The following is a 115343-nucleotide window of genomic DNA, read 5'->3' on the forward strand; positions in this document are numbered from 1 at the left end:
ACCTCACCGACTTCGGGTGTTACAAACTCTCGTGGTGTGACGGGCGGTGTGTACAAGGCCCGGGAACGTATTCACCGCGGCGTGCTGATCCGCGATTACTAGCGATTCCGGCTTCATGCAGGCGAGTTGCAGCCTGCAATCCGAACTGAGAGAAGCTTTAAGAGATTAGCTTAGCCTCGCGACTTCGCAACTCGTTGTACTTCCCATTGTAGCACGTGTGTAGCCCAGGTCATAAGGGGCATGATGATTTGACGTCATCCCCACCTTCCTCCGGTTTGTCACCGGCAGTCTTGCTAGAGTGCCCAACTGAATGATGGCAACTAACAATAAGGGTTGCGCTCGTTGCGGGACTTAACCCAACATCTCACGACACGAGCTGACGACAACCATGCACCACCTGTCACTTTGCCCCCGAAGGGGAAGCTCTATCTCTAGAGTGGTCAAAGGATGTCAAGACCTGGTAAGGTTCTTCGCGTTGCTTCGAATTAAACCACATGCTCCACCGCTTGTGCGGGCCCCCGTCAATTCCTTTGAGTTTCAACCTTGCGGTCGTACTCCCCAGGCGGAGTGCTTAATGCGTTAGCTGCAGCACTGAAGGGCGGAAACCCTCCAACACTTAGCACTCATCGTTTACGGCGTGGACTACCAGGGTATCTAATCCTGTTTGCTCCCCACGCTTTCGAGCCTCAGCGTCAGTTACAGACCAGAGAGCCGCCTTCGCCACTGGTGTTCCTCCATATATCTACGCATTTCACCGCTACACATGGAATTCCACTCTCCTCTTCTGCACTCAAGTCTCCCAGTTTCCAATGACCCTCCCCGGTTGAGCCGGGGGCTTTCACATCAGACTTAAGAAACCGCCTGCGCTCGCTTTACGCCCAATAAATCCGGACAACGCTTGCCACCTACGTATTACCGCGGCTGCTGGCACGTAGTTAGCCGTGGCTTTCTGGTTAGATACCGTCAAGGGATGAACAGTTACTCTCATCCTTGTTCTTCTCTAACAACAGAGTTTTACGATCCGAAAACCTTCTTCACTCACGCGGCGTTGCTCGGTCAGACTTTCGTCCATTGCCGAAGATTCCCTACTGCTGCCTCCCGTAGGAGTTTGGGCCGTGTCTCAGTCCCAATGTGGCCGATCACCCTCTCAGGTCGGCTATGCATCGTGGCCTTGGTGAGCCGTTACCTCACCAACTAGCTAATGCACCGCGGGTCCATCCATCAGCGACACCCGAAAGCGCCTTTCAAATCAAAACCATGCGGTTTCGATTGTTATACGGTATTAGCACCTGTTTCCAAGTGTTATCCCCTTCTGATGGGCAGGTTACCCACGTGTTACTCACCCGTTCGCCACTCTTCTTTTTCCGGTGGAGCAAGCTCCGGTGGAAAAAGAAGCGTACGACTTGCATGTATTAGGCACGCCGCCAGCGTTCGTCCTGAGCCAGGATCAAACTCTCATAAAAAGTTCGAACAATCTTGCGATTGTTAAGCTCAATTTGTTTGCTAGCATATTGCTTGCTTGTTAAAAATGTTTGTTGTCTTGAATTGAATCAAGACGCCCTACACATTTGGTTTGTCTTACTTTGTTCAGTTTTCAAAGGTCTACTTCATCGGAAGTGTTTTTCCGATTTGTTTTTGGCTGCCGTAGCAACTTTTATATCATATCAGAGTGACAAGTGATTGTCAACTCTTTTTTAAAAGTTTTTTTGATTTCGTTTTTCAAAATCTTTCAGCAACTCATTTATCGTAACTCATCGTTTGTTATTTGTCAAGAACTTTTTTGAAGTTTTTTTCGATAGAATAAAGCTTCGCAAGTTGTTCTTTTTTAACGACTCAGTTATCTTATCATGTCATTATCAACATGTCAATAACTATTTTTTAAGTTTTTTTCAGAAACGTGATATAACGTCCGCTTCCAGAATCAACGCTGTTAAATTTATCATGTATTTCTTCCTCGGTCAACTATAAATTAAGCATTACTTTGTGAAATGATTTTTCGATCAATTATTATTATTCGTTATACAAACGTTTTCTACATATTTTGAAAACAAAATGCACTAAAAAATTATCTATAGCAGAACATTTCAATGTCTTTTCTGGATTAAACAATAAAAAAAGAAGTTTGAAAAAAATTCAAACTTCTTTGTTCGCTTAATCTGTATTTTAGAAGAAAGGCACTCCCTCTACTTCGTAAGTTCCAAGAACAGAGCGCATTTGACCTGGTTCTTCCCAAATATATCCTTCGCCTAATTCTTCTCTTTGATTCTTTTGTTCAGTCTCAAAGACAAACAACGGAACATTTTCCTGATTAATATGTGTATTTGTCAATTCCATCAAACTAATCTTGCTAACATCGATATGAACTATTTCTTTTAAGAAATTAAGTATATTCGCTAAACCAGTCTTCCCTTCAGAAAGTTCCGCTAACGCAAATTCCAACTTGTCATCAATTGAATGGACCAAAAATTTTTTAGAACCATCCTCCAAATGCAACATAATTGTACCAGCAACTCTTTTGCTTGCCAAAATTTCCACCTCGATCACCTTGTTCTATGGCTTACATAAAAATTCTAGCACATTTTCAGAAAAAATACACACTTTTTATTTCTTATTTTCTTTCCGTTCTAATTCAGATAACGCTTCTTCTATCCAAATAGGTAACTGCTCCGCAATAGTAGCAAAACCGATTTTACGATTTTTATTCGTGAAATATCTTTTTCTATGATAAGGAACAGCTGGATTTGTTTTTTCTAATGTTCTTAAAGATAAACTGATTTTTTTGGAATATTCATCAATGTCGATGATCTGAACGGTTACTGGCTGCCCGACTTTTAACAATGAATGGATATTTTTCGTATAACCGGATTGTACTTCCGAAACATGAATAAGTCCTTGCGTCTCATTATCAAGAGAGACGAATGCCCCATAAGGCTGTATCCCTGTTACTTTTCCTTCAATTATTTGTCCAATTTTATAAGTCATCTACTTCCCTCTCTTCGCATTTATCATTATACTGTAAATAGCTCAAAAAAAGAAGCGACGAAAATGACTGGAGGTATTGAGATGATCGAATTTGATAAAAAGATTTCAAGAAAAGATACAGAAAGTGTAAAATGGGACGCGATTGCCGAGACATATCAAATGGATGATTTACTTCCTTTGTGGGTAGCAGATATGGATTTCTTATCTCCCGAGGGGGTAGCTAATGCGTTTAGTGAATACATCAAACACGGAATCTTTGGTTATGCCACTCTGTCTGATAAACTCTATCAGGCTATCATTCATTGGGAACGTCAACGCCATGCTGTTGAGTTGACGAAAGAAAATATTGTTTTTACAAGTGGTGTGTTAACTAGTTTAGCTGCAGCAGTACAAACTTTTACAAAACCAGGTGATTCTATTTTGATTCACGACCCAGTTTATCCTCCATTTTCTTCTATTATAGAAACAAATCAACGTCACATTGTTCGAAGCTCTTTGCTAGAAAAAAATAATCATTTTGTCATGGACTTTTCTGACATGGAGAAAAAAATAGAAGAAAACAATGTAAAAGCAATGATCTTGTGCAATCCTCACAATCCAGGAGGTCGCGTTTGGAACAAAGAAGAATTGAAACAGTTAAGCGAATTGTGTTTAAAACATCGAGTGTTTCTGTTTAGTGACGAAATCCATCAAGATTTGACTTTATTCGATCATACATTTACTTCCATGCTGACGATTAATCCCGATTTGGACGATTTGCTCATTGCCTTTACTTCTGCAACAAAGACTTTCAATTTAGCTGCAATCAAAAATTCAATGGTATTTATCAAAAATCCAGAGCTGAAAGATAAATTTGAAAAACATCTAGTGATGAATCAACAGCACGAAATCAACACTTTTGGTTTGATTGGGACTCAAGCGGCTTATGAGACCGGTGGAGAATGGTTAAGTCAACTGATTCCTTATCTAGAAAAAAATGTTCAAACAGTTAATCAGTTTTTTGAACAGCATCTTCCGAAAGTGAGAATAATGAACCCTGAAGGAACTTATTTAATGTGGTTGGATTTTACCGCTTATATTTCAGACGACCAGAAATTAGAGAACACTCTAGTGAGAAAAGGAAAAGTCGCATTAAATCCTGGTATCACATTTGGGCCTTCCGGTCATGGACATATGCGCTTGAATATTGCTTGTCCAGAAGAAACTTTACTAGAAGGACTCCATCGAATCAAGCACGCTTTAGAAACAATCGAATAAATCAGTTATCAAAGTAAAAGGACGAGACCTTACTAGGTTTCGTCCTTTTCTATAATTACTCCGTATCATACCAAACTATTCTGAAATTTCAATTGTTTCTATCACTACATCATGTACAGGGCGGTCTTGTGGACCACGTTGCACATTTGCAATTTCATCTACTGTATCCATTCCTTCCAGTACATGTCCAAAGACTGTATGTCGGAAATCTAACCAAGGGGTTCCGCCACCTTTATACGCTTCAATGATTTCTGATGGGAATCCAGCACCTTCTAATTGTCCAAGCATATTAGCTGGCACATTTGTGTTATTTACAATAAAGAATTGGCTTCCGTTTGTGTTTGGACCTGAATTTGCCATAGATAAAGCTCCGCGAAGGTTGAACAGTTCACGACTGAATTCATCTTCAAAACTTTCTCCATAAATACTTTCTCCACCCATTCCTGTTCCAGTTGGATCGCCGCCTTGAATCATGAAATCAGGAATAACACGGTGAAAAATCACGCCATCATAATAACCTTTTTTGGAAAGTTCAATGAAATTTTGAACCGTCTTCGGTGCTAGTTCAGGGAATAATTGAACAGTAATATCACCACGGTTTGTTTTGATAACAGCTTTTGGTCCTTTTTCACTTTTTAAATCTAGTTGTGGGAATCCCATATTGTTTCCTCCTATTATTTGCATACTTCATAAATAATAATAACATAATACCTAACCTTCCGTAAAAATACTAGATTTGTTTTTCTTTATTTTTTCATCACTGCCTGCATTCCATGAATAAATTCTATGACTGGCCATTTCAACTTCAAATGTTTTTGAGAAGCATTCTCAATTAAATTCTGCTATAGTGTGAAAAGGGAGGAATTTTTTATGGAAATCTATGACATTACAATTATCGGTGCAGGTCCTGTGGGGATGTTTGCCGCTTTTTATGCAGGAATGCGCCAAGCTAAAACAAAAATCATTGACAGTCTACCTCAACTTGGTGGTCAATTAGCAACATTATATCCTGAAAAATATATTTACGATATCCCAGGTTATCCAGCAATCAAAGCAAGTGAATTAATCGATCAATTAGAAAAACAGTTAACTACTTTTAACCATACATTTCATTTAAAAGAAGAAGTTCTCTCGCTTACTCGTGAAGACGAAGTTATCGAGATCACTACAAATAAAGGCATACATTATTCTAAAGCAGTCATTTTAGCTTTAGGAAATGGTTCATTCCAGCCAAGAAAATTGAATTTAGATAATGCTGAAACATTCGAAAACCACGGATTGGATTATTTCGTAAATGATTTGATGAAATATGCCGGAAAAAAAGTTGCTATTGCTGGAGGCGGTGATTCTGCTATCGATTGGGCATTGATGTTGGAGCCTATTGCAAGCGAAGTTTACCTGATCCATCGTCGTCCGGAATTCCGTGCGCATGAACATAGCGTATCACGTTTGAAGTCTTCATCTGTCAACTTGCTTACTCCATATCTAATCGATGGATTGTCTGGAAACGATGGAGAACTGTCAGATATCCGCTTAAAAAAAGTGAAGAGCGATGAAACAATTGATTTGATGATTGATGCTCTGATCGTCAATTATGGATTCACTTCTAATTTAGAACATCTCTCTTCTTGGGGACTTGATAGTACCAGAAATGCCATCACTGTAAAATCAGATATGTCTACTTCTATTCCAGGTGTTTATGCAGCTGGTGATATCTGTACCTATGAAGGAAAAGTGAAACTGATTGCTACTGGGCTCGGTGAAGCACCTACCGCAGTGAACAATGCATTACACTACATTAATCCAAAAGAACGGACTCAGCCTGGTCACAGCACAAGCTTATATGATAAAAATCTTCGTCCTAGTTGATTTTTTAGATTCCTCTGCATTTCAAGCGAGATCCGAAAGCAGTTTCTTGCATTTTTTTCATGTTCCGTTAACATGAAATAGAGAAAGAAAAATAAAGGGGGAGCAATAATATGGTCGTCAAAACTGAGACTTTAGAAGAAAAAGCAAGAGAACTATTGAAGGAACGTGGCGTAACTGTAGAAGATATCGCACAACTTGTCATGTTTTTACAAAAAGACTATATTTCTGATTTGACTTTGGCAGATTGTACTGAAAGTGTCAACAGCGTATTAACAAAACGTGAAGTACATAACGCCATTATCACCGGAATCCAATTAGATATATTAGCAGAAAAGAAAAGATTGATGGATCCGTTGCAACACATTATCGAAGATGACGAAGGTCTTTACGGTATCGATGAGATCTTAGCTTTATCAATCGTGAATGTTTACGGTACGATTGGCTTTACGAACTATGGCTATATCGATAAAGTGAAACCTGGTATTTTAAAAGAACTAAACAGCCACGATGGCGTTCATGTCCATACCTTCTTAGATGATATCGTCGGAGCAATCGCCGCTGCTGCTGCCAGTCGATTAGCACACAAAGAACCAGAAAAAAGAAGTCGACTTACTCAATAAATCAAAAAAAGAAAGAAAACGTCTATTTAGACGAGTTCTTTCTTTTTTGTTTGTTTCAAACTATTTTTCCCTAAGAAAAGAAAAATAGCAAAAAATACTTCTAATACTACAAAGAACAAGATAAAGCTATGCATGAAAAATTCTTCTGGAAGTACATTGATGATTGGATCAGTTACAGGATCGAATAACCAGTCATCGTTGTTGAAAAACGTTTCATGAAAAAGGATAAAAAAGCGATCAAATCCAATCATCATGAAAAAACCGAAAATAACTGGCAGCAACATGCCAATCTGAAACGGACGAATCAATCGCCAAAGACGATCATTCTTTTGCAAATATCTGATAAACAAAATACTTGGGATCAGAGTGATGAAAAATACAGCATAATCCACTAAAAACAAAATTTTCACTTCATAAAAATGATGAGCTCCGCTAGCAGAAACTGGAAAGTCCGGCAAACTGAGGACTGTTTGGAAGGGATTATTAAGATAATTCATCAGGTGATCAAAATTTTTCAGTAATGTCTCTTGGTCTAAAGAAGTATAATCCAAAATATGCAAATGTCCGATATCAAATACATACAGCGGTCGAAAATTGATCGTCACACCAACTGCCAAACTGATCAGCGTCAGAAACAGGCTGAATAATCCGGCATATTCCAACCACCGCCATCTCGAATTTTTCATATTAGAAGCTCCATTCATCCAATGATCGTTTCACATAGGTAGCTGGGATAGGCAGCCCAGGTACATCTTCTTCTTTTGTGAAACCTGATAAAACGAGCAAAGTATCGATATTATTACGTATCCCTGCTTGGATATCTGTTTCATAGTTATCTCCAACCATGATTACTTCTTCTTTTTGCAGACCTAATACTTCAACGGCTTTATCCATAATGATTGCTTCTGGTTTTCCGATATAAATTGGTGGAGTTTGGGTTGCTGTCTCGACGAAAGAGATGACTGACCCAGCTCCAGGAAGAAGACCTCGTTCGGTAGGTATATTCTTATCCGGATTCGTTCCAATGAAAGTAGCCCCTTTTTGAATAGCAAGAGTTGCTTTGACGACCTTTTCATAGGTCAAATAATTATCTAGCCCTACTACAACATAGTCAGGAACCTCTTCTTCCCATGTAAATCCGGCAGCTAAAATCAAGTCAATCAATCCGGCTTCTCCGATAACATACACTTTTTTTCCTTTTCCATCTGTTTTCATGAAATCAATTGTAGCCAAAGTAGCTGTATAAACTGTTTCTGGTGCTACATGAATGTCAAACTCATCTGCTAGACGATTAGCCACTGTTTCTGGCGACTTAGTCGTGTTATTCGTAACAAATAAGAAAGGCAATTTCCTTTTTTGTAATTCTTCCACAAACCGTTTTCCTGCCGGTATAGGTTCCGTCCCGCGATAAATCGTCCCGTCTAAATCAATTAAATATCCTTTATAATCCATTCATCCACTACTCTTCCTTTTTTCTTATCGTAAATGCTGTTTTTGTTTTTTCCACTTGTTTAGATTGTTCCTGTTTTTTTACTTTTTCAGAGGTTTTTGCTGACTCTGTTTTTCGGTTTTTAATAACCGGTTTTTTGCGATTCGATGTGACTGGTCCTTTTTTCTCATCGATATACGCACGATTATGGTTTTTTTTCTTTTTTCGGCGCTGAGTTGTCTTTTCTTTTTTACCGCCGATTCTTTCGATGACAAAATACGCACAACCAAAATTGCAATATTCGTAAAGATAGTCTTCCAATGAATCAATTCGCTGATCCGGATGCGCCCGTCGATTATCCGCTCGGAAGAATCCTTTTAAACGTAGTTGTTCATAACCCCAATCTCCTACGATATAATCATATCGGGCTAATACATCACTGTATCGTTCTCCCAGTTTTTCTGCATTAAATCCTTCACGATAATCGGACACAAGCCGATAATGTCTTTCGCCTACCAAAAAATTACTGTCATCTAACAGCGTCACTAATTCACCTTTGACTTTTTCTGCTTTCGGCTCCTCGACGATTTCTTCCAAAGCAGCTGTCAATTCTTCTGTGACTGTTTTTTCCTGTTCAGCTGATGATTTTTTCTTAGCAATTTCTGTTTTATGCTCAACGTTCTGCTGTTCATTTTGTTTTGCAGACATGCGTTCACCACCTATCTTTTTTATTATACCTTGTTTTTATTTGATTGGGTAGTGAGCTTTCAAGTAATCTCCTACCACGCTTCGGATAAATTCAGGAAACAAAAATTCATTTTTTCCAACAATTTCGATCGTTGGAAAAAATGGGACAAACATTAGATGATCGACGGTAGTAAAAGTATAATTTTTAGTCGGATCGACTGGCTTGTTCTTCCAAAAGACTTGGTGGTTAACAGAATCATACGTGATTCCATTATAGACCATCTGTCCAAAAATCTTGCCGCGAAATCCCATTCCCTTCATCGGATAGTTACGTAAAAAAAGACGATTTTTTTCTATTTCTAAAACTAAACGAATCAGATCATTTCCACCCAATGTGACATTCAGCAAGTGCATTGGATGCGGCAATGCCGTGTGAAGCTGATCTTGATTGACACGTCCTTTTGGAATTTCAGTTAAAAACAGACCACTGTTTAATATTGCGGCGTCCGTCTTTCCTCGTTCTTTCACCGCCTCAAGGGCTACTTGGATAAACGAATGCTCACTGAAGATATCTAGGCTTAAAGAAAACGGCAAATCCGCTACTTCTTTTTCTTTTAGCAGCTCATGCCCCTGTTCTAAGTAACCGTTTACCTCTTGTTCATCTTCTGTAAAAGCTGTCATTGTTTCTGTAGGGATGGCTTTGGCCGAATGCTTAAGGATTTTTTTTTCTTCATCGATGGTTAAATGGACTTCTCCCACATACTGACCGTATTTGCCAGCTGCTGCTATTTGGACATCGTTGACTACATGACCTTCTCTGAATAAATGATGGGTGTGCGAACCTAAAATAACATCAATTGCTGGTATTTCTTTTGCAATTTGTAAATCATCTTGAATCCCGAGATGACTCATCAAAACTAAAACATCCACTTGTGGACGTAAATCTTCGACTAATTCCGGCAAAATATCATATGGATTGCGTATGTCCCAGCCATTTGGATTATACGTAAGCGGGAACGGGGCAGTAAATGCAATCAAGCCAATTTTTGTCTGGTGTTTCGTTGTAATGATTTTATACGGTTTCGTCCATATCGGTGGCTGCAACGTATTTTTATCGAACAAGTTATCAAGGATGATATCAAACTCAGCATGATCATATAAATGATTTAGATCTTCTTTGGAATTTCCTACGCCTTCATTGTTTCCTATCGTCGCTGCATCATAACCAACTTCATTCATCAGCAAGATATTCGCCTGTCCATTCGTTGCCTCTGATAATGGATGCCAACGATCCACAAAATCACCTAGATCGACTGTAATCGTTGTTGTATTTTCTTTCTTTTCGTTTTCTCGTTTACGCTGATCTAAGAATCTTCTGATCCTTGGCCAATTTTCTAAATGTGAATGCAGATCATTCGTATGTAAAATCACTATTTTTTCCATGTGTCCTCTCGCCTCTCTTTATCTTCATCATACCACAGGCAGCTTTTTCTTCCATTGAAACAAGCTCCATTTCAGAGCTTTTCCTGCCTAAAAGCAAATTACATAAGTATAATATTCGATAAAATAGTCTGGCTAAAAGAACGAAAAACCATTCAGTTTTATAGCCTAATTATTTCTAGAAATAAAAAAAAAACAGACCCGAAAGTCTGTCGTCGTTTCATTATAATCAGACACATGGCGGAACCTGCTTAGTGCTGCTTCCTTCCAGACCTGACACGCTTCACAAGCCCACCATTGTCCTAGCCTTTCGGCAAAGAATAGTATACCTTATTTTTCATTCGTTGACTAGTCTTTTTTTAATTTCTTTTTTCGCTGACGTAGCTTTCGAAAAAAGTCAGTCAAAATCATCCCGCATTCGTCTTCTAAAATGCCACCTTCTACATACGCTTGATGGTTGAATCGTTCGTCTTCCAAAAGATTCATCAAAGTGCCGGCTGTTCCGCCTTTCGGGTCATATGCACCGAAATAAACTTCTGCTACACGAGACAAAATCATCGCGCCACTGCACATAGGACAAGGTTCCAAGGTAACAAAAAGAGACGCATTTTCTAAGCGCCAACTTCCAACTTTTTCACAGGCTTCCTTGATTGCAAGCATTTCTGCATGTGTAGTAGCATCTTGTGTCGTTTCTCTAAGGTTATATCCTTTTCCAATTACTTCTCCCTCTAATACAACCACTGCTCCAATCGGAACCTCATGGAGCACTTCTGCTTTTTTTGCTTCTGCCAATGCAAGGCGCATCCATTTTTCTTTATCTACTGCATCAAGATTTGTATTAACCAATTATCCTTCCCTGCCTTTGTTTTTTCTTGTTTTACTTTAGCATATGACAAAAAGGCTGTAACTAACTTTTTTTTCTATGGTAAAATAAATACAAGAGGTGAACAAGATGAAAATGAATAAATTACTTGCTCTTTACCCACAAGCACAGAAAAAAAGCTGTCCAGCGTCAGAAGCTGATATCCTTTCTTTTGCAGTTGATGATGCTTTTATTTGGATCAAAAGCGATTCACTATCCCAACAAGAAACTAGTCTTTTGAAAGCGTTATTCCCTATAGTCAGCGATCAAAAAAAACATCCATGGTATCACTATCTTTTTAAAGATGCTTCTTGCATCCAAGAAAAAAGCTTTCGCTTGATCCAGCTTCACGTCGAATCGAAAGGAGAATTCTTAAAAAAAGAATGGCAAGATACTATTTTGGAATTATTTCGCTATTCTGCTGATTTCTTCTTTTATACAGATACTGATGCTCTCTTGATCGAACAAAAAAATTGTGATTATCTTGATGCTGCTGAGATCAATGGTATTTTTCTATCTTTAGATGCTGATTTTGATACGACAACGTCTGTATTCGTTGGTTCTTTTCATTCACCAGGTAGCGACCTTGTCCCTTTGTTTGCTGAAGAAAGAAGAATTTTTTTAACAGAGCAAAACAATCTCTATACTCACAGCCGTACTTTTTCTATGCAAGATGTTGCTTTACATTACTATACAAAAGATGTCATGAAAGATAGTGCGTTGATCAAAAGTTACATAGAACTGATCAAACAAAATGAAATGGAAGAGATTATTCAAGAATTATGGAATGAATTAGGTAATGTCAGCTCTGCTGCAAAAACATTGTTTCTTCATCGGAATACGCTAAAATATCGAATCGAAAAATTTCAAGAACAATCAGGTTTCAAACTAAAAAAAGCCAATGATTTACTGTTTTGCTACCTTTTATTGATTCATGAACATGATTAAAGATAAGTTAAAGGGGTTATGACAAAAATTTTGTCACAACCCCTTATTTCGAATGAATAGTGTTCAAAAGCTAGTTTCTCTTACATCATTTTTTCAACAAAATGCATAAGGCGATCTTTTACGTCTTCGGTTGAGTCTTTGATGGAATCACCGTAAACAGAGATTTTCTTTTTTCCTGATTTTATTTTTGCTAACATCCCCATCAAAGAATCCAAGTCACTATCTGACAGATCATCTACGATTTCCATCAATTTTTCATTTCCATCGAATTTGTCATGGACGAATTTTTTTACTTTTGTCCGAGTAGTCATATGATGGATCTTTTCCATTACTTTTCCCGATACGACGACTGCTGTCGCTACACTGGCAGCGGCTGCTACGCTTAATCCAATTGTTACTTTTGTTGATGTTTTCATAAGTATCAGCTCCTTTTTATCTACTTCAATCATAGCATAGACAAAAAAATAAACGAACTAATCCACTCATCGAAATCAGCGAAATCTTAATCCTTTAGGAAAAAAGTTCTTTACTGTTCCTTTTACTTGTTTACCAAAACCGACAGGTATCTTATCCAATACTAATAAAACCCATCCTTGATCCCCATCACGTTGAAATGTTTCTCCTGCTGTGTAAGATTGCCATTCCTTTTGAGTGATCGACAAACAAGGGATGTTTTCTGTCTTTTTCATAGCAAGTGCTAAGGCATAGCTAGGTTCAAATCGATTCTTTTTGAAATCTCCTAAATGCAAACCTGTACGCATGACTTTCAAACCATCAAGAGAAGGGAGCAACTCAGGAACTTCCCAAAGATGATCGTTGAACACTAAAAGTCTCCCAGTGATTTCATAATGGAAATCCATTGAAAATTCCGTCCAAAGTTTTTCCTGTTCTTTTGTCAATTGTTCTTTCCGTTTCTTACGTACTTTCTTTTCTTTACACGTCGGGTTTTGTCCATGAAAAGTCAACTTTGCGACAAAATGCCCTTCTCCTTGATTTTCATGAGGCCATATACGTACTGTTTTGTCCAAACCATCTACGCTTCCCCATTCAGGACGTCCTGAACTAACGGTTTGAGACAAAGGGATTTCTTCAATTGTTACTGGATAATTTTCTACAAGCCAGCTAATAATCTCTTCATTTTCTTCTGGTGCAAACGTACAAGTAGAGTAGATCAGCTGCCCTTCATGTTTTAGCATCTTTATTGCTGAAGACAAAATCTCTTGCTGACGTTTTTGACAGTGTAGCGGAGATTCTTCTGTCCACTCTTTTACTGCATTCGGGTCTTTTCTGAACATCCCTTCCCCTGAACAAGGCGCATCAACCACGATCCGATCAAAAAAACCGGAAAAATGAGGAACAAGCTCTGCAGGTGCATGATTTGTCACTATTGCGTTCGAAACTCCCCATCGTTCTATATTTTCTGATAGGATTTTCGCGCGTTTCGGAAATATCTCATTTGACACTAATAACCCTTTGCCTCTCATTTGAGCAGCTAATTGGGTCGATTTACCGCCGGGAGCCGCACACAAATCCAATACTTTTTCTCCGGGTTTTGCTGCAGCAGCTGTTCCAACAATCATTGCACTTGGTTCTTGGCTATATTCGTACCCAGCTTGATGGAGGAAAGACTTTCCATTCACAGTGCCAAGAAATCCCTCATTGCTGTAGGGAGCGGGTTGCAATTCTTCGCTATGGTAAGTTTGAACCATAGCCAATCCTGCCGGTTTTAGTGGATTCCACCGAAATCCTTTTTTTGCGCTTCCTTGCTCAAGTGCGCAAAAAAATTCAGTTGATTCTTCGCCTAAAAGAAGACGGTATTTTTTGATAAATTGCTGTGGTAACGTTGTAGCTTCCTCCTTCATTCAAATGTTTCGTTAGACATTTTACAATCTTTTTTACGAAAAATAAAGGTGGCTGATCTACTTTTTCATGTTGCTTCCTAAGATAACTGGTCCTTTAAGATACTTTCCAAGTATTCATCCGTCACCTCGTTTTTATCCCAAACAGCGTTCATCGTTTCAAAAAAATCTTGAGAAAAATTATCTGAGCTTAAACTTCCCAATGCATTAAGCCAAAGCAATTCAAGCAACTTTTCTTCTTTGACTTTCGTGTGGCTTTTGATGTATGAGAAAAATGGCCGTTTAAATAGCGAATTCATGTCTAATTCAGATTTTGCAATGATTCCACGGATACTTTCATGGATAGAAAAAAAATCTTTCAGCAAGTAGACTGTGCTTAGAACATCATTGGAATTGCATTCAGCTAAGTATCGTTCAAAGCAAACAGTGATTTCTTCTAATATTTTCTCCTTTAACCCGCTGATCGATTTGAAATGTGTATAAATCGGATATGTAGAGCACCCGCAGAAATCCGCCAGATCTCTTGCAGTAATTGATTTCATTCCATATTCTTCCACATATACCATACTTTTGAACAGCAAGTATTCTTTACTATAATTCGTTACTCTCCCCATTATTCTTACCTCCTTCCCTCTTCAACTACCCTCTAATAAATAACATACAAAATTAAAAAAATAGCGAAATAATCACTGATAACCTTCATAATCACTTTAGATATATCCATTAAAAATCAAGTATATTTACTTCTTATACAAGAAAGCCTTGACAAAACATCCTATGAAATAAACAATAGAATAAACATGGTGATAACAAGATTTAAATAACAATATATACAAACAAAAGGCGGTACTCTGTGAGAATAACACACACTGAAATGACTTTCCACTCACAGTTTTTGTCTAACTATATACAAAAACAGAATAAAAGGAGGCTATTATGTTAATTGAAGCAAGAAAAAAAGAGTTGCTTGTTCTGCACAGGGTCATTCAAAAAAAATTGTTCTTTACAGGAATTAGCCAATGAATTGCATATTCCAAAACGAACAATCAAAGAGTTGATTCGGAAAGTAAATTTTTCGCTCAAGCAATTTTTATTGATGGAGGAATTTATTTATTCTAACCATAAAGGAGAGATCTACACCAAAGAAACCGATCAGCCTAAAAAGCTAGCTGTTTTTTATAAGTTAAGATTACGCTACCTACAAGAATCCAATCGTTTTAATTATTTAATGTTGCTGATCAATTATCCACAATCTGCTGTACCAAAAAAGTATTTACTTGAACAACTTTATATATCGCCCTCCTATCTCGAAAAGCTGACAAAACAGCTCAATCATTCATTAAATAAATTCCATTTAAGGATCGTATCTGTACAAAACTGCTGTGTTCTTGAAGGAAACGAATTATCTATCCGCCTTTATCTTTATTTTTTTCTTTCAGATACATTCGAAGGAGACGATTGGCCGTTTTCCTCTCTTGAATTAAATACACTAAAAAAGAAAAGTAAGGATGAGCACAGAGAAAAAAATCCAAAACAAGAAAAAAACATCTATTTATTACTTGCTTTATTCATATGTCGTAACAGACAACAGGCACGTTTTTCGAAAATTTCTCCTGAAATTACTGAATTAATGGATTTGTTGCAGCGTACACATGATTATTCAGAATGCTTTACTTCTTTTTCAGCGATTTATCCCTGTGAAGAGGTAGAAACGGAAAGAGCCTACTTCAATTATTTTTTCTATTGTTTTTTTCCAAATCAAATTTCATTCCAACAAAAACAGGTGATTGGTTTCTTATTTTCCACAAGCAAAAACCTTATTTGCCAACAAGTCGATCAATTGATGACTTACTTAACTCAACAGTTTCCTATCAATCATTTGGAAGACAAAAAACCGATCTATTTTTATTTTCTCGTACTAGCAGTTATTCTTTTGGAACTGTTAGGTGAATCTAGCAGTAGCTTTTCTACACTCTGCTTTCCAGAAACTACCTCCAATCAAACAGCTTCTTTTATACAGGAAAAAAAATTAAGAGAAAAAATCGACACAATTTTTTCAAACTCTAGAAAAAAAGTTCAATTAAGTCAATACCTTAGTCAATTGATCCAACACTTATTACAAACAGAAATGAAAGAACAGTTACTCATCCACTTGCAGATAACCAAACCATTCACAGGGAATTACCATCTGCAAAGTCATTTACAGAAACTATTTCGCAATGAAGCAATCAAGATTATCGAATGTCCTGAACATGCTGATTTGATTATTACAGATCAGCATGAGAAAATATCAGCTGAAACGGAAACTTTCTATCTAGATACAAACCACGATACAGTATTATTCGGTGAGTTGATAAAAGCGATTCAAGAACTGTATATGAAAAAAAGATATGAGAATAAAACAAAGAGCGTGGGACAAAAGTAAAGAACACTTTTGTCTCACGCTCTAAACACGTATAAACGGCGGAAGCAGAAGCAACTCCTTCGGAAATAAGCTGAAATTCACAAAAATTTGAAAAGCAATTTTCGTGAATTCCTTCTTATTTCTTGGAGTTAAACGCTTCTGTCCCAGCCTCTTTATGTTAATCTCTTCGGTTACCGCCAAACAATAAAATCAGACGCAGTAGTTGCAAGAATGTCGAAAGCGCCGCTGCAACGTAAGTTAATGCCGCTGCAAACAATACGTGTCTTGCCATCGGTACTTCTTCTTCCGTCAGCAGTCCGCCTTCACTCAAAATTTGGATTGCTCGACGAGATGCGTTGAATTCAACTGGTAATGTCACCAATTGGAAGAGTAACGCTAAAGAAAAAGCAAAAATCCCGATATTGATCAACGTAGAGTTCCAACTAAGCAATACACCTACCATAATCAATGGGAACGAAATCATCGAACCAAAGTTAGCTGCGGGAACAAGTGCCGCACGGATCTTCAATGGAACATACCCCGAAGCATCTTGCACCGCATGTCCGCATTCATGAGCTGCTACACCTATCGCAGCAACTGAAGTAGATTGCGCAGTCGCTTGAGACAGGCTCAGCATCTTATTACCTGAATTGTAGTTATCTGTGAGATCTCCGGCAATTTGTTGAACGCCAACATTATTTATTTGTTGGCTTTGCAATATATATTGTGCTGCTTGTGTACCAGTCACGTTGTTTTTGCTTCTCACTTGATCATATTTGCGGAAAGTACTATTGACATAAGCAGACGCAATTCCGGAAATGACTAATCCAAGAATGACCAAAAGAAATGTCGGATCTAAAAAACCATACATTCCATAACCATACATTGTCGTTTCACTCCTTTTTGTTTCCTTTATTTTATCATTAGTAGCAAGAAAAGAATGTGAAAAGACCTTGAATATTCTTTAATTCTTTTTCACAAATTCCGATTTCAGTTTCATCGGTCCAAATCCTTCTACTTTACAATCGATATTATGGTCGCCTTCTACTAAGCGGATGTTTTTGACTTTCGTTCCTTGTTTAATGGCACCTGATGCACCTTTTACTTTCAAATCTTTGATCACTGTCACGCTATCGCCTTCTGACAGACGGTTTCCATTTGCATCTAATACCACTAATCCGTCTTCTATGACAGTTTTTTGTTCTTCTTTGCTCCATTCGTTCCCGCATTCTGGGCAAATCAACAGACCTCGATCTTCATATGTGTACTCTGAGCCGCATTCTGGGCAATTTGGTAATGTCATCTTCTTTCTCCTTTAAAATCTTTAGTGAGCACTATTGTAACGGAAAAAGAAGATGTTGAAAAGATACATTTGTGATTTTTACCACAAAAGGAACGTTTTCGAATGAAGTTGTTACTTCGTTTCTCTACTCTTATACGATTGGCAAATGTCTTGAATCTCTTTATAGATTTCCTCTACTTCTGCTAAATCTTTTGCATTCGCACCACTTGCTAATGGGTGGCCTCCCCCATGATGGCGTTTCGCTAATTCATTGATGACTGGTCCCTTAGAACGTAAGCGTACGCGGTAATGTCCTGAAGGCTGCTGAACAAAAATACCCCAAGCTAGTACTTCGTCGATCACTCCAGGAAGAGAAACGATTGAAGCCGTCTCTGAATCATCGATTCCATATTTATCAAGAATTTCTTGCGGAAGGATTATTCTTCCTGCACCATTTTCATCCACCTGGATATTTTGATAAAGATAACCGGAAAGTTTAGCGACTTTCATCGGCATTTGCTCAATCTCTCTATTCAAAGCACTTGCATCAAATGGATAATTTCTCAATATCGATGCAATCTCTAATGTACGGGACGTCGTGGAGGGATACAAAAAGCGCCCTGTATCTCCGACGATTCCCGCATAAAGTAACCGTGCAGCTTCCACGTTCATCTTAAATAATTCAGGAAACATCAAAGCAAATTCTGCAATCATCTCACTACAACTGCTTGCTTTTGTATTTACCCACACAAGATCTCCATAAGGGTCATCATTGGGATGATGATCGATTTTGATCAGCTTTTCTGCTAACTGATATCTTTGATCACTGATTCTTGGTGAATTAGCTGTATCGGTCACGATGACTAGCGCTCCTTGATAGAAGGCATCTTCAACCTCTTGCATTTCTGCTAAAAAGCGAAGACCTTCAATCGTTTCACCTACTTGTCGTATTTCTTTTTCTGGGAAACTTTCCCGTAATAGTTCAGCTAATCCTACTTGTGATCCTAACGCATCAGGATCAGGGCGCAAATGCCTGTGGATAATGATTTTATCGTATTTTTTTATTGTATCTACTATTTCTTGCTGTACTGTCATTTCACTCCTGCTTTCTAAGAACGTTCCATTACTTGACAAACAACGATTGCTTTGGAAACGATGGTATTTTCAATAAATACTTCGATATCCAATTTAGCGGAACGTCTGCCGATTTCCAATACACGTGGACGAATGTCCAACTCGCTTTCCAATTGGATCAGCCGCAAATAATGTAGGTTCACTTGTTCAATCAAGATATTTCGTTTTTGGTTCATCACCATTGTTTTTTGTGCGACATCAGAAATGATTTCGCTAAGTACACCAAAAGAAATGGTTCCAACACCATTGACCATTTGTGGTGTCACTACAAATTTGAACTTAGGGTTTTCCAAACGGTTCCCTTCACGATCGGTATCAATCGTATGGATATTTCCAGATATCTGATCTGAAATCGTATCTGCAATCTGCGGTTGTCGCTGGACAAGCTGCATCGCTTTCATTACATCTTGCCGGGTAATCAAGCCTTCCAATGTCAAGTCATCGGAAACGACCGGCATGACTTCCAGCCCATCCCAGATCATTTGATGGCTAACAGAAGCAATACTCATTGTTTTCTTTACACTGATTGGTTCTTTCGTCATCACTCGATCAATGATCTGATTTGGTGATTTCCCTAAAACGTCTTTTGCCGTAACGATCCCCATCAAACGGTGATGGCGGTTAACGACTGGAAAACGTGAATGTTGCGTTTCTTCTGACAAACGTTGATAATCAGATATCGTATCCATCTGATGCAAATAATGTGTCTTTTCTGCCGGCATGTAGATATCGCTAACAAGCATAATATCTTTTTTGATCAATTGGTCACTTAATGCTCGGTTGATCATGGTAGCGACTGTAAATGTATCATAAGAAGTGCGCAAGATTGGCATTTCAAGTTCATCGGCTAGCTTTGCAATCTCAGCAGTCGTATTGAATCCGCCTGTGATCAATACTGCAGCGCCATCTTCCAATGCTAATTTTTGGACTTCCGCCCGATTGCCGACGATCATCAGTGAGCCTGGTGTAATATAGCGTTCCATGGCATGTTTAGTCATCGCACCAATGACGAATTTATTCAAGACCTTGTCTAATCCTGCCGAGCCACCTAAAACGTCCCCCTCAATGATCCTGACGACTTCGCCAAATGTCAAACGTTCAATATGTTTTTTTAATTTACGTTCGATACGAATCGTACCTACTCGTTGAATCGTTGAAACTAGTCCGACATTTTCCGCATCTTTGATTGCACGGTACGCTGTTCCTTCACTGACATTCAATTCTTTTGCGATGCTTCTTACAGAAATTCGATTGCCCACAGGTAAACTTTCAATATATTCTAAAATCAAATCATGTTTTGTCGCCATTTTCTGCCTACACTTCCAGCGTTTCCGAGACGCTCATTATTTTTCCTTCGCTATCTTCCAGTAATGCTACAAAAGATTCAGGATCTTGTTCAATAACAGGGAACGTATTGTAATGGATTGGAACGACTTTCTTGGCACGAATTGTTTGTGCAGCCCGAGCCGCATCCTCTGGTCCCATCGTATAGTTATCACCAATCGGCAAGAAAGCAACATCAATATCGAATTCCTCTGCAAGCAATCCTAAATCACTGAAATAAGCTGTATCTCCTGCATGATAAATCGTTTTGCCTTCTGCTTGGATAATGATTCCGCTAGGCTCACCCATATACTGAACGATACCATCTACTTCATAGCTTGAACTATGCTGTGCATGGACGAATTTTACTGTGCCGAATGGAAATGCATGTTTTCCGCCGATATTCATACCGAATGAATCTACTCCTCTGCTATTTGCATAATCAGCGATCTCAACAATACTGATAACCGTGGCTTGATTTTCTTTTGCAATAGGGATCATATCTCCTATATGGTCACTATGTCCATGAGTAATCAGCAACCAATCTGTCTTTACTTCTTCTGCAGTTAAATCTGACAATGGGTTTCCTGTAATAAACGGGTCAATCATCACACGTTGGCCATTTTCCATTTCAATCGTTAAACAAGAATGTCCATGATACGTAATTTTCATATTCTACACCTCACGTTTTCTCTGTATCTTTTTTATTAAAACCGATTTCATTACTTGCACATCAATGAAAAAATATAGTTACTAAATATATTTTCATTGGATTGATAGTACAGTATGCACAAAGTAATTGTAACAGATAATACAGGATGCACCAAGTACCAAGCAGATATAATCTCAAGTTTGAGCTCTCTGCTTGGCTCCTCTTCTCGTCACTTAACTAATTAAATCAGCGTAAATAGGATGGACGATTTTTTCTAAATCAGCTACTTTTATCTGGAGGCTTCTCCCGATTTCACCGCTCGACACAATCACTTCTTCTTTTTCTTTTAAAGAACTGTCTGCTAAAAAACAATAATCAGGATGTGCGAGTTTTATTCCAATAGGGGTATTCGCTCCGTGAGGATAGCCTGTATGTGCTAATACAAAATCCATTCCAGGAAAACCGACTTTACGATCTTTCGTCACTTGTCTCGTTTTTTTATAATCTAAATGATCATTCAAAGGAATCAATGCGATGATCACCCCGGTTTTGTTCCCTTTTACTACGAGAGTTTTACATATCAAAGCTGGATCAATCCCTCTTTTTTGTAGTTCTTCTGTGAAAGATCCTTCTACTATATGACTAAAATCAAGTGGTTGATAGCTGATTTTTTGTTCTTCTAAATAACGTTCGACTTTTGTTTGACTCATCATTGATCCACTCCCTTTATTCTATCGTTTATTATAGAACGAGGGATACTGTATTCAAAAATCATTTGTTTCCCTCAAAAAAAGAGCAAGACGAGCACTCTATAGAGAGCCATCTTACTCTTATTTATTTATTTCTTATTTCGACGTTGAGTAGCTTCCATAATGACTGGCAAGATCACAGGGCGTCGTTTTGTTTGTTCAAATAAGTAACGACCTAATTGATCACGAATGTCTTGCTTTAATTTGCTCCACTCAAAATCATTGCTTTCTAAATGTTTCTCAACGATCGTTTCGATCATGTTGCTACTTTCTTTCATCAGATCACGGCTAGCTTTTACGTAAACGAATCCTCGTGAAGTGATTTGAGGTTTTGAGATGATTTTCTTCTCTCTTCGGCTGATAGTGACAACCGCTACGAAAATCCCATCTTCTGATAAGATTTTCCGATCACGTAAAACAATGTTTCCGATATCGCCTATGCCTAAACCATCAATCATTACATTTTCTGCACTTGTAGTTCCTGCAGCACTCATACGTTTATTCTTATATTCCAGCACATCTCCGCGTCCAGTAATATAGATATTTTTGTAAGGCATCCCTACTGCATGAGCCAAATCTGCGTGAGCAGCTAATTCCCGATATTCCCCTTGAACTGGCACAAAATATGTCGGCTTCATCAAATTGATCATCAATTGCAAATCATTAGGATTGGCATGACCAGAAACACGCATATTCTCAGAAATCAATTTCACTGTTCCACCAGCTCGATAAATGATATCTTCCGTTTTCGCCACGATTGTTTCCATCGCGATGCTTGGCGTAGTAGTGATATAAACCAAATCGCCTTCTTCGATCTTGACATTACGGTGTGTGCCGTTTGCCATTTTTTGCAGAGACTTGATGGGTTCACCCATTCGGCCAGTTTCTAAAATGATCAGTTCTTCTGGATCATAGTTTTTCATGTCTTTCAATGTAACAAGTAAATCTTCACTTGGTAATTGAAGTTTTTCTAAACGCATCGCTGTTCGAATAATTCGTTCGAAATCTTGACCAGTCAAGACAACTTTTCGTTGTGCTTTTTCTGCTGCGTCCAATACTTGTTGCACTCGTTGCAAATTACTTGCTACACAGGCGACGATGATGCGTCCTTCCCAATATTTGATTGTATCAAATACTTCATCTGCTATCTGAGCTTCAGAAGCTACTGGTTGAGGATTCTCTGCATTTGCCGATTCACTCAGTAAAGCTAAGACTCCTTCTTTGCCGATTTCTGCCAATCGTGCATAATCTGTTTGATACATCGGGATAGCCGTTTGATCAAATTTAAAATCTCCCGTATAAACGATACTACCTTCTTTTGTTTTCAGATTGATCCCCACTGAATCTGGTATCGTGTGAGTGGTACGGAAAAAGCTCACTACTGTTTCACCAAAGTCGATTTCTGTATGCTCATCTACCACATGGAAATCCTTAAATCCTTTGGCTGCTTCGTTACGACTGACATTCAATTTTGCTAACTCGATCGTCAACTCCGTTCCAAATACTGGTACAGAAATTTTCGACAACAAGTAGGGAAGCGCCCCGATCGCATCTGCGTGCCCATGTGTTAAAAAGACACCAGCTACACGATCAATGTTTTCTTCTAAATACGTAAAATCTGGGATGACGACGTCGATCCCCAACAACTCATTTTCAGGATATTTTAGCCCACAATCTAATATGAAAATATCCTCGCCCACTTCTGCGACATACATGTTTTTTCCATTTTCGCGAACGCCGCCTAATGGGATAATTTTAATGGTACTCACAAATTTCACCTCTTCTTATGACATCCAAGTTTAAAGATGTCGATTTTCTTCTTTATCTAAATTTACGAGCCATTCCAATGAAGCACATGCAAAATCACTAGTTCTCAACTTATGGAGAATCAGCAGGAAAATTACCGGCACATCCGCGTTCTGACAGTTGGTTGGGCATTTTATTTTGGATATACTTCATTAACAAAATGGATCTTTTGCGAAACGCTATAGCCAGAATACTTATATGAGTATTCGGCTGTTCCCCATTATTATACAACAAATGAACTAAATCGCTAGTATCAGCAATTGTTAGAATCACTAAACAAATGAAAATTCCTCTGTAACATCTAGGATTTCTTTTGCTGTTTCTCTTTCATCTCTTCTTCGTCGGTTTGAAACATACTTTTTTCATTTTACCACATTTTTTGCAATAACTATAGTGACTTTTTATATATGCAGAACCTCGTGTTGATGATGTGCAAACAGCATAAGATTTAAGCTAGCTTTAAGATTGGTTGTCTATTATCAAATGCATCTACTAGGAGGGATGCAAGATATGAATTTTATGAAACGTGCATGGAAAAGTACAAAAGTAAAATGGGGACGTTCATTGTTTTTGTTTGCCGTGTTCACAGCCATTCTTATTTTTGTGCTAGCTGGCCTCACGATTCGAAGCGCTGCAGAAGAAGCAGCGAATCAAGCACAAAAAGAAGTTGGAGCAACAGTGACTTTAAGTGCCAATCGAGAAGCTTCATTTAAAAAACAGGAACAAACTTCTTCAAGCAATTCTACCGCTGAAGAACGTCCAGATCCGGGCAGTTTTTCTCTTACCCCAGTATCCTTAACGGACGCGGAAAAAATAGCTAAATTAGATAATGTAAAAAGCTATTCCTTTGAAAGTTCCGCCTCAGCTATGGCAAAAGAGGGAATAACTGCCATCACTAGTTCTGATTCAAGTGAAGACAGTTCAGAAACTACCGATGCAGGCGGTGGTCCTGCCGGAGGAATGGGCGGAAATCCGCAAATGACTCAAGCAGATTTCCAAATCAGCGGTGTGTCAGCAACTGCACAAAATAGTACTTTTTCTGATGGAACAGCAAAAATCACGGATGGTGAAGGAATAGATGACAGCGACAAAGGCACAAACAACGTAGTCATTGATTCTACGCTAGCAGAAGCAAATGACCTGACAGTCGGAGATACTTTCACAATCACGAGTACTGAAGATGAAGATACCACTTATGAAATGACGGTCAAAGGAATTTATGAATCTAGCGAAACAAGTAGCAGTATGGGTATGAAATTCAACTTCATGAATCCGTCGAATACACTTTACACCTCTTATACTTTTGCAAATGAATTAAATGGGACATCTGACGATAACACGATAGATTCTGCTATTTACACTCTATCTGATCCAGATGAAATGGATGAGTTTCTCGAAAAAGCAGAGAAGCTGATCGACACAGATACATTTAGCTTACAAACAAATGATTCCATGTATCAGTCAATGTTGGAACCTTTAAACAATGTGGCAAGTTTTTCTAAAAATGTTGTTTTACTAGTGGCTGTAGCCGGCATTATCATACTTACTCTTATTATTATGATTACCATCCGGGAGCGTCGGCATGAGTTAGGCGTCTTGTTATCTTTAGGAGAATCCAGAAGTAAAATCATTCTCCAATTGTTTACCGAAGTTGCTATTTGTATGATTCTTGCATTAGGAGTTGCTTCGATTAGCGGGAACGTCGTCGCGAATGCCGTGGGGCAGCAGCTACTTGACCAACAGACAGAAACCACGACACAAGACCAACAAGCTCCTGGCGGTGGACAAATGCCAGGTAACGAACAAGGCGGTCAGCGTGGTGGTCAGCAAGGAAACACGAATAATCCATTTGCTGTTTCTGATCAAGTCAGCGAATTGGAAATCAATGTCAAACCTACACAATTAGGACTACTAGCCGGAGTAGCATTTGGAATCAGCCTGCTTTCTGTCTTTTTAGCTTCTATAGGGATATTAAGGTTAAACCCAAGAAAAATCCTATTAAATTAAAGGAGGAATTTGATGTTACGGACAGAACAATTGGGATTTTGGTATCAAGATCCGCAAGATGCGCTTTATAAAGATGTAGAACTGAATTTCGAAGCTGGAAAAATGTACGCTATTTTAGGAGCAAGTGGTTCTGGAAAAACGACTTTTCTTTCGCTTATTTCCGAATTAGATACACCAAAAGAAGGAAAGGTATACTATCAGGATCGTTCACTGAACAAAATCGGGTTAAGAAGTTTTCGTCAAAATGATGTCTCGATTATTTTCCAAGCTTACAACTTGCTTCCTTATTTATCAGCTCTAGACAATGTCATAACAGCAATGGAGATTACTAAAACCAAACAAGAAAATTATCGTCAAGTTGCTTTAGATCGACTAGCTCGTGTAGGAATTGATGAAGTATTAGCAAAAAAACAGGTGACCAAACTTTCAGGAGGTCAGCAACAGCGAGTCGCTATCGTTCGTGCTATCTGTTGCGAACATCAACTGATTGTAGCTGATGAACCTACTGGGAATCTGGATGAGACCGCATCACAAGATATCGTTAAACTTTTCCAAGAAATCGCCCATGAACAAAATCGCTGTATTATCATCGTGACCCATGAGGTCGAAGTAGCAAAAAGCTGCGATGAAGTCTTTGAACTAAAAAATAAAGAATTTCAAAAAATAGAAGTTTAAAAAACAGGATAACGTTCAAACAAAAAATCCGAACCATATCTATATGAAGCAGATACGGTTCGGATTTCTATTTGCTTGATTCATTTAGTAATGAACGTTGTTTATTTGTTTTCATCTTTTCGAGAGAATTTGTCTTTGATTTCATCGCCCAAATCACGAGCTTTTTCTTTGATATCAGAACCTAGTGATTGTGCTTTTCCTTCTGTTTCTTTGCTCTTGTCGTCTGTTGCTTTGCCGTATGCTTCTTTTCCTTTACCGACTACTTTGTCTTTCATGTCTTTAGAACGTCCTTTTAAATCTGCCATTGTGTTTCCTCCTCTTAATTTGTTTATTGATCTACTTTCAGGGTAACATCAACAACAGATACAGACAAACAGAACGCTCGTTTTCTAAAAAAGGATGCGTCAGATAGTGAATCAAAAACTTTTTTCGAAAGTTCCCCATACTTTGACTTCTTTTTCTTGGATCATTATTTCTCCTTTAGCAATAACTGTATCGATATCAAGCGTTTCTTTGTCCAAGATACACAAGTCTGCATCTGCGCCAATTTCAATTTTTCCTTTTTTATCCAATTTCAATATACGTGCTGGGTTACTGGTTATAGCTCGCAAGGCGATTTCCAGAGGAATATTTTCCTTTTGCACAGCTTCTTTGATCCCTACTAGCAATGCCTTAGCACTTCCTACTCCTAGCCCTAGGAAATGATTGTTTTCATCAAAATAAGGCAAGCTTCCTTGTCCATCTGAGGTCATCGTGAAATTATCTAAAGAAACATCTTCCTCAATCAATCGTTTCAGTGCTTTACTGAAGCGCACTTCCCCATCTGTCTTCTCCCAAAAATCAGGATCTTCGCTAGCGGTGAAGTCAATCGTGCCGCCACGTTTAGCAAATGCCACGCAAGCTTCAAATAATTCTGGTGTACGATTCGCATGAGTAGGCAAAAACTGTGTGATCGGAATTTCTGTTTCTTCTACAATTCGTGTCAATAACTCTAGCTTTCTTTTTCCTCCGCCTAAGTGGACATTGATGATCCCAGCTTTTCCCGACAACATGCCTCCTACACGAGCGTCTGCTGCTGCACGGGCGAACTCTTCAAAACTTGGCTGAGAAGAACGGTGATCGGATACTGCGATTTCTCCGATTCCGATGATTTTATCGATTGTTAAAAAGTCTTTGATGATCGAATCTGTTACTGTTTTTACCGGCAATCGGTACGAACCCTCGTACACATAAGTAGAGATTCCTTCTGCTTCAAGTCCTTTCGCTTTGCTGATCAAAGCAGTCATATCACGACCTTCTCCGTCTGTTCCCAAGCAACCGACAACTGTCGTTACACCAGCTGTAGTCAATTGACTTAATGTAACTTCTGGTGTTCGGTTTTGATAACCGCCTTCTCCTCCTCCGCCTAAAATATGGAAATGACAGTCAATGAAACCTGGAGTCAGTACTTTCCCCTCACCTGAAAGTTCTTCTACTTCTACTCCTTCGTAGCCGCCTTCTAGCTGTTCTTCTACAGCCAAAATCTTCCCACCGGCAATCAATACGTCCATTTTTCCTAAGTAATCTGGTGCAAACACTTCAATTTGTCGGATGATCTTCATACATTTTTCCTCTTTCTTTAAGTATAGCTGATGATAGGATCTTAAAAAATAATCCAAACGATAGAATCTTTACTCCTTTGATTTTACCGTAAAATAACGGTTCTTGGAGTCATTTGTCTACTGTTTGGATTACTTTTTTATTTACTTATGTCTCCAGTACTACTGCAGACCGATCGCAATAGCAATCATGATGAAAATAGTTCCCAAAACAAACAGGAATCCTTGCATCTTGATTTGGAACCTTGCCCATTTTGCCCATTCGATTCGTGCAACACCTAACACACCAATCAAGCTAGCTGATACGGGCGTAAAAGCATCCATGAAACCAGAACCAAGCTGATAAGCAAGAACTGCTACTTGTCTAGATACACCGACTAAATCTGCCAATGGAGCCATAATCGGCATGGTCAAAGCTGCTTGTCCTGAATTTGATGTAACAACTAAGTTGAACAAACTTTGGAAGATGTACATCGCCCAAGCGCCAATGACAGCTGGCACACCGGTCAATGCCGTCCCGATTCCATGCAAAATCGTATTCAAAGCTGAAGGAACAGACGCATCGGATCCACCTAAGACGAGAAGGATTCCTTTGGCCATCCCTACTACGATTGCTGTACCAGCTAAATCAGCTGCACCAGATTGGAAAGAAGAAGCGATGTCATTGACTTTCATTCCATCTAGTTTGAAAAGAACAGCAATGATTCCGGCAACTAATCCCATCACAAAGAATTGAGAAGCGATTTCGGGGATGTAATAGCCTTTTTGAGTCACGCCCCAAACGATCCAAACAAGAACAGCTAACATCTCTACTAAAATCAGTTTATGGCCAAGCATGAATTTTTTATTTTCATCAGATGTCTTTTTGATATGAGAACGAAAATAATCATCTGATTTGTAAGTCAACGAACTTTCCGGTTTTTTACGGATTTTTTCTGCATATATCATCATATATCCAGCTGCTAAGGCAGTAACAACTACCCACATAATCAATCGGAATGTCGCACCAGACAACACTGGGATTCCAGCAATCCCTTGAGCCACAGCTACGCTAAACGGACTCATCCAAGAGGTCGCATTTCCGACTTGAGATGCGACATAAGTCACGGTTACTGCTACGATCGAGTCATATCCTAAGGCAATGACGAATGGAACCATCACCATTGAGAATGGAATTACCTCTTCTGCCATCCCAAATGTAGCGCCCCCGAATGAAAAAGCAAAGAATAATAGCGGTAAAGCTAAACGCTCCAGTCCCTTCGTTTTACTGATAAACGCATAGATTCCTGCATCAATCGCTCCGGTACGCATAATAATACCAAAAGCACCTCCGACAACAAGGATCAATGCAGCAATTCCTACAGCAGATCCATATTTATCTCCAGATACTAGACCTTCAAAAACAAAATTTAAGAAGCCAAAGCCACCAAAATCGTCTGTTCCCCATATTTTGGCTGTTTTATGCAATTTTTTAGAAGTATCATAGATATTTTCGCCATACTCATCATAAAGAACATCATCTGTTAAGGAAATTTCATCTAGTTTTTCTTGCGTAAGATTTTTTTCTCCGTCAGCAATGACTTTTTCCAATCCTTTTTCAGGAACATCCAATTTTTCACGTTCTGCTGGATGGTCTTGCAGTTCTTCTAATTGATCAAATACATACGATTTATCCAGCTCGTAAGCATAACGGAAGGAATCTTGGCGTAAAACAGTACGAGTACTTGTTTCGCCATTCGCATCTTTATATTCAATGTCTTGCGTGCTGAACTTTCCTGCTGGTACGACAAAAGTCAGTATCCATGCAAAGATGACTACACCAAAAATAATGACATACGTATGCGGTGTCGATAATTTAGTGAAGTCACGTTTCGGTTTTCCTGAAGAATTTGTTTTCTTCAAATTTATTTCTTCCTTTCTTTTCTCAGTAATTTTGATGAATAAAAAATGGATAATCAAATGAATTATACAGTAAAAATGTCAATTCCACATGAATAATTTATTAGAAAATCACTTTTTTCTATTTTGCTTTTTTTCTCATATGTATGACTATTTTTTTCTTTTTCCATTTATATTAAGTATTTTATTTCTCTGTTTTTCCTTAAAATTCTTTTTTTATTTTTAGATTAGCGGAAATCCCGTCCTGATTTTTTCATTTTATAATCGTGAATAAATTGTATTTCATTGCAAAAAAACAAAAAATAATAATAAATATCCATCTCATATCTTTCATTTTTTGTATATTTTCTTTCTATTAGAAAAAGGAATATTCTTCGACAATTTTGTTATATCAGGTAAACTTCATTGCAATAATGATAACAAATGTACTATAATTACGTTGTAAAGAGTTTTGGGGAAGACTCTTTCATCAACGTGTATTAAGAGACAAGAAAGAATCCATTCGGATTCTTTCTTGCCTCTTTTTCCGCTATTTTTTTATCTATCTAGTATTACATATTTTTGTAGCTCTTTTTTTCTCATTGTGAAACAACTTATAAAAATAACGCACTTTCGAAAAAAAAGGCTGACCTCTGGAGCTAAACAAACTTAAAATAACAAAAAAATAAAAAATGATCATTACTGCTCTTCTTTAAAAATCGTTTTCTTCGTTTCAAACACTCCATATTTACGTGGAACACCATTTTTTTAAAGAAAATTTGGTCATTATGTGGAAAACTATTTTCCTCTTGTTTCCTGAACTAGCTGTTTTGCTGTAAAATACAAAACTTGTTGAAGCAAAAAGATCGTTGCAAGAGAGGCTGTTCCACAGATTGCTGGATCTAAATTCGGCAAAGTCAAGACTGCATCATGCAGATTGGCATGGTTATCCAAAACTAAATCAGCAAATTCAAATAATCTCAAACCACTGCTATGCTGGGACTTGATGCTTCGTGACAAATCAAACCCAGTAACAATGATCAAAGGATGTCCATTTTCTTTGATCCATTGAGCCAACTCAATGATTGCTGGATTTCTTCCTTCATTCGAAAGAAGAAGAAAAATGTCTTCTGGTTTGACAGAAAGCTCATCAATAATCGCTTGTCCTGCCCCTTCTAGCGTTTCATAGACACCTCCGGCTGGGTTCTCAATCAATATACTTGGCACAAGGTCCGGTGTTTGATCCCAAAATTCAAATGCTACACCACTTAGTGTGCGGCTAGCATATATCTGCAATCTGCCGCCTTGATTGATTTGTTTCGCAATCCAAGTTCCTGCTTGAACCATCAACGGCTCTTCTATCCTTAATTTCTCTTCCAATTGGTAATAATAGTCAAAATAACATAAACTCATTTTTCTCTCCCGCCTAGCTATACTTGACATGAATAGAAACAGCTGCCTAATCTAAGGAACTACATAAAAAACAGAAGATAAACAGTAACACATGCGGTCTTTGCTGTTTCAAACGCAAAAAAGGTATTGAACGAATACGCCCAATACCTTGACATAGCAAATAAAACAACGTGCAGACCATAGAAAATCTCTACATAGGGGTAGAATTTTCCCCTTAGATTAGGTACAATAAATAAGGTCGATGCACTGCATTGACTATGGCAAAATGATCGGTCAGGGTGTATGAGTGTGACTGGTCATTCCCTGATTCTTAGCGCCAACTAAGGGTCAGGGAGCCTTTTTTTATTCAGCTGTTTCTATCTGAACTCATTGTAAGTAATCTCTTATTCAAGTGCAAGTACGAAAATACAAAAAAACATTGGTATGATTTTTTTACAAATAAATAACATAAAAAAAAGGAATGACTTGTCCCTATGTAGCAAGCATTCCTTTTTGAAAAGATTCTTTTAAATAAGTAAAAAAAGTTTTTTTTCACCAATTAAATAAATCTCTCAACTCAATAATTTATCCATTCTTTTATCTTTTTTTGCGTATACATACTAAATATTACCGTCTTCTTCTCGCTCTTCTGCTTTGTTCTGGAGAATCTGTACTAGAAAAAGTAGCGGCATGTCTACCTTTTTTTCCGATCCGAGACTTTCTTTTCCTATAAGGAATATAAATGATCAGATACAATACAGCAAAAAATAAGGCAAATATGCAAGCTTCCCAACTACCTAACGCCAATTCAATCATCAAGCTAGCAACTGCAACAGACGCTGCATACCAGATAAAAATCAGGAATCTTTCTTTTTTTCTGACCATTTTGAACATGATAAATAGACTAATGAGCAATAGCGGTAACACAAATACCCAGTTACTTCCTTCCATCAGCCACTTGAGTATATCAAGTAGCGACTGCGCAACAGCGACTAATTTTCCCATAGTGGACACACACCTTTTTTATAATTAAAAAAATTCGCCTTTTTATTCTACTATGAATCTTCTGGATTGGCTTTCATTTCTCTTATGTAATCATTTTCTTTTATGTAACTTAAAAAAAAATTAAACCATTAGCAGAAAATTTCCTAAATATATTCACGAAAGTCTTTTTTTATCTTTCATTTTTCCTCGTCTTCATTCACTTAACGTCAAAAAATAAAAACGACAGTTGCGCAAATGACGCACAAGCTGCCGCTTTAACACCCATTTGATTTTTATTCTCAGCAGGTCACTTATTTCCAGTTAATTTTCTGTTCTTAGCTCTTTGCCCAACTGGATAATATATGCGCTTAACGATGCACCGATTTCCGGATGATGAAGTCCATATTCAATATTTGTCTTCATATATCCTAGCTTATCGCCTACATCATATCTTTTTCCTTTAAATTCTCTCGCATAGACCGCTTCTGTTTGGTTAAGGGTCTGGAGCGCATCCGTTAGTTGTATCTCGTTCCCTGCTCCTGGTTCTTGAGTTGCTAATATCTCAAATATTTTGGGAGTCAGCAGATAACGTCCGATAATGGCTAAATTGCTTGGTGCTTTTCCAAGTTCAGGTTTTTCTACAAAACCATTTACTCTGCAACGTCCCTTTTCGTTATCCGTTTTAGGATTAATAATTCCATATTTAGAGGTTTCATTTTCTGGTACACGCATGACGGCAACAGCAGAAGATTGTGTTTCTTCATAATCCATCATCAATTGTTGAGTCAGTGGGATATCATCTTTCATCAAATCATCCCCGAGCATGACAACAAATGGTTCATTCCCTATGAATGCTTTTGCTTGAAGAACGGCATCCCCCAGTCCTCTTGGATGAGATTGACGGATGAAGTGAAGATTGACATGAGTCGTTTCTTCAACTAAAGCGAGTAGTTCTGTTTTTTCCTTTTCTCGCAAATTGTTTTCCAATTCGATATTTGCATCAAAATGATCTTCGATGGGTCTCTTTTCTTTTCCCGTTACGATCAAGATATCTTCAATTCCCGAATTCAATGCTTCCTCCACAATAAATTGGATCGTTGGCTTATCCACGATTGGAAGCATTTCTTTTGCCATGGCTTTTGTTGCCGGCAAAAAACGTGTTCCTAGCCCAGCGGCAGGAATAACTGCTTTTTTGACCTTCACTTGCTGTTCCTCCTAAACGACGATTACCTGTTAATCATCTATTTAACGAAGAGAAAATTCATTCTCCATTTTTCCGTCACGTAGCATGATTTCTTTTGCGGCTTTTTTAATATCTTCTCCATTATACAAAACATTATAGATGGTTTGAGTAATTGGCATCTCAACACCTAGCTGTTGTGCTAGCTCGACTGCTGCTTTTGTCGTTGCCACACCTTCAACGACCATTCCCATGTTTTCCAAAACTTCTTCCAGTTTATGCCCTTGTCCTAGTAAGTTACCGGCACGCCAATTACGGGAATGAACACTTGTACAAGTAACAATCAAATCCCCAACGCCGCTCAAACCGATAAACGTCAGCGGATTGGCACCCATTGCTACACCAAGACGACTAATTTCTGCTAATCCGCGAGTCATGATGGCCGCTTTTGCATCGTCTCCGAACCCTAGCCCATGGATAGCACCGGCACCAATAGCAATGATATTTTTTAATGCTGCGCCAGTTTCTACACCAATCACATCATTATTTGTATAAATCCTGAAATAATCATTCATGAATAATTCTTGTACATAAGCAGCTGCTTTTTGATCGATACTTGCAGCTGTAATCGTTGTAATATCATGAACTGCTACTTCTTCCGCATGACTAGGGCCAGATAATACGACGATTGCCTGTCGTTTTTCTTCTGGAATCTCTTCAGCCAAAACTTCTGAGATCCGTTTATGCGTATCTTGTTCTAGGCCTTTACTTGCATGGATAATGACGGGCTTAGTATTCATTTTACCAATAAGTTCCTGGGCGACTGAACGGATTGCTTTTGTCGGAACGACAAACAAAATAGCATCTGCGTCATCCACTGCTTCTGCCAATTCTTTATATCCGATAATCGATTCTGGGATCGTCAAATCGGGTAAAAAATGTTGATTTGTATGATACGTATTGATTTCGTCAATCTGTTCAGGTACATTTCCCCAAATCCGGACATCATGCCCGTTTTCTGCCAATGTCTGTGCTAAAGCAGTGCCCCATGATCCAGGACCAAGAACTGCGATTTTTTGTTTCATGGATATTCCTCCAAATAAATAATTGATAATTTCCATTATAGTATACATTTCTTAAAGTTTGGACTAATTTCCATTGTTTTTAAGTGTTTGTTTAATTCTTTTATCGACTTTCACTTGAAATAATCTATTAAATGTTGCAATAGCGTACATTTTAATTTTTTTCTTTTTACACTTGTTATACTTTATTTGTCACTAAGAGAAAGGAGGTTTGACTATGTTTCCATTACCATTACCATTGGGAGGCTGGGAAGTTTCTCCTAACAACCCTTAATTGAAGCTACATACAAGAAGAGGCTGGGACAGAAGCGTTTAACTCCAAGAAGTAAGAAGGAATTCACGAAAATTGCTTTTCAAATTTTTGTGAATTTCAGCTTATTTCCGAAGGAGTTGCTTCTGCTTCCGCCGGTTATACGTGTTTAGAGCGTGAGACAAAAGTGTTCTTTACTTTTGTCCCACGCTCTTTGCTTAAATCAATACATGGTAGAAATTTTGATAAAAGTCGTATCCTCCTTATTCCGAGTAAATGATGTGACACGCAGTTATACATCAGGCTTATTATCTCTTGATACACAGTGTTCAATCAGCTCACCCTCAATATTAGATTAAAAAACGGCAAAATATGAAAAACTATTTTGCCGTTTTGTTTCTGTAATACTTAGGTCAAAGTATTGATTTCACAACCGCTTGATAAACGGTGTTACAGAAGTAGCTTCTATCACGACCTCATCATCAACTTATTTTTTGCCATAAAGAGAAGGCCGTATCTGGTGCCCAATGTGCGGCTGCAATATGCGCTTGCAAGCAACGATATTGAATACCATTATATGTGACTATGTCTCCTGCTTGATAAAAAGTACCGACTGTCCAAGAATTTCCTTGGCCGTTCTCGTCTAGGGTTCTTGCTGTGACAGACTGGCTTAGTAAAGAAACACCTGTCCGATTGACTGCACGAACTTGATAGCGATACGCAGTAGAAGCTGTTCAATTTTGATCTTCAAATACAGCGGTTTGTGAGGTAGCGATCTTCTTGCCATCTCTGTATATTTCATAATAAAGTACTTCTTCCAATAAGCTATTTTCTTGCCATACCAAACGAACTGTTGATTGTGTCACATGGTTGATGCTCAACCCGTTTGGAATAGAAGGTGCTGGTAAAGCTGTTGCTTCTTGCGTACGGATATTCAATCTATCGGAACGTGCAGAAATATTTCCTGATGGATCGACCGCTTCAATCGTATAAGAATAAGTCGTTTCTGGTTGTAAACCTGTATGTATATAATTCGTAGTTTTGCTTGTTCCTACTAATCGATTGTTTTCATAAATATTATAATGTGACACACGAACGTTATCCGTTGACGCAGTCCAAGACAATGTGACTGTCGTACTTGTTGCTGTTCCTCGAAAATTGGTCGGTTTAGAAGGTTTCTCTGTATCTGGTTCTTGTTCCGTAAACAGATTTTGATAAGCTTTCGCAAATGATTCATTATAAGAAATGCCAGCTGAGTTTACCCCTTCGTCCCAGTTCACGCTCCAAGTCATCAAACCTTTTAAAGGTGTACGTTCTTTTTCCATTTGTTCGAATACTTGATAAACAACGGATGGATCTTGCACATAACCGTTGGCTGCCGCATCGTTATTTGCTGGAATCCCCAAAGCCAGACGATCTGCTGGTATCCGAATGTATCCACTCTCTCCGTTATGCAAGGCTTTTGACATACCATATAAGAAATCATATTTTCGACTGTCATTGTTCTGAGCAATCCATTCGTCTCCCACGCTTAATCCGTCGCCCGCCTGATTATATAGTTGTGGTGCAATAAAATCATACTCATTTTCTAATGCAGTGATATAAGGTACATAGCCTCCCGCTGTTCTCAAATAAGGGAATTCAGGTGCCATAGAAATAATAAAGTGTTTTCCTTGCTTTTTATAATGATCTCGTACGATTTTCAACGCTTCTGGGATCACTTGCTGGTTATCTCCTGCCGTAATGGCGCTTTGTTCTAAATCAATGTCTAAACCATCAAAACCATAAGTTTCTACCAACCGAATCACTTCATCTGCAAATGCTTGTTCTTGTCCTCTGTGCAATTCGATATGGGAATCAGCTCCGCCTAAAGAAATGATAACTGATCGTCCTTCTTCATTCAGGGCAGCCACTTTGCTTCTGAATTCTTCATCACTCATATTAAATGGCTTAAATGTAGGGATTCCTTCGCCTTTCATAAAAGATACTGCGATGACATTGTAAAACGGATTGATCTTTCCTAAGTCTGTCTCTGCTGGTTTCCCACCTCTATATCCCGCACCTTGCTCTGGTACCCAGTTATGATAATATCCAACAGCAATTTGCTTTTCTGAGATATCCGGCATCAATGCCGCGGAATCTTGTGCAGCATGTATAGTTTGTCCACCTCCAGCGAAACAGCCGATTGCTGCCAATGACAGCCAAAAAATTTTTTTCATTCATCATACCTCCTAGTATTTGGTAAATATATTTTATTTTAACAACATCTGTTTTTCATTTTTTGTATGTTATTACAACATAAATAAAAATTGCTTTTAAAGCATGAGCACTTTTTATCAAAAATAGTACATAATTGACATTTTCGTCCTTAGATAACAGCCTTGTGTTATCTTATATTCATAAAAAACGTATGGAGGTAACTTACATGATAAAACATGCTTCTTTAATTCGAAAACTAAGAAAAGAACGTGGACTGACACAAGCTCAATTAACAGAGGGGCTTTCTCAGCGAGGGACATTAGCTGCTTTTGAATCTAGAGGAACAAAAATCAGTTTTGAATTGTTAGTGGATTACCTTGAACGGATGAATGTTACACTTGAAGAATATCAATTTTTGCTGAACAACAATACTCTCACAAGTAAACAAAAACTTTCTAATTACCTGATCACAACAAAATATTTAACAAAAGAGCAAGAGAATGAACTGCTAAAAGAATATAAAAAAACTGGGAATATTTATTATCGCCTGCTATATACGCAACGTATACTAATTGATCAATATCTGGGAAACCGAAAGCTCACTCGTTCGGAAACTTTGACAGAAGTTTCTATTATCAAAAAGTACTTGGAAGGTATCGATACATGGGGACACTATGAACTTTCTATTTTTTCCAATTGTTTATTCATATTCGATGACGAGTATATTTATCATTCTTTTCAGCGTAGTGTCACAAAAATGAAAGCATATGTCGATACTGCTCATTATTCCGAATTATTATCAAATTTTCTTTTGAACGGGATACATCTATCTTTTCATCGTTCTTCTGTTTTTCTTAGAAAACTATTTTTAGGAGAATGGAAAAAAGTAAGTGACCGTTATAAACATACGTTAGACTTAGCCCGTTACAAAGCATTCACTGCTTTAGCTCTATTAGCAGATGGCAATGAACGAGCACTAGAAGAAATTGACGAAGCAATCCATTTCTTTGAATGGCTAGGACTAGAGGAAGTGAAAGAAGAGATCATTGAATTGAGAGATTCTCTTTTGAAAAAAACTATACATAAAAATGATAAGGCTATTTATCAATAGTCATTCTTCTAGTTTTTTATTTTTGTTGCAATACCATACAAAAAAATAATATTTAAATAATACATTTTATACTATCTTACGAAAAGGAAACCTTTTCTTAAAATATTTTATCTAACTGGAGGAATCATCAAATGAAAAAAAGTACTTTATTGGGATTAGGAATGTTACTTGCTACAACAGGAATCGCCGCTTTGTCTTCTGTAGATGTCTCGGCTCATGGCTATGTTTCACAACCTATCAGCCGTGGCTATCAAGGTGCTCTAGATAGTAGGAATAATTGGCAAAGTGCTTTTGAAAAGTATGGTCGTATCATCAACGAACCACAATCTTTAGAGGCACCAAAAGGATTCCCTTCGGCTGGACCTGCAAATGGTCGGATTGCTTCTGCTAATGGTGCAGTAGGTGACTTTGTTTTGGATAAACAAACAGCTACGTTATGGACAAAAAACAACTTAACTACTGGGGCAAACCGATTCACTTGGCATTTCACAGCTGACCACGCAACGACGAAATGGCACTATTACATGACTAAAAATGGTTGGAATCCAAATGCCCCATTGAATAGAAATGACCTGGAATTCATTGGTGAAGTAAATAATGGTGGTAATTCGTCTATTACTAATCCGACTCATACAATCAATATTCCTAGCAATCGTCTGGGGTATCATGTCATTTTAGCAGTTTGGGATGTAGCTGACACAGATAACGCATTTTATAATGTAATCGATGTCAATGTTCAAAATCGTAATGCATTAACTGACTTGGAAAACAACTAAAAAATAAAGGGAGCAGTTGTCGCTGCTCTCTTTATTTTTTATATTCTTTTCATCCAATCGATCCTAATAATCAAACTGACGATAGTAGCGGCGTATCTCTAATGGATGACAATTCAGCTGTTCGACATGTGCATCGATACGCTGTGTCACTGCATGCATCAATAAGAAAGACAACACACGTCCGCGATATTTTTCGCTGATACCTTCTACTGGATAGTCTTTTGTATCTATCAATGTATAATTACTACAAATTTTTGGCAAAAGTTTAGCTACACGTTCAGATAACGCTCTCTGTTCATCTTCGCCTAAAAATAAAGTGACTGGGGTCGTTTCTTCAACGATCTCTAACGTCCCGTGAAGAAACTCGGCAGCATGGATAGATTTCGATGGGAGCCAGCTTTGTTCTTCCCAATAACACATGGCATATGAATAAACAGCTCCCCATTGATTCCCTGCTCCGATAAAATAATGCATGCTATCACGTCGATGCTTTTCTGCAAATGATAAGCCAAATGTATCTGCTTTTTTCTCTGCTTCAACTAACCCTGTTGGCAAATAATGTTCGAGCTGTTCATAGTACTCTGAGTAATCTTCGAATTCCCCATGCAAATACATCAATCGATCTGCTACCATAAAAAATTTGATTTGTTCTGTTCCGGGAGCTGGATAAGTAACCACAAAATCGCATAGTTGAGACAACTTACTCTCCGCTTTATCGATAAATCCAATCAGTGTCGCTCCTACTTTCTTGATTTCTTCTACTGCTTTCACTACTTCTTGGGTTGTCCCAGTAACAGAGGACACGACGACAATAGAATCTTTTGTTAATCTTTTGTTCCCAGTAGTGTAATATTCTGCAGCATGCTGTACAAAGACAGGCAAGTTGCTTTTCCCATTCATATAAGTGACAGCTTGCATCGAAGAAGCATACGTTCCACCAATTCCTAAATAATAGACAGCATCGAATTTTTCCGTATAAAGTTTATCGATGATTTTTTCTACTTGCGGACGTAAAGCTAGTGCACCTTTTATTGCTTTGATTTGTTCTTCTTCATTGAACTTCAACATGATTTCCACCTCTTATAATTTACTTTTCAAGACTGTATCAAAGTCTTCAAAGATCTTTTTGTTCAAGTCGATTCCTTTAGCTGCTGCGATTTTATAAGCGAATAGTTGAAATGGAACGACAAGTGCTAATATAGACAGATATTCATCACATTCTATTGCTAATCCAAGTGTTTTCTCGTCTCTTGCTTTTTTTGTGGTAATTGTGAGAGCCTCTCCAACATACTGACTCATATATCTCCGCAACTTTTGTGAACGTTCCTTATTTTCATTGTCCCCTTCAATAAAGAACAGCAAATGGGAAGCATCAGCCTCTAGATATGGGCCATGCATGTAAGCTTCTAACTCAAATCCTTGTGACGGGACACGGATTGTTTCCGTCAATTTCGTTTCTGCTTCTTTCGCTGTCCCCCAGTTTGGACCATAGCCAATAGTGATGAAGCGTTGTGTTAAACGAAACAAACTTTGATACTCATCAAAAAATTCTTCCGTTTTTTGAATAATCACTGGTAAATGATCGATTATTTTTTGTAACTGTTGCATGTAGTTTTGTTCTATTTCTTTGCTGATATTATTTTTACTTATCCCAATTCCTAGCCCTAAGAGTAGTAACTGTAAGACAGTAGCAGAATAGCCTTTTGTAACGAAGCCAACTGTTTCTATCCCAGCACCTAAATCAATAATCTGTGTAGCTTCTAAAGCAAGTGGACTTTGTACGTCATTTGTGACAGCAATAATCGGTATTTCTTGTTTTTGGATCATTTTTACTGCTTCAACAGTAGAAGCACTTTTCCCACTTTGTGACACAGCAATCACAGTATCGATTGATGGAGAAAGTTTTCCATAATGAGCAAAATGAAAAGGTTCTTGAATATCGACAGTTAGCTCGCCATAAGATTCCAATGCCGGCTTCGCTGCTAAACAAGCGTTGTAAGAAGAACCCGTTGCTAGCATCAGCAGATTCGTTGTTTTTTTCATTTGTTTTCTTGTCGAAAAATCATTCTTTTTCAAGATCGTACTTAGTACTTCCTTTTCTTCATAAATATAATCTTGCATCGTAACCATTTTCTCTGCTCCTTTTCTAAAAAATCCCTATCCACGAACCAAAAATCCCAAAGAAAGCTAGTCCGATCAAAATCGTTAATGGTTTTACTTCTTTTTTCAATAGATAAAACACTACACCAAATGCACCCAGACATAAGATATTTGGGACAATATCATCAAAAATACTTTGAACAGTCACAGCATTTTCTCCTGAACCGATTTTTAAAGGAATATTGATGGTAATCATCGTGGCAGTCATTGCTCCGACGACCATCAACCCAATGATAGACGCGCCTAATGTCAAACTTTCCATCATCCCGTTTGCCTGAATCTTTTTCAAAAAACCCGTTCCTAAGCGATAACCCCAACCTGTTGCTAGATAGCGGAACAGAATGTGCGGAATATTGAAAATCAAAATGAACAAGATAGGTCCTAAAATATTTCCTTGCATGGCTAAAGAGGTGCCCACACCTGTGGCAATCAATCGCAAAGTTCCCCAAAAGAAAGAATCCCCTAACCCTGCAAGGGGTCCCATCAAAGATGTTTTGATACTGTCGATCGCGGTCACATCAAATTCAGGATCATCCTTATTTTCTTCCTCCATTGCAGCCGTGATCCCTAAAATCAATGTAACGATATGTGGGGTCGTGTTGAAAAACTCTAGATGCCGTTTCAAAGCTGCTGCCATTTCTTCTTTCGACTGATATAACTTTTTCAAAATCGGAATCATTGCGTAAACATAAGCCATATTCATCTGTCGTTCATAGTTCCAAGAAAACTCCATTTGAAAAGAACGCCAGAATACATGATTCAGTTCTTTTTTCGTTATTTTGCTATTTTTACTCTCAGAATTCTTCATCTTCTTCGACCTCCCCTACAGTGGTTTGAAGTGGCAGTTGACGGACATTCATGATATTGACTACCACAACGGCTAAAATTGCACCAAAAATAGCTACTCCGGTCACAGGAATCTTTAAGTAAGAAGCTATAGCGAAACCTAAGAAAAAGTATGGTGCAACTTGTTTGTTAATCAGCAAGCGAGCGAGCATCGCGAAACCAAGAGCTGGAATCAACCCTGTAGCTACTGACAAGCCATTCTGAACGAAGTCAGGAATCTTATTGAGTAGATTCCCGATCGTATTGCTTCCCACCATATACGAAACCATTACTACAACACCAAGCATCAAGGAAAGACCGAACCCGGCAAGCAAGTGCATATGCTCGACTCCTTTATAGTTTCCTTCTTCTGCATAACTGTCCGCTTTATGGTTCATAATTGGAATCAAAAGACCTAAGTAAATATTTTTCAATATCAATGTCAACGTAGCAATTGGTAAACCTAGTAAAAGTGCCGTTTCCGTACCAGCTCCAGCTGTGATAGCAAAAGCCGTGCCTAAAATTCCTCCGGTCACCACATCAGGGGGGATCGAAGCACCTACTGAGAATGATCCGATAAATGCTAACTCCAAAGTGGCGCCCATGATGATCCCAGTTTTTACATCACCCAACACGATTCCTGTAAACAGTCCCGTCACAATTGGACGAGAAAGCAGTGATGTCCCTAATGCATATTCTGATTGTGCGATAAATGCAACGATTCCTAATAAGACTGCTTGTACAATCATTGAGTTTCTTCCTTTCTTACAAAACTTCCCTTACGTCCACTTTTTTATCTGCCGGTACTTGACGGATCTCCACTTCTATTTGTTTGTCAATCAATCTTTTCAATCGTTCCTCCTCTTCTGGTAAAATATTCACCGCTTTTCCAATACTGCGAGTACCAGGTTTCGCCTTGATTCCTCCTAAGTTGATGGTTTTGATTTCTGGATACGCTTCTGCCAGCTTATATGCGTCCTCGATTGATTCCACTACGATGAATAGCTTATATTTATCTGTCACCCCGCTTTTCAATGCGGCAATCGAGTCATCAATGGATTTGATTACTAGTTTGACTCCTTGCGGCTTGGCTAATTTGATCGTTGTCTTTCGTATCTCATTAGTAGGCACATCATCATTCGCAATCAAAATACAATCTGCACCTATTGTTTGTGTCCAAGAAAAAGCTACTTGTCCGTGTAATAACCGATGGTCAACTCTTGTCAATACAATCATTCTTCTTCCTCCTAAAATTCATCTTCTTCTATTTCCTGATTGATCCGTTCGTTACAAAACTGGATCATTTTTTTTGAATCAGTTAGCACCTGCTGGATCAAAACAGTTGTCTGTACTTCAGCGTCCAACCGAGATACTAGCTCAATCAAGAGTGGCAAATTCAATCCGGCAACAAGATAGACATGATCCTGATTGATATATTGTAAGAATTCATTGTTGACACTTCCGCCAAAAAGATCCGTCAGAACAATGATTTCTTTATCTTTGTACCTCATAAACAGCTGACTTACTGATTCCGTTAAATCAAAATTCTCATCAGTATAGCAGTCCAATGCAGTAATAGAATGATTTTTCCCATAGATTAGCTCTAATGAATCTAGTATCCCTGAAGCAAATTTACCATGGGAAGCTAAGATAATTTCTCTGTCCACTTTTTCATCTCCTCTTTTTACTTACACATACTAAAAAAGCAAGTTGTGTGCCAAAGTTAGTGGCCACAACTTGCTTATGTTCAAAATTCTTCTTCTATCGAGAGTAACTCTGTACTTTCACTCAAAATATCACAGATATAGGCAATCTCAGAACGAGGGATCATGACACTATAATGCTCTTCAATGACACTAAATGCAGATTTAATGGCAAATATCTCTTCTTTTTGACACTGTTCCCATTTCTCTAATCCTTGATAGGTTTCAATTGGCATTTGTCGAATCAAACGTTCGATTAGACAACTCACATGGACATATAACGCTAGTTTTTTGGGATTACTGATTCTTCGATTCAACTGCACCTCTAATTCTCGCATAAAATGATCGATTTCCTCCATCACCTTTTCTGTATCTAGAATAGTCACAGAGTCCAGTACTTTCTCCAATGAAAAATTGCGAATGATGTTCTGGTTGAATGTTTCCTTATCTGAAACATTCATAGCAGAATCCAACCATTCTGCCAGTACAGACATCTTCTCTCCTGAGATGAGGTCTTCTAATGAAAGATAGTCGATATCGGTGATAGCAGGATCTGCGGTACCTATGATCCCTACGATTTCGTATATGGAAAACAGTGGGTCCCTGTTTTTCTTATCTTTTAATCGCTGATATTCATATGGGATGATTTTCAACTGACAAGTCGTAGGCAAGCTTTTCTCTAGCAGTGCACTTAGGTGAGCCGCCGTGCCGATTCCAGTGAAGCAGGTAGTAATGAGTGCTTTGGGTTTATTTTCTTGTGGATAGAGGAGCCGCCATTCTGGTTTGGTTTGACGAACAGCCTCTTCTGCTATTTCTTCTAATGCTGCATTTTTTTGCAAGCATTCCCCTACTGTGATGGCTAAAGGTGTCGTCACATTATTTAAAATCAAAAGTGGTACAGATAGTTGTTTTTTAAAAAACTGATGGATTTCTTTCAGAGATCCCATATCTACTAATATGATCAATCCATTTGAAACATCGCTGTTTTCGCAATAATCCACAATTTCTGAAGCAATCTGCTGTGGAGTGACATCTAGCGGCATATCAAATGATTCAAATAGATCTTCTTGTAATAAACGATTGACCACATTTGCCATACTGCTAGCAGTTGCATAACCGTGCGCAGCAATCATTGCTTTTGGCAGTCGTTTTTCTTTTGACCATTTTGCTTTTTTTAGATAGATCGTCAGTAAAATCCGATCCATACTAGTGACTTCAATATCTAATTTAATCTTACTCAGTTCCAAGATTCGCTGGACATAATGATAGCTAGATGGATAAGATTGAGAAACCTGTTTTTCTAATTCTTTGATTAGTTGGATAATCGCATGTTCTTCCGGTAACCATTTGACAGTGCTTCGCTGATAAAGATAGTAACTCAAGGCATAGACACTGTTTCCATCGAACTTGATTTGATAGGCAGACTCCATTTGTCGAAAGGTCTCACGGATAGATTGAGTCCAATAAACCAACAGCTCGTGTTTTTCTTGTCTACTGGTCTCAAACAGCAAAAAATCAAATAATTGGATCACTTCTTGTTTTAGTTTTCCTTCGCAAGAATATAGAAGACACTCATTTTTTTTGAAATCAAGCAGGATCTGCTCAAAACTTTTAACGATTCGTTGCTGTTCTGGTTGTTGCTTTTCCATCAATTGTTCTAAGGTCTGGTCTTGCGTGATATAGATTCCTTGCTGTGCTGTATTTTTGGTAATGGGCTCAGCGAGTAGTTCTTTTTGCAAATGATGGATGGTGACATGGATCTCCGACTGTTCACGTTGTTCAGCATACGCTTTTGCTGCTGAAACTTTGACAATATTTTTCAGCTCTCCTATGTTTCCAGATAATTTTTGACCTGCTAGAAGTGACAAAACTGGGCCACTGACTGACAAAGGGCTTCCCATTTTTCTTTGTTCCTCGATAAAAAAAGAGTAAACCAGTTCTAGCCGTTCATTTCGACTACGCTGATTGAGCGCAGGCAGTTCGATTCGGATAGGTATTCTTCGAATGAAAGTGGTTAAGAAATGACTAGTGGTCTCTTCTGTCGTGGCAAAAAAAAGACGTGTTTTGATCCGCCGTGACAAATTAGGTTCTCCCATACGATAAATCACACCTTGATCAAGATAGGTGAATAGTTTTTCCTGCCCTTCTGGTGTTAAGCGATGTACCTCGTCTAAAAACAAGATTCCACCATCTGCTGCTTCGAAAGCCCCTTTTTTATTTTCTTCTGCTCCAGTGTAAGCTCCTTTGACGTGACCAAACAAATTGCTAGTCAACAGTTCAGGATTATCTGCATATTGTGCACAATTGAAAGTGATGAATGGTGCAGAGTCCTCTAGTAAATCATGAAGCAGACAATACTGATAGACTAAATGGACTAAATAACTTTTACCTGTGCCGCTTTCACCTGTGATCAAAAGTGGCAGTCCGCCATCTGGATAGTAAAGAGCTGTTTTGATTTGTTCGATACTTTCTTTCAAACTGGCGTCGTGTCCGATCATAAAAGAGAATAAATCTTTTGGTTGTGCGAAAAAAGGCTGTTCTTCTTTAAGATCATTGATAGAAAAATAAAAATTCGTACGTAACTTAAAAAATTGTTTTTCAAAAGCTTCTTTGTGGAAATAAACCACTGGACGAGAATTGATTTTGACTAGTAGTTTCTCTTCATTCAACTGGTTCAAATAATGACTGACTGTGTTTCTTTTTACCCCAAAATGTTCAGCCAATCTTTTTGCTGTAAAGACCTCGTTCATATGGTTGAGATCGAAAAAGGCTGTCTGGTTCTCTAAGTAGCATAAAATTTCGTGTTTTAACAACTTATCCACCCCTACTCCATCATAGAAAACGGATTCATTTTGTCAATAAAATCTTTAATAAAGGGTTGAAAAATATGTCTTGTTATAGACAGCAGCTCACTTATCCCTTATAATTTTTATTCTAAAAAAGAACAGTTCCTTCCGGTTTTTATACTGGGATTTCCAAACAATAAAGAAAGAACAAGGAGGCTATGACTATTCAATGAAATCGGATAAATCTAAAAAGAGGAAGTATACTTCTTGGAAAACTTTTCGCGAAATCATCGGATCTTATCTCGCTGTGGTTGTGTTTTTACCTTTGCTTTATATGGCTATGACAGAACAAACCCGTTTTATTGATGTAGATACGCAATATATAGCCGAAAAAGGATTTTTATTTATCTTTATCTTGATTTTTGCGTTCTATAAATCCTTCCACACAAAATAGGAGGCACAGCTCTCAATTTTTCTGTCTGCTTTTTGTTATTACAAATCCTTATATCTGGTATAACAACAATTTATTGGCGTAACGAGGAAAAACGAGTTATGATGCTTTCAGAGAGTAAAGAGGTACTGTTGTCACCATCCTTTTTATTGATTACGTACACCACTCTTAGTTTTTTCCCATTGATTAAGAAAACAAGGTAGAAACATCACTGTTCCTGCCTTGTTTTCTTTTTCGTGTGCTGTTTTGATATCAAAATCGCAAACGACTTTCTACATAGCGATATTGATAATGAGAGGTTGTATTCGTTACACCAAACTTAATAGAAGCGTTTCTTCCTACTCCGATGTTCACCCCTGCATTCCAAGTTGTTGAACCATTATTGAAGAAGTCGCCATTTACAATGTAAAAAATACGGTTAGCATCTTCTAAATGAACATAAACAGTTCCACCAAATTGTTTCGACAAACCATTATATCCGCGGATCATTTCAACTCGTACGATTCTTTTGATAGCCCTAAAATTTCCACTTTCACTGGTCTCCCAATAAAAGCGCATCGTGGGTCTATAACTAGCATTGACTGTGAAAGATTGCGATAATGTTCTGTATGTTGCTCTTGCTGTACGTGCTTGTCTTGCACTTTCATCTGTGAATCCAAGCTCTTGTTGTGCTTGGATAATAGGGATGCCGTTTTCTTTTGCTACTTCTCGCACCATTTCATCAAAAGTGAGTACGGGACTTATGTTTATCTCTTTCTTTTCATTTGATATGTCGATCACTGATGCATCCACTTCTACAGCAAACACAGGCTGTCCGATATTACTTACCCCCCCTAAAGCTGCCACACATAATAAACCAATCAACGATTTTTTCATTCTCATATCCCTTCTTTCAACATTAATTAGCTTTCCCACAAACAATTTGTTACAATAACTTTACAGCATAAAAAGAAAACGATTTCAACAACTTTTAAAAAAGGAGAATAAACTATGAAAACAAAGCTGTTATTAGATTTAATAACATCGTTACTTTTAATTTTTTCGACAAAAATAACGATGGTTTTTATGGAAAATGAAGCTTCGCCCTCTCCATTTTATGAGATTTTATTCATTACTAAGATCATTTGCTTTATACTCGCTGTTTTTTACTTAAATCATGGAATCACTACTTTTTTATTTTCAAAAAATAAATAGCGCTCCATTGATGATTCTGTACCTGATCCACCTTTTGCACACGATTCATTTATAAAAAATCGGACAAAATAGACGTTTGGAGGAATGAAGAGACCGGGATGAATTTCCCGTTCTCTTTCTTTTTTTCTAAAAAATATTCTATTCAATCTCTAAAATCTCTTCATAATAAAACTTTCATTTATGAAAAGGCTTGTTCTCTTTTCATTCTAAATTTCCTAAGCTACAATGTGGTAGTACTTGTTTTTTCAACTGTAGACAAATAAATAATAGGAGGAATCATATGATTCAGTTATTACGTTATGCAAAAGATTATCGTAAGCAAATCATTTTGGGTCCGTTCTTCAAGTTTCTTGAGGCTGTCTTCGAACTTGTCCTACCTTTAATGATGGCTTCCTTGATCGATAATGGATTAAAAATGAATGACCGAGGAAAAATCATTGAAATGGGCTTATGGATGGTCGCTATGTCTGTGATTGGTCTGATTTGTGCTATCATTTGCCAATACTACGCTTCAATAGCTTCACAAGGATTTGGTACAGAGTTGCGAAATCAGCTGATCAAAAAAATCAATACTTTCTCTCACAACGAGTTGAATCATTTTGGAACAGATACCTTGATCACTCGAATGACAAACGACATCAATCAGCTTCAACTAGCTTTAGCAATGGTCATTCGTTTATTGATTAGAGCACCATTTTTAAGCATCGGTTCAGTAGTCATGGCTTTTGTGATCGACTGGGAAGTAGGTCTGTTTTTCTTAGCATTATTGCCTATTTTCTCCATCATCTTATTTTTTATCATCAGAAAAACTGTTCCTCTCTATCAAAAAGTGCAAGAAAAACTAGACCAGCTCAATGAACACGTCAGCCAGAATCTTAGCGGCGTTCGTGTCATACGTGCATTTGCACAGACAAAAAAAGAAACAGAAAAGTTTGATAAAAGCACAAATGATCTAGCGAACAATTATTTACGTGTTTCCAATATCTCTGCCCTTTTATCACCTGCTACGACCTTGATTATGAATGTCGGAATCATTTGTTTGCTAACAGTCGGCGGGATCAAAGTAAACATTGGGAGTTTGCAACAAGGACAAGTTCTTGCTTTGATCAATTATATGAATCAAATGCTTTTGGCACTGATCGTTGTTTCAAACCTCGTCGTGATCTTCACACGTGCCGAAGCTTCAGGTAATCGAGTAAAAGAGGTTCTAGACACAGAGAATTCGATTCTTGAAGCCGAAATCAGTACTACTCCCGATTTTTCTTCTGAATCGATTCTCGCTTTTGATCACGTTGACTTCCGTTATACTCCTGATTCTGGGCTTTCTCTTCAAGGGATTACATTTCAGCTGAAGCGAAATACGGTCCTTGGAATCATTGGTCCAACGGGAAGCGGGAAAACGACTTTGACTCAATTGATTCCGCGCTTCTATGATGTCAGTTCCGGTACAGTCATAATGGATGGAATGGACGTTCGTTCTTGGCAGCTGGATCATCTTCGTCAGCAAATCGCCCTTGTTCCCCAAACTTCCGTGTTATTTACTGGGACTATTCGTGAAAACCTTCAATGGGGTAAGCAAGATGCCACAGAAGATGAGTGTTGGGAAGCCCTGAAAATCGCTCAGGCAGAAGAATTTGTACGTCAGCTTCCAAATGGTTTAGATACAAAAGTCATGGAAAACGGAAAAAATTTCTCCGGCGGTCAAAAACAGCGACTAACGATTGCAAGAGCTTTGATTGCCAAGCCAGAATTACTGATTTTAGATGACTCTTTGAGTGCGTTGGATTATCAGACTGACTTGGATTTGCGTAAGGCGCTGCAGACTTATCTTGGCAGTACAGTGATCATTATCTCCCAACGTGTCCGCTCCATTCAAGAAGCCCACCATATCTTAGTGATGGATCAAGGAAAGATCGCTGCTCAAGGTACGCATGAAGAATTACTTGCTCAATCAGCGGAATATCAGGAAATCGTCGCATCACAGGAGGAAGAATAGTTATGAAAGTAAAAAAATTATCCTTGCAGACACTCCGTCGCTTCATCCCTTATCTTACTGCTTATGCGAAAGACATTTGGCTAGCTGTATTACTAGGGATCATCAACGGGATCGCAACAGTTGTGATGACGTTACAAATTGGCCAAAGTATCGATCAAATGATCGGAGAAGGACAAGTTCGCTTCAATCGACTATTCCATTTACTGATTCTGTTCGGTGGGATCGTTTTGATCAACGTAGTCAGTCAATGGCTCATCCAAGTATTAAGCAATCGGTTAGCTTACTTGTCCGTTGCAACATTAAGAAAAGATGCTTTTGCTCAACTGAATCGATTGCCACTTCGTTATTATGATCAAAATTCTCATGGAAATATCGTCAGTCGATTTACAAATGATATGGACAACATTTCTATTGCGATTTCTGCTGCCTTCAATCAATTGTTTTCCGGAGTTGCGATCATCCTTCTTTCGTTTATTTTTATGATGCGTCTAAGTCCACTTCTGACATTGGTCGTTCTTTGTTCCACACCGATTATTTTCCTTGTGAGTTGGATCGTTGCTCGTGCTTCGCAAACAAATTTCGATAGACAGCAAAGAATCATTGGGGAGATCTCGGGCTTTGTGACCGAACGAATCGGTAATCAGAAAATCGTGAAAGCTTTTCAGCAAGAAGAAGCTAGTCAACAGCAATTTGAACTGCTAAATGCTGATCTATATCAAAAAGGACAACGGGCACAATTTTCTTCTTCCTTGACAAACCCGTCTTCTCGTTTTGTAGATCACCTTGCTTATTTATCGATTGGTTTAGTTGGCGGCCTATTGGCATTGAAGAGTGGTTCGTCAATCACTGTTGGTGTGATTTCCAGTTTTACGATCTACTCAAGTCAGTTTTCTAAACCATTTATCGAACTTTCTGGAATCACGACACAACTGCAAACCGCTTTTTCTGGTCTAGAACGAGCATTTGATTTGATCGATCAACCAGAAGAAAAGCCTGATTTGCCAGATGCCTATGCCTTGGAACCCAAAAATATCAAAGGAAAAGTCTCTTTTGATCATGTTTCTTTTTCTTATGACCCCAAACAGCGTTTGATCGAAGATTTCAATTTTACTGCTTATCCAGGTCAAACCATTGCTATAGTAGGAAAAACAGGGGCCGGAAAATCCACACTTGTTAATTTGCTGATGCGTTTTTATGACACAACAAAAGGAACGATTACAATCGATGACCATGACATCCGCTCTATCCAACGTGATACATTACGTAAAAGTTTTGGAATGGTGTTACAAGATACTTGGCTATTTGACAGTACATTGCGAGAAAATCTTCGTTTTGGGAATCCGGAAGCAAGTGACGTAGAAATCAATGATGCCCTAAAAGCCTCTTATATGTATGAATTTGTTGAACGTTTGCCGGAAAAATTAGATACTAAGATTGGCGGTCAAGGGTTAAAGATATCAGATGGCCAACGCCAACTGTTGACGATTGCTCGAACGATGATCAGTAATCCGCCTATGTTGATCTTAGATGAAGCTACCAGCTCAGTCGATACATTGACAGAGAAAAAAATCCAACAAGCTTTCTTAGCAATGATGGAGGGAAAAACCAGTTTTGTTATTGCCCATCGCCTGTCCACAATCAAAAATGCGGACCAGATATTAGTGATGGATCAGGGAGCCATTGTCGAAATGGGCACCCATGATGAGTTGCTTCAAAAGGATGGTTATTACCGACGGCTCTATCAAGCACAATTCACAGCACAATAAAAACAAGCAGTCTTCTGGGATGGGAAGACTGCTTGTTTTTTATTTAGCGTGGATCGCTAAACTTCTTAAAATTTTTTTGTAAGGAACACTACGTCCTACGTAATAAATGGCAATTGATTGAATCGGTAACCATATCACTGTTTTTAACAGGCGGGGCGCCCAAACGACCCAGCTGAACAATGGCACATGGTACATCAACGCAAGCCATAATGGTGTCAAAAATAAGTTTATGATCAGCGTGACACTAAGCGTAGCCAAAATGGCATTTTTCCAAGTGATTTCTTTTCGATAGAAAAAGAATCCGTAGATTGCTCCTTCAATAAATGCATTCAATGTAAATCCAATAAAAAATGCAGATTTCGAGAAGAGAGCCATTCCTACTAAATCAGCTAAAACTGCACCTATCCCTGACCAAAAAGGACCAAAAAGAATGCCCATGATCACTTGTGGAATAAATGTGACACTGATTTTAATAAATGGGGTCTCGATTGCTACCAGACGGGACAACGTGACCATCAATGCAATCAGTAAGCCCATAATAGCAATCATACGTGCGTCTAACCGGTGTTTCTTCATTTTTAGCATCTCCTTTAAGAGCTGCTACATCGTATCATGCAGCGAATGCGAAAATAAAACCGCGAACATTACGTCCTTCGTCCAAGAGGCAACATCCCATCCTCTTAGCACTTAACGCTTTATTTTCTACTCTGTATTATTTTTGGGATCTTTTCCCACAGAAACTATAGCATATTTTCACATTTACTGCAAACACGAAAAACTAATATTATTGGTTATATTATACAATACGTTCGTATTATATCGCATATTCTCAGTTCGTTTAGCTTTTATAGCTACATATAGGCGAACATTAAACGTTATTTTTCTATACACTTATCCATCAAAATGAAAGTGGACGTTTGTCTATTTCATGGACGATTCTTCGAAAATCTAGGAAGCCGGCTTCCAGTCCTCTTAGCAGCACCTCAGCTGTTCCGATATTCGTAGCCAACGGAATCTCATAAACATCAGATAAACGGATAAGTGCTGTTACATCTGGTTCATGCGGCTGTGCAGCTAGGGGGTCTCGAAGAAAAATCACCAAATCTAACTGGTCCTCCGAGATCATTGCTCCAATTTGCTGATCTCCGCCTAACGGTCCGGATTTAAACCGATGAATGGGCAATCCGGTCGCTTCCGTGATCCGTTGTCCAGTCGTCCCGGTAGCAAAAAGTTCATGTTTTTCCAATATTGTTTTATACGCTGTTGCTAATTTCACCATCATAGGTTTTTTTCGGTCATGAGCGATCAAAGCGATTTTCATAAGAGACACTCCTTTTGATATGGTTAACATACTTATTTACTCCAGTGTATCAGTTTTTATTTCTTATGGATATTTATTGAAGCTTAAAACTAGCACATTGACAAAAAAAAGAAAAAATTCTTGTTCAACATGACATTGAACTTAGTTAACGCTTTCATTTATACTTTAATCAGTTAATAAAACTAAAAAAGAAAGTGTGGAACGTATTATGGTAGAAATGGCTCTGAAAAACGTATATAAAAAATATGATAATGCAGAAAATTATTCTGTGACTGATTTTAATCTATCAATCAAAGACCGTGAATTTATCGTTTTTGTTGGTCCTTCCGGTTGTGGAAAGTCAACTACTTTGCGAATGATTGCGGGACTGGAAGATATCTCTGAAGGAGAACTAAATATTGGCGGAAAAGTCATGAATGACGTGGCACCTAAAGACCGTGATATTGCCATGGTTTTCCAAAACTATGCATTGTATCCTCACATGACTGTTTATGATAATATGGCTTTTGGTTTGAAATTACGTAAATATGATAAAGCAGACATTAAAAAGCGTGTGGACAATGCAGCAGAGATCCTCGGACTGACAGAATACTTGAAACGAAAACCAGCTGCTTTATCTGGTGGACAAAGACAACGTGTAGCATTAGGACGTGCAATCGTTCGGGATGCCAAAGTCTTCTTGATGGATGAACCATTGTCAAACTTAGATGCTAAATTACGTGTAGCCATGCGTGCTGAGATTGCCAAACTTCACCAACGTCTTGAAACAACGACGATCTATGTTACTCATGATCAGACAGAAGCGATGACTATGGCTGACCGAATCGTTATCATGAAAGACGGATTTATCCAGCAAATCGGTACACCGAAAGAAGTTTATGATACACCAGTCAATATGTTCGTTGCCGGCTTTATTGGATCTCCTGCCATGAACTTCTTTAATGTGACATTGAAAAACGGTGTCATCACAGATGGACATGGGCTTAAGCTTCGTATTCCTGAAGGGAAAAACAAAGTATTAGTCGAAAAAGGTTATGAAGGAAAAGAAGTCATCTTCGGCATTCGTCCAGAAGACATCCACAGTGAACAAGTAGCCCTTGAAGCTTCACCTGAAGCCGTAGTGAAATCAGAAGTTGTCGTTTCCGAATTACTTGGTGCTGAAACGATGCTTTACACAAAAACTGGTTCTACTGAGTTCATCTCAAAAGTAGATGCAAGAGATTTCCATAAACCAGGTGAAATGGTTGACCTTGCCTTCAACATCAATAAAGGGCACTTCTTTGATAAAGAAACCGAACAAGTCATCAAACTTCCCTAATCTGCCCCCTTCAGAGCTACGCCAGAAAATAGTGGTGTAGCTCTTTTTAGGACAAAAAATTCTCATCTTAGCGGATTTATTATCCGTTAGCAGATGAGAGTTTTTCTTTGATAGATCATTAGTATGTCGTTTTCTTCGCGTACCCTTGAATCGATTCTTTCCGATTTCCTTTTTTTGCTGCCGTAAATACCGGGATATCAAAGTATTTGCTGAGTGTTCCTGCTATAAAATAAGCAATATTATAATCAACCAAACTGTGGATGAGTCCACCAATTCCCATCAAGATGAACACTGTATAAAAATATCCTTGAGAGTAATACGTGTCAGGCATATTACCGATGAAGTAAAAGATGCTGACTACTAGCATTTCTACTAAAGAATGAATCACACCTATCACAAAATTGAACCCTTGGAAACGCCAATTAGTAAAAGTAAACTGTCCATTCTTTAAAACGATACTCGGATGCTTTTGCAAGTACCATGCCCCGATCAATGCAAATACAAGATGTGACAATGCGCGCAATGCAATGATAACTGGTGTTGTCAAAAAGAAACCGAATGTCGTACCTAGTGCAACAGCCACTGCAACTCCTGGTGTAAAAAACATCGCAATAAATAATGGCACATGAGACGCTAATGTAAAAGAAGCAGGTGGGATCATGATTTTAGGCATAACCATTGGGATAATGACCCCCATCCCAATCAATAAAGCAGAAATCGTTAGTTTTCGAACTGAATTTTTTCTCATTTTTTCCCTCTCCTAATATGTCTTGACACATAAATGTCGACTTAGTATAACTCACTTATCAATAACTGTCAAGACACATATTCTTTTCTAAATCCATACAAAATGAGTGTGAGTATCCAGTATAAGAATTTTTTGATCAAGAGACAAAAATAGGAGATGTGACAAAATTTGTGTCACATCTCCTTGTTCATAATGGGAATCAAAAGCTTGCCTTTGCGGAAATAAGACCAACCAAATCAAAAATAGGAGAAGCAATTTTCGTAAATTTCTTCTTATTTCTTGAAGCTGATCACTTCTGTCACAACCTCTTTTCCTACGATTAGTCAAGTAAAAGGTGTAAGAAAAATAGCTCATAAACGAAAGCGACAAAATCAAGGCACACCAAATAAAGCCTCGTTCGTAAAAAATTTTCGATCTGGGCAAAGAAGTGGTATACTGTAAGTGGTTTAGTTAATGGTCCACTGAGACCGCGTACGCATAGTCGTACTCTGTATGTGCCCTGACCATAGCGTGCATACATTTCAGAAGCTTGTTCATACAAGCAACTGTGGCAACCTTATCTTTCTTAGGGATAGGTTGCTTTTTTAATTTGTAGTAATAATCGACAATATGATTAGGAGCTGCGCGTTGCTGGCGAATCATATTTCGAATGGTGAAGAAAATAATTTTCCGTGCTTTGGGATTACCACGCTTATTGATGCGGTCTTGGCCAGTATACTTACCTGATTGATACCGTCGGATGTCAATTCCGACAAAGGCATTCAATTGTTTATGGGTTTTAAATCGTGTGATATCTCCTAATTCACCGAGCAATAAAGCGGCTGTGAGTGCGCCGATCCCAGGGAACGTTTGGTACAACAAAAAGCAAGGAGAGCCTTCGGCTTTTTTGATCATTTGTGTCGCCAGTGCTTCTTTTTGTTCGAGTAAATCTTGGAGAAGTTCGGCGTAATAAATCGTTTTTTGACAGTGGATACTGTCTTTTTCAACAGCTGGGTAGGCACACTGTGCATAGTGGATGATTTGATCTGCCTTTTGCTCGGCACGATTCGCGGAGATTTTTTTCCGTGTTTCGTTGATTAGTTTATTTTTTATTTTTGTCCGAGTAGATGCCAATACAAAATCTGGATGGGGAAAAAGACGGATCAATGTCAATGCGTAAGGGGTCAGCCTGTTTGAAAAGAACTGTTCAAGCTCTGGAAAAGTCAACTGAAGGCAGTTGTGTAAATCCATGCGCAGACGAGTGATTTTCTTCTCAATCTCTTGATAAAAACGGGCTAAATCGCGCATCTCTAAGTAAAAATTGCTTTGTACTTCTTTTGGCTGACGTTGATTTTTAAGATGAGTCTGTGCGAGCCGGTGGGCATCCGATTTATCTGTTTTCCAACTGCGTAAGGTGCTTTCTTCCATCTGTTTTTTCGCTTCTAACGGGTTTAACAAACAGTAAGAAAAGTGATGATCTTGAAAGAACTTTTCGACTGGTCTGGAATAAATCCCCGTTGCTTCAAAAACAATCAATGGACGTTCAGGCAAGTGCTGGATCTCTTCGAGTAATGCATGAAATCCTCTTTGAGTGTGTTCGATCTCGTCTTCAAATAAGCAGGTGTCGTCTTTGTATAGGACACTGTAGCTGTGTCCCATTGAAACATCTAATGCAAGAATGTAAGGCATTTGTATTCCTCCTTTTTAAGTTTTGAAAGAACTTTACTGCTTCATTTCGATTCCAATTTCCTATACACGGGCTCATGGCCCCAACATACGTAAACCTGATTCTAAAATGACAGTAAAGAAGTTCGGTTTTTGATAGGGACTCGTAGTCCTCAAGGCTTTGTTCGAACTTTCTTTCACTCTTCACTATAATCTAAAAATAGAAAATAGAGGAGAACATCATTCGTCAATGATGTTCCCCTCTAATCTTAGTATGTTTTTTACTGCTTATTTTCTGACATCGCATTGCTTAATGCGGCAAATTCTTGTAATGACAACGTCTCTCCACGACGTTTTGGATCGATTCCAGCCGTTTCCAAGCTTTTTGCTAACCATGCTTTTGTCTGATCATCTTTGCCATACGAATGCTGCAAATTATTCCAAAGCGTTTTTCTTCTTTGCTGAAATGCAGCTTTTGTCAATCGGAAAAATGCTTTTTCGTCCGTCACTTCTACTGCCGGTGTATCTCTTCTTGTCAGTTTCAAAATCGCTGAATCTACATTTGGCTGAGGGACAAATACTGTTTTTGGTACGATGAAGGCTAAACTGGCTTCCATATAATATTGAACAGCAATCGATAATGAACCGTATGCTTTCGTTCCTGGTTCAGCAGAGATTCGATCAGCTACTTCTTTTTGCATCATGACGACTAATTCATCCACGACCAAATCCGATTCAAGAAAATGCATCATGATGGGCGTCGTAATATAATAAGGTAAATTCGCCACGACTTTTAACGGAAGCTCTTCATGAAATGTTTCTCTTACGGCTGTTGATAAATCCGTCTTCAGAATATCTTGATGTATGATGGTCACATTGTCATAGGGTTGCATCGTATCAGCCAATACAGGGATCAAACGATCATCAATCTCAAATGCTACGACTTGCTTTGCATGCATCGCTAATTGTTCTGTCAATGCGCCGATTCCTGGCCCAACTTCGATCACGTTCGTTCGTTCATCTATTTGCGCAGTTTCTACGATTTTTCTTAAAATATTTGGTTCAGTGAGAAAATTTTGTCCTAAACTTTTTTTAAATGAAAAACCATGTTTCAATAAAATCTCTTTTGTTCTAGAGGGTGTCGCGATTTCACGATATTCACTCATGTTGTTCCTCCACTATTTTCATTGCTTGTGCGAGCTCTTTCGGCGTGATACGAAACATCTTCAAACGTTTTTCCAATTGTTTGCCGTTCGTATAACCGATACGCAACTCATCACCTAGTTTTTCTCGTTTTTCTTTTGCTTGTGCTCCAGCTATTAAACCATAGTCTAAAAGGTCTTGTCTAGTGATTTCAGAAACAGCCGTTTGGGAAATGTCTGGCGTCACAACTTTTTTCAATGCTTCTAAAATAGCAGCATCACTTGCATGTTCAACACCAAGACTTCCCTTTTTCTTTGGTTTAGCTTGTGTACGCGGCAAAAAAGCATGTTTTGCCTGAGGAACAGCTTCCATAATGATTTTTCTTATTTTTTCTCCTGAAAAATCAGGGTCGGTAAAAACGATCACCCCTCGAGTCTCTTGGGCATGTTCAATTTGCATCAGGATATCTTCATTGATAGCAGAACCGATCGTTTCTATCGTATCTGCATCAACTACTTCCCGCAGCCTTCTTGTATCGTCTTTTCCTTCAACGACTATAATCTCTTGGATCCTCATCTTATCCATGTTCGCTTAGACCAAATAATCGGTGCGCATTTGTCCATGTTTGGGCAGCCACTTCTTCTATTGGCAGATTCCGAAGTTCAGCAATCTTTTCTACTGTATAACGAGTATAGCCTGGTTCATTTCGCTTTCCTCTAAAAGGAACTGGTGCCAGATAAGGGGCATCTGTTTCCACTAGTAATCGTTCGATTGGTACATTTGCTGCAGCCTCTTGGACATCTAATGCTTTTTTGAAAGTGACGACACCGCTAAATGAAATATGCATTCCTAAATCAAGAAATCGTTTTGCCCATTCATAATCACCGCTGAAACTATGCATGATTCCACCGATATCTCGAACATCTTCTTCTTTTAGGATTTGATACGTGTCTTCAAGTGCTTCTCTAGTATGGATACTGATTGGAAGGTTCATTTCTTTTGCGATAGCAATCTGTCTGCGAAATACTTTATCTTGGACTTCTTTCGGGTCTTCCATCCAATGATAATCCAAGCCAATTTCCCCTAATGCTACAACCTTTGGCAAAGTCAATTGTTCTTGTAATTTATTTTCGATTTCTTTCGTATAACTGCCAGCCTCTGTCGGATGCCAGCCGATAATACTGTATATATTTGGATAGTCATGGCTTAATTGCAAAGACTTTTCAATCGTTGGCGTATCGAAGCCCACGACCGCCATTTTCGTTACCCCCATTTCTTGTGCTCGCTGAATCGTTTCTGGAATATCTTCATTGAACTGTTCCGCATTTAAATGGGTATGAGAATCAAATATCATGTTTATCGCTCCTTTTCATTCTTACTTTAGCACATTAGCACTGCTTGCAGAAGTAGCAAAAATCAAAATAGAAGAACTTGTTTTGTTGAAACAGAAAAAGCACGAAGATCCAGAGGACTTAGTTCGTACTTTTTCTATCTGTTGTTGAAATATTTTACTCTTCTGAGCGTTTTTTCTTTTTTTGATAATAGACTGGGATACCAATCAAGGTAACACCTATACCGATCAATGCTAATTTCGTTTGCGTCATCATCGTCATACCTAAAATGAAAATAGCACCGAGAATCGCAATAATCGGAACGATTGGATAAAGTGGTACTTTATATGGGCGTGGCAATTCCGGCGCTTTTTTTCTTAAAATAAAGACACCGATAAAAATCAGTAAACTGAATAGCCACATCACAAAAATCAACATGTCGGTTAAAAAGTCGAAAGAACCAAGGCTCATCATAATACAAGCTACTGCTAACTGGAAAATCGCAGGAACATAAGGTACCGTAAATTTCTTTGAAAGCTTTGTCAGCTGTTTGCTGAAAGGTAGCTCGTCTTCCAAAGCCATCGCATAAGGCACACGAATCCCAGTTAAGGTATACCCATTCAATGCCCCGTATACCGAAATCAAAATCCCAATAGTGACCAGTTTTCCGCCGATTTCTCCAAAAATGACGTCTGATGCTTCAGAAGCTGCGTTCAAATTACCGGCAAGATGATCAATCGGCAGAGTTTTCAAGAAAACAAAATTGATCAATAAATAAACGACAGTGACAAAACTCAGCCCAAGTATAATCGCTTTAGGCAAATCTTTTTCCGGCCGTTTCATTTCACCAGCCATTGCGCCGACGCCTAACCAGCCGTCATAAGCAAACAATGTTGCTAGCAACGCACTGCTCAAGCCTTCGACAAAAGTAACCTCTTTTCCAGCTTCGATTGGAAATAGCTGGACAGTTCCTTGTCCTGGTGTCAATAATCCCCATACGACAATCACGGCAATTGGTATCAATTTAACAATCAGCGTCACTGATTGTACAGACGCACCGACTTTTGTTCCTAATAAATTCAATCCTGTCACAGAAACAGCGGTAATCACTGCAATCAACAAAAGGTAGTCGGTAGATAATTGTAATAAGTTCGTCAATTGTGTCGCAAAGATAATCGATAATGCAGCAATATTAGCGGGGAAATAAATCAAGCTTTGCGCCCATCCTAATAAAAAGCTGGGCAGCTTTCCATAAGCTGCTTCAATATATTTGACAGCTCCACCAGTTTCTGGGATCGCTGTAGCTAATTCAGCCACTGTCAATCCAGCACAGATCGTTAAGAAACCACCCAAAAGCCAAGCTAGTAATGTCAAACTTGTAGACTGCGTGCTTGCAGTAACAGCAGCGGTTTTAAAGAAGACCCCTGCGCCGATCACGGTTCCCATAACGGTAGCTAATGCGCCAAACAGATTGATTTCTCGTTTTAGTTTGCCTTTCATTCCCATCCTCTTTCTTCTTTGAAATTTGGTATAATTTTCAGTATAACTGAGAATATTTTAATTTACCATTCTTTTTTCTCCACTTTCAATGAAAAACTCCCTCTTAAGACGGATGTATTTCCTCTTTATTTTGCGTATACTAAACCTACCTTTTCCACGAAGGAGGAACAGTTTATGGATTTTAAGCGTTCTTATCCGAAATTAGCAGATTATTTATCCAACCGAATCGATTTTTCTCGTAAAGAACAGCAGCAGTCCCGTTGGCATTGGTTCACGTTGATTTTATTTGGATTATTGACCATTGCGACGTTATCACAAAAATTGATATTGCTGACGGTGTTCATCGCAATCGTTGCATTGATCAAAGGCCCCGTGATGATTTTGTGGGGGATGTTGTATTCCTTTCTAGTGGGGCTATTCCCACCTATCGGTATTTTGCTTTCAGCGATTTTCTTTTTATTGAACATCGGAACATTTACAAAGAACTGGCGGATGACCTTAGTAGGGATCTATTTTTATTTTTATCCCTTCGGAGTGATGGCACTTCGTGAAGTCATGCATTGGAATAATCATTGGTTTTCAGCTGGTGCCTTGCTTTTAGGATTGATCTTGCTTCATGTGATGTTGACGAAACTGTATCAGCGTTATGGTATTGGAAGAACGATTTTCTGGTATGTCTTTTCGATTCCATTTGTACTGCTTACTGCGCTCTTACCAAGCCGTTTGAAGACAAAAATAAAAGGTTACCATAAAATCAAATAATCGGATTTTTACAAAATAAAGAAAACAATCATCGAGGTCAAAATCGATGATTGTTTTCTTTATTTTAAATACTATTAGTAGATGTCAACAAATTATTGCTTTCAAAATCCTTGGATGTAAGAGACAATAAAATAAAAAGGAGCGCCAGATGAACCAATTAAAAATCGCCCGTCCACTTATCATTATGTTGCTTCTTTCTGTCTTTACGATTCCTATCAGCCTTTTTCTTAATTGGCAGACAGAGGAAAGGAGCACAAATATTTTATTCAACTATTCGCAGCCACTTTTTCTTTTGTTTTTAGGAAGCTGCAGATTCCATCGGTGGGTAAAGCTCGTCCTTCTTTTTCTAGGATACAATTTATATGGTTATATGTGTCTTTATTATATGATTGGCTTCCATAATCACCATTGGGGCAATTGACAGGAATTAAAAAAACTCGCAAGCAACATTGTCTTGCGAGTTTTTCTTATGATTTTATGCGATCTCTGAGCCATTCGGCATGGATTTTGGTGCTTCAATCACTTGTAAAGAGCCATCTGGTGCTTCTGCGGAAAGGATCATTCCTTGACTGATTTGTCCACGCATCTTTCGTGGTTTCAGATTTGCGACGATCACTACTTTTTTCCCAATCAGTTCGCTTGGATCAGGATAGAATTCAGCGATTCCTGACAAAATTTGACGATCTTGGCTGTCTCCAGCATCTAGTCGGAATTGCAACAACTTATCTGCCCCTTCTACTTTTTGGCAGTTGATGACTTCTGCTACTTTTAGTTCAACTTTTTCAAATACATCAAATTTGATTTGTTTTTCTTTCGTTGAAACAAGTTCTGTTTCTTCTGGATCCCATTTGACTGTATCTTCGTTTGTTTGAGTACCTTCAGACATTTTTTCTTGGATAAAAGCAACTTCTTCTTCCATATCCAAACGTGGGAAGATTGGTGTACCTTTTGCAACTACTTTTGTTCCTGAAGGGAATTCGCCAAAGTGCAATCCTTCAAGATTCATCGTTTCAGGGTCCAACCCTAGTTGATTGAAGATCTTCTCTGGCGTTTCTGTCATGATCGGTTGAAGTAAAATTGCGGCGATACGCAAGGATTCAGCTAAATGGATCATGACACTATTCAATTCAGCTTTCTTTTCTTCGTCTTTTGCTAATACCCATGGTTCTGTTTCGTCAATGTATTTGTTTGCACGAGAAATCAGCACCCAGATTTCAGCTAACGCTGTATTGAATTCCATTTTTTCCATTGCATCATGGTAACGTCCGACAACGTTAGCAGCCGTCGTAGACAGTTCACTGTCAAATGGAGTGACAAGTGAGGCATAATCAGGAACGAGTCCATCACAATATTTATTGATCATAGCGATCGTACGATTCAATAAGTTCCCTAGATCATTTGCCAGATCATAATTGACACGAGAAACAAAATCTTCTGGCGTAAAGACGCCATCTGACCCAAATGGCACAGCACGAAGCAAATAATAACGGAGTGCATCTAAACCATAACGTTCCACAAGCATTTCAGGATAAACGACATTTCCTTTTGATTTAGACATTTTTCCATCTTTCATCAATAACCAGCCATGACCAAATACTTTTTTAGGTAGAGGCAAATCAAGAGCCATCAGCATGATTGGCCAATAGATCGTATGGAAGCGAACGATTTCTTTACCGACCATCTGAACATCTGCAGGCCAGTATTTTTCGAATAGACTTTCATCCTCGGACCCGTAGCCTAGTGCAGTGATGTAATTGGACAATGCATCGATCCATACATACACCACATGTTTCGGATCACTCTTGACTGGTACCCCCCAAGTAAAGGTTGTTCTTGAAACTGCAAGATCTTCTAATCCTGGTTTGATAAAGTTGTTGATCATTTCATTTTTACGAGATTCTGGTTGGATGAATTCAGGATGTTCTTCATAGTATTCCAACAGACGATCTGCGTATTTGCTCATGCGGAAGAAGTAAGATTCTTCTTTTACCAATTCTACTTCGTGTCCGCTTGGCGCTTTACCGCCGATCACATTGCCTTCATCATCTTTGTACACTTCTGCAAGTTGTGTTTCCGTAAAGAATTCTTCGTCAGAAACAGAGTACCAGCCTTCATATTCACCTAAGTAAATGTCTCCCTGTTCTAATAAACGATCAAATATTTTTTGAACAGCTGCTTTATGGTAATCATCTGTCGTACGAATGAATTTGTCATAACTGATATCAAGCGTTTTCCATAATTTTTTGACATCAGCCGCCATTTTATCTACGTATTCTTGCGGTTTTACACCTAATTCTTCTGCTTTTGTTTCGATTTTTTGACCATGTTCATCCACTCCAGTGAGATAAAACACATCAAAGCCCATCAACCGTTTATAACGAGCAATTGCGTCACATGCAATCGTAGTATATGAGTTGCCGATATGAAGTTTGCCGCTTGGATAATAGATTGGCGTAGTGATATAAAAAGTTTCCTTTTCTGCCACGGGGCTCTTCCTCCTTTATCGCATGATGCGAATTCGTTTCCTTGCTAGTATACCATAAAAAAAGCAAGCTGTTAGCTTTTTTTCAAAATGAAAAAGTCTGGATAAATGACTTCTTCTCTATGATGAATCCCTCCTTCAAAAGGAAGGACAGAGGGAATAAATGCTATTTTTCATCTTGTTTCATGTTTAGTTGGAGACGGCTTTTTATTTCTCTTCTGACTCGTGGTATAATAAAGACTATCTATTTTAGTAAGGGACTGGAACGATCATGCAGAAGAAACATCTTTTTTTTACACTTAGTATTGCTTTTCTTTCATTAGCACATTTGATATTCAGCTATTTTTATATTCGTATGTATGGTTATTTTAACCTTCATGGGCATTTGAACAGTTTCATGACAGTCGCATGGCTTTTACGTTTTGTCATTGACGCATATATCGTTATTTGCGGCTTCTTTGCCGTTCGTGAAGAGCGGTATAAAGTATTACCGTTTTATCTGCTTTTCTTTTTATTCAATCTAGTACTTCCATTTATTTTTCATATTTAAGGGAGAACCAAGGATTTTTCAAGTAAATCCTTGGTTTTTTTTCAGAGTCTGCTACAATAAGGTAAAAAGTACTTTTAATGTCAACGGAGGTGGTCTGATGAACCGATTTGCTTCTAAAGAAGAAGAAAAATTATATTATGAACATGAAGCAAGTGAAGAAGATTTTCTTAACTGGTATCAAAAACAGGAACGTCCAGAATATGACAAGCCCTCTTTGACTGTCGATATCGTACTGATGTGCTATAACAAAGAAGAAGATCAGCTGAAAGTATTGCTGATCCAACGAAAAGGGCATCCTTATCGAAATTCATGGGCATTACCTGGTGGTTTTGTCCAAAAGGATGAGTCAACTGGAGAAAGTGTCTTAAGAGAAACAAAAGAAGAAACTGGTGTAGTTATCTCTAAAGAAAACATTGAACAACTGCATACATTCAGTACGCCTAATCGAGATCCGCGAGGTTGGGTCGTCACAGTCAGCTACTTAGCTTTTATTGGAGAAGAACCGCTGATCGCCGGAGATGATGCTAAAGAAGTACGCTGGTTCACATTGGAACGTCACGGCAACAAAATCAATTTATCGAGCGGAGAAGTGGCTATCTCACTTGACTTAGTCACTGGAGAGTCTTCTGGCAAAGATACTTTAGCTTTTGACCATAGTCAAATCATTTTGAAAGCATTCAACCGTGTAGTCAATAAAATGGAACACGAACCGCAAGTTTTGCAAGTTTTAGGTAAAGATTTCACGATTACAGAAGCTCGAAAAGTATTTGCAAAGTTCTTAGGAATCGATTATAAAACGATCGATCATTCCAATTTTAAGAAAGCTATGCTCCAATATTTCGACGAGATTGGCGAACGTCCTGTAGGAATCGGTCGCCCTTCAAAAATCTATCAGCTCAAGCCGGGGCATCATGAGTAAGGATTGTGAAGAAAGGGCTCCGTTCTGAACACTCAAGAAAAATGGAAAGCCGCTCTTTGTGTTTTGCGTTTTTTGCTCTATACTTTGGCGTGTCAGTAAAATTCTTCGAATAAAAAAATAACAATAGCAGAAAAAATTCGTACGAGTTTTTTCTGCTATTGTTTTATTGGTTTGTCATAATTAGTGAGCTTTTCTTCAAAAGAAAATTCCTAGAAACAAAAGTCAATCAGACTTTTTATTAACAAGGCGAACCCTAACGCTCCTGTCAGTTTCATTCATTTTTTATTCCTTGATGACCGAATGCCTACCTAGTTGTTCTAACACTTGGCTCTTTCTTACAGAATTGCTTTCTTCTGCTCCGTCGGTATTGATCAAAAGAAATTTTTTATTATACCATTGGGACTTATAACGCAATTTTGTTATTAATTTATGCCAGTCATGAATAGAAAAATCAGCATGTGCCTCTTCTTTTGGAAAAGATTCTACAAATAAGTAGTCATATTGTTTGACCAATTTCCCAGATAATTGTTCAAGATAATCTTCTCGCTGGTTCTTTTGTTTCAGATAAAGATCCATTACTTTTCTCTTTTGTTTCTGATAATTGCTTGCCTTATCTAACCTGGTCTTTCTATGGTGAGCGGAGCGGACTTTTACGCTTAATTTCCGCTGTGCATGCTGAAGTTTTTCTTCTGTCTGGTCAAATTTTGGCAAAGTTACTTCTATGGGCTGCGATGTTTCGATCAATGTTTTTGGATGATAGGCAATCCCAATCCATTTAGCTGAAGATTCTTTTTTTATTGATGAAACATCACAAAGTAGTGCGACATAGAACTCTTCATTATATCGAGCAGAAATCGTAGCGGAACGAATCGTGCCTTCGACTGGACGGTGCTGGTTTATCTTGATCAGTTCTTTTTGTTTTGGTAATTTTAAGTGACCGTTTTTCAGATAGACCGTATGGGTTTGATTATTCGTCGTATAAGATTGCCACATACTTTTTTTCGTTTTAAGCTTTGGAAAGCTGGCACGTCCCTTGAAATAATTGCGAAAAGCTCGGTCCAAATTAAGCTGTGCATTTGCTAAAGCAAGACTGTCTACCTCTTTTAAGAATGGGTATTCTTTTTTTAACGTAGCAGGCGTGAGCGAAAAATCGGCCACTCCTGTTTGTTGCCAACTTTTCTGCCGTTCTTTCAGCAAATGGTTATAGGTAAATCGAACACAGCCAAAAGTACGAATCAATTGCTGTTTTTGTTCTTCTGTCGGATACATACGGAATTTAAAAGCTTTTAGCATCTATGTCCCTCCTAGTTAGCAACCAGAAGAGATTCCTTTTGTCGTTTTAATTTTTTTGCATAATATGAGACTTCCTGCTCAGTTGCATAAACAAAATGTTCTGGTGCGATTTCACGAAGCTGACGTACTTGTCCGTCATCTGGTTCGGGTTGATATTTGATTCTTCTGCGCTTTCTCTCATGATCTGGATCTGGCAAAGGAATAGCAGATAACAAACTTTCTGTATAAGGATGGACACCATGATTATAGATTTCATCACTTTTACCCATTTCTAATAACAAACCGTTATGCATTACACCGATTCGGTCGCTGATATGTTTAACCATTGATAAATCATGCGCAATAAATAGATAGGTCAATTGATGTTCTCGTTGGAGATCTTGCAATAAATTGACAACTTGGGCTTGAATGGAAACATCTAATGCAGAAATCGGTTCATCGCAAATGATAAATCGCGGTTTTACTGCTAATGCTCGTGCAATACCAATACGCTGGCGTTGTCCTCCTGAAAATTCATGGGGATAACGAGTGCCATGGCTCGGATTCAATCCAACGGTTCTTAATAGATCATCGACTTTTTTGGCACGTTCCTCTGGTGACTTAGCTAACCCATTGACATCAATTCCTTCCGCAATGATATCTCTGACTTTCATCCGAGGATTCAGCGAAGCGTATGGATCTTGAAAGATCATCTGAACATCATGTCGGAATTTCGTCAATCCTTTTTTGTCTTTGATCTTCGTTACATCTTGACCGTCGAATAATATCTCACCGTCAGTAGGTTCATTCAAACGAATGATCGTACGGCCAGTAGTGGATTTTCCGCTTCCAGATTCTCCTACTAAACCAAATGTTTCTCCTTCATAGATGTGAAAGCTGATGTCATTTACAGCATGTACTTCATTCTTTTTTCCTACATTGAAATACTGTTTCAGTCCTTTAACTTCAAGTAGTTTATTTGGCATCAGCAATTCCTCCTTGACCATAAGTATGTTTTTGTTTCTCTTTAAAAATAGCCCAGCGACGTTGGATTTCTTCTGGCGGTGTCACTTTAGGCGCTTGTGGAGCAAGTAGCCAAGTTGCTGCCTTGTGCGTTTTTGATAGTTCAAAAAATGGCGGTTCTTGTTCTGCATCGATTTTCATCGCGAATTCATTTCTTGGGTAGAATGCGTCTCCTTTTGGTGGATTCAGTAAATCCGGTGGAGAACCAGGAATGGCATACAATCGGTCGTTCGCACTGTCTAATGTCGGCATTGAGCCAAGCAGTCCCCAAGTATAGGGATGTTGCGGGTTGTAGAAAATCTCTTCGGATGTTCCAACTTCAACGATTCTTCCCCCATACATAACAGCTACACGGTCAGCAACGTTTGCTACTACACCAAGGTCATGAGTGATAAAAATGATTGATGTATCGATTTTTGTCTGAATTTCTTTCAGCAGTTCCAAAATTTGTGCTTGGATAGTCACATCAAGTGCTGTTGTGGGTTCATCAGCAATCAGGATTTCCGGATAACATACCAGTGCGATCGCAATCACGATCCGTTGGCGTTGACCTCCTGAAAACTGATGGGGATAACTATTGATACGTTTCTCAGCTTCAGGTATACCAACTAATTTAAGCAGTTCTAATGCAGCTTTTTGTCCCTCTTTTTTCGAAACTTTATTATGCTTTCTAAGAGACTCAGCAACTTGTTTCCCAATAGGCATCGTCGGATCTAAAGAGGTCATTGGATCTTGGAAAATCATTGCTATTTCTTTTCCGCGGATTTTTTGCATCTCTCTTTCTGTCTTTTCAACGATGTCTTTACCTTTAAAGAGGATTTGCCCAGCATCTATATTGGCATTGCTTGACAGCAAGCGCATGATGCTTCTGGTCGTCACTGATTTTCCGCTTCCAGATTCCCCAACGATCGCCAATGTTTCTCCTTTATTCAAATAAAAATTGACACCGCGAATCGCTCGTACCTTTCCAGCATACGTATCAAAAGAGATTTCTAAGTCTTTCACTTCTAAAATTTTCGTCATCGTCCTCACTCTTTCATTTTAGGATCAAAGGCATCACGCAATCCATCAGCAAGTAAGTTAAAGCCAATCATGATAACCGATAAAGTTACTGCCGGAATCCATAACAGATAAGGCAGATACAGGAATGTCTTGTACCCTTCGCTCAACATCGTTCCTAATGAAGCTGACGGAGGCGTAAGACCTAAACCGATAAAACTTAAAAAGGCTTCGAAGAAAATAGCAGATGGGATGCTAAACATCATTTGAATAATAATGACACTGGAGATATTCGGCAAAATATGTTTGAATGCAATTTTCATTCTTGATTCACCTAATGTCAATCCAGCTAGAACATATTCTTGATCTTTTAATTTCATTGTTTGTGCACGAACGATACGTGCCATTGGTATCCAGTTTGTGATGGCCATAGCAGCCACGATGGAAAAAATTCCTGGTTCAAAAACGACCAACATCAAGATCATGACAACGAGGTTTGGAATTCCTGACAAGATTTCCAAAAAACGTTGCATCGCATTATCGACACGTCCGCCTAACAAACCAGATATTAACCCGTAAGCTACACCAATCGTTACATCTAGTAATGCAGCAATAAATGCGATCAACAACGAGATTCTCGTTCCCATAAATAAACGGCTTAATACATCACGGCCCAAACCGTCTGTTCCTAAAAAGAAACTTACATTTGAAGGAACGTTTGCTTGAGCATATTTATCCACCAGTTCACCGCCGACCATTGCTTTTCCATTCAATCCATCGATATTGATTCCCGGAATACGAGGAGGCAAATTGATATAAGCCACATTTTGGGCAGTTGGATCATGTGGAGAAACAAAGATCGTGACCACAGAGATCAAAATGATGACCAACAGTAAAAACATTGAAATAACGGCAGCTTTGTTTTTCTTTAAACGGCGCCATGAATCTTGGATAAAATTCAAAGAAGGCGCAGTAATCTGCTCACGTTCTTCTTCGGTATTTTTTTGTAATGGAAGAAACTCATCCGCAGGAATATCTGCGACTGTTTCATAACGCTTTGGTGTCATTTCCATTTATCCTCGGCTCCCTTCTGAAACACGAATTCTTGGATCAACTAGACCGTACAACAAATCAACGATCAAAATAACAAAAATCAACATAAATGAGTAAAGGATCGTTACAGCCATGATCGTAGGATAATCATTTGTTGTGATCGACTTAACGAATTGTTCCCCGATACCAGGAATAGCAAAGATATTTTCTACCACCAGTGATCCGGTCATCAATGCGACAGCCAAGGGTCCTAATAAAGTCATCAATGGGATCAAACTATTTCGAAGACCATGTTTAAAGGCGATTTCCCAACGGCTCAACCCTTTTGCTTTTGCTAATTCCACGTAATCACTATGCAGTACTTCCACCATTTCCGTCCGGATAAATCGAGCAGAATCAGCAAGCGGCGACATGGCCAATGCAATTGTCGGCAAGATCGTGTACACAAAGCCATCCCATTTTGCGATTGGTAAAACTTGTAATTTGATTGCAAAGATATATTGTAGTAAAACAGCAAATACAAAGTTTGGAATGGAACGACCTAATATCGCTACAAGTGTAGAAGATGTATCTGCCCATGTATTTTGCTTCATGGCAGAAATCGTTCCTAAAATCGTTCCTAGGACTGTTCCAAAGATAATTGCCTGTAACCCTAATTGCAAAGATGGTCCGATTCTTCCAGCTAACAAATGTGCGACTGGCTGGTTTTTAAATTGGAAGGAAATTCCAAAATCGCCTTGAAGCAAATTAGAAAGATAAATCCCATATTGTACGATAACTGGTTTATCCAAACCGACTTGTTTATTTAGCATCTCGATTGTTTCAGGACTCAAACGTTCCTGATTCGTATATGGCGTGCCCGGCAGCAATTGCATCAAGAAAAAGGTGATTGTTGCAATTAACCAAAGCGTGATGATCATGAAAAAGACACGTTTTAATACATATTTGATATAACTATTCACTAATGTTTCCCCCTAGCTTTTGACTTCTGACAGATGTTTCGCTACATTATTAGATAATGAACCAAAAATAAAGGAGCAATCAAATGAAAAAAAAATCTATCCCTTACGCAGTAGCTTTTCTACTGATTCTGGTTATTTTAATAAAAAACGTCATCAACCATTCCTTTACACTCATTCAATTATCTAATGATCTATTCTTATGGTCATTGCCGTTTCTGATTATCGGCGGTTTTTTATGGGTCTTTTCTTCGGGTTTCTTCGATCATTTTCAGCGATCAGTCCATCTTGCACGAACAAGGAACCGAAAGAAAAAACCAGAATTTTCCTCGCTCTCGTCTGCCAGCTACGGTATGTACAGCTTTTGGCTGATCATTGCCGGAATACTAATTGCTCTTTCTGCTATTTTCATGCTTTTTTCTTTGTTAGGATAAGTAAATATGAGAACGAGGTTGCGACATTTGCCGCAGCCTCGTTTTTTCTCATGCTCACGGTATTAACGATTATTCTTCAACGTATGTCCATTTGTAATCCCATGAAGCGCCTGCAGCATGGTGAACGATACCTTTGATTTTTTCATTCACTAGGTGACCTTCTGCTTTTTGGTACACCGGAACGACACCCATATCATCAGAGATGATCTTGATTGCTTTTTGGAAATCATCCCAACGTGCTTGTTCATCGCCAGCATCTGTTGATGAAGCTGCTTTAACTGCTTCGTCATATTCTGCATTGCTCCAGCGACCACGGTTGTATGAATTACCTGTGACAAACAAATCAGTAAAGCTGCTTGGGTCTGCATAGTCAGCAGCCCATCCGCCTAGTACTGCGTCAAAATCACCCGAAGTTGAGCGGTCAAGACGTACAGAGAATGGAACAGGTGTTGGTTTGACTGTTACGCCATCCAAGTTTTCTTGGATTGAGTTTTGAACATATTCGATTACTTTTTTCGATGAATCATCATCAGAAGCCATCAAATCAAATTCTAAAGAATCAACGCCCAATTCTTTTTTCGCTTTTTCCCAATATTCTTTTGCTTTGTCTTTGTCATAAGAAACTAATTTTCCAGCTTCTTTTGCAAAGTCTTCGTTCGTTGTTGGACTTTTTACCATATCTGATGGGATCAATCCTGTAGAGACAACTGATCCGTCACCTAGTACTTGTTTTACTAAAGCTTCACGATCGATAGAATAAGAAATAGCTTTTCTTAGGTTCACATTGTTGAATGGTGAATTCTTTTCGCGTTGGTTGAATTCGATATAGCTTGTTCGTGCTTCTTTAACAGAAGTATAAGCTGGATCGTTTGCGTTTTGCTGTGCTAATTCACCAGACAAGATCACATCATCTGCTTGGCCATCTTTGAATAAGTTCAAAGCAGTAGAAGATTCTTTTACTACACTGACTTTGATTTCAGAAAGTTTTACTGTGTCTTTGTCCCAGTAATGGTCATTTTTCTTATAAGTCCATTCTGTATCTGTTCCTGGTCCATCGAAATCTTCTAATGTGAATGGTCCATTATAAACAGCTTTATCACTTGCAGATGCATAGGCATCCCCATTTTCTTCCACTACGGATTGTTTTTGTGGGAAAAATGATGGGAAAGCAAGCAGGTATTGGAAATATGGTGTTTGTTTCGTCAATTTGATTTCTAATTCATAGTCGCCAACTGCTTTGATCCCTAGTTCTGATTTATCTTTCTTTCCAGCTGTGATGTCTTCTGCATTTTCAACTGGCGCATACAGGTAAGCATATTCAGAAGCTGTAGCTGGGTCTACTGTTCGTTGCCAGCCATAAACGTAATCCGCTGCTGTAACAGGATCACCATTTGACCATTTTGCGTCTTCTCGTAATTTGATTTTGTAAGTTAATCCGTCTTCACTGACTTCTGCCAACTCGCTAGCTCCTGCCGGCTGTGGTTTGCTATCTTCATCAAGACGGTAAATACCTTCATAAACGTTATTCAATGCTGTAAAACTGATTGTATCTGTTGCAACTGATAAGTCAGCTGTAGGCATTTCTTGAGGCACGACTAAGTTAAATACGCCTCCTCCATCTGCTGAACCGCTTTTTGCTGAACTACTGCTTGTGGCTGAACTGCCGCCATAACATCCAGCAAGTACAAGGCCGCATACCGCAACCAACCCAAATGTAAATTTCTTTTTCATTTTACGTACCCCTTTATTGGAATTTTCAGAATAATTAATATTTTCTGAAGTTGTTTAAGAGTTTAATGAATAATTATTAAAAAATCAACACTTTTTTTTGTCTTTTTCATAAAATAATGATTTTTTCGTGAGGTTTCAAGGAATTTTTCAGAAAAAATAGCTTTGTACAAGGTTTTCTATTGTCTTTCAGTAGCCATTAAATAATTTTTGTTATATTGTCTATTATTGCCATACAAAGATAAAAAAGAATAAACAAAAAGGAACTCTGACAAAAGTCTTGTCACAGTTCCTTATCCGAATAAACGGTGTTCAATCAGCTGACCCTCGATATTAGCTCAACAAACGGCAAAATATGAAGAACTATTTTTCCGTTTGTTTCTCTAATACTCAGGTCAGGACGCTGATTTCACCACCTCTTTTTATTATTGAGAATCTGGTCGAGGAATAATCGTTTTTGCCATCCAAATATCCGGTTTGTCCCAACCACTTGCATTTGGTAAGACACCTACGATTTTATAACCTAATTTTTCATAGAACTCATAGGGATGTTCACGAAGGTTCTGGATGGAGGCCACTTTATCAAACGTATGCTCATACAGGTCCGTTTGACTTAACGTTGTTCCATGGTCTAAATCATCCGTACCTAAATAAATCGTGATTCCTCCTCTGGAAGCTACTTCTTTTTCTAAGTAATTGACTAATCGAGTACCTATTTGGTTCTTTCGTCGGGAGCTTTCTACAACTAATGGATGCAATTCCCAACCTGTGATACCGTATTGAGGGATTGCACCAATAAATCCTACTAACTCATCTTGGTCAACCGCTGCTACCGCGATCCGTTCTGGATTCATCATTTCTTCTACTTCTTCTGCCGAGCTGTCTCCATATTCTTCCGGCCAAGTCAGTCTCAGTAAATCAGAAAGCTGATCTTTCAATACTGGATTATTACGGTCAAATTCACTGATTATCATACGTCTTCCCCCTTGTTCTTGCTTATTCTAACAGTCCTTTTGAAAAAACGAAATGTTCTCGCTCAAAAATCTTTAGCTACCAATCAGTATCTCTATTCTTTCATTATTTACCTTACTTATAAAATAAAAAAATTATACAGAAACACTTTATTCAAAATAGGAAAGATCAGGAAAGCCATCAATTGGAGGAAAAAACTCTGTTTGTTCATCATGATATAGATTATCTTTTGCTTTAAAAAAACCAATTATGAATTGACAAATGAAACACATTTTTATAAAATAATCTAAATGTTCAGAATTTTTAGATTATTTAAATAAGCAAGAGGAATCGTAGAAATACTAGGAGGAACAAAAATTCATTATTGTCGTTTTCAATGTTTATGTACTTATTTTATTTTTAGGATACTTATTGATGATTTCAAGGTGTTCATGCCACCTTATTCATTACTTATCCTGTCTTAGATTCGCCTCTACTCCATCTACAGCCGCGGTCAGAAAGATCACTCTTTAAAATTTTAACCCGTTTCAACGAAGAAAGAAGGAAAAGAATATGAGTCAAAGTGTTTTCTTACCAAATTATACCATTGGAACAGATGCGTATGAAAAAGCAAATGGAATCGTCAAAGAATATGGGAAAAAAGTAGTGCTGATTGGAGGGAAGACTGCACTTTCAAAGGCAGAAAACAAAATAAAAGCAGCTTTGACTCAGGAAATAGAAGTTATCGCCAGTCTCTGGTACGGGGGTAATTCAACTTATGGAAATATTGAACAGTTGATCCAACATGAAAGTGTCCAAAAAGCAGACGTCTTGTTTGCAGTCGGCGGTGGCCGTGCTTGCGATACTGTAAAAGTCATTGGTGAAAAACTAGCTAAACCAGTCTTCACCTTCCCCACTATTGGTTCGAACTGTTCGCCCGTCACGGCGGTATGTGTCATCTATAACGAAGAAGGCGTAATGGACGGACTCTTCTTTCCTTCAAAACCACCTGTACACACCTTCATTGATACAGCAATTATTGCCGAAGCACCTGATAAATACTTATGGGCAGGTATTGGCGATGCTTTATCCAAAGAAGTCGAATCTACTTTTTCTGCTCGTGGCGATGATCTAGGCTACACGGATAGATTAGGAATCCAAATTGGAAAAATGTGCATTGATCGCCTCTTGACTTATGGTACGCAAGCATTGAAAGATAGTGCCGACGATCGTCCCTCATATGCAATTGAACAAGTCGTTTCGGATATCATTGTTACTACCGGATTGGTTTCTGTTTTAGTTAACAATAACTATAATTCTGCTATGGCACACTCATTCTATTACGGTACGACTGTTCTAGAAAAAATGGAGGGATACCTTCACGGAGCATCTGTCAGTTATGGTGTACTGACCTTATTGATGATGGATCAGCAGTTCGATTTGTTTGATAAAATCTATGTGTTTATGAAAAAGAACCAACTTCCAGTATCGTTAGCCGACATGAATCTCAATGTCACGACCGATTTAGAAGCAATCTTAGATAAAGCCATGACCACAAATGATATCAAACATGTGCCTTATGAAATCACCCGAGAAAAATTTAAACAGGCCATTCTTGACGTAGAAACTTATCATGCTACACAAGAAAGCCAGCAAGGATATAAGAAAATCAGTTAAATAATTGCTAAAACCCCCATCAAGCAGGCTGTCATCAAATTGACGACATTTCTTTGCTTAATGAGGGCTTTTCTTGTCAAAAAACGCTTTATAACTTTCGCTATAGAATCTTTTCACTTATTTAAGTTGAACAGTTCCTTAATTAAGAAAACTGCTCCTTTTATGGTAATTGAAAAAACGAAGTAGGCTACGATTATTTGGCAGCTGTTTTTTTCATTTGCTTGCTTCGCAATTGTCCGCAAGCTGCATCAATATCTGTACCATGTTCTTTACGTATCACACAGTTTACGCCGTTTTTCTTCAATACATCATAAAATCTCAATACATCAGCTTTTGGACTGCGAGAATATTGATCATGTTCACTGACTGGATTATATGGAATCAAGTTGACATATGCTAATTTTTTCTTATCTTTTAATAGATCTGCTAATTGTTGCGCATGCTCTGGTCTATCATTTACTTGATTCAACATGATATATTCAAACGTGATTCGACGGTTTGTTTTCTCTAAATACTCATCCACAGCTTCCATCAATTTCTCAATTGGGAAACTTCGGTTGATCCGCATGATCGATGTTCGCACCTCATTATTCGGCGCGTGCAAGGAAATAGCCAGATTGACTTGTAAGCCGTTATTAGCGAATTCCTTGATTTTGTGTGCTAAGCCACTAGTAGAAACTGTAATATGTCGCGCACCAATCGCCAATCCTTTGGCATCATTAATAATATGCAAAAAGTCCATTACATTGTCGTAATTATCAAATGGCTCACCGATTCCCATTACGACGACATGGGAAACACGTTCGCCAAGATTGCGCTCATCAAAATAATGTTGAACCATCATGATCTGCGCAACAATTTCTCCAGCGGTCAAATCACGGTTCTTTTTAAGCAACCCGCTTGCACAAAATGTACAGCCGATATTACATCCTACTTGTGTCGTCACGCAAACGGACAAGCCGTATTCTTGTCTCATTAGTACGGTCTCGATCATATTTTTATCAGGAAGTTCAAACAAATATTTAACTGTACCGTCCGAAGCTTCTTGGACGACCATTTGTTTCAGAGGATTGATGATAAAATGCGCCGATAATTTTTCTATCAATTGTTTTGACAGATTCGTCATTTCTGTGAAGTTACTTACACGTTTTTGATACAACCATTCCCAAACTTGGGCAGCTCGGAATTTTTTCTCACCGTTTTCTATAAACCAATTGATTAATTCTTCATTCGTCAAGCCATAGATGGATTGTTTTTCCAAAGTATTTTCCCTCTTTTTCTCAAAGTTTCGCTACATACTATACATGATTCGTTTAGTTAATGCAATACTTCACAAATAAATCGAATAGAACTTTCATCTCATAAAAAGCAAAAAAGACAAGACATCCTACCGTATTAGAAAAGATGGGAAAAAAGCCATTTTTTCTCTTGGTATCATCATGTCTTGTCTTTTTTATATAGTTATTCGTTTTTCAACCGTTCATCGAACAAGTTTTACATTTCATTATCTTCCGGCAGTGGTTCTGATGTTTCCTCTTGCTCAATGAATACTTTACGAGGCTTACTTCCTTCTGATGGGCCAACAACTCCATGAGCTTCCAGTTCATCTACGAGTCGAGCGGCTCGGTTGTAACCGATTCGAAACCTTCTTTGGAGAAGGGAGATACTTGCTGTTTGCATTTCAACAACAAGTGCTTTTGCTTCCTCAAACAGTTCATCTTGTGGCTGTTCTGGGGCACCTGCCGTTTCAACTTCATCTGTCGGCATCATTTTCTCTTCATAGTGAGCTTCTTGCTGATCTGTAACAAATTGAACGACCCGCTCCACTTCATGGTCAGAGATGAATGCTCCTTGCACACGGATAGGTTTATTCTCACCCATTGGCAAGAACAGCATATCTCCTCGCCCTAAGAGCTTTTCTGCTCCATTAGAGTCGATGATCGTCCGAGAATCTGTACCGCTTGATACAGCAAATGCCATTCTGGAAGGTACATTTGCTTTGATGATCCCTGTGATAACATCCACACTTGGACGTTGAGTAGCTAGGATCATGTGGATGCCCGCTGCCCGAGCCATTTGCGCTAAACGAATAATCGCATCTTCGACTTCGTTGCTAGCTACCATCATCAAGTCAGCTAATTCATCTACGATTACTACGATGAATGGTAAGGTTGGATGTTTCGTTCCGTTTTCTAAGTTTTTCTGCTGAACAAATTCATTGTAACCAGAAATATTTCTTACACCAGTTGCCGCAAATTTTTCATATCGTTCTTCCATTTCTTGTACTACTTTTTGTAAGGCTTGTGCCGCTTTTCTAGGGTTCGTCACGACCGGCGTCAACAGATGAGGTATCCCGTTGTACATATTTAATTCAACCATTTTCGGATCGATCATCATCAGTTTTACTTCATGGGGCTTAGCACGCATCAATATACTTGTAATGATTCCATTGATTGCTACTGACTTCCCACTACCAGTCGAACCAGCTACAAGTAAGTGAGGCATTTTCGAAAGGTCAGCCGTTTGTACTCGTCCAGAAACATCACGTCCTAAAGGTACTTCCAGTAATTTATCTGGATGGTTTGGCTGAGCTTCGATGATTTCTCTAAAGGAAACCATACTGATCTTTCCATTTGGTACTTCAATACCAATCAGTGATTTACCTGGGATCGGCGCTTCCATCCGAACATCTTTCGCCGCTAAAGCAAGTGCGATATCATCTGTTAAGTTCACGATTTTACTTACTTTTACCCCTACAGCTGGTTGGACTTCGAATTTTGTGACGGATGGGCCTAAACTAGCTTTGACGACCTTAGCATCCACACCGAAACTTTGGAAAGTTTGTTCCAATACACCGATATTTTTTTCAATTTTTTTATACTCATCACTTTGATCCACAGTTGGTATAGAATCAAGTAAGTCAACTGTCGGCAATTCATAATCTTGATTTTCCTGTTCTGCTTCGATCTCAAATTCTAATGAAGTACCGTCATCCTCTGGCAACTCATCAGCTAAACCTTCCGCTGTATTGGTCTGTTTTGGTGTATCTGGTACTGGTTTCTCTAGATTCGCAGGATGGATATTTTCTTGAAAACTGTCAATTGGAACAAAACTTAACTGCTCAGGTTCGGCATTTTCTGGTTCCTGCCATTCATCAGGAGTATTTTTCCTTTGCTGGTTCACAGCTTTTTTCTTCTCATATTCTGCAGCTTCTTTTTCTGCTGCTTCTTGTGCCGCTAAGCGTCTTGCTTCTTTCGCTTCTGCACGCTGTTTCATTCTTTCTTCCTTTGCCGCTTGCTTTTGAGCTTGCTTGGCAGGATCACCTTCTAATAATTCCTGTACCCGTTCTCCAATTGATTGGATACCATTCAGCAGCTGATAGCCTTCCAAATTACTGAACAAGAATGCTCCACCCGCCAGTAATAAAACAGCTGCTAAATAACTTCCAGGCTGTGCAATCAAGAAATAAGTGAAATGATAAAGAATTGCTCCGATCATTCCTCCGCCAACGTTATTATCTACTTGACTTTGTTTTATATCGCTAGCTAATAAGTCCCATGTCGTTCCCATGATATTTGGTTCCCCAGTATGGAGTTTGCCGAATAAATGGGCATGTAGCAATAATAAGATACCGAAATAAAAGAGTATACCGCCAAACCAGCGTCGGTTTTTGCCAATTGAAAACTCTGTATTCTTAATGACAATCCAAAATCCTAATACGGCTAATAAAAGACAGAGGATTTGGTAAGTATTTCCTGCAATGATCCGAAAGCCGTTTGCAATCAATATTCCTAAAAAACCTAATTTTAAAAAGCCGAATACAGCAAATAGAATCAAGGCAAATCCAACACCAATCGTCAGCATTTGTTCTTGCTGCTGTTTTTGCTTTTTCGTTTTTTTCGTCTTTTTCCTTTTCTTAGTAGGCCGTTTCTTTTGTGCCATTTATTATCCCTCATTTCATCAAGTTTCATTATACAAAAAAAAGCAAGGGAACTAAAGTTTTGTTTGAAAGAACTGACGCTTTCTTTTACTTTTCAGCTTATTTTACAGTTTTTCTTAATTTATAAATGATTTTATCAAAAAAAGGCACGGCCATATCCAGCCGTACCTTCTTGTTTTAAGCATGAGAACTAAAGGTTCTCTCCATTTTCTTCGATCAGTTTTTGGTACCAGTAATAACTGTCTTTCTTATATCGTTCCAAAGATCCTTCTTGTGTTTCATCTTGATCGACATATACAAATCCATATCGTTTTTGATAACCGTTCAACCAGCTAAGCAAATCTGTATAAGACCATGTACAATAGCCTAATACTTCTGCTCCATCTGAAATTGCTTCTTTGATTGCTTTGACATGGCTTTGTAAATAATGGATTCGATAGTCGTCATGGATTTGTTTGTCTTCTGTCAACTTGTCATACTCTCCTAAGCCATTTTCCGTGATCAGCACCGGCATGCGGTAACGGCTCGTGATACGACGCAATCCGATCCTTAAGCCTTCTGGGTCGATTTCCCAGTCCCAATTTGTTCGTTCGACAAATGGATTCTCAACTTTTTTATACATTCCAGGAACCCCTGTTTCTTCTGATGAACCTTTTTTCCCGGTCGTATTCATTTTTCCTGCTCCAACCCCATCTAATGGATTGAATGCATTCGTCGCTGTTTGATAGTAATTGATCCCAAGGAAATCTGGCTTGGCTGATTCTAGCAATTCTGCATCGCCCGCTTCAATCGTTGGCGCCCATCCTTTTTCTTCTAAGAATCTCATAGCAGCAATAGGATATTTCCCCCACATATAGACATCCATCCAGTAATTGGCCATTAGATCTTCTGCATTTTCGGCTGCCAGAACATTTTCAGGATTACTGTCGATTGGATAATTTGGCGTATACGCAAAGCTTGGTCCGATTTTCCCAGGCATTTCTAACTCATGGTATTTGTTGATGACAGATGCATTTGCTAGATTTGCGATATGGTTGACTTCATACATTCGTTTTGGATCCGTCACGCCTGGCGGATGTGCTGCTAATAAATAGCCTAATGAAGTGAAGATATTTTGTTCATTCAAACTAATCCAGTAATGGACTTTCCCGCGGAATGCCTCAAATAATGTTTCTGCATAATGAGTGAAATCTTCAATAATCTGACGTGACTCCCAACCATTATATTCATCTTGCAACGCTTGTGGAAGATCCCAATGATACAAAGTCAACATAGGTTCGATACCGTTTTCAATCAATTTGTCGATCAATCTCTCATAAAAAGCGAGCCCAGCTTGATTGACTTCTCCGCGCCCATTAGGAAAAATCCGTGTCCAAGCTACAGAGAAGCGGTAAGCTTTCAGACCTTGTTCTTTCATTAAAGCAATATCTTCTTTATAACGATGATAGTGGTCTACTGCCAGATCACCGTTTGTTCCTTTAAATGTCTTTCCTGGAATTCGAACAAATCGATCCCAGACTGATTCGCCTTTCCCATCTTCTTGCCAAGCTCCTTCTACTTGATACGCTGCAGAAGCAGAGCCCCACAGAAAATCTTTTGGAAATGAGGTAAGTTCTTTGTGTTCCATTCATCTCTTCCTTTCCTATAACCTTCAATCGTTCCTCTTTTTAGAATAACACGAAACCCCTTCCATAACAAAATAAAATTATGTAAAACATACTAAGATTAGAGGGGAACATCATTCGTCAATGATGTTCCCCTCTAATCTTAGTATGTTTTTGTTAATTTCTCGGCGTGACATCTTCACCAAACCATTTATTGGAGATTTTTTGGAATTCCCCTGTTTTTTCTAATCGATCAAATGCTTCATTTATCTTCTTCACTAACGTATCATCTGACTTACGCACGCCAACCGCAAAATCCTCACTTTCGTAAGAACCTTTTGTCATGTTGAAGTCTTCTAGCTCGTTTCTTTGTTTCAAATAATAGTCCGCATATACTTTATCCATCAGCAAACCATCGATCCGTCCGCTTTTCAGATCAATCAGTGCTTCATTAAAACTATCGTACAAAACAGCATCTTGGTTTTTGACTATCTCTTTTAACACTTCTGGTTGTTTTGTAAATACATCATAACCAGATGACCCATTTTGCGCACCTAATCTCTTATTTTTCATTTGCTCAAAGCTTGTGATTCCTGATTCTTTAGGTGTGATCAGTACTTGATCATTTTCCATATAAGGTTTTGTAAACTGCACTTTCTTTTCTCTTGCCGGTGTCTTGGAATAGCCATTCCAGATCAAGTCGATCGTTCCATTGTTCAATTCAAATTCCTTCATTGACCAGTCAATAGGCTGAAAGTCTACCGTAATCCCATATTGTTCAAAGACTGCTTTGGCTAAATCAATATCGAATCCTGTAAGCTTCCCGTCTTTATCTCTAAATCCCATAGGAACAAATGTATCGTCCAAACCTATAACGATTTTTTTCTCTTCGTTGATAGCCGCCCAATTATCTGCTGAAGCCTTTTTATTCGAACAGCCTGCAAAAAGAAGAAGACCTACGAGCAAAGCGAATAGAAAACTGATTTTTTTCATCTCTATCTTCTCCTTTCTTAACGAATTGGGGAAACTTTTAATAGTTGATCACCGACATTTTCTGCAAATACGAGATCATGTGTGACAATGATTTGGGTTACCCCGTCTTCTTTCAATGATAGGATCAAACGCTCGACTTGCTGACGCAACTCAGGATCTAAAGCACTCGTTGGTTCATCATAAGCCAATACCCTCGGATTCATGGCCAATGCTCTGGCAATCGCTACCCGTTGTTTTTGTCCGCCAGAAAGCTGATAAGGATAGTTATTCAATAAATCGCTAATCCCTAATGAAGCCGCTAATTCTTCTGCTTTTTTGGTGTATTCTTCTTTTGTCTGTTTCAATACCATTTTCGGTGCTAAGGTAATGTTTTCAAAAATATTCAGATGTGGAAATAGCTGGAAGTCTTGGAATACGACTCCTACAACTTGTTCTTTCATTTTAAGTTCGAATGGATTGAACGGTACACCGTCTAAATAAAATTCTCCGCTGTCAGAGCTTTCTAAGCCAGCCAAGATACGTAAAAGTGTGGTTTTACCGCCACCGGAAGGACCTACGATAGCTAATGTTTTCCCATCTGGAATGATTAGATCCAAATCTTTGATTATTTCTTTTTCACCAAATGCTTTGTTCACTTTCTTCAATTCAATCATATTTCTTCCTCCTATCAGTTAGCGGTAATAATTTAATTTTCCTTCAACTTGTTTCATTACGATTGTTAGAATACCAGTCAATGTAAGATAGATGATTGCCACGCCTAGCAAAGGCAGTAAAGTCGCGTCGCGTTCCATCGCGATTTTCCCGGCACGCATTACGTCACCTAAACCTAATATATAGATCAAGGAAGAATCTTTGACCAAGTTGATAACTTCATTACCTACAGAAGGTAAAACAATCTTTGTTACTTGCGGGATGACGATTTTCGTCACCGTTTGAAAGGGACTTAATTGCAAAACTTGCGCTGCTTCATATTGACCTTGAGGAATCGATTGTATCCCTCCACGGAAGATCTCTGCAAAATAAGCGGCATAGTTCAAGATAAAAGCAATGAGCGCTGCTTCGAATCGATCAAAAACGATCCCAATCGTCGGCAAACCATAAAAAACAAAAATCAGCTGTAACAATAGCGGCGTTCCCCGCATGATCCATACATATGTTTGAAGAAAGTAGCGTAGTGGCTTAAAATGCAAGGACAATCCTAGTGCTAAAATAATCCCTAATGGCAGCGAGCCAATCAAGGTAAATAAAAATAATTTCAATGTTGTGAGTGCTCCTACTAATAATTGCGGCATAACTTCAATTAAATACTCCATCTTCTTTTCCTCCTTTAAAATAAAAAAATCCTCTTGGCAAATGCCAAGAGGACGTATTATACGTGGTTCCACCTCTGTTTATTTTTTCCTTGCAGAAAAAACCTCACACAGTCGTTGCAAATCAGATGAAAACAAAAAGTCCTTTGATCCGAAGATCAAAGGACGTTAATCACGTGGTTCCACCTTTTTTTACCGGCTCCTCACGGAAAAGCCAGCCTTATCTGGTCATCTAGCAACGACCGCAGCTGTAACGGGCTCCCCGGATTTTCCTACTATACGCTTCAGAAAATCGACTCCAAGATGTGTTTCACGGTTAACTGCTGCCTCTTTCCACCAACCAGAGACTCTCTAAAAACACCTAACTGCTACTCTTCTTTTCGATGTCATTTATTTTAACTTTACGTGTAATTTACATGATTATTTTTCATTTGTCAACTCTTTTTTATGATACACTAATAAAAAAGGAGGATGATGCGCAATGAGTCGTGCAACCGAACAAGAAGCTTATGAACTACTAAAAAAACTGGATATCTCTTTTCAAAAAGTCGATCATCCTGCGATTACGTCAGTCAAAAATGTCCCTTTTTCCCTACCTGGTCCGCAAGTAAAAAATCTATTATTGAAATCAAGAAAAGGAAAAAAAATCTATCTTGTCATCTTGCCTGATGAAAAGCATGCCGATTTAAAACAACTAGCTGAACAATTAAAAGAAAAGCGCTTATCTTTTGTTTCTGAAGAACAGCTTCCTGACCTTCTAGGTGTTCCAGCAGGTACAGTGACTCCATTAGCATTGATGCACGACAAAGAGAAAAAAATCCAAGTCGTGATCGATGCTGCTATTGATCGTCAAGATACCGTAGGCTTTCATCCAAATATCAATACCACTACGTTGATCATGGATTTTTCCGACTTTGAAAAGATACTTGTTTACTTAGAACATCTGCCAGTTTATGAAAATTTGTAATGATAGAGTAGTTTTCTTATTTCCCAATCCAAGCGTCTTTTTCTTTATTTAGTACAAAATATATCAGAAATTCTTTTAGCCAATCAAACAATGTAACAACTAGTATGGACACTGAAAACTAGAGTATTCTTCCATAGTTAGCCAAATCCATATTTATTGATTCTACGAAAAGAGGCTGGGACAGAAGCGTTTAACTCCAAGAAATAAGAAGAAATTCACGAAAATTGCTTTTCAAATTTTTGTGAATTTCAGCTTATTTCCGAAGGAGTTGCTTCTGCTTCCGCCGTTTATACGTGTTTAGAGCGTGAGACAAAAGTGTTCTTTGCTTTTGTCCCACGCTCTTTTCAATTATAAAGCGGAATTTTATTCTTTTGCTTTCAGTCATATTTAACAAAAAATATTATATTCTGAATAACAAAAATTATTCTATCTACCCGTGGTGCTAGTTAATTTTAATATTCTAAAGAATATCTCAAAGTTCCTTCAAAACGTCGTTGTACTCGACTTAATAGAACACTGTAAGCCAGTAATATGCTTTCAAATCTACTCTCTAGCCCTTTAACAGAACGTGAGTTGAAATTTTGACAACCTAATTTTTCTAAGGAAGAAAAAACAGTCTCAACTGTTTTTCTTTGTTTTCCAAGTAAGCTGTGGTCTAGTTTTTCTGATTTATCCATGTTTTTACGTGGCGGAACGGATATAGTAATGCCCTTAAGGGCAAGCTTTTCATAGATTTTATGGCTAATATATCCTTTGTCCCCTAGGATATTGGGAAGATTCGCTTCTTCCGATAAAGTCTCTAACACTTTCACGTCATGGACACCTGGATTCGTGATTGAGTAAGTAATCGGAAAGCCAGTATTAGTAACGATCATATGAATTTTAAGACCATAAAAATAAGATTTTTTTGTTGAGTTATAGCCAACTTTGGCTATTTGATTCAATAGTTTTGCTTGTCTATTTCTAACTGGTTTACATAATGGACTAGGAAAACTATCTATAATTCCGACTAGTTCACCTTTGGTGAGCTTCTTGATGAAAAAGTATCGAATAATCTTGATAGTGTAAGCTAAGTTTGAACTTAAGCGAGTGAATCGACTCCTACTAGGAAAGTCACCATTAGGAAATAAGACGGAACAAACCGCTCTATACGTGGCTCTTTGGCTAGTATAGCCATTAATTATGCCCCATATAACACAAGCAATAATCACTGTATCGCGTTGCTTCAGTTGATCAGTATTTCTTCGGTTTTTAATCTTATCTGGTACACAATTGTGGTATATGTTAGAAACAGTTCTCATAATTTCCTTGAATGTTATAAAAGTATCTGTATAATGTTCAGTATATTTTGATGAACGCATATGTAGTCCTCATTTCTTGGGAGTTTTGAGACTACTATATGCGTTTTTTTGTTGATTTACCAACATGTTTAGACATTTTCCTCTAGGAAAAAATTAACTAGCACCACGGGTATTCTATCTAAACTTTTTTATATTTTTGTAAGAATATCCCTGTACAGATAGTTACTATCAATAAACCAATGATTACAGCAAAACTAGATTTTTTACTACTTGTTTTAGGAAGAATGCTTTTTGATTTATTTGTTATCTGTTTAGGTACAGCTCTCTTACTAATATAATTGGTTCTTTGTTCGCTAGATTCCCCTGTATGAGCAAATATTTGCAATTTTTGAGAGAATAGATTTCTAATTTTCTCTCTCTCTGTCTTCTCTGGAAAATTTTTCCACGGTTTTATGTGGTTACCTGGTATAGCTATATTTGTTTTGCCCGGTATATAACTGTTTTTGATGTTATACCCGTCAATTGTCGTACTGTATTCTGGCACGTTATCTTCCGTTACTGTATAGATGATTTCTTGCCCGTCTTTGTATTTTGGCAGATTTGTGAAACGATAGCGCCAATCATCTTTTTCACTGACTTCTTTGTGTTGGATCGGTTGACCGTCGGCTAATAGATTCACTGTGATCGTTGTCGGTCGTTTGCCGTCTTGATTCTCATTGTCTTCCCATGTTTTTTGTCCTGAGACCTCTTTGGTTTCTGGCACATGGGTATTGGTAATAATGTTGTTTCCATCCTTTGTTTGTTTAACTTCACTGGTATAGCCAGCTACTTTGGTCAACTCTTCCACTCGATAAGTGACAGCTTGACCTTTCGCCTTTTCTGCCAATTCGTTCCATGTGGTCGTCCAGTGATTCTCCTCGCTCAGTTCTACTGCTTCGCCTATTTTTTGGTTATTAGCATACAGCTGGACTTGGATACTTTGAGGTCGTACCCCGTCTTGGTTATTTCCATCATCCCATACTTTAGTAGCACTTAGGCTAGTTTTGCCCGGTGTATAACTGTTTTTGATGTTATACCCTTCAATCGTCGTACTGTATTCTGGTACGTTGTCTTCCGTTACTGTATAAATGATTTCTTGGCCGTCTTTGTATTTTGGCAGATTTGTGAAACGATAGCGCCAATCATCTTTTTCACTTACTTCTTTGTGTTGGATCGGTTGACCGTCGGCTAATAGATTCACTGTGATCGTCGTCGGTCGTTTGCCGTCTTGATTCTCATTGTCTTCCCATGTTTTTTGTCCTGAGACTGAAATGACTTCTTTATTCTCATTGGTAACGACTAGCCCGTTTTCAATTTTTTGATAACCTGAAGGGACGTAATCATTTCCGTTTTGGTCTACTTCTTGCACTTTAAACGTATATTCGTTTCCGCTATCATCATACTGTTGGATATCTTCCCAAGTCACTGAAGTTATTCCATTATCTAATCGTTTTGTTTCTGCATCAGGAACTGGTTCCCAATTGTTTGTACTTGCTCTGAATAATTTGAAATAAATACTTGGTCTGGGAGTGGTTCCACCGTTCCAAATTTTAGTTGCTGTGATGTTCGTAACCTTTTTCTTGTTATAAATAGGTAAACTGACTCCCTCTGTATCATTTTCGTTTATGGAGAATTTGAGTTCATTTGAACTTAGTGGATCAAAATCAATCCAATTGGGTGCTTCTTTTTCTTTTACAACATAATCTCCTATTTGCAGACCTTTGATACTAACTTCTCCCTGTTCATTCGAAGTCAATAGGATACTAGACTGTCCTTGAATAGGCTGTTCATCTGCTCGTCTTAATTCGAAAGTCACATTTGGGATACCAATCTCTGTGCCATTGATATATTTGAAAATCTTCAATTCGCCTCTAACTGTACCGTTGACTCCACCAGAAGCTGAAATATTTTTAACTGTATGATTGAAACTTTCTCCATCAACAGCAGGTTTATTAACTTCTTTAAACCAAGCTTTCGAATGATTCTCAAAACTTGTTTGTTCTGGTTCTTCTATGATCGTCTTATAACTCACCATTATTATTCTAAGATTGACAAAGTTTTTTGGTATAGTTATTTCAATGTAATTATCATTTACTGAAAAATCAAATGTAGCACCGGGGAAATCTTGTAAAAATTGTTGGATTCCCTCTTCTCCTCTGTAAACTTTCTGTTCACCTAAGTGTATTTGATTAATTTCAAACGCACTTGGATCTAATCTTTGTCCACTTTGGATTTCATCGCTGATTTTAACTGGTTGTTCAACGTAAGTGCCGTTATTGTTAATATTCAAAAACCATCGAATGTGCTCAGTATCTTCAGGAAGCATGTCTCCTGTTTTATAATAAAAAACGCTAGAAGAAGAACCAGAAGCTGGCTTTGTCACATTTACAGTAGCCGTTTTGTCACCGCTCGTCACGGTGAATGGCCCCGTATTTTCTTCACCAATATCGGTTACGTTTCTGGCCTGTATCTCAAATTGCCCCCAACCTTCTACTGAGTCTATGTTTTTAATATTTTCATTAAATACAACCTGTGCAGAATCTTTTCTGACCGTTAAAGTTCCAACATTTTTATTTTCAATCATTAATGGGATTTCTTTTTGAAATCCTTCACCGCGAATATTTCCTTCACTTGGCCAATTGATCCAAAGATAATCACCTGGCTGGATGTCTTTTTTTTTTTCGTCAAACGAGAATTTTACTTTTATGTTTCCTCCATCTGTAATATTCGTTGGATCCACGGTCAACGAAGTGACATTACTGCTGATATCTCTGCCTGAATCCGCATAGACATGAACAGGAATCAGTGATGTTATATTAGTAATAATAAATAACATTGATAAAATAATATTTCTACACTTTTTCATTTTTTCTATCTCCCCTATTTTAACTAAAAATAAAACCTACCATATCATCTCTCAAAAATCCTTTCTTCAATTCCTCCCCACTCATTTCCAATCTTTTAACTAAAAAATTGATAGTTATTTTACAAATATTTATAAAAAATAAATATGCCAAAAAACTGTTTTTACAAGGTTTTTCCTAATGCAAATTATTTTTTCGCATATATTCATTTTATTTTACTTATTGCTTTCATTTTTTCAATCTATATTTCCAATTTTTAACTTACAAAAATGCAACGTGCATAAATAACTATAGTTGCATAAAATATTCTTTTAATTAGCATTATTATTTTATAACAGCTGTTTTTATGTTAAATAAAGAATAAAACACAATATAAAAAATACAGACTTTGTTCAAATAAACGAACTTAGCCTGTATTCTGTGATTGACGCTACTTTTTAATTCATTGAGATGAATAATCCATTTTTATAAATGCCCAAAAGTAATCGGTGCCGAAGCCATTCCTCGACCTAATTCTTTTTCAAATTTTCCTATTGTTGATATCTCCATATAAAACGGTGAGACTGGTTTAGACAATTCTCCCTTGATTGCTAACGGACGTAAACTACGTTCCAAATTATTTATGACTTTAGGATAATACTGACCTTTTTCTAAGCCTGTTTTTGCTTCTATCAGAAGTATACGTTCCTTTTCATTGATCTCTGGATTTAAAACGAGATCATATAATTTTAGTACCATGTTTTCTATTTCTTCACTTTTAGACATCACGATTTCCTCCCAGAAATATTTTTCTCCCCACTACATTCTATACACAAATTATACGCCATTTTTAGTGGTTTTTAAATCACACAGACATAAAGAAAAAAGACAGATACCCAACCAGGGTATCTGTCTTTTGCTTTATGCCAGCTATAGGGATCGAACCTACGACCTACGCGTTACGAGTGCGTTGCTCTACCAACTGAGCTAAGCTGGCCTTATCCAAAAGAAATTATATACTCTATTTGGCTGATTGTAAAGAGTTCGATGGAAAATTAGTTTAATTTCATGATATTTTTCATAAAACGTGGTATAATTGATGTGAAAGGCAGGTTTTATGAAAATGGCAACTTTTGGAAAATTTGATACAACTATCGTACCATCGGAAATTGGTGAAAAATTCAAGATCAATACTCACGTAATGTTCACGATTCACGGCAAGCCGCAAACTGGAACGATTTCAAAACAATTGAAAAATTCCGCTGTTGTTGAGATTGATGAAACTGCAGAAAATGCGAACTTGATGACGCAAAGCAAGGGTGTAGTAATCGTTAACTACAAAGAACTTAAAAAGATTTGAATTTGACCATCTCTGCATTTTTGGGATGGTTTTTTTATATACAAACGAAAGCTGTGAAAAAGCTGCTCTGCCTCAAACATTAAAAATGACCAAAAAGGATGTGACAAAAGTTGTGTCACATCCTTTTTCATTTTCACTTATTTTGTACCAAACAAACGGTCACCCGCATCCCCTAGTCCAGGAACGATATAACCATGTTCATTCAATTTTTCATCTAGAGAAGCTGTATAGATATCAATATCAGGATGCGCTTCTTGCAAAGCTTTTACTCCCTCAGGTGCTGCTACCAAACAAACGAATTTGATGTTCGACGCGCCACGTTCTTTCAATGCATCGATTGCCATGATTGCTGATCCGCCTGTTGCCAACATTGGATCTACTACAAACAACTGACGTGCATCAATGTCTTCTGGAAGTTTGACGAAATATTCATGTGGCTCAAATGTTTCTTCATCTCGATAAAGACCGATATGGCCCACTTTAGCAGCTGGAATCAATTCCAAGATACCATCAACCATTCCGATACCTGCACGCAAGATTGGAATAATCGCTACTTTTTTACCGGACAACGTTTTTTGTGTTGTTTCAGTGATCGGTGTTTCGATCACGATGTCTTCCAACGGCATATCCCGTGATACTTCATATGCCATCAACATAGCGATTTCATCGACTACTTCACGAAAAACCTTTGTTCCGCAGTTTTTGTCCCGAATAATAGTTAGTTTGTGTTGAATCAATGGATGATCGATCACTTGAAATTTGCCCATTTTTTAAGCTCTCCTTTGTTCTGTCGTTTCTTTTTAATTGTAAAACAAAATCAAGTGATTGACTAGTCAAACTCGCCATTTTTCCTAAGAAAATCCTTTTTTGAAAAGAAGTTTTCCTGCTGACAAGCAAAGCTTATTCTTTTTCCATGATCCAAGAAGTAGATAATGCCATTGCTGCACGCGCTGCCTTTGTCTGATCCATAGCATTTACCATGACGAAATCATGGATGATTCCTTGGAAGCGTACTTGTGTAACAGGAACCCCTGCATCACGAAGTTTGCGTGCATAAGCCTCGCCTTCCTCTCTTAATACATCCGCTTCTCCTGTCAAAATCATTGCTGGAGGTAGATCTTTTAGTTCATTCAGGTCTGCTCTCAAAGGCGAAGCTGTGATTTCAGCACGTTCTTCTTCATTCGTCGTATATTGATCCCAAAACCATCTCATTCCATCTCTCGTCAAAAAATAGTTTTCTCCGAATTCATGATAGGTATCTGTATCAAAATCAGCGTTGGTAACTGGATAATACAGCAATTGTTTAGATATTGGGAGCCCTTTTCGTTCTTTTGTTAAGATCGTCATGACTGTAGCCATGTTACCACCTACTGAATCTCCTGCAACAATTAGATTCTCGAGATCCAGATTTTTTGACTTGGCTAATTTATTCAGCTGTTGCAACACAGCATAATTTTGTTCAATTGCTGTTGGATATTTCGCTTCAGGTGATCGACTATATTCTGGAAAGACAACGACAGAATTCGTGCGGACCGAAAGTTCTCTGATCAATTTATCATGGGTTTGAGCACTGCCAAAGACCCAACCAGCTCCATGGATATAAAAAATAACTGGTAATTTATCTATATTTCCTTCTGGTCGTACAAAACGAATATTGATTTTTCCCCATTCGCCAGTATCTACCATCAAGTCTTCAATATCAACGGAATATTTGTTCACAGGTGATCCTTGTACTTCTTCCAGTAATGCTCTTCCTTCTTCCGGTGCTAGTTCATAGATTCGCGGATGAGGTGCATTTGCATCACTGAATGCTATGGCTTCCTTTTCTAACGAGATACGATCAGTCATGACTTTTCCTCCCTGAGATTTAATGTGAAGACTAAAATTACACCTCATATACTAGAGAGCATCATCGATATTGTCAAAGAATCCGTTTTCTCCAAAAAAAATAAACAGAAAAGTCCAGCATTGAACTTTTCTGTTTTATATGGAATTTAAATTTTTATTTTTTGTGCAATGGAAATTTTTCAGTTAATTCGCGTACACCTGTTTTGACTTCGTCTAGTTGAGCATTGTCGCCTTTTGCTTGTAATGCTTTGACAACTAATTCAGCCACTTTTACAGCATCTTCTTCTTTGAATCCGCGAGTAGTGATTGCTGGTGTACCGATTCGGATGCCGCTTGTTTTGAATGGACTTAGTGTTTCAAAAGGAATCGAGTTTTTATTTACCGTGATATTCACACTGTCCAAAATACTCTCTGCTTCTTTTCCATTTATACCTAACTCACGAACATCGATCAGCATCAGATGATTATCTGTCGCTCCTGAAATGACTCTTGTTCCGATTGCTTGATTGAATACTTTGACCATTGCTTTTGCATTGGCAATGATTTGTTCACTATATTCTTTAAATGCAGGATCTAGTGCTTCTTTGAATGCCGCTGCCTTCCCAGCAATCACATGCTCTAGAGGTCCGCCTTGAATACCTGGGAAGACCGCACTATTGATTTTTTTCGCTAATGCTTCATCGTTTGTCAAAATCATGCCGCCTCGAGGTCCGCGCAATGTTTTGTGAGTGGTAGTCGTTGTGATATCTGCATAAGGAACTGGATTAGGATGAAGTCCTGCTGCTACTAATCCTGCGATATGTGCCATATCTACCATCAGTTTTGCGCCTACTTCATCTGCGATTTCTCTGAATTTCGCAAAATCGATCGTTCGTCCATAAGCACTGGCACCTGCTACAATCAATTTTGGTTGATGTTTTCTAGCTAAAATACGTACCACATTATAATCAATAACTTCTGTTGTCGGATCAACACCGTAAGCAACAAAGTGATAGGTTTTGCCACTGAAGTTGACTGGTGATCCATGTGTTAGATGTCCGCCTGCGGAAAGATCCATTCCTAAGATCGTGTCCCCTGGTTCTACCAAAGCGAGATAAGCAGCCGTGTTGGCTTGAGAGCCGGAGTGAGGTTGGACGTTCGCAAATTTTGCTCCGAATAATTCTTTTGCACGGTCAATCGCTAAATTTTCAACGATGTCGACAAATTCACATCCACCATAATAGCGATGCCCTGGATAACCTTCTGCGTATTTATTTGTCAAAATACTTCCTTGCGCAGCCATCACTGCTTCGGAGACAAAGTTTTCAGAGGCAATCAGCTCCAAATTATGTTCTTGTCTTTCTTCTTCTTTGGCGATCGCAGCCCAAAGATCAGGGTCAAACGTTTTGTAATCTACCACAAACAACAGCTCCTTTTTATTTTCCTACAATTTTATTTTTCCCATCAAAAACAAATTGCCAAATATTCGTATCTCTTCTATTTACACTTCGTTTTTCGTTCACTGATAGAAGATTTACTTGATAGCATTGTATCATACTAAAAGAATGCGGCAATAACCAATTGATCATTTTTCAAAATAATTTTGCCCAGCTGCTTTTTTCAAGCGATTCATATAAGCATTCCCCAATCCAGTTTCTGGATATACTTGTACAAAAATCAAATCTAATCCAAGTGTTGGTTCATCTAATCCTCTTAGACCTGCAAACAATCCTTTAGCCGCCGCTTCTACTGAGTTGTCGTTATACATATAAACAGCTGCAGTATCTGTCCGCACTTGATCCGCAATTTCGGGGCTTGCTATGACACCTGCACGGATCTTCTTATTTTTTGCCCATTGAACTGCAATTGACCAATCGCTATCTCTGACCATCAGAACACGTGTATCGGGTGAGTAGTGTTTGTATTTCATCCCAGGCGCTTTTGGTGTTTCATTTTCTTTTACAAGATGCTGATCAACAGCAACAGGAGATCCGATGACTGCTTCGATTTGTTCTTTCGTTACTGCACCTGGTCGTAAGATCATAGGCATGGCTGTTGGATTACTTAAATCAAGAACAGTGGATTCTACACCAATTCGCGTAGCTCCATCCTCAATGATCCCGGTAATTTTTCCTTGTAGATCATGGAATACATGATCTGCAGTTGTCGGACTTGGTTTTCCCGACGTATTTGCACTTGGACCGACAAGCGGAACCCCTGAAAGTTCGATTACTTCTAGTGTTTTTTTGTTATCCGGCATACGAAATGCAGCTGTGGATAATCCTCCTGTTACAACTGAGGGCAAGGTGTCTTTTTTGATTTTAAATATCAAAGTTAGTGGTCCAGGCCAGAAGTTCTTCACAATCTTCTCTGTTTCTGGATGAAAGTTGTCCACATACTCTTTTACTTGTTCAAAAGAGGCGACATGGACGATCAATGGATTGTCTTGAGGTCTTCCTTTTACAGAAAACACTTTCTTGACAGTATTGGGCAATAGAGCATTGGCGCCCAATCCATACACTGTTTCAGTAGGAAAAGCAACAAGTTCTCCTGCTTTCAGTGCTTTGGCTGCCTCTTTTAATTCAGTTTCATCATAACGTTTCGTTTCCACAGTTTATCCACAACCCCTTTTTCATACATTCTTGTTTTATCCAACTTTATCCTCAAGTTTTCCACTGTCTGTGGATAATCCATTTGTCAATAGTGGACAAACTTGTTGATAAGCCAAAAAGTCGTTTACATCCTTGTCAAATTAGTGTTTTTTTATAATAAAAAAACAAATAAAAATTTTTTCATCCACAACTTCAACTGTAGACTTGGATCATTCGTTCATTACCAAAAAGATCCTTTTTTATCGCTACTTTTTTATCTGGAAATGCTTGCTGGAATATTTTTTTTACTGCTTCACCTTGGCGAAATCCGATTTCTAAAAAAATCGTTCCATTTGGTTTTAGTACGCTTGGTGCTTCAACTGCTATTTTTTCATAAACAGCTAATCCATCGTTCTCCGCAAAAAGGGCCATCTTAGGTTCGAATGACCGGACACTTTCATCCATCAGTTCCCATTCATTCCGACTGATGTACGGCGGATTAGAAATAATCACATCAAATCGCCGATCCTGTACTGGTTCCAATGTATTCCCATGGTAAAAACTGATTTTCGTTCCTTCGTGCTGAGCATTTTCTTTCGCGACTTCTAACGCTTCTTCAGAAAGATCTACGGCAGATACATGCCAATTTTTTCTTGCTGCTTTCAAACTAATAGCAATCGCCCCAGTACCTGTCCCAATATCTATCACTTCCAATGGTACATCAGGCGTCTCGTCTAAACACCACTCCACTAACTCTTCTGTTTCTGGTCGAGGAATCAGTGTTGCTTCGGTTACCTTCAACCGATGATCATAAAAATCTGCATATCCTAGCAAATACTGAGGCGGATGATCTGCAAGCAGAAGTCGCAGATCTGTTTCGATCAACTGTTGTTCTTCTTCTGAAATCTCTTCGTTCATATGAAGGAGCCAATCAAGTTTTTTCCATTGTTTCCGTTCCAAAAATAAAAATTGGATACTGTATGCTTCTTTTCCATGATCCTCTAAAAAAGAAGAAGCCCGTGACAGGACTTCTCGATAGGTCATTTTACCCATTTTGCATAGCTTCCAGTTTTGATGTTTGATCATACATGATCAATGCATCAACGATTTCATCTAATTTCCCTGCTAAAATCTGATCTAATTTTTGGATAGTTAATCCGATACGGTGATCAGTCACGCGATTTTGCGGGAAATTATATGTCCGAATCCGTTCTGAACGATCCCCAGTTCCGACTGCTGATTTTCGATTGGCATCATATTCACTTTGTGCTTCTTGTTGGATCTTATCATACACACGAGCACGCAAGATTTTCATTGCTTTTTCACGGTTCTTGATCTGAGAACGTTCATCCTGCATAGCAACGACGATCCCTGTTGGTAAGTGAGTCAAACGTACAGCAGATGCTGTTTTATTGACGTGCTGTCCGCCAGCACCTGAAGCATGATAGATATCTGTGCGGATATCTTTGTCTTCAATATCGATCTCTACTTCTTCAGCTTCTGGCATCACGACAACTGTTGCTGTGGAAGTATGGATACGCCCTTGCGATTCAGTTGAAGGAACACGTTGGACACGGTGTGCACCACTTTCATATTTTAATTTCGAATAAACATTCTCTCCGGTAATCATCATGATCACTTCTTTGTATCCACCGATTCCGGTAACGTTCGCTTCCATCACTTCTGTTTTCCAACCTTGCGCTTCAGCATACTTTTGGTACATATTGAAAAGATCACCCGCGAATAAGGCTGCTTCGTCTCCACCTGCTGCTCCACGGATTTCCATGATGATATTTTTATCGTCATTTGGATCTTTTGGTAAAAGCAGGATCTTGATTTTTTCTTCTAAGACTTCTTTTTCTTTTTTTAACTCAGATAATTCTTCTTTTGCTAATTCAGCCATTTCATCATCCAGTTTTTCACCAAGCAGTTCTTCTGTATCGGTGATTCCTTGTACTACTTCTTTATAACGACGATAAACTTCGACTGTTTCGCGCGTGTTTGCTTCTTCTTTTGAAAGCTGCATAAAGCGCTTTGTATCAGAAATCACTTCTGGGTCGCTTAAAAGTTCTCCAAGCTCTTCATAACGGTCTTCAATTGATTGTAATTGATCGTACATGCTTATTCTCCTTCTGTAATCATTGATGGATGAAAGTAATGTTTTCGACAAACGGGGTAATAAGCTTCATTTCCGCCAATTTGCACTTGATCGCCTTCATAAACAGGTTTCCCATCAATATAATGTAAATTCATGATTGCTTTTTTGTGGCAGAACCAACAGATCGTTTTCATTTCTTCAATCTTGTCTGCGTAAAGCAATAAATATTTTGATCCTTCAAATAACTCGTTTCGAAAATCATTTTTCAAACCAAACGCCATAACCGGAATATCCAATTCATCCACGATTCTCGTAAAAGCAATGACATGTTTCTTTTTTAAGAACTGCGCTTCATCGATCAGCACACAATAGGGTTTGCTTTCCATGTTCTGAATCACGTCAAATACGTCTGTTTCTTCAAATATCGGCATTGCTTCACGTTTCAGTCCGATTCGGCTTGAAACAACGCCTAAACCATCTCTCGTATCAATACCGCTTGTCATCAAGACAACTGGTTTGTTTTGTTCTTCATAATTATGAGCGACTTTTAGGATCTCGATCGTCTTGCCGCTATTCATTGCGCCATACTTAAAAAATAGTTGTGCCATGCTCTTTTTCACCTTCCAGTTTGTTCCTATGGTATTATACTTGATTTTCAACATTTTTTACAGTGAGAATTTTCATCAAGCACAGATTATCGTTCAAATCCCTTGCTTACTTTTGTTCCAACTTTTTGACAGGAACTAAATAAGGCGATCCATTTCTCTCATCTTTCTGGAAAAATTTCTGTCCTTGAAAATTCTTAGGAGTTATAAAAATAAGTACATCCGCTAAATACTTTCTTTTTGAATTGAGTATAGCATGTTTTCTTTCTTTTCACGTGCTATAATAAGTTAAAATTCCAAAGTTTTATGTAAGGAGCTATTTGATGACAAAAAATATTTTTGATTCCATCGCTAACCATTATGATTCCCCTGACCGTCAAGCATTAGCCAAAATTATTCGCGAAGAACTAACTACTTATCTACCGCGCGACAGCCACCAAAAAGTCCTGCTGGATTATGGAGGCGGAACTGGGCTTGTGAGTTTACCGCTTGCGGAAAGATTCAAAGAACTGATCATTGCCGATGCTTCAGAAACTATGTTGAAAATGGCAGAAGAAAAGATCCAAGCAGCAGATCTGAAAAATGTCCGCACGATCCACGCTGATGCCTCTGTCGAATTTCCTGCTGTCCCCTTCTATCACTCGTACTTTTGCACATTCCCGATACAGAGACTATTCTCATGAAACTTTACGAACTTTTAGCTCCTGGCGGTCAACTGATTATTGTAGATTTTGACAAGAATGAACAAATCAGTCATCCGAAAGTCCATAATGGTTTTACCCAAGAAGAATTGAACGATCGATTGAAAAAAACTGGCTTTGTCTCTACTGCTAGTCATACTTTTCATCGTGGAGAAAAGCTATTCATGAATAAACATGCGTCGCTTTTCTTATCCATCAGCCAAAAAGATTAAAAAGAAGCTGTGACAAAAATATGTCACAGCTTCTTTTTTCGTTTAAACGGTGTTCCAAAAGCAGCTTCTTATTTCTTGAAGCTGACCACTTCTGTCACAACCTCTTCTTTTTATTTTTTCATCAAATGATTTTGATTTCTGAAAGAGGCCAGTAGCGGAAAACAACTTTGCCTTGGATCATATCTTTGTCGACTAACCCAAACATTCGGCTGTCTTTTGAAATCAAACGGTTATCCCCCAGAACAAGATACTTTCCTTTCGGCACAGTATATTCAAAATCGCTCGTAAAGGTAGAGGCACTTTCTGCTTGTGCTTGGAACCCTGAACTATAAGCATACTCTCCTTGTAACTTATCTTTTGAAAATTCTTTTTTGAACTTATCTAGATAAGGCTCATCATACTTTTTGCCATTAATGGTCAACTGGTCATTTTCCATCTTGACTGTGTCCCCAGGCATACCAATGATTCGTTTAACGATCATTCGTTCTTCATCCCCTGGTTCCTTCGTAGTAATAATGTCCATTCGTTCATAGTTCGAGATTTTAGATGAAATCAGTCGTTGTCCATCACTTAATGTAGGGTCCATCGAATGTCCGTTTACAGTGACTGGTGTAAACACGTACACTCTAGCTAATAAAATAGCCGCTAATACAAGGATCAGAATCCCCCAATTTTTCAAAAATTCTTTCACAGCTTACCTCCTACTTATATTTCCTCGTTATTTATTACATTTTTTTACGATATTTCGTTGTACTCTCTTTATTCTACAATGTTTATAAATGAAAGGAAAGAATAAGTGACGTGTTCGTTCTATTTTTCTCGTTATATAAAAAAGGGGCATGACAAAAGTCATGTCACATCCCCTTATGAATGTCTTCTTCTTTGGCTCCGACTATAAACAACTTGTTCTTCTTGTGATTGTGCTTTTTTTGCAATTAATTTCAGGCGATAAGGCTCATGATAACGCAACCCGTCTTTGACAAAATCACCGCCAACGATGAACAATCCGACAGGTTCCAATGTGTCTTCTGTTGAGCTCAGTCGAATGGTCCCTACTTTTTCCATGTCCGAGTAGCTTCGTCCAATATTTAGAACATACTCTTTCTCACCTGTTTTCTTGACATAGTAATAAGGATACAATGTATTTCTGTCGACCAAAAATCCATCCATGCGACCGAGTTCATTTGTTTTGATCTCACCATTTCCAATCAAATACCGCATATTCTCGGCTAATTTCAATTGGTAATCTTCGTCATACGAAACCATGACCTCTTGTGTATTCACTTTATCGATCGAATTTCCATTATTGATCGTTTCTTCTGTCTGGATGTTGAACGCTTCATCAGGCAAATACTTCACAAAAAGCTGCGTGACATCGGCTTTCGTGTTTTTATCTAAAAAGTAATAAAATACATTTAAAACAGTAAAATAAACAAGCACTAGAAATGCAAGTCCATATAAGAAAAATTGAAGATAGTTTTGGTTTTGCCAAAGTCCATAAACAATTCTCAATAAATAAAGCGTGGGAATCACACTTAAAATCGTATATCCACGGTTAAGATATTTAGGACTGATGTCTAAATAGCCAAGGAATTTATGCACCCCGTTGATAAGGTCTAGTAAAAATGTCATTGAGAATCACCTGCTTGCTGGTTATACGCTTGGGTATTTCCTGAATCTTGGTTTTGCTGTGCTGTACGTGCTGCATCATCATTTTGCGTGTTATCATCTACAGTCGTACTGCTTGGTATCGTTTCGGAGCTAGCACTTGTATCCGGACTTGTACTTGGATTGGTTGAATCCGATGGAGTGCCATCTGGTACCGTATTACTTGTTTCGCTTGAGCTGTCAGTTGTATATGTCTCATCATACGACGAACTAGTTGTTGTATCGTCCCATGTACTTGTCGTAGTGGTTTCATTCAAACTTTCCGTTGTTGTTGGTTCAGATGTCGAGACTGAAGTAGTTGGTGTTGTTTCTTCTACAGTACTAGAACTTGAACTTGGTGCACGGTAGCTGGAACTATTCACAATACCTGTAGTAGTCGCGACAATCGTCGAGATTGTTAATACAGCGATTGGCTTCAAAATAGGTGCTACTTTTCGCATCTTATCTCTTCCTTCATTGAAATTTATTCTTGTTTCCTTACTTTACTACGGACAAATTATACAGTCTACCTTATTTCTATCATAAATTCTTTATTTTTTTCTTACGTTTTTCCGAAAGATTTCTTTAATTTTCATCCAAAACTACGGTCGATGTTTTTAAGTAAGCTTTTGCTTCCCGATTGATTTTTTTCAGATCACATCCTTGCTGCTTGGCAGCGAACACGCAACCACAATAACATTGGCGATAGATATCATACTCTTTGCACATTTGCAAAGAGCGTTCATAGCCTTTGTTTTTCTTGAAATCACTTGGCAAATATCGTGTCCCGTAAATCTTTTGGATATCCATTCCGATTTGATTGATCAAGGCTGCATTTTTCTTTGGTGAGATCGTCAGGGCACTTCCAAAATAATCGTATCCTAGTTCTTGCGCTTTTTGCGCAACAAGATCTAATCGCGTATTGAAGCATGCACTACAGCGAGCACCACCTTCTTTTTCGTCTTCAAGATGGTTGGTTAAAACCATTTTGGTGAATTCACTTGGACGGTATTCATCAACAATCAGCGCTACATGATGGTCAGTTTTCTCATTAAATTGGTCTACAAATCGTTTTTGTTCATGTAATCTCCGCAAATACTCACTTTTAGGATGGATATTCGAATTTGAAAAAAATAACGTGATATCTGCATACTGAGACATGAATTCCAATGTGTGCGTACTGCAAGGAGCACAGCATGTATGTATTAATATCTTAGGCTTTACTTCTTCTTTCTCCCATTGCATGATCATTTTTTTCAGAACTGTATCATAATTTATTTTTTGATTTTTCATTTTTTCTACGATTTGTTGGGCATTGATCAATTTGTTATTCCTCCTCCTTCTTTTTTCTAGGATTTGCTTTATTATAAGCCATTTCTATTTTAATCGAAAGCTGTATTGTTATCTGTTCAATAATTTCTTTGAGTATTCCTGATTCCCCTTGTATACTGGTAGAAACGACTATTGTCAGGAGGATAGTACTGTGCATGTTGATTTATTCTTTCAAAGGCTGCAGCGGCGAGGACAAAAGTTTGCTGCCAATCATTTCTCATCGATCCAAATCATCGTTTTTTATTATATATTGATGACGGTCTTATCACTCGTTCTATTTTATCTGCCGATTTTTCGCGAACCAGATAGCCATGTTTCTTTTGTGGACATGCTGTTCATGGCAATCAGTACAGTGAGTGTGACTGGACTATCGACTTTTGATATCAATTCTGTGTTCAATGATAACGGCATTATACTGCTGGAAATATTATTTCAAGTTGGTGGTTTGGGGATCATGATGATTTCTACTGCTTTTGTCATTTTTTCTAAACGACGAATCACATTGAAACAGCGGCAGCTGATCATGACGGATATGAATCAACCGCGTTTGTCTGGTATCGTCCGACTGATTCGGATCACTTTTGCTATTTTAATCTGGTTTCAATTACTTTTTGGGACATTCTTTTCTATTTATTTTTATTACAGAGGCTATTTTGATCGTTGGCGTGATGCCGTTTTTTATGGTTTTTATCAGGCGGTATCGGCTGTCACGAACTCTGGATTTGACGTCACTGGGGATTCCATCAAGCCCTTTGCACATGACTATTTTTTCTTGATTCTGATCATGTTTTTGATTTTTGTCGGCGGAATTGGTTTTCCTGTATTGATGGAGTGCCGGGAGTGGCTGTTATATAAACGTTCCAGTGCAAAGCTTCCATTTCGTTTTTCCTTGTTTACCAAATTAGCTGTGTTGGCTTTTGTCATCTTGTTCGTTTCGGGAACTATCTTAATTTATCTATTGGAAAAGGACCATTTATTCCAAGATTCCAGTATGAGTGTCAAATGGATCAATTCGATGTTTTATTCGATCACGACTCGTAATGCCGGTCTCCAGATTCACGATTTGAGTGATTTTCAGATTACGACACTGATTATTTTTTCTTTACTGATGTTTATCGGATGCAGTCCTAGTTCTGTAGGAGGCGGGATTCGAACAACTACTGTAGCGATCATCGGTTTGTATCTATACTCCTTCCTCAAGAGTGAGGATAATATCAATATTTTTGGACGAAGAATCGAACAAGATGATGTGCGAAAGTCAGTCGTTGTCTTTATGCTTTCTCTTGGTATGTGTTTCTTTTGTATCGTTTTTTTATCTGCTACAGAGGAACAAACACTGATCTCGATCATCGTCGAAGTAACTTCTGCTTTTGGAACAACTGGTTTGTCCTTAGGAATTACCGGCGACTTGTCTGTTGTAGGGAAAATTACGATTGCTGCCCTGATGTTTATTGGGCGGATTGGAATGCTGTATACATTGATGCTGTTCGTACCAAAAGAAACCCGAGATCTGGGCTATGAATATCCAAGTGAGAAAATCATTATTGGTTAATAATGAAAAGACCGATGAGGAGTAATAAAATCACAGCAGCTTGAAACAATCATTTTGTTTCAAGCTGTTTTTTTGTTAAATCATGCGGTTTTGTCCGATTTCATGCACTTTCAGCCGTAACCTTTTCTTAAGAATAAGAAAAGCAATTTAACCTTTTTTTCAACATATGGTATGATTAGTTGAATTTATTCGTCAGCAAATCGTTTTTGGAGGTTACATAATGGGAATACGCAGTCATTTTGCGATTGCAGTTGGGAAAACGTCGCAATGGGCATTAAAAACTTTTTTTAAAGGCGGATCAAGTTTACCAGGTAAACTAGCGCTGAAAGTCGATCCACATATACTAGATAGCTTGGCAAAAGACTACCAAGTCGTCGTTGTTACCGGAACAAACGGTAAAACATTGACTACCGCTTTAACAGTCAATATTTTGCGCCAGCAATTCGATGAAGTTCTAACCAACCCTACTGGTGCGAATATGGTACAGGGAATTGTATCGACTTTCTTGCAGGCAAAACCAAAAAAAGGACAGAAAAAATTTGCTGTCCTAGAAATAGATGAAGCAAGTTTGAGCAAAGTCACAGAATATATGAAACCAGAACTATTTTTATTTACAAATATTTTCCGTGATCAAATGGATCGGTATGGAGAAATTTATACGACCTATAAAATGATTGTAGACGGTGCTGCAAAGTCACCAAATGCAACGATTATCAGTAACGGTGATTCACCGATCTTCAATTCGATCGAAACAGTTAATCCTAGAAAATATTATGGCTTTGACCATGAAGAAGATCGTGAACAAATGGCGCATTACAATACAGACGGTGTCTTGTGTCCAAATTGTCATCACATCCTGCATTATAAAATGATCACTTATGCAAACTTAGGAAAATATTACTGTCCAAATTGTGACTTCAAACGACCTGAACTGGATTACCGATTGACTGATATGGTACGGATGGACAATGTTTCAGCAGATTTTGTGATCGATGGTCATGAATATGGAATCGAAGTTGGTGGTATGTATAACGTCTACAACGCTTTAGCAGCTACTGCAGTGGCGGAGTACTTCAATGTCGATCCTGATAAAATCAAACAAGGGTTAGGATATGACGAGAAAGTGTTCGGCCGACAAGAAGTCATCAATATCAATGGAAAAAAATGTACATTAGTACTTGTCAAAAATCCTGTAGGTATCAATCAAGTAATCGATATGATTGGTCTAGCTCCTTATCCATTTTCTTTAGTGGCTTTATTGAATGCCAATTACGCAGACGGAATCGATGTCAGCTGGATTTGGGATGGTAATTTTGAAAACTTTGCCGATATGGATATCCCAGCCGTTATTTCTGGAGGAGACCGTCATACAGATATGACTTTACGTCTGAAAGTTGCCGGGATTCCAGAAAATAAATTGACAGAAACAAAAGAATTACCAGAAGTAATCGAAAAAATCAAAGAATTGCCAACTGAACATGTCTATATCTTAGCTACTTACACTGCTGTATTGCAGCTGCGTAAAGAACTAGCGGCTCAAGGATTTATCAAAGGAGGAATGAATCGTGGCTAATTATGAACTCAATATCGCCCACCTTTATGGAAATTTGATGAACACATATGGCGATAACGGAAACCTTTTGATGTTGAAATATGTAGCAGAAAAAATGGAGGTTTCTTGCCATACGGAGATCGTTAGTATACATGAACCTTTTGATGCTGATAAATATGACCTGGTTTTCTTTGGCGGTGGTCAAGACTTTGAGCAACTGATCATTTCAAAAGACATCCAGAAAAAGAAAGATTCTTTGATCAACTATATCGAAAATGATGGTGTCATGTTAGCCATTTGCGGTGGTTATCAATTGCTAGGTCACTACTACATGGGAGCCAACGGAGAAAAGATCCAAGGTATCAGTGCACTGGATCACTACACATTAAGTCAGGAAAATAACCGGTTTATCGGTGACATTGTCATCCATAATGAAGAATTCAATGAAACTTATTATGGATTTGAAAACCACAATGGTCGGACTTTCTTAGGTGAAGGTGAACGGCCTTTGGGGAAAGTGGTACAAGGTCAAGGAAACAATGGGGAAGATCAATCCGAAGGTGTCATTTACCGAAATGTCTTCGGTTCTTATTTCCACGGACCTATCCTTGCAAGAAATGAGAAATTAGCAGCTCGCTTGATCCGCCTAGCTTTAGAACAACGTTACGGTAAAGAGTTGGACCTGCCCTATCTTGAAGGACAAACAGCCTAGTTATTCGAAAAAGGGGAATGTGACAAAAGTTGCGTCACATTTCCCTTTTTCGTATCCTATTTTAAGCGACTTGCTTGGCATAACGGTTCACGTTTTGCTTGATATTCCCAATTGTTTTCGGATCATTGATTCCTGTGACTTCTTGGATCAATTGTTCCAAGTTTTCATGGATCTTCATTTCATGCAGTTGACGGCTTTGTTCATCTTCAGGATCATAGTAATTAAAAATAATACCCATTGTTGCCGTCAAATGTGGACAAGTCAAGTTATGTTCTTGCAGTTCTCTCACTGGCCGTGTAAACCGTTCTTGATAACCTAGCTTACGTAATGGTGTCCGAGCGACACGTGTGATCGCATCAGAGATATATTTGTTTTGGAAGCGATGGATGATTTTTTCAATATACGCATGATGCTGCTCTGCATCAAACCCCCATTTGGCAATCAGCAAACTTCCTGTTTCCTGCAGAACTGATTTTAATTGTGCCACAACTAACGCATCTTGCATTGCTTCATCAATGGTCTGGTAACCTAACAAGGCACCTGTATAAGCGACAGTCGCATGACCAGTATTGACACTAAATAATTTGCGTTCGATATATGGTTCTAGATCATCTACATATAAAACCCCTTTTAATTGGATTTCTTTATTTTTTCTTTGGCTATCGTCAATGACCCATTCCTTGAAAGGTTCTACTTGGACGAATAAAGGATCTTCATGGTGTTGTAATGGGACGATTCGATCGACTGCTGCATTTGGAAAGCCGATATATTTGTCAGTAAATGATGTTTCTGGAAGATATTTATACACTTCTTTTTCTAGAAATGCTGAACCGCCAATCATGTTTTCACAGGCAATGATATCTAAAGGTGTTGTGTTTCCTTCCATTTCTCTTTCTTGGATCCCTTTTGCAATCAACTCGGCAATAAAAGGTAAGATATTCGGGCCAATGGCGGTAGTAACTAAATCTGCTTCAGCGATTTCTTGGATTACTTTTTCTGGATTTGTTTGATTGTTGATTCCTTTGACATTTTTTACAGTGATTCTTTCTTTTGATTCATCTGCTAATTCGATTTCGTATTCTTTTCTTTCATTTAAAGCATCAACGATCGTGTGATTCACATCTACGAAAGTAATCTCAAATCCATTAGCTGCCAAAATTTCTCCAATAAATCCTCGACCGATATTTCCTGCACCAAAATGTACTGCTCTCATTTTTCTCTCTCCTTAAGCAATTGCTAGATTTTCCGTTACTTCTTCTTTGCTGAGCGCGTCTGCTAGTTGGACAACATTGTCCATATCACTGCAATAAAGTGCGATTTGCTGTACAAGTTGCAGATGCTCATCGCCGACTCCTGCTATACCGAACAAAACAGTCGCAATCTTTTCTTCTTCTTCCGTACCAAAATTGACACCGTCTGGCACCTGTACGACACAAATGCCGGATTTTTTCACATATTTTTTTGCTTCATCTGTTCCATGAGGAATCGCGATAAAATTCCCCATGTAAACAGATAACATGTTGTCTCTTTCTACCATGGCATCGATATATTCCTCATCAACGCATCCTGCTTCTACAAGCTTTTGACCGCAATAGCGGATCGCTTCTTCTTTGGTTTTAAATGATCGATTGAGTTCGATCATGTCGAATGGCAAACTTTGCATGCTGTTTTCCTCCCTTAAGCTGTCTGTTTCAAATATTGTGCAATTGATTCAAATTTTTGTGGGTTGACCATGCTATTAACCGATAAATGAATGGATTGCGGTGCAGCCATCCGTGCTTTTTCTGCTAAACTCTCTTTGGCTACGATCAGTGAATCAGGTTCCCCTTTTAACTCCTGGATGTTGACTTTTCGTAACGGGATAGTTAAATGGTTCTTGTCTAATATATCTTTGAGCACGGTCATCCCCATTGTTGCTGATCCCGAACGATCATCGTGAACAAGTAGGATCTCTTTGATTTGTTTGATGTTTGCTGAAAGAAACTCTTCTGTTGGCTCGTTCTTAGTTTCAGAAGCTGATGGTTCCTGTTTGCTGCTCAATTCTTGAATGATTTCATCATATCGAGGTGAATTCAAAAAGTTTTCTACTGAGACAAAACGCGCGTTCGGTGCTTTTTGTTTTGCTCTTTCTTGTAGTTCGACCTGAGTAACGATCAATGTATTCGAGTCATCTGTCAGTTGGCTGATTGCTTGGTTAGTCACCGTTTGAGGCAAGTCTGCTTCCTGTACTTTTTTTCTCAAGATCGAAGCGCCCATCGCACTCGATCCCATCCCTGCATCACAAGCAAAAATGATTTTTTGTACGCCAGATAGCGCAGTTCCTTGAGGAATACCTTGGGCACCTTTAGATGCTTGTTTAGCTGCTTTTGTCTCTTGCACAGACTTTTCAAAGTCTTCATTTGTATCTTTCGCGTCCGCTTTCAAAATCACTGCAGAAATACCGAATGAAACAGCTGCGGCAACAATCACGCCCAAAATAACAGGAAGGTAAGAATTGAACGGTGTCATTGCTAGAATCGCAATGATCGACCCTGGAGAAGCTGGCGCTCTTAGTCCAGCATCCATCAATTGGAAAATGAAACTTCCTGACATTCCTCCGCCTATAACTGATAAGAATAATAACGGTTTCATCATGACGTAAGGAAAATAGATTTCATGAATCCCACCTAAAAAGTGGATAATCATGGCACCTGGTGCTGAAGATTTTGCTGCTCCTTTGCCAAACAAAGTAAAAGCAAGTAATACGCCAAGTCCTGGACCAGGATTTGCTTCAAGCAAGAATAGAATAGATTTTCCTGCATCTGCTACTTGTTCAGTTCCCAATGGTGTCAAAATCCCATGGTTGATTGCATTATTCAAAAATAAGATTTTTGCTGGTTCAATAAAAATACTTGTCAATGGAATCAAATGGGCAGATAAAATGATCTCTACACCTTTTGCCATTGCTTGAGTCAATGCATCGACAACTGGACCAATCGCAGAAAAACCTAATAACGCTAATCCAAAACCGATAAGACCTGCTGAAAAATTATTGACCAACATTTCAAAACCGGATTTGATCCGTTTTTGGAACAGCTGATCAAATTTCTTGATGGCATATCCACCAAGAGGTCCCATGATCATCGCACCTAGCATCATTGGAATATCTGTTCCGACAATCACACCCATCGTTGCAATTGCTCCCACAACTGATCCGCGGTCACCAGCAATTACTTTTCCGCCAGTATAGCCGATCAATAAAGGAATCAGATAAGTTAGCATCGGGCTTACCATGGTAGCGAAAGCTTCATTTGGCAAATAACCATCTGGGATAAATAAAGCCGTTAACACACCCCAAGCAATCAGTGCTCCAATGTTTGGCATGACCATGCTTGATAAGGTACTGCCTAATTTTTGTACCCTCGCTTTTAGCGAAATGTTGTTTTTGGGAATCGTCCGTTCCATTTTGTCTCTTCCTCTCTCCTTTTGATACTCTAATTGTATCCGCTTACTAAAAAGAGAAATAGTCGTACTTTGGCACGAAATTTTGTGCCCAAGGTTTGAGGATATCAGCAAAATAAAAAAATTTCGGGATCAGCAAACTTTACTTTTAAATAAACATGTTATTTTAACTTTTTTATAATATGTAAATAATAACTTTTGTCAGCATTTTATTTGGATATTTTTTGTTTTATTATGATATTAAAATTTATATTGGAGGCCTATCTATGACATTACTGATCAAAAACATGAACATGAAACGTGGTAAAAAACGTGTGATTCGACAATTGGATCTTTTAGTAGAATCAGGAGAAGTAGCTGCTTTGATTGCCCCGAACGGATTTGGCAAAACAACTTTGCTGAATGGCATTGCCCAACTGCTGCCAACAACTTATGATCAATTGTCCCTTCACAACATCTCTCCTACTGCTTATACAGATTATCGCCGGTCTTTCTTTTTTCTAGAATCAACGAATCAGTTATCCGACTATCTAACGGCTGTTGATTATTTGACTTTGATCAAATACTATTGGCAGAGCAAAGTAGAATACCAAACTGTTTTCCAACGATTGAAGATGACTGAGTACCTTACTTTGCCGATTGGAAAAATGTCTCTAGGAATGAAACAACATGTCTTGCTTGCTGCTTACTTGATCAGTGATTCATCTGTCATGTTATTCGATGAACCGTTGAACGGGTTAGACCCAGGAAGTATTGATATCTTGAATAGGCTGATCAGACAATGGCAGAAAGAGGGGAAGACGATTCTTCTTTCTTCCCACGCTATCGCGAATATCCAATCGATTTGTTCTAAAGCATGTTTTCTAAAAAATGGAGAAATCGTCACAGAATCCTCAAATATGGAAGAGATTTTAGCTATTTATCGTAAATTGTATGAGGTGTAACTATGACTTTATTTACATTTGAACGCAATCTCTTACTAAAAAACAAAGTAAACTTTTTATTTCCTCTATTGTTGATCGTGCTCTTTGCATTCCCACTTTTTTTTGATTATGAACTTGCTTATACAGAATTCGATGAACTGAATCATAACTATGAAGAGACGCAAACTTTGATTGAAACGTTGAAAGAAGATGAGAATGAGAAAGAATTTGTGGAAAGTTTAGAGAAAAGCAACAAACTGATCGAAGCAATCTTACATGCAAAAAACACAGGGAACGTCCAGGAAATGGTCGAAGCAACTTATCATTATGAAAAAGATATACTGGATCGACTGATTTCTGGTCAAAGACAAGGAATTCCAATCATTGAACAACAAAAACGTGTCGAGTTGCTCCGTTATATGAAAGAACATCAGATCCAAAGATATTCTATTTTTGACTTGCCAGCGCATCTCCCTTTAGCGAATTACTACGAAAATATTTTTTCAGGAATAATTTCTAGTTTTTTGATTTTATGTATAACCGCCTTGTTTCTTTCCTCGATCATCTCTTATGAAAAAAGAAAGCAGGTAATCTCTCTAGTCAATCTATTACCGGATAGTATGGTAAAGAAACATAGCATCCGTTTCACCGTTTATTATGGTGCAGCTATGCTAAGTCTCGTGATTCCATTTTTGTTCGTCTCTATACTAGTAGTAATCAAAAATGGTTTGGGCGACTTCCGTTATCCTGTAGGAACGATCATTGGTCAGGAGATACGAATCCTTCCGATGTATGCGTATCTTTTCCAGAGTTTTCTGTTCCTGTTGTTGTGGGTACTCTTTTTAAGTACAATCAGTTTTCTTCTATCTGCTTTATTTGAACATTCTCTAGTCAATCTTTTAGGTACACTTCTTTGTCTTTTCTTAGCAGAGTATCGCTTGTTTTCTTCGATTGAATGGATAGAATCAATCAGTCATTACTTGCCAACTTCTTATGTTGATTTTCAAAATGTGATCGTAGGAGGAGATATGTTCTCGCCACTAGCTTCAGAACAGGTTACTTTCATGAATGGTATCTTGACACTTGGTACATGGAGTATCGTTCTATTATTCATAGGTATGGGCGCTATCTATATAAAAAAGAGCTATTAAAACACAAAAATAATAGGAGCGGTGACAAAAATCTTGTCACCGTCTCCTATTTTTCACTTGGTTGAAGTTATTACTTGATGCAAGGCAGCTTTTTTACTGAGAACATTGGTTATATATCTCCATGTTCAAAAATCATTTGGACTTCTTCAATGGTTTCCGCATCACTGAGTGCCATTACTTGGTCGATGTCTGAACAGAAAAAGGCTAAATCTTGGAGCACAGCTAACTGATGTTCTCTTTTTAAAGCCACTACAAATAAGAGTGTAGCGATTTTTGGTTCCTCTTTTGTTCCAAAGTCCACACCATCAGGCACTTGGACTAAATAGATCCCTTCTTCTATTACTTCTTCATCTTTGTCAGTCCCATGTGGCAAGGCTACGAAATTCCCGATATAGACACTCGATTTTTCTTGTCTTTCGATCATTGATTGGATATATGCCGCTTTGATTCCCCCTTGTTGGGTCATCCACTGGCCGATCTCGGTCAACGCTTCTTTCCAATTTTGATAGGATTGATCGAGCAATATTTTTTCTGCTGGTAGCTGGATCATCTTTTCACCCTCATTTCTTTATTTCTTCAATCAGGATTTTCGCTAACAATTGATAAACGATTTCTCTATTTCCTGAACGGAAGATCTCGGTGTTCAAATCGTTCATGATGATTGCTCCACTGATCTTTCCTAAAAGAATCCCGTCTTTTTCTTGGATTGGCGAAGGCGCCAGCATAACTAACATACGGGACAAATCGACTGGCTGTCTATCCATCCCGTCAATTGTCAACGGTTGTTTCAAATTGAAAATACAAAAGATCGGTTTAGAAACCAATGAGCTGGATGTATGGAATAACCCCATATTTGTATGAGGAATTCCGATAGGTGCTTGTTCATATCGCTTAAGCAGTCGGCGATGAACCACCTCTTCATCCGTTACTAGTCCTTCAGGAAAATAAGGAAATAAACTGCGAATCGTTTCAGAGACCGTATTAGGATTATCTAGTTCTTGAATAAAGAAACGATCAAGTAATTGATTGATTTGCTCCATGAAATGCATCGTTTCCTCATAAGTATCTTCTAGCATCCACTCGTTATTGCTGTTATACGTATTTTTTTGCCTTTTTTTCTTCTCAATATGCGAAAAAGCTTCTTTTAGCTGCTTGACTTCCTCTTCTAGCAGTAGCGGGGAGACTAAAATATATGTTCCATCATATCCTGGTAGAATAGATGTAGAAATAACAATATCATATTCTTCTTGTAAATCAATTTTTTTCAAATCAGCGATCCGATAGAAATGAATCTGTTGAATGAAAGGAAAATACCGTTTCAAACGCAGTTCCAACATGCTAGTAGAAGCTAAGCCGCTTGGTGAAAATCCTGCAATACTGATATTGCTTTCTTTCGGACTTTTTTCCAATGAATTTGCAAAATGAAGGACCATATATGCGATCTCTTCTTCTGATAATTTCTTTTCTTGAAAAATCCGCTCTACTGCTTGGCGGATTGCATTGGCAATTTCTTCATATTGAACCATGATTTTTTCTAAAATCGGATTAGTCAGTGTCTCTTCTTGTAAAACGGCTCTTGAAAACACACCAGACAAATGGGTCAAAAGCATTTTGTACAAGGTTTCATCTTCATAAAAATGGACATTCGTCTCTTCACTTACTTCTTGAATCAGTTGTTTTACTAAATAAGCAAGCTGTGTATCGAACGTTTCTTCAAAGAAATTCTGATCAAATGAGTTCGTGAAGTCATTTAATAATCCTGCAAAAAAGACGATCTCATTTACTGGGTAAAGTTGTTTTGTCTCAGAAGCAATCCGTGAGAATAATCGTTTAGCGGTCTGAAGCAATTCTTTGTTTGCCAGACCATTATACGTCTCATTTGTCAGTAAATGATTTTTCGTTACACGATCCATCGTCAATGTCAGCATCAAAACCAAATGTTCAAGTTTTCTATCACTTAGATTGGTCTTTTTTTGGATCAATTCTTCCCCGACTACTTGGCGTGCAAGAGACAGATGTTGCGGATCAACGAATCGAAAAAAGTAATTCAGCGATGAATCAAAAGAAATACTATGAAAAAGTTCATATTCATTGATTTCTAATTCTAATACATTCGCTGTTAGAAGCCGACGGTATTTTTCCGGTCCTACGATCTCATATCCTTGGTTCCGAATGATTTCCAAAGGCAGTTGGCGGGTACTTTCTTCCAACTGTTTGATATCTGCATAAAAAGTAGTATTACTGATGCGGTATAATTCCATAAAATGGGCAAGACTCAACGGTTCTGTCGTTAGTAACAGCTCGGCTAAAATTGCGTGCTGTCGTTTAGCAGTAGGCAAATCCTCGCTTTTCCCATCTGTATTTTCTTTTAATTGCTCCATTACTTCTTCCGATGCCTCAATGACAAACGAACCTCTTGCTACTTTTTTCAAAGAAGCATTTACCGATTTCAATGAGACTTCAAGATTATCTAATTCGCGGTAAACGGTCCGCTTGCTGACTTTCAATAAATTCATCATTTTTTGGATAGTCACAGGTGAGGGACTGCTGAGAAATTCTGCTAATAATTGTTTTTCTCTGGGCGATAAGTACATCTTATTTTTCTCCCTTCACGAGTTTTTCGTATTCATTCGTAGCTACCCAATGTTCCACTAGGACTAGCTGAGGGATCGTTTCTTTTAGCTGTTCATTTACAGCTAGTTCTCTTTGTGCGATATAAATCGTTTCTTCTTGGATTTTGAGCTGTTCGATTGGTTTCTTTAAGATAACAAACTGTTTTTTCTCTTTTTTTGCTAATTGACTTAAAATCGCCATGCCCATGGTTTGTGAACCACGTCTATTATTTTTATACAAAAACACAACGTTGACGGGCGATTTTTTCTGTTCTACTACTTCTACTCTCTCTTTTTTTTCTTTCCAATTTGGTTCGTGGATCGCTTCTTTTATTCGTGACAGCAAGATATCTGTTTCCAAAAAGTGATCCAGTACGAAAATTTGACTTTGAGGTACTTTTTCTCTTGCAAGATCCGCTAATTCATGTTGGACGATAACAAGCTGATTTACTTGATTGTTCAATTCATAGACAGAGCTGTATCCAACAGCGAGATCAATTTTTTCCGCTGCTAATTTTTTCTTCAGCAAGGCGGCTCCCATAGCGCTTGATCCCATGCCTGAGTCACACGCAAAAACGACAGAATGAATGGTAGATAGTTCCAAGATTTCTCCCCTTTCTTTGACCGTGTTGTCTCCTTTTTCTTTTTTCGGTAATTTCAATAGCAGCGTTGCACAAATGAAGGTTACAAATGTACTGATTGCTATCCCTATACTTACCCCAGCTAGTTGCGGATAAGGCGTATTGGCAAAAATCACGAGTAGTGACCCGGGCGATACAGGAGTAGCTAATCCCGCATCTAACCATTGGAATATCAACGTGCCGCTTGCTCCACCAACCATTACAGCTAAAAACAGAGATGGACGCAACAAGACAAACGGAAAATAAATTTCGTGAATCCCACCAATCGCATGGATCATCAACGCTCCACTTGCGTTTACTTTTTCCTGTTTTTTTGCAAAACAAAGGATAGCAAGTAAGATCCCTAAACCAGGTCCCGGATTTGCCTCCATCAAAAACAGGTAAGAGTGTCCGACTGCTTGTGAGAATTCGATTCCTAAAGGTGTCAACACACCATGGTTGATTGCATTATTAAAAAATAATACTTTTAGAGGTTCTAGGATCAAACTGACAAGCGGCAACAGATTCATTTTGACTAGCCAAGACACGACGGAGACAAGCAACAGGTGGAAACTATTTAAAGCTGGCTCAATAAAAACGATTCCAATTATACAAATAATACTACCAATCAGCCCTACTAGTAAGTTGCTGACAAGCATTTCATACCCAGCTTTGAATTTCTCATGAAATCTAGAAACAAATTGTTCATACAAGATGCCGGCAAGCGGCCCTATAATCATCGCTCCTACGATTTGCGGGGCATCGGAACGAGCAATCAACCCTAAAGAAGCGATTGCGCCCGCGACTGCCCCTTTTTGTCCCCCTACCGATTTTCCGCCTGAATAGCTGATCAAGATTGGTAAAAGCAGTTGAATCATCCAGTGGCATACCTCTTCCAACGTGGCGTGCAAATCGCCAGACACACCTTTTATTACTAATGATAAGATTCCCCAAGCAATAAACAGACTTAGGTTGGGCATGATCATCTCATTCAAGTGGTGTCCGGCTTTTCTCAGTTGTTTCGTAAACACTCGACTGCTGCCGTTTGCTTTCCATTTGTATTCCATCTTTTTCACCATACTTCTATTTATTGATAGACGGATTTTATGTAGAAAAAGCAGCAAACGAAAACCGTCTGCCGCTTTCAGCTATCTGGGAACTATTTGCCTGGTTCAGACGCAATGATTGCTAGTTCACCTTGGACCGTCCACTCAGAAACGCCACTTGGAATGATACAGCTTGTTCCTTTTTCTAATGGATATGTTTTTCCGTCAACAACAAGGTCTCCTGCTCCTTCAATCACTGTCATCAACGTATAAGGGGCTTGTTTTTTGAAAGATGTGATTCCTTTAATATCCCACTCATATACATTGAAAAACTCAGTTTCTAAATAAGTGACGATCGATGAATTCCCTTTTCGGACTTCTTTGATTTGTAATTCTGGTGTTTTGGCAGGGACAGTTGTTACATCAATCGATTGTTGGATATGCAGCTCTCTTGTTTGTCCTTGCGCATCTTTTCTGTCATAGTCATACACGCGATAAGTCGTATCGGAGCTTTGTTGTGTTTCTAAAATCATGATCCCTTTACCAATAGCATGGATCGTTCCGCTTGGTACATAAAAGAAATCACCTTTTTTAACTGGTACTTTCTTCAAAAGGTCATCCCAGCGCCCCTCTTTGATCATCTCAGCTAGTTCTTCTCTTGTCTTTGCATGATGACCGTAGATAATTTCTGCACCAGGTTCAGCATCGATGATATACCAGCATTCAGTTTTTCCTAATTCACCTTCATGTTTCATCCCATAGGCATCATCTGGATGTACTTGTACAGATAGATCATCTTCTGCATCTAAGATCTTGATCAACAATGGAAACACTGGTTCTGAAGGATGGCCAAACAATTCCTTGTGTTCTGACCATAGTTCATCTAATCTTTTCCCTTTGAATTCGCCATTTTCTACTACACTGACACCATGAGGATGCGCGCTGATCGCCCAATCTTCTCCGATTTTATCGTTAGGGATATCAAAACCGAAGACTGAACGTAAACGGCTTCCTCCCCAAATTTTTTCTTGAAAAACTGGTTTTAAAAACATAGGTTCCTGCATAATTCAAACTCCTCTCATTTTTCATAGCTATTATAGCATTATTTCTGTAATACCGCTTTCTCTTTCAAAAAATTTTCAACAATTTCATCTCGACATATGAGATACTCCGCACGATGATCGACAGGATGTACGCGATTGGACAGAAATATCAACGCTTCTTGTGTTTTTAT

At 38.4% G+C, this 115343-nt stretch carries 102 protein-coding genes, 1 tRNA gene, 1 rRNA gene, 1 other RNA gene, 5 pseudogenes, 1 riboswitch and 1 other annotated feature (2 of these 112 only partly in view); of the genes and pseudogenes, 28 read left to right on the forward strand and 82 right to left on the reverse strand.

Annotation, left to right across the window (positions count from 1 at the left end; translation table 11 throughout):
* From QK255_RS09955 to QK255_RS09965, 3 genes are all read right to left on the reverse strand, one after another.
* A 16S ribosomal RNA gene (locus QK255_RS09955) occupies positions 1-1463 on the reverse strand; it reaches 98 nt to the left of the window's first position.
* A gap of 700 nt (positions 1464-2163) precedes the next feature.
* Positions 2164-2526 (reverse strand): hypothetical protein, encoded by a 363-nt coding sequence (locus tag QK255_RS09960; protein ID WP_002310196.1) that lies wholly within the window; start codon positions 2524-2526, stop codon positions 2164-2166.
* Between the two features lie 75 nt (positions 2527-2601).
* Positions 2602-2982, reverse strand: a complete 381-nt coding sequence (locus QK255_RS09965) for a CvfD/Ygs/GSP13 family RNA-binding post-transcriptional regulator (RefSeq protein WP_283341540.1) — start codon at positions 2980-2982, stop codon at positions 2602-2604.
* 63 nt (positions 2983-3045) lie between these two features.
* Here QK255_RS09965 and QK255_RS09970 point away from each other — a divergent pair, with 63 nt between their 5' ends.
* Complete coding sequence (locus QK255_RS09970) at positions 3046-4239, forward strand: MalY/PatB family protein (protein ID WP_185953550.1); 1194 nt, start codon at positions 3046-3048, stop codon at positions 4237-4239.
* Between the two features lie 75 nt (positions 4240-4314).
* Here the strand turns inward: QK255_RS09970 and QK255_RS09975 are convergent, their stop codons facing one another.
* On the reverse strand, positions 4315-4899 hold the full coding sequence (locus tag QK255_RS09975) for a peptidylprolyl isomerase (RefSeq protein ID WP_002290993.1): 585 nt from the start codon (positions 4897-4899) through the stop codon (positions 4315-4317).
* Between the two features lie 210 nt (positions 4900-5109).
* On the opposite strand from QK255_RS09975, the gene QK255_RS09980 reads away from it, so the two are divergent.
* Together QK255_RS09980 and QK255_RS09985 are read left to right on the forward strand one after the other, a co-directional pair.
* Positions 5110-6108 carry an NAD(P)/FAD-dependent oxidoreductase gene (locus tag QK255_RS09980; RefSeq protein ID WP_002290995.1) on the forward strand — a complete coding sequence of 333 codons (999 nt, stop codon included), beginning with the start codon at positions 5110-5112 and terminating at the stop codon, positions 6106-6108.
* A 110-nt stretch (positions 6109-6218) separates the two neighbouring features.
* Complete coding sequence (locus QK255_RS09985; RefSeq protein ID WP_002290997.1) at positions 6219-6728, forward strand: phosphatidylglycerophosphatase A family protein; 510 nt, start codon at positions 6219-6221, stop codon at positions 6726-6728.
* Positions 6729-6754: 26 nt separating this feature from the next.
* On the opposite strand, the gene QK255_RS09990 is transcribed toward QK255_RS09985, so the two are convergent.
* The 6 genes from QK255_RS09990 to tadA form a co-directional block, all read right to left on the reverse strand.
* A complete protein-coding gene (locus QK255_RS09990; protein WP_002310190.1) occupies positions 6755-7414 on the reverse strand; it encodes a TIGR01906 family membrane protein in 660 nt (219 codons plus the stop codon).
* 1 nt (position 7415) lies between these two features.
* Entirely contained in the window at positions 7416-8180 is a 765-nt protein-coding gene (locus tag QK255_RS09995) for a TIGR01457 family HAD-type hydrolase (RefSeq protein ID WP_002290999.1), read from the reverse strand.
* Positions 8181-8187: 7 nt separating this feature from the next.
* On the reverse strand, positions 8188-8865 hold the full coding sequence (locus QK255_RS10000) for a YutD family protein (protein WP_002335489.1): 678 nt from the start codon (positions 8863-8865) through the stop codon (positions 8188-8190).
* A 36-nt stretch (positions 8866-8901) separates the two neighbouring features.
* On the reverse strand, positions 8902-10287 hold the full coding sequence (locus tag QK255_RS10005; RefSeq protein ID WP_002291001.1) for a bifunctional metallophosphatase/5'-nucleotidase: 1386 nt from the start codon (positions 10285-10287) through the stop codon (positions 8902-8904).
* A gap of 219 nt (positions 10288-10506) precedes the next feature.
* Positions 10507-10593: signal recognition particle sRNA small type (gene ffs, locus QK255_RS10010), an RNA gene on the reverse strand.
* Between the two features lie 39 nt (positions 10594-10632).
* The gene (tadA, locus tag QK255_RS10015; RefSeq protein WP_002291003.1) at positions 10633-11130 is read right to left on the reverse strand and encodes a tRNA adenosine(34) deaminase TadA; all 498 of its coding nucleotides are present in this window, start codon (positions 11128-11130) and stop codon (positions 10633-10635) included.
* A 106-nt stretch (positions 11131-11236) separates the two neighbouring features.
* On the opposite strand from tadA, the gene QK255_RS10020 reads away from it, so the two are divergent.
* Positions 11237-12094: a helix-turn-helix domain-containing protein gene (locus QK255_RS10020; RefSeq protein ID WP_002291005.1), complete on the forward strand. Its 858-nt coding sequence runs from the start codon at positions 11237-11239 to the stop codon at positions 12092-12094.
* Between the two features lie 80 nt (positions 12095-12174).
* On the opposite strand, the gene QK255_RS10025 is transcribed toward QK255_RS10020, so the two are convergent.
* The 3 genes from QK255_RS10025 to QK255_RS10035 all read right to left on the reverse strand — a co-directional run bounded on the left by QK255_RS10025 (position 12175) and on the right by QK255_RS10035 (position 14570).
* The gene (locus QK255_RS10025; protein WP_002291007.1) at positions 12175-12510 is read right to left on the reverse strand and encodes a hypothetical protein; all 336 of its coding nucleotides are present in this window, start codon (positions 12508-12510) and stop codon (positions 12175-12177) included.
* A 75-nt stretch (positions 12511-12585) separates the two neighbouring features.
* Complete coding sequence (locus QK255_RS10030) at positions 12586-13956, reverse strand: RsmF rRNA methyltransferase first C-terminal domain-containing protein (RefSeq protein ID WP_002335488.1); 1371 nt, start codon at positions 13954-13956, stop codon at positions 12586-12588.
* A 77-nt stretch (positions 13957-14033) separates the two neighbouring features.
* Positions 14034-14570 (reverse strand): TetR/AcrR family transcriptional regulator, encoded by a 537-nt coding sequence (locus tag QK255_RS10035; protein ID WP_024635808.1) that lies wholly within the window; start codon positions 14568-14570, stop codon positions 14034-14036.
* 319 nt (positions 14571-14889) lie between these two features.
* On the opposite strand from QK255_RS10035, the pseudogene QK255_RS10040 reads away from it, so the two are divergent.
* Positions 14890-16378: pseudogene (locus tag QK255_RS10040) on the forward strand (helix-turn-helix domain-containing protein).
* Positions 16379-16535: 157 nt separating this feature from the next.
* Here QK255_RS10040 and QK255_RS10045 read toward each other — a convergent pair.
* The 7 genes from QK255_RS10045 to QK255_RS10075 all read right to left on the reverse strand — a co-directional run bounded on the left by QK255_RS10045 (position 16536) and on the right by QK255_RS10075 (position 23266).
* Positions 16536-17243, reverse strand: a complete 708-nt coding sequence (locus QK255_RS10045) for a zinc metallopeptidase (protein ID WP_002287139.1) — start codon at positions 17241-17243, stop codon at positions 16536-16538.
* A gap of 78 nt (positions 17244-17321) precedes the next feature.
* A complete protein-coding gene (locus QK255_RS10050) occupies positions 17322-17660 on the reverse strand; it encodes a zinc ribbon domain-containing protein YjdM (protein ID WP_002291014.1) in 339 nt (112 codons plus the stop codon).
* Between the two features lie 111 nt (positions 17661-17771).
* Positions 17772-18734, reverse strand: coding sequence for a DHH family phosphoesterase (locus QK255_RS10055; RefSeq protein ID WP_002291016.1), 963 nt, complete (start codon positions 18732-18734; stop codon positions 17772-17774).
* 14 nt (positions 18735-18748) lie between these two features.
* Positions 18749-20080, reverse strand: a complete 1332-nt coding sequence (locus QK255_RS10060; RefSeq protein ID WP_002291018.1) for a DRTGG domain-containing protein — start codon at positions 20078-20080, stop codon at positions 18749-18751.
* Positions 20081-20087: 7 nt separating this feature from the next.
* Positions 20088-20768 (reverse strand): metal-dependent hydrolase, encoded by a 681-nt coding sequence (locus QK255_RS10065; protein ID WP_002291020.1) that lies wholly within the window; start codon positions 20766-20768, stop codon positions 20088-20090.
* Between the two features lie 213 nt (positions 20769-20981).
* Entirely contained in the window at positions 20982-21461 is a 480-nt protein-coding gene (locus tag QK255_RS10070) for a YbaK/EbsC family protein (RefSeq protein ID WP_002291021.1), read from the reverse strand.
* Between the two features lie 125 nt (positions 21462-21586).
* On the reverse strand, positions 21587-23266 hold the full coding sequence (locus QK255_RS10075; RefSeq protein ID WP_002291023.1) for a ribonuclease J: 1680 nt from the start codon (positions 23264-23266) through the stop codon (positions 21587-21589).
* Positions 23267-23813: 547 nt separating this feature from the next.
* On the opposite strand from QK255_RS10075, the gene QK255_RS10080 reads away from it, so the two are divergent.
* Positions 23814-25310 (forward strand): ABC transporter permease, encoded by a 1497-nt coding sequence (locus QK255_RS10080; protein ID WP_002291025.1) that lies wholly within the window; start codon positions 23814-23816, stop codon positions 25308-25310.
* Positions 25311-25322: 12 nt separating this feature from the next.
* Positions 25323-25985: an ABC transporter ATP-binding protein gene (locus QK255_RS10085; protein WP_283341541.1), complete on the forward strand. Its 663-nt coding sequence runs from the start codon at positions 25323-25325 to the stop codon at positions 25983-25985.
* A gap of 101 nt (positions 25986-26086) precedes the next feature.
* Here the strand turns inward: QK255_RS10085 and QK255_RS10090 are convergent, their stop codons facing one another.
* The 8 genes and pseudogenes from QK255_RS10090 to QK255_RS10125 all read right to left on the reverse strand — a co-directional run bounded on the left by QK255_RS10090 (position 26087) and on the right by QK255_RS10125 (position 36568).
* Entirely contained in the window at positions 26087-26290 is a 204-nt protein-coding gene (locus QK255_RS10090; RefSeq protein WP_002291027.1) for a CsbD family protein, read from the reverse strand.
* A gap of 111 nt (positions 26291-26401) precedes the next feature.
* Entirely contained in the window at positions 26402-27586 is a 1185-nt protein-coding gene (iadA, locus tag QK255_RS10095; protein WP_002310168.1) for a beta-aspartyl-peptidase, read from the reverse strand.
* Positions 27587-27745: 159 nt separating this feature from the next.
* Complete coding sequence (yfcC, locus tag QK255_RS10100; RefSeq protein WP_002291032.1) at positions 27746-29485, reverse strand: putative basic amino acid antiporter YfcC; 1740 nt, start codon at positions 29483-29485, stop codon at positions 27746-27748.
* Positions 29486-30259: 774 nt separating this feature from the next.
* Positions 30260-30874, reverse strand: coding sequence for an SIS domain-containing protein (locus tag QK255_RS10105; RefSeq protein WP_002291034.1), 615 nt, complete (start codon positions 30872-30874; stop codon positions 30260-30262).
* A 606-nt stretch (positions 30875-31480) separates the two neighbouring features.
* Positions 31481-31858 carry a hypothetical protein gene (locus QK255_RS10110; protein WP_002291036.1) on the reverse strand — a complete coding sequence of 126 codons (378 nt, stop codon included), beginning with the start codon at positions 31856-31858 and terminating at the stop codon, positions 31481-31483.
* Between the two features lie 300 nt (positions 31859-32158).
* Positions 32159-33040, reverse strand: coding sequence for a UTP--glucose-1-phosphate uridylyltransferase GalU (gene galU / locus QK255_RS10115; RefSeq protein ID WP_002291038.1), 882 nt, complete (start codon positions 33038-33040; stop codon positions 32159-32161).
* A 42-nt stretch (positions 33041-33082) separates the two neighbouring features.
* On the reverse strand, positions 33083-34102 hold the full coding sequence (locus QK255_RS10120) for an NAD(P)H-dependent glycerol-3-phosphate dehydrogenase (protein ID WP_002291040.1): 1020 nt from the start codon (positions 34100-34102) through the stop codon (positions 33083-33085).
* 729 nt (positions 34103-34831) lie between these two features.
* A pseudogene (locus QK255_RS10125) lies at positions 34832-36568 on the reverse strand (fibronectin type III domain-containing protein).
* A gap of 206 nt (positions 36569-36774) precedes the next feature.
* Here QK255_RS10125 and QK255_RS10130 point away from each other — a divergent pair.
* Together QK255_RS10130 and QK255_RS10135 are read left to right on the forward strand one after the other, a co-directional pair.
* Positions 36775-37659, forward strand: coding sequence for an Rgg family transcriptional regulator (locus QK255_RS10130; protein WP_002291043.1), 885 nt, complete (start codon positions 36775-36777; stop codon positions 37657-37659).
* Positions 37660-37790: 131 nt separating this feature from the next.
* On the forward strand, positions 37791-38435 hold the full coding sequence (locus tag QK255_RS10135; protein WP_002291044.1) for a lytic polysaccharide monooxygenase auxiliary activity family 9 protein: 645 nt from the start codon (positions 37791-37793) through the stop codon (positions 38433-38435).
* 63 nt (positions 38436-38498) lie between these two features.
* On the opposite strand, the gene QK255_RS10140 is transcribed toward QK255_RS10135, so the two are convergent.
* From QK255_RS10140 to QK255_RS10170, 7 genes are all read right to left on the reverse strand, one after another.
* Entirely contained in the window at positions 38499-39503 is a 1005-nt protein-coding gene (locus QK255_RS10140; protein WP_002291045.1) for an SIS domain-containing protein, read from the reverse strand.
* A gap of 12 nt (positions 39504-39515) precedes the next feature.
* On the reverse strand, positions 39516-40565 hold the full coding sequence (locus QK255_RS10145; protein WP_002291046.1) for an SIS domain-containing protein: 1050 nt from the start codon (positions 40563-40565) through the stop codon (positions 39516-39518).
* A gap of 16 nt (positions 40566-40581) precedes the next feature.
* Positions 40582-41403, reverse strand: a complete 822-nt coding sequence (locus tag QK255_RS10150) for a PTS system mannose/fructose/sorbose family transporter subunit IID (RefSeq protein WP_002291048.1) — start codon at positions 41401-41403, stop codon at positions 40582-40584.
* Positions 41390-42169 (reverse strand): PTS mannose/fructose/sorbose/N-acetylgalactosamine transporter subunit IIC, encoded by a 780-nt coding sequence (locus QK255_RS10155; RefSeq protein WP_002291049.1) that lies wholly within the window; start codon positions 42167-42169, stop codon positions 41390-41392. The genes QK255_RS10150 and QK255_RS10155 overlap by 14 nt, the downstream gene beginning before the upstream one ends.
* Before the next feature lie 16 nt (positions 42170-42185).
* Positions 42186-42656, reverse strand: coding sequence for a PTS sugar transporter subunit IIB (locus QK255_RS10160; protein ID WP_002287114.1), 471 nt, complete (start codon positions 42654-42656; stop codon positions 42186-42188).
* Between the two features lie 11 nt (positions 42657-42667).
* Positions 42668-43087 (reverse strand): PTS sugar transporter subunit IIA, encoded by a 420-nt coding sequence (locus tag QK255_RS10165; protein WP_002291050.1) that lies wholly within the window; start codon positions 43085-43087, stop codon positions 42668-42670.
* 80 nt (positions 43088-43167) lie between these two features.
* Positions 43168-45945, reverse strand: a complete 2778-nt coding sequence (locus QK255_RS10170) for a sigma-54-dependent transcriptional regulator (protein WP_002342260.1) — start codon at positions 45943-45945, stop codon at positions 43168-43170.
* A gap of 193 nt (positions 45946-46138) precedes the next feature.
* On the opposite strand from QK255_RS10170, the gene QK255_RS10175 reads away from it, so the two are divergent.
* Entirely contained in the window at positions 46139-46363 is a 225-nt protein-coding gene (locus QK255_RS10175) for a hypothetical protein (RefSeq protein ID WP_002291052.1), read from the forward strand.
* 249 nt (positions 46364-46612) lie between these two features.
* Here the strand turns inward: QK255_RS10175 and QK255_RS10180 are convergent, their stop codons facing one another.
* A complete protein-coding gene (locus QK255_RS10180; protein WP_002291054.1) occupies positions 46613-47236 on the reverse strand; it encodes a hypothetical protein in 624 nt (207 codons plus the stop codon).
* Between the two features lie 598 nt (positions 47237-47834).
* Here QK255_RS10180 and QK255_RS10185 point away from each other — a divergent pair.
* Complete coding sequence (locus QK255_RS10185; RefSeq protein ID WP_002291058.1) at positions 47835-49550, forward strand: ABC transporter ATP-binding protein; 1716 nt, start codon at positions 47835-47837, stop codon at positions 49548-49550.
* Positions 49551-49552: 2 nt separating this feature from the next.
* Positions 49553-51316 (forward strand): ABC transporter ATP-binding protein, encoded by a 1764-nt coding sequence (locus tag QK255_RS10190; RefSeq protein WP_002291060.1) that lies wholly within the window; start codon positions 49553-49555, stop codon positions 51314-51316.
* A 39-nt stretch (positions 51317-51355) separates the two neighbouring features.
* Here the strand turns inward: QK255_RS10190 and QK255_RS10195 are convergent, their stop codons facing one another.
* Both QK255_RS10195 and mgsA read right to left on the reverse strand, forming a co-directional pair.
* Positions 51356-51892, reverse strand: a complete 537-nt coding sequence (locus QK255_RS10195) for a folate family ECF transporter S component (RefSeq protein ID WP_002291062.1) — start codon at positions 51890-51892, stop codon at positions 51356-51358.
* Positions 51893-51929: 37 nt separating this feature from the next.
* A riboswitch (THF riboswitch) is annotated at positions 51930-52028 on the reverse strand.
* A 186-nt stretch (positions 52029-52214) separates the two neighbouring features.
* Complete coding sequence (mgsA, locus tag QK255_RS10200; protein ID WP_002291069.1) at positions 52215-52637, reverse strand: methylglyoxal synthase; 423 nt, start codon at positions 52635-52637, stop codon at positions 52215-52217.
* A 208-nt stretch (positions 52638-52845) separates the two neighbouring features.
* Here mgsA and QK255_RS10205 point away from each other — a divergent pair, with 208 nt between their 5' ends.
* Positions 52846-53955, forward strand: coding sequence for an ABC transporter ATP-binding protein (locus QK255_RS10205; RefSeq protein ID WP_002291070.1), 1110 nt, complete (start codon positions 52846-52848; stop codon positions 53953-53955).
* A gap of 118 nt (positions 53956-54073) precedes the next feature.
* On the opposite strand, the gene QK255_RS10210 is transcribed toward QK255_RS10205, so the two are convergent.
* The 6 genes from QK255_RS10210 to QK255_RS10235 all read right to left on the reverse strand — a co-directional run bounded on the left by QK255_RS10210 (position 54074) and on the right by QK255_RS10235 (position 60321).
* Positions 54074-54703, reverse strand: a complete 630-nt coding sequence (locus QK255_RS10210; RefSeq protein WP_002291071.1) for a hypothetical protein — start codon at positions 54701-54703, stop codon at positions 54074-54076.
* A gap of 450 nt (positions 54704-55153) precedes the next feature.
* Positions 55154-56371, reverse strand: coding sequence for an IS110 family RNA-guided transposase (locus tag QK255_RS10215; RefSeq protein ID WP_002329089.1), 1218 nt, complete (start codon positions 56369-56371; stop codon positions 55154-55156).
* Between the two features lie 257 nt (positions 56372-56628).
* Positions 56629-57513 carry a 16S rRNA (adenine(1518)-N(6)/adenine(1519)-N(6))-dimethyltransferase RsmA gene (rsmA, locus tag QK255_RS10220; protein WP_002293596.1) on the reverse strand — a complete coding sequence of 295 codons (885 nt, stop codon included), beginning with the start codon at positions 57511-57513 and terminating at the stop codon, positions 56629-56631.
* On the reverse strand, positions 57506-58075 hold the full coding sequence (gene rnmV / locus QK255_RS10225) for a ribonuclease M5 (protein WP_002315760.1): 570 nt from the start codon (positions 58073-58075) through the stop codon (positions 57506-57508). Before rnmV ends, rsmA begins: the two co-directional genes overlap by 8 nt.
* Positions 58068-58844, reverse strand: coding sequence for a TatD family hydrolase (locus QK255_RS10230; protein WP_002293591.1), 777 nt, complete (start codon positions 58842-58844; stop codon positions 58068-58070). Before QK255_RS10230 ends, rnmV begins: the two co-directional genes overlap by 8 nt.
* Positions 58845-58998: 154 nt before the next feature.
* On the reverse strand, positions 58999-60321 hold the full coding sequence (locus QK255_RS10235) for an APC family permease (protein WP_002293587.1): 1323 nt from the start codon (positions 60319-60321) through the stop codon (positions 58999-59001).
* Between the two features lie 174 nt (positions 60322-60495).
* Here QK255_RS10235 and QK255_RS10240 point away from each other — a divergent pair, with 174 nt between their 5' ends.
* Both QK255_RS10240 and QK255_RS10245 read left to right on the forward strand, forming a co-directional pair.
* Positions 60496-61083 carry a hypothetical protein gene (locus QK255_RS10240; protein WP_002293585.1) on the forward strand — a complete coding sequence of 196 codons (588 nt, stop codon included), beginning with the start codon at positions 60496-60498 and terminating at the stop codon, positions 61081-61083.
* A 148-nt stretch (positions 61084-61231) separates the two neighbouring features.
* Positions 61232-61504 carry a hypothetical protein gene (locus tag QK255_RS10245; RefSeq protein ID WP_283341542.1) on the forward strand — a complete coding sequence of 91 codons (273 nt, stop codon included), beginning with the start codon at positions 61232-61234 and terminating at the stop codon, positions 61502-61504.
* 54 nt (positions 61505-61558) lie between these two features.
* Here QK255_RS10245 and metG read toward each other — a convergent pair whose 3' ends face one another.
* Positions 61559-63568: a methionine--tRNA ligase gene (gene metG, locus QK255_RS10250; protein ID WP_002293583.1), complete on the reverse strand. Its 2010-nt coding sequence runs from the start codon at positions 63566-63568 to the stop codon at positions 61559-61561.
* Between the two features lie 268 nt (positions 63569-63836).
* On the opposite strand from metG, the gene QK255_RS10255 reads away from it, so the two are divergent.
* Positions 63837-64115: a hypothetical protein gene (locus QK255_RS10255; RefSeq protein ID WP_002293582.1), complete on the forward strand. Its 279-nt coding sequence runs from the start codon at positions 63837-63839 to the stop codon at positions 64113-64115.
* 97 nt (positions 64116-64212) lie between these two features.
* Positions 64213-65034 (forward strand): NUDIX domain-containing protein, encoded by an 822-nt coding sequence (locus QK255_RS10260; protein ID WP_002293580.1) that lies wholly within the window; start codon positions 64213-64215, stop codon positions 65032-65034.
* 282 nt (positions 65035-65316) lie between these two features.
* Here the strand turns inward: QK255_RS10260 and QK255_RS10265 are convergent, their stop codons facing one another.
* The 5 genes from QK255_RS10265 to opp3b are packed head-to-tail and all read right to left on the reverse strand — an operon-like array spanning position 65317 to position 70343.
* A complete protein-coding gene (locus tag QK255_RS10265) occupies positions 65317-66327 on the reverse strand; it encodes an RNA-guided endonuclease TnpB family protein (RefSeq protein ID WP_002293578.1) in 1011 nt (336 codons plus the stop codon).
* Positions 66328-66338: 11 nt separating this feature from the next.
* Positions 66339-67292: an ABC transporter ATP-binding protein gene (locus QK255_RS10270; protein WP_002293576.1), complete on the reverse strand. Its 954-nt coding sequence runs from the start codon at positions 67290-67292 to the stop codon at positions 66339-66341.
* On the reverse strand, positions 67282-68352 hold the full coding sequence (locus QK255_RS10275) for an ABC transporter ATP-binding protein (RefSeq protein ID WP_002293575.1): 1071 nt from the start codon (positions 68350-68352) through the stop codon (positions 67282-67284). The genes QK255_RS10270 and QK255_RS10275 overlap by 11 nt, the downstream gene beginning before the upstream one ends.
* Positions 68353-68357: 5 nt before the next feature.
* Complete coding sequence (locus QK255_RS10280) at positions 68358-69401, reverse strand: ABC transporter permease (protein ID WP_002293574.1); 1044 nt, start codon at positions 69399-69401, stop codon at positions 68358-68360.
* Positions 69402-70343 carry an oligopeptide ABC transporter permease gene (opp3b, locus tag QK255_RS10285; RefSeq protein ID WP_002293573.1) on the reverse strand — a complete coding sequence of 314 codons (942 nt, stop codon included), beginning with the start codon at positions 70341-70343 and terminating at the stop codon, positions 69402-69404.
* Positions 70344-70426: 83 nt separating this feature from the next.
* Between opp3b and QK255_RS10290 the strand changes: the two genes are divergently transcribed.
* Positions 70427-70774, forward strand: a complete 348-nt coding sequence (locus QK255_RS10290; protein WP_002293571.1) for a DUF3899 domain-containing protein — start codon at positions 70427-70429, stop codon at positions 70772-70774.
* A 69-nt stretch (positions 70775-70843) separates the two neighbouring features.
* Here the strand turns inward: QK255_RS10290 and QK255_RS10295 are convergent, their stop codons facing one another.
* On the reverse strand, positions 70844-72505 hold the full coding sequence (locus tag QK255_RS10295) for a peptide ABC transporter substrate-binding protein (RefSeq protein ID WP_002289796.1): 1662 nt from the start codon (positions 72503-72505) through the stop codon (positions 70844-70846).
* Between the two features lie 193 nt (positions 72506-72698).
* Between QK255_RS10295 and QK255_RS13430 the strand changes: the two are divergent.
* Positions 72699-72800: pseudogene (locus QK255_RS13430) on the forward strand (ribonuclease P); the annotation flags it as partial.
* A gap of 127 nt (positions 72801-72927) precedes the next feature.
* Here the strand turns inward: QK255_RS13430 and QK255_RS10300 are convergent.
* A complete protein-coding gene (locus tag QK255_RS10300; RefSeq protein WP_002293569.1) occupies positions 72928-73476 on the reverse strand; it encodes an aminoglycoside 6'-N-acetyltransferase in 549 nt (182 codons plus the stop codon).
* A gap of 550 nt (positions 73477-74026) precedes the next feature.
* On the opposite strand from QK255_RS10300, the gene QK255_RS10305 reads away from it, so the two are divergent.
* Entirely contained in the window at positions 74027-75130 is a 1104-nt protein-coding gene (locus QK255_RS10305; RefSeq protein WP_002293566.1) for an iron-containing alcohol dehydrogenase family protein, read from the forward strand.
* Here QK255_RS10305 and QK255_RS13370 read toward each other — a convergent pair.
* The 7 genes and pseudogenes from QK255_RS13370 to QK255_RS10335 form a co-directional block, all read right to left on the reverse strand.
* A pseudogene (locus QK255_RS13370) lies at positions 75127-75334 on the reverse strand (hypothetical protein). The gene QK255_RS10305 and the pseudogene QK255_RS13370 overlap by 4 nt on opposite strands.
* On the reverse strand, positions 75324-76391 hold the full coding sequence (rlmN, locus tag QK255_RS10310) for a dual-specificity RNA methyltransferase RlmN (protein ID WP_002293564.1): 1068 nt from the start codon (positions 76389-76391) through the stop codon (positions 75324-75326). Before rlmN ends, QK255_RS13370 begins: the two are co-directional and overlap by 11 nt.
* A gap of 233 nt (positions 76392-76624) precedes the next feature.
* Positions 76625-79072, reverse strand: a complete 2448-nt coding sequence (locus tag QK255_RS10315; protein ID WP_002293563.1) for a DNA translocase FtsK — start codon at positions 79070-79072, stop codon at positions 76625-76627.
* A 188-nt stretch (positions 79073-79260) separates the two neighbouring features.
* Positions 79261-80697, reverse strand: a complete 1437-nt coding sequence (locus QK255_RS10320) for a glycoside hydrolase family 1 protein (protein WP_002293561.1) — start codon at positions 80695-80697, stop codon at positions 79261-79263.
* Positions 80698-80851: 154 nt separating this feature from the next.
* Positions 80852-81667 carry an amino acid ABC transporter substrate-binding protein gene (locus QK255_RS10325; RefSeq protein ID WP_002328943.1) on the reverse strand — a complete coding sequence of 272 codons (816 nt, stop codon included), beginning with the start codon at positions 81665-81667 and terminating at the stop codon, positions 80852-80854.
* A gap of 17 nt (positions 81668-81684) precedes the next feature.
* On the reverse strand, positions 81685-82320 hold the full coding sequence (locus tag QK255_RS10330; protein WP_002293345.1) for an amino acid ABC transporter ATP-binding protein: 636 nt from the start codon (positions 82318-82320) through the stop codon (positions 81685-81687).
* 18 nt (positions 82321-82338) lie between these two features.
* Positions 82339-82980: an amino acid ABC transporter permease gene (locus QK255_RS10335; RefSeq protein WP_002293344.1), complete on the reverse strand. Its 642-nt coding sequence runs from the start codon at positions 82978-82980 to the stop codon at positions 82339-82341.
* Positions 82981-83135: 155 nt separating this feature from the next.
* Positions 83136-83370 (reverse strand) — a binding site (T-box leader).
* 88 nt (positions 83371-83458) lie between these two features.
* On the opposite strand from QK255_RS10335, the gene QK255_RS10340 reads away from it, so the two are divergent.
* Positions 83459-83944, forward strand: coding sequence for a prolyl-tRNA synthetase associated domain-containing protein (locus tag QK255_RS10340; RefSeq protein WP_002293342.1), 486 nt, complete (start codon positions 83459-83461; stop codon positions 83942-83944).
* A gap of 452 nt (positions 83945-84396) precedes the next feature.
* Here QK255_RS10340 and QK255_RS10345 read toward each other — a convergent pair whose 3' ends face one another.
* The 4 genes from QK255_RS10345 to QK255_RS10370 form a co-directional block, all read right to left on the reverse strand.
* Entirely contained in the window at positions 84397-85305 is a 909-nt protein-coding gene (locus QK255_RS10345) for an IS982-like element ISEfm1 family transposase (RefSeq protein WP_002335471.1), read from the reverse strand.
* Between the two features lie 118 nt (positions 85306-85423).
* Positions 85424-88150 carry a Cna B-type domain-containing protein gene (locus QK255_RS10360; protein WP_502855984.1) on the reverse strand — a complete coding sequence of 909 codons (2727 nt, stop codon included), beginning with the start codon at positions 88148-88150 and terminating at the stop codon, positions 85424-85426.
* A 463-nt stretch (positions 88151-88613) separates the two neighbouring features.
* Positions 88614-88913: a bacteriocin immunity family protein gene (locus QK255_RS10365; RefSeq protein ID WP_269407042.1), complete on the reverse strand. Its 300-nt coding sequence runs from the start codon at positions 88911-88913 to the stop codon at positions 88614-88616.
* 138 nt (positions 88914-89051) lie between these two features.
* Positions 89052-89124, reverse strand: a tRNA-Thr gene (locus tag QK255_RS10370).
* Between the two features lie 120 nt (positions 89125-89244).
* Between QK255_RS10370 and QK255_RS10375 the strand changes: the two genes are divergently transcribed.
* Complete coding sequence (locus QK255_RS10375) at positions 89245-89487, forward strand: hypothetical protein (RefSeq protein ID WP_002291542.1); 243 nt, start codon at positions 89245-89247, stop codon at positions 89485-89487.
* 137 nt (positions 89488-89624) lie between these two features.
* On the opposite strand, the gene upp is transcribed toward QK255_RS10375, so the two are convergent.
* The 7 genes from upp to QK255_RS10410 form a co-directional block, all read right to left on the reverse strand.
* Entirely contained in the window at positions 89625-90254 is a 630-nt protein-coding gene (upp, locus tag QK255_RS10380) for a uracil phosphoribosyltransferase (protein ID WP_002291540.1), read from the reverse strand.
* Positions 90255-90387: 133 nt separating this feature from the next.
* Positions 90388-91335, reverse strand: a complete 948-nt coding sequence (locus QK255_RS10385; protein ID WP_002328941.1) for an alpha/beta hydrolase — start codon at positions 91333-91335, stop codon at positions 90388-90390.
* A gap of 154 nt (positions 91336-91489) precedes the next feature.
* The gene (glyA, locus tag QK255_RS10390) at positions 91490-92734 is read right to left on the reverse strand and encodes a serine hydroxymethyltransferase (protein WP_002291533.1); all 1245 of its coding nucleotides are present in this window, start codon (positions 92732-92734) and stop codon (positions 91490-91492) included.
* Positions 92735-92899: 165 nt separating this feature from the next.
* Positions 92900-93925: an L-threonylcarbamoyladenylate synthase gene (locus QK255_RS10395; protein WP_002291530.1), complete on the reverse strand. Its 1026-nt coding sequence runs from the start codon at positions 93923-93925 to the stop codon at positions 92900-92902.
* A gap of 193 nt (positions 93926-94118) precedes the next feature.
* Positions 94119-94958: a peptide chain release factor N(5)-glutamine methyltransferase gene (prmC, locus tag QK255_RS10400; protein WP_002291522.1), complete on the reverse strand. Its 840-nt coding sequence runs from the start codon at positions 94956-94958 to the stop codon at positions 94119-94121.
* Positions 94951-96024 carry a peptide chain release factor 1 gene (gene prfA / locus QK255_RS10405; RefSeq protein ID WP_002291519.1) on the reverse strand — a complete coding sequence of 358 codons (1074 nt, stop codon included), beginning with the start codon at positions 96022-96024 and terminating at the stop codon, positions 94951-94953. The genes prmC and prfA overlap by 8 nt, the downstream gene beginning before the upstream one ends.
* Before the next feature lie 2 nt (positions 96025-96026).
* Positions 96027-96611: a thymidine kinase gene (locus tag QK255_RS10410; protein WP_002291517.1), complete on the reverse strand. Its 585-nt coding sequence runs from the start codon at positions 96609-96611 to the stop codon at positions 96027-96029.
* 320 nt (positions 96612-96931) lie between these two features.
* Here QK255_RS10410 and QK255_RS10415 point away from each other — a divergent pair.
* A pseudogene (locus QK255_RS10415) lies at positions 96932-97521 on the forward strand (class I SAM-dependent methyltransferase).
* 121 nt (positions 97522-97642) lie between these two features.
* Here QK255_RS10415 and lepB read toward each other — a convergent pair.
* The 4 genes from lepB to QK255_RS10435 form a co-directional block, all read right to left on the reverse strand.
* Positions 97643-98212: a signal peptidase I gene (gene lepB, locus QK255_RS10420; protein ID WP_002291512.1), complete on the reverse strand. Its 570-nt coding sequence runs from the start codon at positions 98210-98212 to the stop codon at positions 97643-97645.
* A 173-nt stretch (positions 98213-98385) separates the two neighbouring features.
* Complete coding sequence (locus QK255_RS10425) at positions 98386-99153, reverse strand: DUF6681 family protein (RefSeq protein WP_002291511.1); 768 nt, start codon at positions 99151-99153, stop codon at positions 98386-98388.
* Entirely contained in the window at positions 99150-99629 is a 480-nt protein-coding gene (locus QK255_RS10430; protein ID WP_002291510.1) for a hypothetical protein, read from the reverse strand. Before QK255_RS10430 ends, QK255_RS10425 begins: the two co-directional genes overlap by 4 nt.
* 124 nt (positions 99630-99753) lie before the next feature.
* Entirely contained in the window at positions 99754-100491 is a 738-nt protein-coding gene (locus QK255_RS10435) for an epoxyqueuosine reductase QueH (RefSeq protein WP_002291509.1), read from the reverse strand.
* 160 nt (positions 100492-100651) lie between these two features.
* Here QK255_RS10435 and QK255_RS10440 point away from each other — a divergent pair, with 160 nt between their 5' ends.
* The 3 genes from QK255_RS10440 to QK255_RS10450 all read left to right on the forward strand — a co-directional run bounded on the left by QK255_RS10440 (position 100652) and on the right by QK255_RS10450 (position 104316).
* A complete protein-coding gene (locus tag QK255_RS10440) occupies positions 100652-102052 on the forward strand; it encodes a TrkH family potassium uptake protein (RefSeq protein WP_002291505.1) in 1401 nt (466 codons plus the stop codon).
* Positions 102053-102272: 220 nt separating this feature from the next.
* Entirely contained in the window at positions 102273-103625 is a 1353-nt protein-coding gene (locus tag QK255_RS10445; RefSeq protein WP_002287244.1) for a Mur ligase family protein, read from the forward strand.
* Positions 103618-104316: a type 1 glutamine amidotransferase gene (locus QK255_RS10450; protein ID WP_002291503.1), complete on the forward strand. Its 699-nt coding sequence runs from the start codon at positions 103618-103620 to the stop codon at positions 104314-104316. The genes QK255_RS10445 and QK255_RS10450 overlap by 8 nt, the downstream gene beginning before the upstream one ends.
* A gap of 61 nt (positions 104317-104377) precedes the next feature.
* Here the strand turns inward: QK255_RS10450 and QK255_RS10455 are convergent, their stop codons facing one another.
* Genes QK255_RS10455 through QK255_RS10465 form a run of 3 tightly spaced genes read right to left on the reverse strand, consistent with a single transcriptional unit; the run spans position 104378 to position 107760 of the window.
* Positions 104378-105529 (reverse strand): mannitol-1-phosphate 5-dehydrogenase, encoded by a 1152-nt coding sequence (locus QK255_RS10455; protein WP_002291501.1) that lies wholly within the window; start codon positions 105527-105529, stop codon positions 104378-104380.
* Positions 105530-105541: 12 nt separating this feature from the next.
* A complete protein-coding gene (locus QK255_RS10460; RefSeq protein ID WP_002291499.1) occupies positions 105542-105979 on the reverse strand; it encodes a PTS mannitol transporter subunit IIA in 438 nt (145 codons plus the stop codon).
* A 14-nt stretch (positions 105980-105993) separates the two neighbouring features.
* Positions 105994-107760, reverse strand: coding sequence for a PTS mannitol transporter subunit IIBC (locus tag QK255_RS10465; protein WP_002291496.1), 1767 nt, complete (start codon positions 107758-107760; stop codon positions 105994-105996).
* Positions 107761-108023: 263 nt separating this feature from the next.
* On the opposite strand from QK255_RS10465, the gene QK255_RS10470 reads away from it, so the two are divergent.
* Both QK255_RS10470 and QK255_RS10475 read left to right on the forward strand, forming a co-directional pair.
* Positions 108024-108701, forward strand: coding sequence for an ATP-binding cassette domain-containing protein (locus tag QK255_RS10470; RefSeq protein ID WP_002291495.1), 678 nt, complete (start codon positions 108024-108026; stop codon positions 108699-108701).
* A gap of 2 nt (positions 108702-108703) precedes the next feature.
* A complete protein-coding gene (locus QK255_RS10475; protein WP_002291493.1) occupies positions 108704-109831 on the forward strand; it encodes a hypothetical protein in 1128 nt (375 codons plus the stop codon).
* Positions 109832-109940: 109 nt separating this feature from the next.
* Here QK255_RS10475 and QK255_RS10480 read toward each other — a convergent pair whose 3' ends face one another.
* The 5 genes from QK255_RS10480 to QK255_RS10500 all read right to left on the reverse strand — a co-directional run.
* Positions 109941-110381, reverse strand: coding sequence for a PTS mannitol transporter subunit IIA (locus QK255_RS10480; protein ID WP_002291492.1), 441 nt, complete (start codon positions 110379-110381; stop codon positions 109941-109943).
* Between the two features lie 10 nt (positions 110382-110391).
* Positions 110392-112425 carry a BglG family transcription antiterminator gene (locus QK255_RS10485; RefSeq protein WP_002291491.1) on the reverse strand — a complete coding sequence of 678 codons (2034 nt, stop codon included), beginning with the start codon at positions 112423-112425 and terminating at the stop codon, positions 110392-110394.
* Position 112426: 1 nt separating this feature from the next.
* Positions 112427-114130, reverse strand: a complete 1704-nt coding sequence (locus QK255_RS10490; RefSeq protein ID WP_283341543.1) for a PTS transporter subunit EIIC — start codon at positions 114128-114130, stop codon at positions 112427-112429.
* Between the two features lie 92 nt (positions 114131-114222).
* A complete protein-coding gene (gene manA / locus QK255_RS10495; RefSeq protein WP_002291489.1) occupies positions 114223-115173 on the reverse strand; it encodes a mannose-6-phosphate isomerase, class I in 951 nt (316 codons plus the stop codon).
* Between the two features lie 38 nt (positions 115174-115211).
* Positions 115212-115343, reverse strand: the final stretch of a protein-coding gene (locus QK255_RS10500; protein ID WP_002291488.1) for a serine hydrolase domain-containing protein. The gene runs 894 nt beyond the window's last position; 132 of the gene's 1026 nt are visible here — the last part of the coding sequence; the start codon falls outside the window, past its right edge — the gene reads right to left on this strand; it ends in the stop codon at positions 115212-115214.

Origin of the sequence: Enterococcus sp. ZQ21, from assembly GCF_030053755.1 — a bacterium.
Lineage (GTDB): Bacteria > Bacillota > Bacilli > Lactobacillales > Enterococcaceae > Enterococcus_B > Enterococcus_B lactis.

Coding starts and splice junctions, on each gene's coding strand:
- QK255_RS09965 (WP_283341540.1), bottom strand. CDS start 2,982: ATGACTTATAAAATTGGACAAATAATTGAAGGAAAAGTAACAGGGATA.
- QK255_RS09970 (WP_185953550.1), top strand. CDS start 3,046: ATGACTGGAGGTATTGAGATGATCGAATTTGATAAAAAGATTTCAAGA.
- QK255_RS09975 (WP_002290993.1), bottom strand. CDS start 4,899: ATGGGATTCCCACAACTAGATTTAAAAAGTGAAAAAGGACCAAAAGCT.
- QK255_RS09980 (WP_002290995.1), top strand. CDS start 5,110: ATGGAAATCTATGACATTACAATTATCGGTGCAGGTCCTGTGGGGATG.
- QK255_RS09985 (WP_002290997.1), top strand. CDS start 6,219: ATGGTCGTCAAAACTGAGACTTTAGAAGAAAAAGCAAGAGAACTATTG.
- QK255_RS09990 (WP_002310190.1), bottom strand. CDS start 7,414: ATGAAAAATTCGAGATGGCGGTGGTTGGAATATGCCGGATTATTCAGC.
- QK255_RS09995 (WP_002290999.1), bottom strand. CDS start 8,180: ATGGATTATAAAGGATATTTAATTGATTTAGACGGGACGATTTATCGC.
- QK255_RS10000 (WP_002335489.1), bottom strand. CDS start 8,865: ATGTCTGCAAAACAAAATGAACAGCAGAACGTTGAGCATAAAACAGAA.
- QK255_RS10005 (WP_002291001.1), bottom strand. CDS start 10,287: ATGGAAAAAATAGTGATTTTACATACGAATGATCTGCATTCACATTTA.
- QK255_RS10020 (WP_002291005.1), top strand. CDS start 11,237: ATGAAAATGAATAAATTACTTGCTCTTTACCCACAAGCACAGAAAAAA.
- QK255_RS10025 (WP_002291007.1), bottom strand. CDS start 12,510: ATGAAAACATCAACAAAAGTAACAATTGGATTAAGCGTAGCAGCCGCT.
- QK255_RS10030 (WP_002335488.1), bottom strand. CDS start 13,956: ATGAAGGAGGAAGCTACAACGTTACCACAGCAATTTATCAAAAAATAC.
- QK255_RS10045 (WP_002287139.1), bottom strand. CDS start 17,243: ATGTATGGTTATGGAATGTATGGTTTTTTAGATCCGACATTTCTTTTG.
- QK255_RS10050 (WP_002291014.1), bottom strand. CDS start 17,660: ATGACATTACCAAATTGCCCAGAATGCGGCTCAGAGTACACATATGAA.
- QK255_RS10055 (WP_002291016.1), bottom strand. CDS start 18,734: ATGACAGTACAGCAAGAAATAGTAGATACAATAAAAAAATACGATAAA.
- QK255_RS10060 (WP_002291018.1), bottom strand. CDS start 20,080: ATGGCGACAAAACATGATTTGATTTTAGAATATATTGAAAGTTTACCT.
- QK255_RS10065 (WP_002291020.1), bottom strand. CDS start 20,768: ATGAAAATTACGTATCATGGACATTCTTGTTTAACGATTGAAATGGAA.
- QK255_RS10070 (WP_002291021.1), bottom strand. CDS start 21,461: ATGATGAGTCAAACAAAAGTCGAACGTTATTTAGAAGAACAAAAAATC.
- QK255_RS10080 (WP_002291025.1), top strand. CDS start 23,814: ATGAATTTTATGAAACGTGCATGGAAAAGTACAAAAGTAAAATGGGGA.
- QK255_RS10085 (WP_283341541.1), top strand. CDS start 25,323: ATGTTACGGACAGAACAATTGGGATTTTGGTATCAAGATCCGCAAGAT.
- QK255_RS10090 (WP_002291027.1), bottom strand. CDS start 26,290: ATGGCAGATTTAAAAGGACGTTCTAAAGACATGAAAGACAAAGTAGTC.
- iadA (WP_002310168.1), bottom strand. CDS start 27,586: ATGAAGATCATCCGACAAATTGAAGTGTTTGCACCAGATTACTTAGGA.
- QK255_RS10105 (WP_002291034.1), bottom strand. CDS start 30,874: ATGAGTTTATGTTATTTTGACTATTATTACCAATTGGAAGAGAAATTA.
- QK255_RS10110 (WP_002291036.1), bottom strand. CDS start 31,858: ATGGGAAAATTAGTCGCTGTTGCGCAGTCGCTACTTGATATACTCAAG.
- QK255_RS10120 (WP_002291040.1), bottom strand. CDS start 34,102: ATGAAACAAAAAATCGCAGTTCTTGGTCCTGGATCATGGGGCACTGCT.
- QK255_RS10130 (WP_002291043.1), top strand. CDS start 36,775: ATGATAAAACATGCTTCTTTAATTCGAAAACTAAGAAAAGAACGTGGA.
- QK255_RS10135 (WP_002291044.1), top strand. CDS start 37,791: ATGAAAAAAAGTACTTTATTGGGATTAGGAATGTTACTTGCTACAACA.
- QK255_RS10140 (WP_002291045.1), bottom strand. CDS start 39,503: ATGTTGAAGTTCAATGAAGAAGAACAAATCAAAGCAATAAAAGGTGCA.
- QK255_RS10145 (WP_002291046.1), bottom strand. CDS start 40,565: ATGGTTACGATGCAAGATTATATTTATGAAGAAAAGGAAGTACTAAGT.
- QK255_RS10150 (WP_002291048.1), bottom strand. CDS start 41,403: ATGAAGAATTCTGAGAGTAAAAATAGCAAAATAACGAAAAAAGAACTG.
- QK255_RS10155 (WP_002291049.1), bottom strand. CDS start 42,169: ATGATTGTACAAGCAGTCTTATTAGGAATCGTTGCATTTATCGCACAA.
- QK255_RS10160 (WP_002287114.1), bottom strand. CDS start 42,656: ATGATTGTATTGACAAGAGTTGACCATCGGTTATTACACGGACAAGTA.
- QK255_RS10175 (WP_002291052.1), top strand. CDS start 46,139: ATGAAATCGGATAAATCTAAAAAGAGGAAGTATACTTCTTGGAAAACT.
- QK255_RS10180 (WP_002291054.1), bottom strand. CDS start 47,236: ATGAAAAAATCGTTGATTGGTTTATTATGTGTGGCAGCTTTAGGGGGG.
- QK255_RS10185 (WP_002291058.1), top strand. CDS start 47,835: ATGATTCAGTTATTACGTTATGCAAAAGATTATCGTAAGCAAATCATT.
- QK255_RS10190 (WP_002291060.1), top strand. CDS start 49,553: ATGAAAGTAAAAAAATTATCCTTGCAGACACTCCGTCGCTTCATCCCT.
- QK255_RS10195 (WP_002291062.1), bottom strand. CDS start 51,892: ATGAAGAAACACCGGTTAGACGCACGTATGATTGCTATTATGGGCTTA.
- mgsA (WP_002291069.1), bottom strand. CDS start 52,637: ATGAAAATCGCTTTGATCGCTCATGACCGAAAAAAACCTATGATGGTG.
- QK255_RS10205 (WP_002291070.1), top strand. CDS start 52,846: ATGGTAGAAATGGCTCTGAAAAACGTATATAAAAAATATGATAATGCA.
- QK255_RS10210 (WP_002291071.1), bottom strand. CDS start 54,703: ATGAGAAAAAATTCAGTTCGAAAACTAACGATTTCTGCTTTATTGATT.
- QK255_RS10215 (WP_002329089.1), bottom strand. CDS start 56,371: ATGCCTTACATTCTTGCATTAGATGTTTCAATGGGACACAGCTACAGT.
- rsmA (WP_002293596.1), bottom strand. CDS start 57,513: ATGAGTGAATATCGTGAAATCGCGACACCCTCTAGAACAAAAGAGATT.
- rnmV (WP_002315760.1), bottom strand. CDS start 58,075: ATGGATAAGATGAGGATCCAAGAGATTATAGTCGTTGAAGGAAAAGAC.
- QK255_RS10230 (WP_002293591.1), bottom strand. CDS start 58,844: ATGATATTTGATTCTCATACCCATTTAAATGCGGAACAGTTCAATGAA.
- QK255_RS10235 (WP_002293587.1), bottom strand. CDS start 60,321: ATGAAAGGCAAACTAAAACGAGAAATCAATCTGTTTGGCGCATTAGCT.
- QK255_RS10240 (WP_002293585.1), top strand. CDS start 60,496: ATGGATTTTAAGCGTTCTTATCCGAAATTAGCAGATTATTTATCCAAC.
- QK255_RS10245 (WP_283341542.1), top strand. CDS start 61,232: ATGAACCAATTAAAAATCGCCCGTCCACTTATCATTATGTTGCTTCTT.
- QK255_RS10255 (WP_002293582.1), top strand. CDS start 63,837: ATGCAGAAGAAACATCTTTTTTTTACACTTAGTATTGCTTTTCTTTCA.
- QK255_RS10260 (WP_002293580.1), top strand. CDS start 64,213: ATGAACCGATTTGCTTCTAAAGAAGAAGAAAAATTATATTATGAACAT.
- QK255_RS10265 (WP_002293578.1), bottom strand. CDS start 66,327: ATGCTAAAAGCTTTTAAATTCCGTATGTATCCGACAGAAGAACAAAAA.
- QK255_RS10270 (WP_002293576.1), bottom strand. CDS start 67,292: ATGCCAAATAAACTACTTGAAGTTAAAGGACTGAAACAGTATTTCAAT.
- QK255_RS10275 (WP_002293575.1), bottom strand. CDS start 68,352: ATGACGAAAATTTTAGAAGTGAAAGACTTAGAAATCTCTTTTGATACG.
- QK255_RS10280 (WP_002293574.1), bottom strand. CDS start 69,401: ATGGAAATGACACCAAAGCGTTATGAAACAGTCGCAGATATTCCTGCG.
- QK255_RS10290 (WP_002293571.1), top strand. CDS start 70,427: ATGAAAAAAAAATCTATCCCTTACGCAGTAGCTTTTCTACTGATTCTG.
- QK255_RS10295 (WP_002289796.1), bottom strand. CDS start 72,505: ATGAAAAAGAAATTTACATTTGGGTTGGTTGCGGTATGCGGCCTTGTA.
- QK255_RS10300 (WP_002293569.1), bottom strand. CDS start 73,476: ATGATAATCAGTGAATTTGACCGTAATAATCCAGTATTGAAAGATCAG.
- QK255_RS10305 (WP_002293566.1), top strand. CDS start 74,027: ATGAGTCAAAGTGTTTTCTTACCAAATTATACCATTGGAACAGATGCG.
- QK255_RS10315 (WP_002293563.1), bottom strand. CDS start 79,072: ATGGCACAAAAGAAACGGCCTACTAAGAAAAGGAAAAAGACGAAAAAA.
- QK255_RS10320 (WP_002293561.1), bottom strand. CDS start 80,697: ATGGAACACAAAGAACTTACCTCATTTCCAAAAGATTTTCTGTGGGGC.
- QK255_RS10325 (WP_002328943.1), bottom strand. CDS start 81,667: ATGAAAAAAATCAGTTTTCTATTCGCTTTGCTCGTAGGTCTTCTTCTT.
- QK255_RS10330 (WP_002293345.1), bottom strand. CDS start 82,320: ATGATTGAATTGAAGAAAGTGAACAAAGCATTTGGTGAAAAAGAAATA.
- QK255_RS10335 (WP_002293344.1), bottom strand. CDS start 82,980: ATGGAGTATTTAATTGAAGTTATGCCGCAATTATTAGTAGGAGCACTC.
- QK255_RS10340 (WP_002293342.1), top strand. CDS start 83,459: ATGAGTCGTGCAACCGAACAAGAAGCTTATGAACTACTAAAAAAACTG.
- QK255_RS10345 (WP_002335471.1), bottom strand. CDS start 85,305: ATGCGTTCATCAAAATATACTGAACATTATACAGATACTTTTATAACA.
- QK255_RS10360 (WP_502855984.1), bottom strand. CDS start 88,150: ATGAAAAAGTGTAGAAATATTATTTTATCAATGTTATTTATTATTACT.
- QK255_RS10365 (WP_269407042.1), bottom strand. CDS start 88,913: ATGTCTAAAAGTGAAGAAATAGAAAACATGGTACTAAAATTATATGAT.
- QK255_RS10375 (WP_002291542.1), top strand. CDS start 89,245: ATGAAAATGGCAACTTTTGGAAAATTTGATACAACTATCGTACCATCG.
- upp (WP_002291540.1), bottom strand. CDS start 90,254: ATGGGCAAATTTCAAGTGATCGATCATCCATTGATTCAACACAAACTA.
- QK255_RS10385 (WP_002328941.1), bottom strand. CDS start 91,335: ATGACTGATCGTATCTCGTTAGAAAAGGAAGCCATAGCATTCAGTGAT.
- prmC (WP_002291522.1), bottom strand. CDS start 94,958: ATGGGTAAAATGACCTATCGAGAAGTCCTGTCACGGGCTTCTTCTTTT.
- prfA (WP_002291519.1), bottom strand. CDS start 96,024: ATGTACGATCAATTACAATCAATTGAAGACCGTTATGAAGAGCTTGGA.
- QK255_RS10410 (WP_002291517.1), bottom strand. CDS start 96,611: ATGGCACAACTATTTTTTAAGTATGGCGCAATGAATAGCGGCAAGACG.
- QK255_RS10425 (WP_002291511.1), bottom strand. CDS start 99,153: ATGACATTTTTACTAGACCTTATCAACGGGGTGCATAAATTCCTTGGC.
- QK255_RS10430 (WP_002291510.1), bottom strand. CDS start 99,629: ATGCGAAAAGTAGCACCTATTTTGAAGCCAATCGCTGTATTAACAATC.
- QK255_RS10445 (WP_002287244.1), top strand. CDS start 102,273: ATGGGAATACGCAGTCATTTTGCGATTGCAGTTGGGAAAACGTCGCAA.
- QK255_RS10455 (WP_002291501.1), bottom strand. CDS start 105,529: ATGAGAGCAGTACATTTTGGTGCAGGAAATATCGGTCGAGGATTTATT.
- QK255_RS10460 (WP_002291499.1), bottom strand. CDS start 105,979: ATGCAAAGTTTGCCATTCGACATGATCGAACTCAATCGATCATTTAAA.
- QK255_RS10465 (WP_002291496.1), bottom strand. CDS start 107,760: ATGGAACGGACGATTCCCAAAAACAACATTTCGCTAAAAGCGAGGGTA.
- QK255_RS10470 (WP_002291495.1), top strand. CDS start 108,024: ATGACATTACTGATCAAAAACATGAACATGAAACGTGGTAAAAAACGT.
- QK255_RS10475 (WP_002291493.1), top strand. CDS start 108,704: ATGACTTTATTTACATTTGAACGCAATCTCTTACTAAAAAACAAAGTA.
- QK255_RS10480 (WP_002291492.1), bottom strand. CDS start 110,381: ATGATCCAGCTACCAGCAGAAAAAATATTGCTCGATCAATCCTATCAA.
- QK255_RS10485 (WP_002291491.1), bottom strand. CDS start 112,425: ATGTACTTATCGCCCAGAGAAAAACAATTATTAGCAGAATTTCTCAGC.
- QK255_RS10490 (WP_283341543.1), bottom strand. CDS start 114,130: ATGGAATACAAATGGAAAGCAAACGGCAGCAGTCGAGTGTTTACGAAA.
- manA (WP_002291489.1), bottom strand. CDS start 115,173: ATGCAGGAACCTATGTTTTTAAAACCAGTTTTTCAAGAAAAAATTTGG.